This is a genomic window from Gluconobacter sp. P1D12_c, from assembly GCF_018812105.1.
GTDB classification, from domain to species: Bacteria; Pseudomonadota; Alphaproteobacteria; order Acetobacterales; family Acetobacteraceae; genus Gluconobacter; species Gluconobacter oxydans_A.
The window spans coordinates 115344-230686 of sequence record NZ_JACSIQ010000005.1; the positions used below are offsets into that span (position 1 = coordinate 115344).

General features: G+C 57.1%; 89 protein-coding genes, 1 tRNA gene and 1 other RNA gene (1 of these 91 only partly in view). 31 read left to right on the top strand and 60 right to left on the bottom strand.

What is annotated here, in order from left to right; translation table 11 throughout:
• Positions 1-46 precede the first annotated feature (46 nt).
• Positions 47-2359: a 5-methyltetrahydropteroyltriglutamate--homocysteine S-methyltransferase gene (gene metE, locus KP705_RS07425; RefSeq protein WP_215764247.1), complete on the top strand. Its 2313-nt coding sequence runs from the start codon at positions 47-49 to the stop codon at positions 2357-2359.
• A gap of 43 nt (positions 2360-2402) precedes the next feature.
• Here metE and KP705_RS07430 read toward each other — a convergent pair whose 3' ends face one another.
• From KP705_RS07430 to KP705_RS07450, 5 genes are all read right to left on the bottom strand, one after another.
• Positions 2403-4472, bottom strand: coding sequence for a M13 family metallopeptidase (locus KP705_RS07430; protein ID WP_215764248.1), 2070 nt, complete (start codon positions 4470-4472; stop codon positions 2403-2405).
• Positions 4473-4606: 134 nt separating this feature from the next.
• Positions 4607-6757 (bottom strand): beta-N-acetylhexosaminidase, encoded by a 2151-nt coding sequence (locus tag KP705_RS07435; protein WP_215764249.1) that lies wholly within the window; start codon positions 6755-6757, stop codon positions 4607-4609.
• A gap of 69 nt (positions 6758-6826) precedes the next feature.
• Positions 6827-7783, bottom strand: coding sequence for an ABC transporter substrate-binding protein (locus tag KP705_RS07440; RefSeq protein ID WP_099210903.1), 957 nt, complete (start codon positions 7781-7783; stop codon positions 6827-6829).
• A complete protein-coding gene (locus KP705_RS07445) occupies positions 7780-8562 on the bottom strand; it encodes an ABC transporter ATP-binding protein (protein ID WP_215764250.1) in 783 nt (260 codons plus the stop codon). Before KP705_RS07445 ends, KP705_RS07440 begins: the two co-directional genes overlap by 4 nt.
• The gene (locus tag KP705_RS07450) at positions 8559-9581 is read right to left on the bottom strand and encodes an iron ABC transporter permease (RefSeq protein WP_215764251.1); all 1023 of its coding nucleotides are present in this window, start codon (positions 9579-9581) and stop codon (positions 8559-8561) included. The genes KP705_RS07445 and KP705_RS07450 overlap by 4 nt, the downstream gene beginning before the upstream one ends.
• Positions 9582-10011: 430 nt before the next feature.
• Here KP705_RS07450 and KP705_RS07455 point away from each other — a divergent pair, with 430 nt between their 5' ends.
• Genes KP705_RS07455 through KP705_RS07465 form a run of 3 tightly spaced genes read left to right on the top strand, consistent with a single transcriptional unit; the run spans position 10012 to position 14154 of the window.
• A complete protein-coding gene (locus tag KP705_RS07455) occupies positions 10012-11346 on the top strand; it encodes a cytochrome c (protein ID WP_215764252.1) in 1335 nt (444 codons plus the stop codon).
• A gap of 26 nt (positions 11347-11372) precedes the next feature.
• Positions 11373-11849, top strand: a complete 477-nt coding sequence (locus KP705_RS07460) for a (2Fe-2S)-binding protein (RefSeq protein ID WP_046900117.1) — start codon at positions 11373-11375, stop codon at positions 11847-11849.
• Entirely contained in the window at positions 11842-14154 is a 2313-nt protein-coding gene (locus tag KP705_RS07465; protein ID WP_086633754.1) for a molybdopterin cofactor-binding domain-containing protein, read from the top strand. The genes KP705_RS07460 and KP705_RS07465 overlap by 8 nt, the downstream gene beginning before the upstream one ends.
• 71 nt (positions 14155-14225) lie before the next feature.
• Here KP705_RS07465 and KP705_RS07470 read toward each other — a convergent pair whose 3' ends face one another.
• A complete protein-coding gene (locus tag KP705_RS07470) occupies positions 14226-15242 on the bottom strand; it encodes a 1-aminocyclopropane-1-carboxylate deaminase (RefSeq protein ID WP_215764253.1) in 1017 nt (338 codons plus the stop codon).
• A 141-nt stretch (positions 15243-15383) separates the two neighbouring features.
• On the opposite strand from KP705_RS07470, the gene KP705_RS07475 reads away from it, so the two are divergent.
• Positions 15384-15860 carry an Lrp/AsnC family transcriptional regulator gene (locus KP705_RS07475; RefSeq protein ID WP_211507224.1) on the top strand — a complete coding sequence of 159 codons (477 nt, stop codon included), beginning with the start codon at positions 15384-15386 and terminating at the stop codon, positions 15858-15860.
• A 99-nt stretch (positions 15861-15959) separates the two neighbouring features.
• Positions 15960-17138 carry a nucleoside hydrolase gene (locus KP705_RS07480; RefSeq protein ID WP_046900120.1) on the top strand — a complete coding sequence of 393 codons (1179 nt, stop codon included), beginning with the start codon at positions 15960-15962 and terminating at the stop codon, positions 17136-17138.
• Positions 17139-17178: 40 nt separating this feature from the next.
• On the opposite strand, the gene KP705_RS07485 is transcribed toward KP705_RS07480, so the two are convergent.
• From KP705_RS07485 to KP705_RS07495, 3 genes are all read right to left on the bottom strand, one after another.
• Complete coding sequence (locus KP705_RS07485; protein WP_215764254.1) at positions 17179-18105, bottom strand: lysophospholipid acyltransferase family protein; 927 nt, start codon at positions 18103-18105, stop codon at positions 17179-17181.
• Positions 18106-18324: 219 nt separating this feature from the next.
• A complete protein-coding gene (gene add / locus KP705_RS07490) occupies positions 18325-19380 on the bottom strand; it encodes an adenosine deaminase (RefSeq protein ID WP_215764255.1) in 1056 nt (351 codons plus the stop codon).
• A gap of 81 nt (positions 19381-19461) precedes the next feature.
• A complete protein-coding gene (locus KP705_RS07495; protein ID WP_232309128.1) occupies positions 19462-19863 on the bottom strand; it encodes an MliC family protein in 402 nt (133 codons plus the stop codon).
• 116 nt (positions 19864-19979) lie between these two features.
• Between KP705_RS07495 and KP705_RS07500 the strand changes: the two genes are divergently transcribed.
• A complete protein-coding gene (locus KP705_RS07500; RefSeq protein WP_046900124.1) occupies positions 19980-20573 on the top strand; it encodes a DUF4339 domain-containing protein in 594 nt (197 codons plus the stop codon).
• Between the two features lie 9 nt (positions 20574-20582).
• Here KP705_RS07500 and KP705_RS07505 read toward each other — a convergent pair whose 3' ends face one another.
• Entirely contained in the window at positions 20583-21614 is a 1032-nt protein-coding gene (locus tag KP705_RS07505) for a glycosyltransferase (protein ID WP_046900125.1), read from the bottom strand.
• A 12-nt stretch (positions 21615-21626) separates the two neighbouring features.
• Positions 21627-22160: a hypothetical protein gene (locus tag KP705_RS07510; protein ID WP_046900126.1), complete on the bottom strand. Its 534-nt coding sequence runs from the start codon at positions 22158-22160 to the stop codon at positions 21627-21629.
• A 145-nt stretch (positions 22161-22305) separates the two neighbouring features.
• Here KP705_RS07510 and KP705_RS07515 point away from each other — a divergent pair, with 145 nt between their 5' ends.
• Positions 22306-25005, top strand: coding sequence for a pitrilysin family protein (locus tag KP705_RS07515; RefSeq protein WP_046900127.1), 2700 nt, complete (start codon positions 22306-22308; stop codon positions 25003-25005).
• Positions 25006-25050: 45 nt separating this feature from the next.
• Here the strand turns inward: KP705_RS07515 and KP705_RS07520 are convergent, their stop codons facing one another.
• The 7 genes from KP705_RS07520 to aroA all read right to left on the bottom strand — a co-directional run bounded on the left by KP705_RS07520 (position 25051) and on the right by aroA (position 37030).
• Complete coding sequence (locus tag KP705_RS07520) at positions 25051-25380, bottom strand: hypothetical protein (RefSeq protein ID WP_046900128.1); 330 nt, start codon at positions 25378-25380, stop codon at positions 25051-25053.
• A 73-nt stretch (positions 25381-25453) separates the two neighbouring features.
• Positions 25454-26476 (bottom strand): glycosyltransferase, encoded by a 1023-nt coding sequence (locus KP705_RS07525; protein WP_046900129.1) that lies wholly within the window; start codon positions 26474-26476, stop codon positions 25454-25456.
• Between the two features lie 47 nt (positions 26477-26523).
• Positions 26524-29505 (bottom strand): glycosyltransferase, encoded by a 2982-nt coding sequence (locus KP705_RS07530; RefSeq protein WP_046900130.1) that lies wholly within the window; start codon positions 29503-29505, stop codon positions 26524-26526.
• A 19-nt stretch (positions 29506-29524) separates the two neighbouring features.
• Complete coding sequence (locus KP705_RS07535; RefSeq protein ID WP_064273608.1) at positions 29525-32875, bottom strand: glycosyltransferase; 3351 nt, start codon at positions 32873-32875, stop codon at positions 29525-29527.
• A gap of 233 nt (positions 32876-33108) precedes the next feature.
• Positions 33109-34818 carry a 30S ribosomal protein S1 gene (gene rpsA, locus KP705_RS07540; protein WP_046900132.1) on the bottom strand — a complete coding sequence of 570 codons (1710 nt, stop codon included), beginning with the start codon at positions 34816-34818 and terminating at the stop codon, positions 33109-33111.
• Positions 34819-35069: 251 nt separating this feature from the next.
• Positions 35070-35708 carry a (d)CMP kinase gene (gene cmk / locus KP705_RS07545; protein ID WP_064273607.1) on the bottom strand — a complete coding sequence of 213 codons (639 nt, stop codon included), beginning with the start codon at positions 35706-35708 and terminating at the stop codon, positions 35070-35072.
• Entirely contained in the window at positions 35705-37030 is a 1326-nt protein-coding gene (gene aroA / locus KP705_RS07550; protein ID WP_215764256.1) for a 3-phosphoshikimate 1-carboxyvinyltransferase, read from the bottom strand. The genes cmk and aroA overlap by 4 nt, the downstream gene beginning before the upstream one ends.
• A gap of 150 nt (positions 37031-37180) precedes the next feature.
• Between aroA and KP705_RS07555 the strand changes: the two genes are divergently transcribed.
• The gene (locus KP705_RS07555; RefSeq protein WP_046900134.1) at positions 37181-37513 is read left to right on the top strand and encodes a TIGR02300 family protein; all 333 of its coding nucleotides are present in this window, start codon (positions 37181-37183) and stop codon (positions 37511-37513) included.
• Between the two features lie 31 nt (positions 37514-37544).
• Positions 37545-38048, top strand: a complete 504-nt coding sequence (locus KP705_RS07560; RefSeq protein WP_215764257.1) for a hypothetical protein — start codon at positions 37545-37547, stop codon at positions 38046-38048.
• A gap of 7 nt (positions 38049-38055) precedes the next feature.
• On the opposite strand, the gene KP705_RS07565 is transcribed toward KP705_RS07560, so the two are convergent.
• The 8 genes from KP705_RS07565 to KP705_RS07600 all read right to left on the bottom strand — a co-directional run bounded on the left by KP705_RS07565 (position 38056) and on the right by KP705_RS07600 (position 45693).
• The gene (locus KP705_RS07565; RefSeq protein WP_215764258.1) at positions 38056-38802 is read right to left on the bottom strand and encodes an SDR family oxidoreductase; all 747 of its coding nucleotides are present in this window, start codon (positions 38800-38802) and stop codon (positions 38056-38058) included.
• The gene (gene recR / locus KP705_RS07570; RefSeq protein ID WP_167386111.1) at positions 38799-39392 is read right to left on the bottom strand and encodes a recombination mediator RecR; all 594 of its coding nucleotides are present in this window, start codon (positions 39390-39392) and stop codon (positions 38799-38801) included. Before recR ends, KP705_RS07565 begins: the two co-directional genes overlap by 4 nt.
• 33 nt (positions 39393-39425) lie before the next feature.
• Positions 39426-39749 (bottom strand): YbaB/EbfC family nucleoid-associated protein, encoded by a 324-nt coding sequence (locus tag KP705_RS07575; RefSeq protein WP_046900138.1) that lies wholly within the window; start codon positions 39747-39749, stop codon positions 39426-39428.
• A gap of 16 nt (positions 39750-39765) precedes the next feature.
• Entirely contained in the window at positions 39766-41709 is a 1944-nt protein-coding gene (locus KP705_RS07580) for a DNA polymerase III subunit gamma/tau (protein ID WP_215764259.1), read from the bottom strand.
• 101 nt (positions 41710-41810) lie between these two features.
• Positions 41811-41905: signal recognition particle sRNA small type (gene ffs / locus KP705_RS07585), an RNA gene on the bottom strand.
• Positions 41906-41951: 46 nt separating this feature from the next.
• The gene (gene ggt / locus KP705_RS07590) at positions 41952-43751 is read right to left on the bottom strand and encodes a gamma-glutamyltransferase (protein ID WP_046900140.1); all 1800 of its coding nucleotides are present in this window, start codon (positions 43749-43751) and stop codon (positions 41952-41954) included.
• Complete coding sequence (gene map, locus KP705_RS07595) at positions 43748-44551, bottom strand: type I methionyl aminopeptidase (RefSeq protein WP_046900141.1); 804 nt, start codon at positions 44549-44551, stop codon at positions 43748-43750. Before map ends, ggt begins: the two co-directional genes overlap by 4 nt.
• An 86-nt stretch (positions 44552-44637) precedes the next feature.
• On the bottom strand, positions 44638-45693 hold the full coding sequence (locus KP705_RS07600; protein WP_046900142.1) for a D-alanyl-D-alanine carboxypeptidase family protein: 1056 nt from the start codon (positions 45691-45693) through the stop codon (positions 44638-44640).
• 248 nt (positions 45694-45941) lie between these two features.
• Between KP705_RS07600 and clpS the strand changes: the two genes are divergently transcribed.
• Both clpS and clpA read left to right on the top strand, forming a co-directional pair.
• On the top strand, positions 45942-46370 hold the full coding sequence (clpS, locus tag KP705_RS07605; RefSeq protein ID WP_374195558.1) for an ATP-dependent Clp protease adapter ClpS: 429 nt from the start codon (positions 45942-45944) through the stop codon (positions 46368-46370).
• Positions 46371-46494: 124 nt separating this feature from the next.
• A complete protein-coding gene (gene clpA, locus KP705_RS07610) occupies positions 46495-48807 on the top strand; it encodes an ATP-dependent Clp protease ATP-binding subunit ClpA (protein ID WP_046900144.1) in 2313 nt (770 codons plus the stop codon).
• Between the two features lie 46 nt (positions 48808-48853).
• Here the strand turns inward: clpA and KP705_RS07615 are convergent, their stop codons facing one another.
• The 14 genes from KP705_RS07615 to KP705_RS07680 form a co-directional block, all read right to left on the bottom strand.
• Entirely contained in the window at positions 48854-49318 is a 465-nt protein-coding gene (locus KP705_RS07615) for a DUF3465 domain-containing protein (protein ID WP_046900145.1), read from the bottom strand.
• A gap of 72 nt (positions 49319-49390) precedes the next feature.
• The gene (gap, locus tag KP705_RS07620; RefSeq protein WP_046900146.1) at positions 49391-50413 is read right to left on the bottom strand and encodes a type I glyceraldehyde-3-phosphate dehydrogenase; all 1023 of its coding nucleotides are present in this window, start codon (positions 50411-50413) and stop codon (positions 49391-49393) included.
• A gap of 91 nt (positions 50414-50504) precedes the next feature.
• Entirely contained in the window at positions 50505-51905 is a 1401-nt protein-coding gene (locus KP705_RS07625) for a sugar porter family MFS transporter (protein WP_064273594.1), read from the bottom strand.
• Between the two features lie 122 nt (positions 51906-52027).
• Complete coding sequence (locus tag KP705_RS07630) at positions 52028-53680, bottom strand: electron transfer flavoprotein-ubiquinone oxidoreductase (RefSeq protein WP_252348280.1); 1653 nt, start codon at positions 53678-53680, stop codon at positions 52028-52030.
• Between the two features lie 34 nt (positions 53681-53714).
• Positions 53715-54641 carry an electron transfer flavoprotein subunit alpha/FixB family protein gene (locus tag KP705_RS07635; protein ID WP_046900149.1) on the bottom strand — a complete coding sequence of 309 codons (927 nt, stop codon included), beginning with the start codon at positions 54639-54641 and terminating at the stop codon, positions 53715-53717.
• Complete coding sequence (locus KP705_RS07640) at positions 54641-55402, bottom strand: electron transfer flavoprotein subunit beta/FixA family protein (protein ID WP_215764260.1); 762 nt, start codon at positions 55400-55402, stop codon at positions 54641-54643. Before KP705_RS07640 ends, KP705_RS07635 begins: the two co-directional genes overlap by 1 nt.
• 16 nt (positions 55403-55418) lie before the next feature.
• Positions 55419-56276 (bottom strand): sugar phosphate isomerase/epimerase, encoded by an 858-nt coding sequence (locus KP705_RS07645; protein WP_046900151.1) that lies wholly within the window; start codon positions 56274-56276, stop codon positions 55419-55421.
• Positions 56277-56278: 2 nt separating this feature from the next.
• A complete protein-coding gene (locus tag KP705_RS07650) occupies positions 56279-57427 on the bottom strand; it encodes a dihydrodipicolinate synthase family protein (protein ID WP_046900152.1) in 1149 nt (382 codons plus the stop codon).
• Positions 57428-57436: 9 nt separating this feature from the next.
• Entirely contained in the window at positions 57437-58204 is a 768-nt protein-coding gene (locus KP705_RS07655; protein WP_046900153.1) for a 3-ketoacyl-ACP reductase, read from the bottom strand.
• Positions 58201-59343, bottom strand: coding sequence for an acyl-CoA dehydrogenase family protein (locus tag KP705_RS07660; protein WP_046900154.1), 1143 nt, complete (start codon positions 59341-59343; stop codon positions 58201-58203). The genes KP705_RS07655 and KP705_RS07660 overlap by 4 nt, the downstream gene beginning before the upstream one ends.
• Positions 59344-59503: 160 nt before the next feature.
• Complete coding sequence (locus KP705_RS07665; protein ID WP_046900155.1) at positions 59504-60763, bottom strand: glycerate kinase; 1260 nt, start codon at positions 60761-60763, stop codon at positions 59504-59506.
• A 44-nt stretch (positions 60764-60807) separates the two neighbouring features.
• On the bottom strand, positions 60808-62379 hold the full coding sequence (locus tag KP705_RS07670; protein ID WP_046900156.1) for an acyl CoA:acetate/3-ketoacid CoA transferase: 1572 nt from the start codon (positions 62377-62379) through the stop codon (positions 60808-60810).
• Positions 62380-62470: 91 nt separating this feature from the next.
• The gene (locus KP705_RS07675) at positions 62471-64063 is read right to left on the bottom strand and encodes a GMC family oxidoreductase (protein WP_083956318.1); all 1593 of its coding nucleotides are present in this window, start codon (positions 64061-64063) and stop codon (positions 62471-62473) included.
• 2 nt (positions 64064-64065) lie between these two features.
• Complete coding sequence (locus tag KP705_RS07680; protein WP_046900158.1) at positions 64066-65562, bottom strand: aldehyde dehydrogenase family protein; 1497 nt, start codon at positions 65560-65562, stop codon at positions 64066-64068.
• A gap of 36 nt (positions 65563-65598) precedes the next feature.
• On the opposite strand from KP705_RS07680, the gene KP705_RS07685 reads away from it, so the two are divergent.
• Together KP705_RS07685 and KP705_RS07690 are read left to right on the top strand one after the other, a co-directional pair.
• Positions 65599-65739, top strand: a complete 141-nt coding sequence (locus KP705_RS07685; protein WP_160298808.1) for a hypothetical protein — start codon at positions 65599-65601, stop codon at positions 65737-65739.
• A 301-nt stretch (positions 65740-66040) separates the two neighbouring features.
• Positions 66041-66694 (top strand): TetR/AcrR family transcriptional regulator, encoded by a 654-nt coding sequence (locus KP705_RS07690; protein ID WP_046900159.1) that lies wholly within the window; start codon positions 66041-66043, stop codon positions 66692-66694.
• Between the two features lie 97 nt (positions 66695-66791).
• On the opposite strand, the gene KP705_RS07695 is transcribed toward KP705_RS07690, so the two are convergent.
• Both KP705_RS07695 and dksA read right to left on the bottom strand, forming a co-directional pair.
• Positions 66792-66866: transfer RNA gene (locus KP705_RS07695), tRNA-Thr, on the bottom strand.
• A gap of 55 nt (positions 66867-66921) precedes the next feature.
• Positions 66922-67335 carry an RNA polymerase-binding protein DksA gene (dksA, locus tag KP705_RS07700; RefSeq protein ID WP_046900902.1) on the bottom strand — a complete coding sequence of 138 codons (414 nt, stop codon included), beginning with the start codon at positions 67333-67335 and terminating at the stop codon, positions 66922-66924.
• A gap of 231 nt (positions 67336-67566) precedes the next feature.
• On the opposite strand from dksA, the gene KP705_RS07705 reads away from it, so the two are divergent.
• Genes KP705_RS07705 through KP705_RS07715 form a run of 3 tightly spaced genes read left to right on the top strand, consistent with a single transcriptional unit; the run spans position 67567 to position 69400 of the window.
• Positions 67567-68697 (top strand): flagellar basal body P-ring protein FlgI, encoded by a 1131-nt coding sequence (locus KP705_RS07705; protein WP_046900160.1) that lies wholly within the window; start codon positions 67567-67569, stop codon positions 68695-68697.
• A complete protein-coding gene (locus KP705_RS07710) occupies positions 68697-68996 on the top strand; it encodes a rod-binding protein (protein ID WP_046900161.1) in 300 nt (99 codons plus the stop codon). The genes KP705_RS07705 and KP705_RS07710 overlap by 1 nt, the downstream gene beginning before the upstream one ends.
• The gene (locus KP705_RS07715; RefSeq protein ID WP_235271726.1) at positions 68993-69400 is read left to right on the top strand and encodes a flagellar protein FlgN; all 408 of its coding nucleotides are present in this window, start codon (positions 68993-68995) and stop codon (positions 69398-69400) included. The genes KP705_RS07710 and KP705_RS07715 overlap by 4 nt, the downstream gene beginning before the upstream one ends.
• 12 nt (positions 69401-69412) lie before the next feature.
• Here KP705_RS07715 and KP705_RS07720 read toward each other — a convergent pair whose 3' ends face one another.
• Both KP705_RS07720 and hpnH read right to left on the bottom strand, forming a co-directional pair.
• Positions 69413-70705, bottom strand: a complete 1293-nt coding sequence (locus KP705_RS07720; RefSeq protein ID WP_046900162.1) for a hemolysin family protein — start codon at positions 70703-70705, stop codon at positions 69413-69415.
• A 154-nt stretch (positions 70706-70859) separates the two neighbouring features.
• Entirely contained in the window at positions 70860-72056 is a 1197-nt protein-coding gene (gene hpnH / locus KP705_RS07725; protein WP_046900163.1) for an adenosyl-hopene transferase HpnH, read from the bottom strand.
• 302 nt (positions 72057-72358) lie between these two features.
• Here hpnH and KP705_RS07730 point away from each other — a divergent pair, with 302 nt between their 5' ends.
• From KP705_RS07730 to KP705_RS07750, 5 genes are all read left to right on the top strand, one after another.
• Positions 72359-73015: an ABC transporter substrate-binding protein gene (locus KP705_RS07730; RefSeq protein ID WP_215764261.1), complete on the top strand. Its 657-nt coding sequence runs from the start codon at positions 72359-72361 to the stop codon at positions 73013-73015.
• Positions 73016-73073: 58 nt separating this feature from the next.
• Positions 73074-74288 (top strand): bacteriohopanetetrol glucosamine biosynthesis glycosyltransferase HpnI, encoded by a 1215-nt coding sequence (gene hpnI, locus KP705_RS07735; protein ID WP_046900165.1) that lies wholly within the window; start codon positions 73074-73076, stop codon positions 74286-74288.
• Positions 74285-75709, top strand: a complete 1425-nt coding sequence (gene hpnJ, locus KP705_RS07740; protein WP_046900166.1) for a hopanoid biosynthesis associated radical SAM protein HpnJ — start codon at positions 74285-74287, stop codon at positions 75707-75709. The genes hpnI and hpnJ overlap by 4 nt, the downstream gene beginning before the upstream one ends.
• Positions 75710-75806: 97 nt before the next feature.
• Entirely contained in the window at positions 75807-76631 is an 825-nt protein-coding gene (hpnK, locus tag KP705_RS07745; RefSeq protein WP_080951418.1) for a hopanoid biosynthesis-associated protein HpnK, read from the top strand.
• A gap of 101 nt (positions 76632-76732) precedes the next feature.
• Complete coding sequence (locus tag KP705_RS07750) at positions 76733-77545, top strand: cytochrome c (protein WP_046900167.1); 813 nt, start codon at positions 76733-76735, stop codon at positions 77543-77545.
• Between the two features lie 56 nt (positions 77546-77601).
• On the opposite strand, the gene KP705_RS07755 is transcribed toward KP705_RS07750, so the two are convergent.
• Positions 77602-78582 (bottom strand): adenosine kinase, encoded by a 981-nt coding sequence (locus tag KP705_RS07755; protein ID WP_215764262.1) that lies wholly within the window; start codon positions 78580-78582, stop codon positions 77602-77604.
• Between the two features lie 294 nt (positions 78583-78876).
• On the opposite strand from KP705_RS07755, the gene KP705_RS07760 reads away from it, so the two are divergent.
• From KP705_RS07760 to KP705_RS07775, 4 genes are all read left to right on the top strand, one after another.
• Positions 78877-79560 (top strand): polymer-forming cytoskeletal protein, encoded by a 684-nt coding sequence (locus tag KP705_RS07760; RefSeq protein WP_249211332.1) that lies wholly within the window; start codon positions 78877-78879, stop codon positions 79558-79560.
• Positions 79561-79862: 302 nt separating this feature from the next.
• A complete protein-coding gene (locus KP705_RS07765) occupies positions 79863-83036 on the top strand; it encodes an efflux RND transporter permease subunit (protein ID WP_064273557.1) in 3174 nt (1057 codons plus the stop codon).
• Entirely contained in the window at positions 83036-84217 is a 1182-nt protein-coding gene (locus KP705_RS07770; RefSeq protein WP_203548255.1) for an efflux RND transporter periplasmic adaptor subunit, read from the top strand. Before KP705_RS07765 ends, KP705_RS07770 begins: the two co-directional genes overlap by 1 nt.
• Positions 84214-85842 (top strand): efflux transporter outer membrane subunit, encoded by a 1629-nt coding sequence (locus KP705_RS07775; RefSeq protein ID WP_215764263.1) that lies wholly within the window; start codon positions 84214-84216, stop codon positions 85840-85842. The genes KP705_RS07770 and KP705_RS07775 overlap by 4 nt, the downstream gene beginning before the upstream one ends.
• 59 nt (positions 85843-85901) lie before the next feature.
• Here KP705_RS07775 and KP705_RS07780 read toward each other — a convergent pair whose 3' ends face one another.
• The 6 genes from KP705_RS07780 to tsaE all read right to left on the bottom strand — a co-directional run bounded on the left by KP705_RS07780 (position 85902) and on the right by tsaE (position 95417).
• Positions 85902-86549 (bottom strand): GcrA family cell cycle regulator, encoded by a 648-nt coding sequence (locus KP705_RS07780; RefSeq protein ID WP_211510064.1) that lies wholly within the window; start codon positions 86547-86549, stop codon positions 85902-85904.
• A gap of 133 nt (positions 86550-86682) precedes the next feature.
• The gene (gene rnd / locus KP705_RS07785) at positions 86683-87885 is read right to left on the bottom strand and encodes a ribonuclease D (protein WP_046900174.1); all 1203 of its coding nucleotides are present in this window, start codon (positions 87883-87885) and stop codon (positions 86683-86685) included.
• Between the two features lie 86 nt (positions 87886-87971).
• On the bottom strand, positions 87972-88298 hold the full coding sequence (gene trxA, locus KP705_RS07790; RefSeq protein WP_007283421.1) for a thioredoxin TrxA: 327 nt from the start codon (positions 88296-88298) through the stop codon (positions 87972-87974).
• A gap of 83 nt (positions 88299-88381) precedes the next feature.
• Positions 88382-91939, bottom strand: a complete 3558-nt coding sequence (gene addA / locus KP705_RS07795; protein WP_215764264.1) for a double-strand break repair helicase AddA — start codon at positions 91937-91939, stop codon at positions 88382-88384.
• The gene (gene addB / locus KP705_RS07800) at positions 91936-94971 is read right to left on the bottom strand and encodes a double-strand break repair protein AddB (RefSeq protein WP_215764265.1); all 3036 of its coding nucleotides are present in this window, start codon (positions 94969-94971) and stop codon (positions 91936-91938) included. Before addB ends, addA begins: the two co-directional genes overlap by 4 nt.
• Positions 94968-95417 (bottom strand): tRNA (adenosine(37)-N6)-threonylcarbamoyltransferase complex ATPase subunit type 1 TsaE, encoded by a 450-nt coding sequence (gene tsaE, locus KP705_RS07805; protein ID WP_046900905.1) that lies wholly within the window; start codon positions 95415-95417, stop codon positions 94968-94970. Before tsaE ends, addB begins: the two co-directional genes overlap by 4 nt.
• Positions 95418-95657: 240 nt before the next feature.
• Between tsaE and KP705_RS07810 the strand changes: the two genes are divergently transcribed.
• Positions 95658-100937 carry a Hint domain-containing protein gene (locus KP705_RS07810; protein ID WP_215764266.1) on the top strand — a complete coding sequence of 1760 codons (5280 nt, stop codon included), beginning with the start codon at positions 95658-95660 and terminating at the stop codon, positions 100935-100937.
• A 9-nt stretch (positions 100938-100946) separates the two neighbouring features.
• Here KP705_RS07810 and KP705_RS07815 read toward each other — a convergent pair whose 3' ends face one another.
• On the bottom strand, positions 100947-102014 hold the full coding sequence (locus KP705_RS07815; RefSeq protein ID WP_046900178.1) for a glycosyltransferase family 4 protein: 1068 nt from the start codon (positions 102012-102014) through the stop codon (positions 100947-100949).
• Positions 102015-102060: 46 nt separating this feature from the next.
• Here KP705_RS07815 and KP705_RS07820 point away from each other — a divergent pair, with 46 nt between their 5' ends.
• Both KP705_RS07820 and KP705_RS07825 read left to right on the top strand, forming a co-directional pair.
• Entirely contained in the window at positions 102061-103083 is a 1023-nt protein-coding gene (locus tag KP705_RS07820) for an NAD(P)/FAD-dependent oxidoreductase (RefSeq protein ID WP_046900179.1), read from the top strand.
• Positions 103084-103180: 97 nt separating this feature from the next.
• Complete coding sequence (locus KP705_RS07825) at positions 103181-104434, top strand: D-amino acid dehydrogenase (protein WP_046900180.1); 1254 nt, start codon at positions 103181-103183, stop codon at positions 104432-104434.
• Between the two features lie 105 nt (positions 104435-104539).
• Here the strand turns inward: KP705_RS07825 and KP705_RS07830 are convergent, their stop codons facing one another.
• From KP705_RS07830 to typA, 3 genes are all read right to left on the bottom strand, one after another.
• The gene (locus KP705_RS07830) at positions 104540-106645 is read right to left on the bottom strand and encodes a type IV pilus biogenesis/stability protein PilW (RefSeq protein WP_046900906.1); all 2106 of its coding nucleotides are present in this window, start codon (positions 106643-106645) and stop codon (positions 104540-104542) included.
• Between the two features lie 149 nt (positions 106646-106794).
• Positions 106795-107094, bottom strand: a complete 300-nt coding sequence (locus KP705_RS07835; protein WP_046900907.1) for a hypothetical protein — start codon at positions 107092-107094, stop codon at positions 106795-106797.
• A gap of 275 nt (positions 107095-107369) precedes the next feature.
• A complete protein-coding gene (gene typA, locus KP705_RS07840; RefSeq protein ID WP_046900908.1) occupies positions 107370-109190 on the bottom strand; it encodes a translational GTPase TypA in 1821 nt (606 codons plus the stop codon).
• A 171-nt stretch (positions 109191-109361) separates the two neighbouring features.
• On the opposite strand from typA, the gene queF reads away from it, so the two are divergent.
• On the top strand, positions 109362-109850 hold the full coding sequence (queF, locus tag KP705_RS07845) for a preQ(1) synthase (RefSeq protein ID WP_046900909.1): 489 nt from the start codon (positions 109362-109364) through the stop codon (positions 109848-109850).
• A gap of 3 nt (positions 109851-109853) precedes the next feature.
• Positions 109854-110669 (top strand): aminoglycoside N(3)-acetyltransferase, encoded by an 816-nt coding sequence (locus KP705_RS07850; protein WP_046900181.1) that lies wholly within the window; start codon positions 109854-109856, stop codon positions 110667-110669.
• On the opposite strand, the gene KP705_RS07855 is transcribed toward KP705_RS07850, so the two are convergent.
• From KP705_RS07855 to KP705_RS07875, 5 genes are all read right to left on the bottom strand, one after another.
• Positions 110659-112215 carry a PepSY domain-containing protein gene (locus KP705_RS07855; RefSeq protein WP_046900182.1) on the bottom strand — a complete coding sequence of 519 codons (1557 nt, stop codon included), beginning with the start codon at positions 112213-112215 and terminating at the stop codon, positions 110659-110661. The two genes, KP705_RS07850 and KP705_RS07855, sit on opposite strands and share 11 nt — an antisense overlap.
• Positions 112212-112520, bottom strand: coding sequence for a hypothetical protein (locus tag KP705_RS07860; protein WP_046900183.1), 309 nt, complete (start codon positions 112518-112520; stop codon positions 112212-112214). The genes KP705_RS07855 and KP705_RS07860 overlap by 4 nt, the downstream gene beginning before the upstream one ends.
• Positions 112517-112789 (bottom strand): hypothetical protein, encoded by a 273-nt coding sequence (locus KP705_RS07865; protein ID WP_235271727.1) that lies wholly within the window; start codon positions 112787-112789, stop codon positions 112517-112519. Before KP705_RS07865 ends, KP705_RS07860 begins: the two co-directional genes overlap by 4 nt.
• A gap of 7 nt (positions 112790-112796) precedes the next feature.
• Positions 112797-114998, bottom strand: a complete 2202-nt coding sequence (locus KP705_RS07870; RefSeq protein ID WP_215764282.1) for a TonB-dependent siderophore receptor — start codon at positions 114996-114998, stop codon at positions 112797-112799.
• Positions 114999-115153: 155 nt separating this feature from the next.
• Positions 115154-115343, bottom strand: partial view of a flavin reductase family protein gene (locus tag KP705_RS07875; RefSeq protein WP_046900185.1) — the 3' end only. It continues 284 nt past the right edge of the window; 190 of the gene's 474 nt are visible here — the last part of the coding sequence; its start codon lies off the right edge, out of view; its stop codon occupies positions 115154-115156.

Genomic DNA, 115343 nt, shown 5'->3' on the forward strand with positions numbered 1-115343 from the left:
CCTGCATGCCCTGAGAGCGCACTGCCACGAACCTGTCGAGGCTTTCATGACCGTCCGCGTCGCAACTCTGGGCTTTCCGCGTATCGGCACCCGCCGTGAACTGAAAACCGCTCTTGAACAGTACTGGGCGGGAAATTCCTCCGCCGATGATCTGCTTTCCACCGCCGCGTCCCTTCGGGCGTCAGCCTGGCAGCGCCAGAAAGACCTCGGTGCCGAGATCATCCCTTCCAACGATTTTTCGCTTTACGATCATGTGCTGGATACATCCGCAATGGTCGGTGCTGTTTCCGCCATTTACGGCAACGTGCAGGGCAAGGTGGACTTGGGAACCTACTTCGCCATGGCCCGCGGCTCCCAGACGACATCCGAAGAGTGTGGCTGCGGTCATACTCATGCCCCCCCTGAGGATGTCCCTGCCGCCGAAATGACCAAGTGGTTTGACACGAACTACCATTACCTTGTTCCGCAATTCACAGCAGACCAGACGTTCAGCCTCGCCTCCACAAAACCCGTCGACGAATATCGGGAAGCCAAGGCGCTTGGGATTGAGACACGCCCTGTTCTGCTCGGTCCTGTCAGTTTCCTGCTTCTGGGAAAATGTGACGGCCCGGCGTTTGATCGCCTTGATCTGCTCCCTGCCTTGCTGCCCATTTATGAAAGGGTTCTGAAGGCCCTCCGAGCAGAAGGCGCAGACTGGGTTCAGATTGACGAGCCGTGCCTTGTTCTGGATCTGCCGGGAAATGCTGCCGCAGCGTTCAAGACAGCATACAAAACTCTGACAACCACAGTTCCAGACCTGAAACTGATGCTCGCCACGTATTTCGGTGCGCTCGGAAACAATCAGGACATCGCCCTAAGCCTGCCAGTTCACGGGCTGCATGTGGATCTTGTCCGCGCTCCCGAACAACTTGCATCTATTCTGGAGGAAGCGCGACCTGACCTACTGCTGTCTCTCGGCGTAGTGGATGGGCGAAATATCTGGAAGGCCGACCTGAACGCGCTTCTGGACCATCTTGAACCGCTGGTGGGCCAGCGTGACCTGATCCTCGCGCCGTCTTGCTCTCTCCTCCACACACCCATTGACCTGGAACGGGAGACAGATCTGGACGCGGATGTAAAATCCTGGCTCGCATTCGCCGTTCAAAAAATCGAGGAGTTGCACACACTGGCGCGCGCCCTGAATGAAGGCCGGGGCGTTGTGCAAACCATTTTAGCCGAAAACGCTGCGGCTCTTCAGGCACGTCGCTCTTCCACGAAAATCAACGATCCTGCCGTTCAGGCACGCTCTGCAGATCGCAACCCAGCTCTCACCCAGCGCCTTTCCCCTTTCCCCGCGCGCCGTCCGTTGCAACAGGCCAAACTCAGGCTGCCGCTTTACCCAACGACGACCATCGGGTCCTTCCCCCAGACACCTGAAGTCCGCAAAGCTCGTGCGGATCATGCACGAGGAGAGCTCCCTTCCGAGGCTTACGAAGCCTTCCTGCGGGAAGAAACCGCCCGGACCATCCGCTGGCAGGAAGAGATTGATCTTAATGTGCTGGTGCATGGCGAGTTTGAGCGCAATGACATGGTGCAGTATTTCGGGGAGCAGCTTTCCGGCTTTGCGTTCACGAAGCACGCCTGGGTTCAGTCCTACGGGTCCCGCTATGTCCGGCCGCCCATCATTTTCGGGGATGTGTCACGCCCGAAAGCCATGACGGTTGAATGGTGGGAATATGCCCAATCCATCACCAATCGCCCGATGAAAGGCATGCTGACGGGGCCAGTCACGATCCTGAACTGGTCTTTCGTGCGAGACGATCAGCCGCGTTCGGAAACGTGCCGACAGATCGCTTTCGCGATCCGGGATGAAGTGTGCGATCTGGAAAAAGCTGGATGCGGCATCATCCAGATTGATGAAGCCGCCTTGCGTGAAGGCCTGCCGCTCTGTCGCGCAGACTGGCAATCCTATCTGGACTGGGCCGTGGAGAGCTTCCGCATTTCAGCCTCGGGTGTGCAGGACGCCACGCAGATCCACACCCATATGTGCTACTCGGAATTCAACGACATCATTGCTGCCATTGGCGCGATGGATGCGGATGTGATTTCGATTGAAACCGCCCGCTCCCGCATGGAACTACTCGATGCGTTCGCAGCTTATCGCTACCCTGCGGAAATCGGGCCGGGCGTTTACGATATCCATTCCCCACGCGTGCCGTCTGTCGAGGAAATGGTGGACCTGCTTCGGGCAGCCAGCAAAGCCATTAGCCCGGATGCCCTCTGGGTCAATCCGGATTGTGGACTGAAAACCCGCAAATGGCCGGAGACGAAAGCTGCACTCATCAACATGGTTGCGGCAGCCCATTATATGCGCCCGTAAACCAGTAAGTAGATGGGGTGGATCACCACCCCATCATACGCAATTACCAGATTTTGACGCGCTGATCCGGGGTCAGATAGAGCTTGTCACCCGGCTGCACGTTCCAGGCCTTGTACCAGAGATCCACATTGTGCATCGGGATGTTTACGCGAGCTTTCGGCGGCGAGTGCGGATCGATGACGACCATCTGCTTCTCCGTGTCCGGACGAACCTTCTCACGCCAGACCTGTGCCCACCCCATGAACACGCGCTGATCGCCCGTCAGACCATCAATGACCGGAGCTGGCTTCCCATTCAGAGAGGCATGATAAGCATCTAGCGCCAGTGTCAGGCCACCAAGATCGGCAATGTTTTCGCCCATCGTAAGCTTACCGTTCACATGCACGCCCGGCTGAACCTCGAACGCGTCATACTGCGCACCAAACCGATCTGCGAGCTTCTGAAAGCGCGCTTCGTCTTCCTTTGTCCACCAGTTCCGCAGACGCCCCTTGTCGTCGTACTTGCGGCCTTTGTCGTCAAAAGAATGGGTCATTTCATGCCCGATGACACCACCGATCGCCCCGTAATTCACAGCCGGATCAGCCTTCGGGTTGAAGAACGGCGGCTGAAGGATCGCCGCAGGAAACACGACTTCCACAAAACGCGGATTGTTGTAGGCGTTCACTGTTGCGGGCGACATCAGCCACTCGTTGCGGTCAACAACCTTGTCGAGATGGCTTAACTGATAGTGCCATTCGAAAGCGAAAGAGCGCTCGGCATTGCCGTACACATCGCCCTTCTTCACAACCAGATCGGAATAGTCCCGCCACTCATTCGGGTAACCCACCTGGATTTCAAAGCTGGCCAGCTTCTTCAGCGCGGCTTCACGCGTCTGCGCGCTCATCCATGTGTTGTGTTCGAGGCGGTTGTGGAAAGCCGCCTTCAGATTACCCGTCAGCGTCTGCATAGCCGCACGATCCGAAGCCGGGAAATAGCGCTCCACGTAGATTTTGCCGAGCGCCATTTCCATGGCGGAACTCGTGAAATCCACACCACGCTTCCAACGCGCTGCCAGAGCAGGCTGGCCTGACATGGCCTTCACATAGGCGAAACGCGTTTGCACAAAAGCATCCGGCAAGAACGATGCAGCATTGCTCGCCGTATGGAACGCCTGCCAGGCGCGCAGCGTATTCAGATCCGTCTTTGCAATCAGGTCTGCTTCCGCCTTGATGGCGGAAGGCTCACCAACAATAACAATCCGCTGCGCCAGGCCGGCCTCGGGCACACCTGACGCCCGCAACCATGTCATCCAGTCAAAAGAGGGAACACTCTTGACCAGCGCTTCTACCGTCATCGGGTTGTAGGTCTTGTCCGGATCGCGGAGTTCCGTGCGCGCCCAATGAACTTTGGCAATCTCGGTTTCAAAAGCCACAATGTCTGCGGCTGACTTGGCGGGATCAGCCCAGTGAACGAGCGTCAGAAGCTTCGTGACATATGCCTGATAGGCCGCTTTCTTGGATGCAAATTCCGGCTTCAGGTAATTGTCCCGATCCGGCATCCCGAGCCCGGCGTGATCGACACTGAGCGCGTATTTCGTCGGATCTTTTGCATCCACATCTACATCCAGCGCGAACGGCGATGATCCGAACGTATCGGACGACGCCCCGCTAAACTGCGCAAATGCCTTCAGATCCGTAATTGTGTGGATGCTTGCGATTTCAGCATCCAGCGGCTTGGAACCCAAAGCTTCGACAGCCTTCTCATCCATGAAAGACGCATAATAGGTGCCCAGCTTCTCATCGATCGTCTGAGGCTGAGCGACCGGATGAGCGGACAGGTCTTTCAGAATGGACTGAATGCGCTGGCGGGATGCTTCAGCCAGCGCGTTAAACGGGCCGTAGCTGCTCATATCCGATGGAATTTCGAGCGCTTTCAGGAAGCTGCCATTGGCATAATCGAAGAAACTGTCTCCCGGCTTGACGCTCACATCCCGCCCGGCCAGATCCAGACCATACTGGTCATAAGTAATCTGAGGCGCGGGGGGCTTGGCAGACGCAATCGAAGACAGTGCTACCAGGCCAAGACTGGCGGACAGCAGCAAAGCGGCCTTGGGGGAAAGTTTCTTCTGATGCATATGAGAGGCCTAAATGTGAAAAACAGGCAGGCCTTTTGGTCCGTCCGCGGGCCTGTAACTTAAGTTTACAGTCGAAACGACCTGGACGCCAAGGGCCATACCTCGCGCAGAAAATCGAGGTATGGAAAAAGTCATTAATTCTGGCTGGAAATAAGCGCTTTAATGCCAGGGAGAATGGCAATGAGCAGCCCCCCGGGAGGCTGCTCGCGCCTCAGGGACAACAGATGATTGGATGAGTTGTGAAACAGCTCTTCCTGTGCAGCAATCAGGTGCTGCGCATCCAGCCGCCAGGCTGTTCCTGAAGCTCCATTCAGGACATTTAATCCCGCGTTGGAGAGGGCCGCAACCGTATGAGATACGGGCGTAACCTCCTCCAGAGCAGGCACATCTGCTGCAATTGCGACAAAAGCTTCATCATTGGCAGCCCAGCTTGCCAGCATGGCCTTCAAGGGAGCCTTCAAGCTCTTTTCACCCGCGACATACCGTTTAGCCATATCGTTGAAGCGGATAGCCTCAAAAGCATCCGGATCGGCAATCGCGACCGGCGCCGACAGCATGGCATCGCCACTTTTGGACGCCAGACGATTCAAGGCATAATTGCGCACCGGAACCGTGACGCTCAGAAGCGTGGAGAGAGGGCCGGTATGCGCAGGTGCCAGAGTCTCCTTCAAAACATTTTCATGCTGCACGGCTTGCAACCCTGTTGATTGGAGTTCTGCCATGATCACAGGCAGCCGGCGCTCCAGATCATCCACATCCCGCACGTTTTCAGAAGACCAGAACCGCTCGGCCAGAGCTGCGGTACGGGGCCACAGACGGGCATCCAACATGTTTTCGGAGACAACCTCCGTCCAGAGCGCGGCTTCTGCACCCAGAACCATTTTCTTCTGATCATCGGTCAAAGGCGCTGCATTCGGGTCCTGAATGAAAGCCTGAAGCAGCGGGGTAATCTTCGGATGTGTCTCCGCCAGCTCTTCTGGCGTGATGCCATTCGCCTTGGTGTCATACGGATCAATAGCGTAATGCGTCCGGGACGGCGTCAACATATCCAGATAATAGCCCGAAGACACGACAACCGGATGCCCGGCCTGTGTGGCAGAACCCGTCCACTTTGAGCCGCGCCACCCTTCCACAACAACGTTTTTGGGAATTGGCGCTTCGCTGACTTCGTCCCACCCCATCATGACGCGGCCCTGGCTGGACAGGATTTTTTCTACCTGCGCCGTGAAGGCTGCCTGAAGGGCTGGTGCATCCTTGTATCCGTGCACCTTCATATAAGCCGCAATTTTTGGATTGCTGGTCCACTGAGTGCCGAGAACCTCGTCACCACCCGAATGGAAATAATGATCCGGAAAGAGTGTTTCCATTTCCGCATACAGCGCACGAATGAATGTCAGCGTCTTGGGATTGGTTGGGTCCATCGCCGGGTTGTTCAGGTTTTCACCCACGGCGTTGGCCTCCGGCAGCGGCTGGGCGGCCAGTTCCGGATAGGCCTGCAACACCGCAAGCGCGTGACCCGGCACGTCAAATTCAGGCACAACGCGGATACCGCGATCCGCAGCATACGCCACAATGTCTCGAACCTCAGCCTGCGTATAATACTTCCCGTGCGATCCAACGCTCGTCAGCTTCGGGAAAACACGGCTCTCCACACGGAAGCCGGTCCCGTCATTCAAATGCCAGTGCAGCACGTTAAGCTTCAGAAGCTCCATGGCATCAAGCTGGCGTTTGACGGTCTCTACAGAAGCAAAATGCCGGGACACATCCAGCAGAAGGCCACGCCATGCAAAGCGTGGAGCATCATCAATATGCAGCCGTTCTACCACAACCCCATCTGATGTTTTCTGAACAAGCTGCAGGAATGTGGCCAGCCCGTGCACAACGCCTGCCGGTCCATCAGCTTCCAGATGGGCGCCATCCGCTGATGTCGTGAGAGCATAATGCTCTTTGGCACCAACCGTGAGATAGGCCGGATCATAAGATGCACTAATATGCAGAACGTACGGGCCACCATGCGCAGAAGGTGCGCCTGTCAGAGCACCGAGGCGTTGAGAAAAACGGGCTGCGGCTCTTTGCAAAAGGGGTGACGGTGGGGTGGCCCAGACAATCCGGACACCTCCTGCAAGGGATGCCACACCATTGGACGCCGAGACGGATTGCGGCACAGGCATCAGAGCAGGTGCCGCTTGGGCCATGCCTCCAAAAACCGTGCCAGCCAGCAAAGCACTCCCCAGACACACTTTCTTCCAGAAAGAACCATAAGGGAAAGGCGTGGTCCGGGTCATTCAAGGCTTCCTTGCAGTTACGGATCAGTATCTGAAACGATTTTCACCGTATCACTCTGCCGTATCGTGTCACTCCGGCGGCAGAGCTGCAAGCATGCGACGCGCATCCTCAGTCCGGAGCGTAATTCCGTAAAACTGACGATAGAACTGCTGCATCTTTGCAATCATTCCTGCCTCATCCACATGACCCGTCTGAACAATCTGACGGGCCCAGTCGACCTGCAAAAGCAATTCAGGGCTGTACCGATCCCATGGGAAAATTCCCGCCGGATTGCGGTAAACACGGCCAGCTTTGACAGCGGCGAGCTGAGACCAGACGCCATCGCTGGCAAGCTGGGCAGGATCGCCTGCATTGGCGCCCACAATAATAATGTCCGGGTTCCAGGAGAGCACCTGCTCGACAGAGACAGGCTGCTTGTTCCCATGCACGCCCACAGCCGCATTGCGTCCACCAGCAGAACGGATCCACTGATCGATAATACTCTGATCTCCATCCACGCGCAGAGGTTTCAGAGATTCAACGTGAAGGACTTTGGGCCCTTGCGGGTTGGTTGCGGCCTGCGAAATTTCCTTAAGGAAAGCCACACGATAAGCCTGCGCGCGCTGCGTCGCCAGGGGCGTCTGAAGAAGGGTGGCCGTGCTATCCACACATTCCAGCAGCCCTATGAAACGATCAAAGCCCTCAGGGACAACATGTAGACCAACCTTGGAGAGCGCCGCGACGGAATGGCTCGACGCTGTGACAAACACCAGATCCGGCGCGAGACGTAAAAGCTCTTCTCCGTTCAGATTTCCCGGGTCCAGAGGCTGTGCTTTGGAAAGAGATGGCACCAGACGGAACATCCACGGCATGATTGATGGCTTGGCGACCGTTGCGATGATCTTGTCCTGCGCGCCGAGCATAATGAGCGTGGCGTTATGGGCATACCATCCCTCCACCAGACGTGTGGGAGGAGCAGCAAATGCTGTGGTGGCCATGAGCGAAAGACCCAGAAGCCCTCCAGCCAGTCGAGACAGTCTCATCATTCACTCTCCTCACGATGGAAAAAACGTTTCCCGGCATGATCAATCTGCGCCAGAGGAACGCCATAAAGACGGGACATCCGTTCAGCCGTCACAATAAGCTCGGGTGGGCCGTCCGCCACAATTTGCGCTTCTTCTAAAATAAGAGCGCGATGGCCGGCGGAAAAGAATTCTTCTGGCCGGTGGGACGTCAGAAGAATGAGATGTCCTTCAGCGGCCAGTTCTGCAAGCAGACTCATCAAACGAAGCTGATGACCATAGTCCAGGCCGCTCATCGGCTCATCAAGAAGAAGCCCGACAGCTTCCTGCGCAAGGGCTCGCGCCAGCACAACACGCTGCTTTTCGCCGCCAGACAGCTCCGTCACCGGACGCTCTGCCAAGGGCAGGAGTCCCAGACGATCCATGGCCTGATCAACGCGGAGCCGGTCTTCCGCTCCGAGGCGCCCTGCCACGCCATGATGGGGAATACGCCCCAGTTCGACCATCCGCCGAACCGTGTAAGGAAACGTCATCGCGTGTGCCTGGGGCACATACGCCAGACGCCGCGCCACGTCTAAAGGCCGCAGAGATGATAACAACGTACCTTCAAGATACACCTCACCGGACGTCGGTTTGAGCAACCCCATCAGAATGCGCAAAAGGGTGCTTTTGCCCGCACCATTAAGGCCAAGAAGCCCAATCAGTTCACCACGCCGGAACGTCAGGCTGACATCATTCAGCACCACGGATCGAGGCGATCGTTTCAGCGTAATACCTTGGCAGGAGAGAAAATCCCGACTCATGTCGCGTCCCCGCGGAGACGCCGGAGCACGAGAATAAAGGCAAGGGCACCGAAAAGCTCCGTCATGATCCCGAGTGGCACTTCTCCGGAGGTTAGGCTGCGCGACACGGTATCCGCCAGCAGAACACCGGCAGCTCCCAGCAAGGCACAGACCGGCATCATCCGCCGATGCTCTGCGCCCGCCAGCATTCTGGAAATGTGAGGCACCAGAAGCCCGACCCAGCCAATAATACCCGCCATGGAAATCGTCATGGCACAGGCCAGCGTCGCAAGCAGAATGACGAAAGGCCGCATAATCTGAATGGGAACCCCAAGACTCCGCGCTTCATCGTCTCCGAGAGAAAGTACATCCAGTAAAGGCGCAAGTAAAACCAACACCGCAACCAGAACAAGCACTGGAACAGTCAACCAGGAAAGCTCTTTCCATCCCGTCTGGGACAGTGTTCCCAGTAGCCAGTTCACAACAGCAGGCAACTGATCCATCGGATCAGCGGTATATTTCACAAGAGACAGAAGCGCTGTGAAAACCGCATTGGCCACAAGGCCACCCATCAGCAATGTCAGGAGGCCCCCCTGTGGCAACAGACGGGAAATGGAAATTCCAGACCCCACGGCCACGATACCACCAGCAAACGCACCGATCTGAATCCATGCAGGTGACGCACCCAGAACAATCATGAGTGCCGCCCCAAAAGCGGAGCCACTCAGAACACCCAGAAGATCAGGCGAAACAAGGGGATTTCGAAGAACGACCTGATAGGTTGCGCCACCGCAGGATAGCGCACTTCCCACCAGAATTCCGGCCAGAACACGCGGCAACCGAACCTGCTGGACCACAGCATCGGCAACAGGATCCTGCCCACCCCAGAGATGAAGCAACCGACCAAGCACCATCACCACACGATGCGGAGACAGCGGGTAACGGCCGCAGCACAGAGCCAACACAATGGACAGCACCAGAGCCCCTCCAGCGAGGCTCCGGACGTAAGTCGGACGAATGATAATGAGCCGCCCTTTCACACAACGATCTGCCCCACTCTACTCCGGCTCAGATGCGCTCGGAAACAGGGAGGTTCTTCTTTTCATGCGACAGGATTGCGAACAGCCCCAGAAGAACGAATTCATTTTGGCACCGAGTGACAAAATATTCAATCACTCCGAATCGTTTTTTCAAGAGTGAACAGACAATGACACGCCGATATAGGACTAATAAAATCCCTATTCTGAAATATGAATATTGGCGCATCATCTCGTGAATTTGAGTGAACACCGTCCCCATTTGTGTGACATTGAAACCCGCCCCCGATGAAAACTGCACTTTGACCTCGATCAGACCGAATTTTGAGTTATCTCAATCTTCCCTTTCTGGTGCCCGTGCCATATTGAGGGGAACAATCATCCGTCACGTTGTGGACGGCAGTTTTTCAAACAGTGCCGGGACAGTACAAGAATGCTCAAACGGATAGCCGCCAGTATTGTGGGCCTCGGTGCAGTGGGCGGCCTCGGTTTCCTCGCCTATGCGTGGTACCCCGCAATCGCCCCCATCTCCCCTCCCGCTGCGGCCTCTTTTTCCTCAGACGCCATCAAGCGTGGCGAAATCGTTGCCGCCGGTGGATACTGTGCCGAATGTCACACCCGCGTGGATGGCACCCCCGGCCCCGAACTGGCCGGTGACTTCAAGATGGCCACCCCATTCGGTGACATCTTTTCTTCCAACATCACGCCTGACCCTGAATGGGGTATCGGTAACTGGTCTCTGGAAGCCTTCAAGCGCGCCATGAACAAGGGCATTGCCCGTGATGGTTCACAGCTTTATCCGGCGTTCCCGTTCGACCACTTCACGAAGGTCAACGATCAGGACGTCTCGGACCTGTATGCGTATCTGATGACGCGTCCGGCCGTGCACCTGAAGCCGCGTGACAACACGGTCCCCTTCCCGATCGACATCCGTCTGATTGGTCAGGGTTTCTGGAAGCTCCTGTTCTTTACGCCAGGCCGCTACCAGAACGACCCGAAGCATGATGCGCAATGGAACCGCGGGGCCTATCTGGCCGAAGGTAACGCCCATTGTGGTGCCTGCCATACGCCGCGTAACCTTCTGGGTGCAGAGAAGCTGAGCCATGCTTATGACGGTGCTGTCATTGATGGCTGGATTGCGCCACCGCTGAACGACCACAACCCAACTCCGGTTGTCTGGACGGAAGACGAATTTTTCCAGTACCTGCGCTTTGGTGTGGCCCCGCTCCATGGCTCCGCTGCTGGCCCGATGTCGCCAGTGCCGCATCGCTTCCTGTCCAAAATTCCGGAAGACGATGTGCATGCCATTGCTCATTATTATGCAGACGTCGCGAAGGCTGCCCAGCGTTCTCAGGGCGATCAGACTGCCATTGCTCGCGCCATGCAGATGTCCGGCAAGGATCTGACTGGCCCGCAGACACTGGATGCCGATGCGCGCCTGTATCAGGGAGCCTGTGGCGCCTGCCATTACAATTCCGGCCCGATGCCGGTCTCTGGCCGCCCGGAACTGGCTCTGAACAACGCGCTGTGGCTGGATGAGCCGAACAATCTCTTCCAGGTGATGCTGCATGGCATCGGCGCTGCCGAAGGTCAGGACAATATTGCTATGCCAAGCTTCTACACGGCCCTTTCGGACCATGACATGGCCCGCATCGCCGCGTATCTCCGCCGCACCCGCACCACTCTGCCCCCCTGGACGGATCTGGAAAAGAAGGCCGCGGCTGCCCGCGCCACGCTGTCCGCACCGCCCGTTAACGCCTCGCACTGATCCGGGCAGGACAGGGAAAACGAAATATGACCACGAAATTTGAACTCAACGGACAGCCTGTTTCGGTCGATGCACCGGATGATACCCCTCTGCTGTGGGTCTTGCGGGATGAACTGAACCTGACCGGCACCAAGTTTGGCTGCGGCATTGGCGAATGCGGTGCCTGCACCGTTCATGTCGGTGGGCGCGCCACACGGTCCTGCATCACCCCGCTGTCTTCCATCGAAGGCGCCTCGATCACCACGATCGAAGGTCTCGATCCGGAAGGCAATCACGTCGTGCAGGTCGCCTGGCGTGACCAGCAGGTGCCGCAGTGCGGCTACTGCCAGTCCGGCCAGATCATGCAGGCCGCAAGCCTTCTGAAAGATTATCCGAAGCCGACGGATGAAGAGATTGACGGCGTCATGGGCGGCAGTCTCTGCCGCTGCATGACGTATGTCCGCATCCGCAAGGCCATCAAGGAAGCAGCTGCCGCGCAGCAGGGAGGCGCCACCAATGGCTAAGATCGAACAGATCGCCAAGAGATCCGACGCAGGCCGCCTGTCTCGCCGCAGTTTTCTGATGACGGCAGCAGGCGCAGGTCTGATGTTCGGCTTCGCCCGCAAGGCCGAAGCTGCGCAGACCTATCCGTCTGCTATGCCGCCGGAAGCCGCGTTCGAGCCGAACATGTGGTGCGCCATCGCGCCGGACGGCTCCATCAACGTCAATGTTGTCCGTGCCGAGATGGGTCAGCATGTCGGCACCGCCCTCGCCCGCATCATTGCGGACGAAATGGAAGCCGACTGGGATCACATCAAGATCACGGAAGTGGACACCGCTCCGAAATGGGCTGGCAAGTTCGTGACCGGCGGCTCCTGGTCCGTCTGGGATACGTGGGACACGTTCCGTCAGGCTGGTGCCGCTGCCCGTACGATCATGCTGGAGGAAGGCGCAAAGCTGCTCGGCACAACGCCGGACAAATGCGTTGCCCGCAACAGCACGGTCACGGCAGGCAGCAAGAGCGTCTCTTATGGCGAGATCGTTTCCAAAGCCAAGCCGACGCGCAGCTTCACGGCTGACGAAATGGCCAAGCTGCCGCTCAAGCCCGCCAGTGAGCGCCGCCTGATCAGCAAGCCGGTTCCTGCTCTGGATATTCCGGACAAAACGACCGGCAAAGCAATCTACGGCATCGACGTGAAGCTCGAAGGGATGGTCTATGGCCGCCCCAAGATGCCGCCGACGCGCTACGCCGCGAAGGTGCAGTCCGTCGATGACAGCGAAGCCAAGAAGATCCCCGGCTACATTCGCTATGTTGTTCTGGATGATCCATCTGGCATCGTTCCGGGCTGGGTTGTGGCTCTGGCCAAGACCTATCCCGCCGCTATAAAAGCTGCGGACGTTCTAAAGGTTCAGTGGAATCCCGGTCCGACGATCAATGTCTCGGAAGCAGACATCATCGAGCATGGCCGCAAGCTGATTGCAGATCAGAGCACTGGCGCTCGCGTCTTCAACGATAAGGGCGTGGACGAGGCATTTGCCCATCCGGCACACTCCTTCGAACGCAGCTACACCTGTGCCTCCGTCGCGCATTACCAGCTTGAGCCAGTCAATGCAGTGGCCCGTCATATTGATGGCATGTGGGAAATCCATACCGGCAACCAGTGGCAGTCTCTCGTTCTGCCGCAGCTCTCCAAGGCGCTTCAGGTGCCTGAAGAGCAGGTTGTCATGCGCACTTACCTGCTGGGCGGCGGGTTTGGTCGTCGCCTGAACGGTGACTATTCCATTCCGGCGGCTCTGGCGTCCAAGGCCATTGGTGGTGCACCAGTCAAGCTGATCCTGACACGTTCGGACGATATGGCGTTTGACTCCATTCGTTCCCCATCTCTTCAGACGGTTCGCGTCGCCCTTGATGCAGACCAGAAGAAGATTGTGGCGATGGATTACGCTGCAACAGCAGGCTGGCCCACACTCGTCATGGCACCGGCGTTTCTGGCCAAGGGTGAAGACGGCAAGTCCTACGATCCGTTTGCGATTGCGGGCGCTGATCACTGGTACGAAACCGGGCCAACCCGCGTCCGTGCCATCACGAACGATCTGGCCAACAAGACTTTCCGTCCGGGCTGGCTCCGTTCCGTGTCCGCAGGTTGGACTCCTTGGGCGCTTGAGTCCTTCCTTGACGAACTGGCTCACCAGACGAAGCAGGACCCGCTGGCATTCCGCCTGTCCATGTTCACAGCTACAGGACGGAACGAAGGCTCCGCTCCCAATGCTGTAGGCGGCGCCAAGCGGCAGGCCGCAGCCCTTCAGCGCCTTGCCGACAAGATTAACTACGGCAAGACGCAGCTTCCGGCAGACACTGGCATTGGTATTGCCACAAGCTTCGGACAGGAACGCGGTATGCCGACCTGGACGGCTGGAGCGGCACAGGTCCACGTTGATCGCAAGACCGGCGTCATCACCTGTCAGAAGCTCTGGCTGGTTCTGGATGCTGGCACGATCGTTGATCCGGGTGGCGCACTGGCACAGACCGAGGGTGCAGCTCTATGGGGTCTGAGCATGGCACTGTTTGAAGGCACCGAGATCGTCAACGGTACGATCAAGGACAGTAACCTCAACACCTACACGCCGGTCCGCCTTCCGGACGTGCCGGACATGGATATCGAGTTCGTCCAGAACACCGAAAAGCCTACGGGCCTTGGTGAACCGGGTGTGACGGTTGTGGCGCCTGCCATCGGTAATGCCGTGTTCAACGCCATTGGTGTGCGTCTGCGCCATCTGCCAATGCGTCCGGCAGATGTGCTGCGTGAACTGAACGGTCACAACAGCTAAAATCTGGCCTTATCGTCGGAAAACAGAAACGCCGCGCCCCAACCTGGGACGCGGCGTTTTTTATGGCTGCATCAGCCGTTGCGATAATAATAGCTGTAGCCGTTCAGGGCCGGTGCGCCACCCAGATGAACGTACAGAACCTTTGACCCGTCCGGGAAATATCCCTTCTTCGTCAGATCAATCAGGCCCTGCATGGATTTCCCTTCATAAACAGGGTCCGTCATCATGGCTTCCGTACGGGCCGCCAGCCGAATGGCTTCGTTCGTTTCTTCAGAGGGGACGCCGTAAGCGGGATAGGCGTAGTCCTCGAGGATCACGATCTCATCGTTCCGCACTGTCCGCCCGAGTTCCACCAGATCGGCTGTGCGGTCCACGATCTCCCGCACCTGCTCGCGCGTCTGCTCGGGCGTTCCGGAGGCATCAATGCCAATGACCCGATCCGCACGGTCCTGCGCGGCAAATCCGACAATCATTCCCGCTTGCGTCGAGCCCGTTACGACACAGACGATAATGTAATCGAACGTGAAGCCGAGTTCCTTTTCCTGCTCCGCAACTTCTTCCGCAAAAGCAGCGTAACCAACGCCGCCATATTGATGAACGGATGCACCAGCCGGAATGGCATAGGGCTTTCCGCCAACATCCTTCACGGACTGGATGGCATCTTCCCAGCTCTGACGGATACCAATATCAAAACCATCTTCCACAATGCGGGACTCAGCCCCCATGAGGCGCGTCATGAGGATATTGCCGACACGGTCATAAACAGCGTCGTAATGCGGGACCCACTTCTCCTGCACGACAACGCATTTCATGCCCAGCTTGGCAGCAGTCGCTGCGACCATGCGGGTATGATTGGATTGCACACCGCCGATAGAGACCAGCGTATCTGCGCCAGAGGCCAAAATATCCGGAACAATATATTCCAGCTTGCGGAGCTTGTTGCCCCCCATCGCCATGCCCGAATTGCAATCTTCACGCTTGGCATAGATCTGCACTTTGCCACCCAGGGCTTCGCTCAGACGTGGAAGATGCTCAATAGCCGTTTTCCCAAAAGTCAGCGGATAGCGCTCAAATTTCTCAAGGTTCACAGACAGCCTCCCAAGGTGTTTACACCCGAAAGCAGTAGTAAAATATTCTTCGAAGGTGCTTTCTAATTTAGGCAATAATTTCTGTATTTTAATCTTAAAATAGAATTTTAATGGATGTTTCTCTTATAATTTGAGGAAATAATGAAAGATTCCATCATACCGGATCTGGACGCAATCGACCGGAACATTCTTCGCCTTCTGCAAGGCAACGGGCGCATGTCCAATGCCGAACTGGCCGAGCGTGTGAACGTGAGCGCCGCCACATGTCATCGGCGTACCCAGAGACTGTTTCAGGACGGTTATATCCGTGGCGTTCGGGCCGAGATTGATCCCGTCAAAGTCGGGCTGGGAACGATCGCTCTGGTTGGCGTCGTGCTGGACCGGTCCACTCCCGAGAGCTTCGCGGAACTGGAAGAGGCTGTAAAAACCATGCCAATGGTGCTGGACTGTCATCTGGTCGCGGGCGATTTCGATTATCTGCTGAAGATCCGTGTGGAAGACATGGCGGATTTCAATCGGCTTCACGCAGAAAAGCTCATTGCCTTTCCGGGAGTGCGACAGGCACGGACGTTTTTTGTCATCAAGGAAGTCAAGGACAACGGGCCACTCGCGTTCTAGAATTGCGTTCGCATGGAACGTCCTGTTGCCTCTGTGCAATGATTTCCTTTGCGGTATTGTCACGTCCTTGCCTGCCACCAGCTATGGAACCCTCTGCCCATGCCCCTTCACCCCACCGTCCCGAAGCCGGAACGTTTTAGAAAAACGCGGAAGGCCCTACGCCGCACGCTGGCACTTGGACTGGTCGCTGGCGGCCTGCTGGCAGCCTCCGCGCAGGCGAAAGCTGACCCGCGCCTTGTCATTTTTGACGATGACGGCTTCAGCATTGCCCAGTGGATGATCATCAAGGCCCCCAATGTCCGCGTGCTTGGCATCACGACTGTCACGGGTGACGTCTGGCAGAAAGAAGCGACGAATGACGCGCTTCGTGGTGTGGAAGTGGCAGGCCGGGCAGACATTCCCGTTGTTCCGGGCGCCACCTACCCGTTCCTGAACTCGGAAAAGCTGACGGACCGCTGGGAAGCCCTTTACGGAAAGCTGATCTGGAAAGGGGTATGGATGAAAAAATGGGTCGAAAAGACCGAGCAGCCACTTCCCTATTATCATGGCCCGGATGTTGTTCCAGACCTGCCATACGGCAATCCGGTCAAGAAGCCAGAAACCGAGCGCGCAGCTGACTTCCTCATTCGGATGGTTCACCAATATCCAGGACAGGTCAGCATCATTGCAACGGGTCCGATGACCAACATCGCACTGGCACAGACGCTTGATCCGGAATTTGCGGGCCTTGCAAAAGAACTCGTTTACATGGGCGGTGGCCTGAACCCGCGCCAGACACGGCCCGGCGTTGTGGCACACCAGTTCGCGCGTGAATTCCTGAATAGCCCCCGTCGTGAATTCAATTTCCGTCTGGACCCGGAAAGCGCAAGTGCGGCCCTTCGCGCACCATGGAAGCACATCGTGATGGTTCCGGCCGATCCTTCAACGGATACCGAACTCACGCCGGAATTTCTGAAGAAGCTGGAAGCCACAGGCACGCCCGTCGGGCATGTCATGAAGTGGCATCTGAGCGGCTTCCCGCTCTGGGATGAAATTGCAGCATCCGTCTGGCTGGACCCGAGCATCATCACGGAGAAGCAGGATCTGTTCGTGGATGTGAACAGCCAGTTTGGCCCTGGCTACGGTGACGTTGTGTCCTGGACGCCGGGCTACGAGCCAGGTCTGGGCGAGCGCAAGAACGAAGTTGTCCTGCGCATCAATGTTCCGAAACTTGAAAAGCAGATCCTTGATCTGATTGGCAGCCCACAGGCTCCTGTCAGCGGACATCCTCTCCCCTGAAACACAAAAGCCCCGCTGCCATCCGGCCGCGGGGCTTTTTTCAGACGGCGGGAAGAGCGACCTGCTCTTTGGGCCAGCGGCGATGAAGCCAAAGCCACGCTCCTGGCCTTTCGCGGATCCACCGCTCCAGCGTCTCGTTCATGGCGACGCAGATTGACCGGATATCCGCATGACGATCGCCTGTTCGTTCAGCCTGAAGCGGGGCTTCACACACCATACGGAACCGACCGTTCCCCAGTCGCACGATATGGACGGGTATGATGGGCAGATTAAAGCGTAAGGCCAATTGCGCCACCGCTGGCGCCGTCATGGCATCCCGTCCCAGAAACGGGATGGCCAGCCCGTCATTCATTTTCTGATCGACCAGAAAACCCAGTGAGCCACCGCTTTGAAGATGTGTTAAGGCCTGCCGGGCCCCCTTGGGTCCTTTAGGAAACATGGTCCCGGTCGGGCCGAGAGCCTTCTGTCGCATTGTCTGCGTCACAAGATCGATGACCGGATTGGACGAGGCCCGATAAAAACCCGCAACTGGCATACCCAGACTGGTTGCGATGGGCAGAATGAGCTCCCAGTTCCCCAGATGCCCTGAGAAAAACAAAGCCTGTGAGCCGTTCTCTTTCAAGGCATCGATATGCTCTTCACCCTCAATCTCCCATCCCGGTCCCATTTCCGTACGGGTAAAGGATGCAAGATGGGGGAGTTCTGTCACGTTCCGCCCCAGATTCGTCCACACATCCCGGATAATCTGCTGTCGTTCCGGCAAGGATAAGTCAGGCAGAGCGAGTTGAAGGTTCCGATCCGCAATGTGGGTTGCCCGGAGCCTCATTCCGACATTCCGCATCAACCAGCCGCCCGCTGTCGAGGCGTATTGCGGCCCCACACTGCGCAGGAGGCCAATGACGCTCCATAGCGCTGCCGATTGCATATGCTGAGACAGACGGGACAGAACAGGAGCGATTGGTGCCATGCGACGATAGTCGCTTTAAAAGAAAGATAATCAATTCTTGTTTTGTATCTAATTAATACCTGAGTTTCTCAATTTATACTTTATTGGTAATTTATCAGAAATAATAAAAAATATTTGAATTTTTTAATAAATAATAATTCCTGATTTTATTTTTAAACTTCCAGATTTATGCCCTGTGGCAAAGGGCATAAATCTCGGGGACGTCGCTGCGCTCCACGTTCAGGATGACATCTCAACCCTATGGTTTCGCGCGAATGTTTCCAGTGCGTCGAGATAAAGCGCCCGCTCGTCGTCCGAAATCCAGGCCGCCTGAAAGGCATTTCGGCTAATCTGTATGAGTTCGTCTTGTGTCAGGTCCGCTGCACTTTGAGCCTTGGCGAAACTCTCCGTCATATACACGCTCTGCATGTAACCCGGGTCGTCGGAGTTGATGGTGATTTTCAGTCCCGCTGCCAGCATGTCCCGAATATCCTGACGGGACCGCCCCGGCCTGATGACATCGTTCGGAGACGGGCACAGCGTGAATGTCACGCCCTTGTCCCGAGCCATCGCAATCAGTTCGGGCGTTTCCAGCACATTCAGTCCATGATCGAGGCGCTCGCTGCCCAGATCCTGAAGAGCCTGCCGGATATGCTCATGCGTATTCTGCTGATCGAGATCACAATGCATGGTCAAGTGAAGGCCCAGCGCTCTTGCCCGGGCGAATGTTTTCGCAAATTTGGCTGGCGGATTACCCTTTTCGTCTGAATCCAGACCCACACCAATAATGCGGCTCCGACCCGGTCTCTCAAGATAAGGGAGAGCCTGGGTAAAGGTCTCGTCGGCAGAATCCGCACTCATTTCACGTATGAAGCACATGATGAGGTGAGAGCGGATACCGAAGTCCTTCTCTGCTTCCTCCTGCGCGGCATTGAAGCCCCGGATGACTGTTCCAAATGCTATCCCGCGACGGGTGTGAAGCTGCGGGTCAAAAAACATCTCAGTATAAAGAACATTCTGCTGCGCGACTTTTTTCAGATAGTCATAGCAGAGGTCATGAAAATCCTGCTCGGTCTGCAGAAGCTCGACGCCTTCGTAATACAGCGTCAGAAAAGAGGGCAGATCATGGTAGACGTAACCCTGTCGAATTTCTTCAGCAGAGCTGGACCTGAGAGGATGATTATTCCGCTCAGCCAGCTTGATTTTCAAGTCCGCTTCCAGCGTTCCTTCCAGATGAACATGAAGTTCAGCCTTAGGGAGCTTTTCAAGAAATTCCTGCATGCAGACAACGGACATGACCTGCTTTCCTTATCAGTCGTGATAAGCCCGCATCATGCATGTTTGCTGAAAAATTGAAACGATACCGACATGATATCTTTATTTTGAAACGGCATGGCACGTTACAAGTGCTTTGTCGTCCATCTCACTGGAAAAGAACGCGTCATTTCCCTTGTTCCACCAGACATACTGTGCCGCAGCATATTTGGCGCCATCCGCAGCAATGACGTTTGAAAACACCTGCGTGTGCCCTTCAATTGGCAGGACAGCCAGACTGATGGCATCTGCATTGATATATTGAACGGCAACGCGTTTTTGCGGCAGGCGTGAGAGAAGCTCCTTGGCCGCATCACCGTTTCCCTGACAGGTATAAAGCACTGTCTGGCGGTCAACTGTTGTGGGAGACGCGAGTTTGATCTGAAAGTTAGTGGCCTTTGATGCAAAAGCCGGATTTATCCCCAGACAAAGAACAGCCATTAAACCAAACGAATATTTTCTCATCACTTGACCCTTCCCAGCAGATTGAAGCCTTCAGTATTGCCTGAGACATCTCTTTCAGTCAGATTGAGCCGCCATTCTGTCAGCATGATGACAACTGCCCAAACCAAGGACGGACTGTGAGCTGGTTTTACGAAGAACACGGAAGCCGCAAAGGCCCGCTTTCTGAAGATGGTATGCGTGCCCTCATCTCGACCGGCAGTATTGAGCACTCAACTCTATGCTGGACTGAGGCCTTCGGTGCGGAATGGCATCCGGCAGGCAGTTGCGCGTTCTGGCCGCCCCAGCCCGAAGGGGTCCCGCCTGCTCTGCCCCCCAGCAGGGTCTCGAACCGCTGGGCCTGGTTGAGTATTCTTGGCCCCTTCGTCAGCAGCATGATCGTCAATGTTCTGGCCTGGTTCGGCAACATCCCTGACCGCCAGTCCAGCATCATCGCCGTTCTTCTCAGCTTTGCGATCATCTTCACGTCCATGCTAACAGATCGCCGCGCCCTGCTCGCCGCGGGCTTCCGTCCCGGCTCTGCATTCTGGATCCTGATCCCGCCACTCTATTTCTGGCGGCGTATCCAGTTTGTCGGCAAAGGAATGCTGCTGTTTTTCCTGTCGCTGCTGGTCTTCCTGTTCCAGTTCGTGCCGTCTTTTTCAGAAAGCTGGCACATCATGCACAATCCGAATGGCCTCTCCAGCTACGTCTCCAAACACTACGATCTCTGATCGCGATACTCAGCAGAAACGGCGATAGAACTGCTCTGTCTTTAAGGCCTGTTCTTCCAGAACATGGAAGGACAGGTCCCATGTTCTGCCCGGCTGCTGCCTCAGGCGCACAAGCCCGGCGGCAAGAGCGTCGATGCAATCCGGCTTAACCAGACAGTCGGATACATTTTCAAGAATATCCAGAACACCACCTGCTGCTGTCGCGCATACCGGTAATCCTGCCGCCATCGCTTCCAGCAGCACTAGCCCGAATGGCTCCCGTCTGGAGGGCAGAACAAATCCGTCAAACGCACAGAACACGTCCGGCACATCTGACCGGTAGCCCGCGAAAATGATACGATCCCTGTAACCGGTACAGACGTTTTCAAGCCGCGCACGTTCTGGGCCGTCCCCAATCAGAACAAGATACGTGTCAGGTGGCAGAATAGCCTGTCTCCAGGCCTGAAGGAGACAATCAAACCGTTTCTCTTCCACCATTCTTCCAACGGCACAGATCACAAAAGCTTCCGGTGGAAGGCGATGCTCCTGCCGGAAGCCTTCCCGAAGTCTGGTACGCTCCGGATGGCAGAGGACGGACGGAATGGTCCAGTTTGCAATCACTGCGCTCTGGTTTCGACAGCCCGCCGGCAGGCTGGCCTGTTGCCACCGGGCAATGCAGATCAGGCCGTCATGCTTTCCATAAGTTCTGGCACGATAAGCATTGTGGAGTGTACCGATGACGGGGGTCTCCCCCATCAGTCCCAGAGTCTTCAAAACCCCTGCCCGGATCGACGCCTTACCCAGATGAGTATGGATGATATCGAAGGTCTCGTTCCATACCAGCGCTGTCAATGTCGGCAGATATCCTGCGCGATAAGCCCTTACGATACGGACTGAGGGTGAAAAGTGATGCGCAATATCTCCTCCTGTTCGAAGATCAGCGGTATGGCGCTCCAGAAGCACCGTCACGTCATGTGTCAGAGCCTGCTGGTTCGCGAGCTCCGCAACGTGACGCTCAGTGCCCGCGAACTCCCGCGTTAGAAGACAGTGAAGGATTCTCACTGCCCGTCTCCTTCAGCGAATACTACCGTTCCCGGCCCAGACGCCTTCAATGATAGGGCCCGTCCGCGAAGACATCCGCTGTCGGGGTGGCTGAGGCTGGCAGGCCACAAAATACAGACCGATCACAAATGTCAGCTGAGACAGTGTCATGAGCTGAGACAGAATCCAGCCAATGCCGACCCCGTCCAGACTGCGGAAAAGCTGATAAATGAGAAATGCCATGGCGATCATCCGCATGCTCAGCATCATGGGGCGAAGGGGATTCAGCATGTTTGGCCGGATCATCGGGATCGTTTTTTTCATGCCCAGAAAGAATGCAAGGTTCATGAACCAGATCAGCGATGTATCCACCACACCACCCATCGTTGCGCCAAACAGCACAATCGGCAGAAGCAGCGCTGCGCCGTTCAGCATCAGCGAGCCGAGCTGAAAGCTCATACCCAACTGCACAACGGGAAGAACTGACGGCAGTCTGTTCGCGACGGGCTGAAAAAGCCGGTCAATCAGCCAGTCATCAAAGCGGACGATAAAATTGGAAGCGGTCATAGTAGTTTTGTTCTTAGCGGCCTCTGATTGACCGCGTCACATGATTTTTTATTCATCCTTCAGCAATCCTCCCTCGGTAGACAGCATCCCTGACAGTCGATTTACTGCTTGGCAGAACATTTTACCCGTAGGAAGTTAATAACCTATGCCCGGTTTCTCCCGCCTGACACGTGTGACACTGCTCGCAGCCTCCATGCTGGCCCCGCCTCTCCTGACGGGCGCACGTGCTGCCCCTGCGGTGCCTCAGGCTGCCACGGCAGCACCGGCCTCCGTCACCCGCGCCACCTTGCACAATGGCCTGCGTGTCGTGATTGTGCGGGATACTCTGGCACCCGTCGTACAGACGATGCTCAATTATGAAGTGGGCTCCGTCAACGCACCCAAGGGTTTTCCGGGAACGGCACACGCCCTTGAGCACATGATGTTCAACGGCTCCGAAACACTCTCACGGGACCAGCTTTCCACCATCAGCGCTCAGCTCGGCAATAATGATAACGCCGATACGACGTCTGACGTCACCCAATACTATTTCAAGGCTCCTGCTGCGGACCTTGATGTCCTTCTGCGGATCGAAGCCGGTCGTATGCGCGGGCTGAACATCACAGAAAAAGAGTGGGCCCATGAACGAGGCGCCATCGAGCAGGAAGTCTCACGCGACCTGTCGAGCCCCATCTACCGCTATCTCTCTCAGGTGCGCGCTGCACTTTACGCAGGCACACCCTACGAGCACGACGCACTCGGCACGCGTCCCTCTTTCGATGCCACGACTGCCCCGCTGCTGAAGCAGTTCTACAACTCCTGGTATGCTCCCAACAACGCCATCCTCGTTATCACCGGCGATGTGGACCCGCAGGACACCCTGAAGAAAGTTCAGGCAGCCTTTGGCAATATTGCAGCGGCTACACTTCCAGCCCGCGCGGCTGTCACACCCACGCCAGCCAAGGCACAGTCCCTGTCGTTGGATACAGATCTACCCATCGGCCTTGTCACCATGGCCTGGCGGATGCCAGGGCAACGTGACCCGAACTATGCTGCCGTAACCCTACTGGCCGATGCCATTGCCAGCCAGCGCAGTGTGCTTTTCGGTCTGGTGCCGGACGGTAAGGCTCTTGACGCAGGGTTCATGTATGACCCGGATGCACAGGCTGGCCTCGCTGTCGCCTACGCAGGATTCCCCAAGGGAGCAAATCCGGACGAGCTCCGCCGGACGCTTGCGTCTCTTATGGATGGCTTTCGCAAAAACGGAATTCCCGCGGACCTGATTGAAGCAGCCCGTCGCAAAGAGATTGCGTCTCTGGAGTTCAATGCAAATAGCATTTCGGAACTCGCAGAGAACTGGTCCCAGGCTGTCGCCATCCAGCATCTTGAAAGCCCGGATGATATGATCGCGGCCTTCCGGAACGTCACGAAGGCACAGGTGGATGAGCTGGCCAAAATGCTCCTTGATCCACAACACGCCATCAGCGCCACCCTGACGCCGAGTGAAAAGGGCAAAGCCATTGGCGGTAAAGGATTTGGCGGCGCAGAGTCTTTCAACACACCACCATCAGGCAAAGTCAGCCTCCCCGCATGGGCGGAAGAAGCCCTCGCACGATTGAGCATTCCGGCCGCCGCACCTCTTCCCAAGGCCTATACGCTTTCGAATGGTCTGCACCTTCTGGTCCAGCCCGAGCATGTCAGCCATACGGTCGAGCTGATCGGCTCCATCCGGCAGAATGCATCCCTGCAGCAGCCTGCTGGCAAGGAAGGCGTTGCTGGCCTGACGTCTGACATGTTCCTGTATGGCAGCACCTCTCATGACCGTCTGGCCCTTGCCAGCGCGCTTGATGACATCTCGGCAGATGAAAGCGCTGGCCCTAGTTTCAGTCTCAGCACACTGACCCAAAATTTCAGTAAGGGCCTGTCCCTGCTGGCAGAGCACGAACTGCACCCTGCCTTCCCGGAAAAGGCCTTCCATGTCACGCAGATGGAAGCCATTCAGGCCCGTGCGGGTGAGCTTCAATCTCCAACCTACCGCTTTGGCCGTGCCACGCGCCGGGCACTCGTCCCTGCAACTGACCCGACCCTTCGCGAGGCCACTCCAGCTACGTTGAGCAAAATTACGCTCGCTGACGTCAAAGCCTATTACACCGCCACATATCGCCCGGACCTGACGACGATTGTGGTTGTCGGGGACATCAGCCCTGAAGATGCTCATGAACAGGTTGAAAAGGCTTTTGGCGGCTGGAAGGCTGAAGGCCCTGCCCCTGTCGTTGATCTGCCGTCCATTCCTCTCAGCAAGGCCTCTCAGGCTGTTGTCGCAGATCCGGGACGGTCACAGGATGACGTGAAACTCGTGGAGACCATTGGCATGAAGGTCACGGACCCTGATCGTCATGCTCTGGCTGTCGGAAACGAAATTCTTGGGGATGGGTTCTCTTCCCGCCTGATGCAGGATCTGCGCGTTCGCACGGGTTATGTGTACGGGGCCGGAAGTGCCTTCAGTTACTCCCGGACCCGCGGCTCCTTCGGCATCAGCTTCGGTGCGGACCCTGACAAGGTGAACAAGGCACGCGCCCTGGCAATCAAGGATGTGCAGGATATGCGCAGCCAGCCTGTCTCTCAGGAAAGTCTGGATCTGGCCAAGGCGTCTCTGCTGCGTCGCCAGCCCATGGCACGCGCCAGCTTTGGCGCTCTGGCTGGCAGCTATCTGGATCTGATTGATCTGGGGCTGCCCCTGAATGCGCCAGCAGAAGCAGCACAGGCGATTTACGACATGACACCTGCGCAGGTGCAGGCCGCGTTCAGCAAGTGGGTTCGCCCGGATGATCTTGCACAGATCGTCCTTGGCCCACAGCCGAAGTAAACGCTCTACTTCAGGCCGGGATACTCATTTTCCGGCCTGATCCCTTCAACGCCAGACCGTCATCAGAACACCACCTGAGACGATCAGCAGTCCACCGATGCAGACAGGTAAGGTCAGGGTCTGACCAAAAGCAAAATACGCCACGACCTGAGCTGCGATAAAAAACAGTGCGACATAGACGCCCATCAATCGCCCGAAGTCCCAGTCGGGAAGATTGACGGTTATTCCGTAAATCAGCAGCACAAGCGCACCGGCTGATATAAAGCCCACACGTCCCAGACCGGCTGTATGCAAGCCAGTTCGAACGAGGGCATCACCGCCGACCTCCAGAAATGCAGCGATCAGCAACAACGCCATAAGCCAGATGGTTTGCATCTCCGAATATCCTTACAAAAAAGCCGGGCACAACAGCCCGGCTTTTAATGAAATCACAAATTCCAGTCGCTTTTCAGCCAAGGAAGCCCTCAGCCTGAAGAACCGACAGGGCCTGCTGGATACGGTGCTTGTAAAGATGCTGCTCCATGGTTCTGGCCTGTGCCTTACGGCTCATAGCCAGACGGGCTTCATCATCTCCGATATACTTCTCCACAAGCCGCTCAAAATCGATCCGGTTTGAGAAGACTGGAATTTCGTCTGCATTATAATACCGACGAAGCTCATGCGTATCTTCATGAAAGACCTGAAACGCGCCTGCCAGAGCGGCTTCGAACGTCCGCGGGCCAGGCGTGGAAGGAGCAATCACAAACCGCTTGTTCTCGAAGTGGAGTGAACGGCCAAGGTTCAACACCAGCTTGGAACGGCGATACAGCTCAACCAGCTGGGATTTTTCAATACGGGCATCCGAGAAACCAATACCTAGTTCGCCCCAGCCAGGACCAACAATCTTGATGTTCAGATTGCGCAGAACCGGAAGCAGATTGCGGACAATGTCCTTACGGCTCGTGAACGCCACGCCGCAGAACAGAACATCGATCGTCTTTTCGACATTCTCTTCAATTGGCATGTAATGCAGGCTCGGGCTTGCAGCCAGCGGAAGGTGGAACACCAGATCACGCTGATAGAAGTTATGGCCCCAGCGATCACAGGAGAAAACGACATCGAAGTCATCGGCGATACGATAGTTCGCATCCTGCTCATAGGGGTCTTCTGTGGCCCAGAAAACCGTCACAGCGCCAATTTTCTTGGCCTCACGGCAGACCTCGCCAAAATAGGTGCTTTCCGGCAGATATGACCCGATGGCAAAAACAATCGTTGGCTTCAGGATCTTGATGGACGCTGCTGCCGCAGAAATGTGGACAGCCGTAACATTCTCTTCGCCAAAGCACTCAGCCCATCCATCCATGATCGATTCACGGATCTGGGCATTGGCCTGACTTTCATAGCGGCCTCCACTGCACACCAGAACACGTCCGGTCAGGCCAGACACTTTCCGCTCCGTTTCAGAGGAACGATCTTTCACTTCTGTCGACATAGCCTCACCTGTTTCCTTAAACTTCATGCCCCGGGTGCGTGGCGTCTTCAAGCTATACACGCCTCAAGGATCTTTGACAGATCCTGCCGGAACCGCGCTGGTGCACAGTCCCGCTCTACCGCCTTTAGTGCTTCACTTCTCAGTCGGGCCCAGAGTGTGCTGTCCTGATAAAGACGGGCGACATCAGACGCAAATTCTTTGGCATCATCGGCAGGTGCAGACAGCAACTCAACATCGTCTTTCCAGCCCACCTGGTCCGCCAGAAGCGTCGTCACAACCATTGGCACACCGAATGCGGCAGCTTCCTGCACCTTGAAAGGCAAACCACCCGCAAACCGCGTAGGCGCAACGAAGACACGATGCCTGTTGAACAGCGGTGCCAGATCATGCACCGGACCAACAATCTCTACACGCGGATGCCGCGCAAACGCACTCACATCCACGGAGGGATGAATGAAGCCTGCAATCGTGAACCGAACGTCTGATGGCAGAAGATGATCCAGAGCAGGCAGAACCTCCCCTACAAACCACTCCAGACTGTCATGATTCGGCGCGCCTTCATCATGCAGGGCGCCAAGGAAAAGAATATCGCTCCGGGCATCGAATGCGGCCTTCGTCGGACGGGTCCTCATTTCGTGTCCCAGCACGGAAACATTGTCATACCCGGCACGACGCACCAGATCTGCATCCTGCTCAGTCACTGCGACGATCTGCTGGCAGTAATGAGCACATTCCAGTTCGCGCCGAAGCATCTCATCAAAGCTCAATGCCGGCTTCGGCAGATCGAGCACCTTGATGCGTTCCAGCGTGCGTGGCGTGGAAATCACTTCCGTATCCAGTACCGCACCCGCTGTCGGCAGATAGCGGCTGGCCTCGTTCATGATAGGTAGGAGGCGCGCCATGTTGTGCGTGCGGCCAACCCATACCAGATCGTAATATCCGGCACGCGCCTGAATAAAATCCGGGAAGGTGGAAAGATGCTGATCCGCGATCAGCTCTACCGTCTCCGGGAAATCTCCAAACAGGTCCAGTTCACTCTGGTCTCTTGGGAGAAGGGGAAACACGGTGACCTGGTATCCCAGCCCCGCCATAGCCCGCACTACATCATTGGAACGGACATACCCGGAACCGAGACGCCTCAAAGGAAGGCGGTCTTCAATGAACAGGATATGCTTCCGATCTGAACGACGCTCCCGCGCCTGCACCGCATTTCGAATATGAGCGGGCTGCTGCTGTCGCAAAAAATCCTGATGAGCCCGCGAGAAAATGCGCAAATTAGCGTGGATCAGCGTCTGAGACCCTACAGGGCCGGAACTGCCGTACTCAAGGTGCTCCACCACGACATTAGGATCATAAACAATCCGCGCACCCATTTTGAGAATACGCACACACAGATCCGTATCTTCAAAATAAGCAGGACGATATCGCAGGTCGTAACCACCGAGCTGAATTAGAACGGATGATCGCACCATGAGAAAAGCTGCCGAACAGTAATCTACGTCGCGGACAAAATTTGCTTCAGGAAGATTCGGACTATCCTCCCGGCGATATCCATACGTTGCGCCATCACGCCAGATGATGGAGCCAGCTTCCTGCAAGCGCATATTTGAGCGAATGAGCTTTGCACCAACCGCACCAATATCATCGCTTGAACGGAGACGCTGCAAGGCATGTGCAACACTGTTTGGATAGAGCCGTAGATCGTTGTTCAAATAAAGAACAAACGGCGCATCAACTTCTGCAAGAGCTACATTGCAGCCTTCCAGATACCCAATGTTATACCTGAAGTGCAAGATCTTGGCGCCGTGAACCATTTCGTCCAGACGACGTGTTTGATCGTGTGAACCAGAGTCCACAACGATAAGCTGGATGGCCCCGGAGTAATTTGCACGCAATGAAGCCAGAGCCTGCATTGTCAGCGCAATCCGGTCATAGACCACGACAATGACACTGAGTTCCGGCACGCCCACGACCGTAAAATCCAGCGGATGGCGAGCCAATGCCGGAAGAAGCGCTTCCGCTTCCCGCTCGAACACCTGCCGGGACTGGCTTTCCTCAATCTCAGGGGTTTCGACCAGCGAAGCACGCTGCCCCTCACCCATTCTGGCCGCAACCAGATGAGCAAAAGGGCTGTCATAAAGATGGTTCCGCACGTCGTTACGGACCTGGGGACGGCTCACATGAGCGGCAAGATCCACACCGGCTTCAGGCGCACGCCCCTCATGAGCCCCGAACAGCAGAAAGTGCTCATAGCCATTGCGGAAGGAGCCCATGTCCAGACAGGCGACAACATCTGGATGAGTGTCTGCGTAGAAGCGCTCGGAGAACATTTCCTGCGGATCAAAGAGCCGCGGTGTTTCATTGGTGAGATAATGATGAAGCGCACTGCTATAGCGCCCTTCAGCAATATCACGCCGAACGTCCGGATAGCGCTTCAGATACCAGACCGGATCAAAATACCAGGAGACACGCCCCGCATCCGCAATATCAGACGGGAGGCTGAGCCACGATGCAAACAGGCCAATCCGGCTATCAAAATAATCGGGATAACGTAAGGCAAGCCGGCGACAGAGTTCATCATCGAAAAAACGATGCCCGCTGTAATAGCGCGCTTCGCCAACTTCAAGATAATGATCATAGCCGTTGGAGAACCCTTGCTCCTGCAAGGAGCGTCGGGTCAGTTCCGGATAACGGCGAAGATAATCGACTTCGTCAAACAGCCAGTGTGCCGAATGACCATGATAGCCCTCGGCACAATAGTGCTCAAAGCCTGACCGGTATTTTTCCTGGATCAGGTCCCGGCGGACATCTGCATAGGTTTCCCGATACCAGATCTCGTCAAAATACCGGTTAGGAGAATGACCGTAGCGCTGGCCCGTCTCCAGATAAAACGCATGAAGATCCTGATGACCTTCATCGCGCATCCAGTCCCCAACCTCCGGATAGCGCAGAAGATACCACTGCGCATCAAACTGGCGCCAGCGAGGCTCGCGCGCAGCGGGAGAAGACTCAGGAACCGGATCGGACATAAAAAACTGACCCCCAGGTTCAGGCTATGGCTTTCTCATTCAAAAGCCGCTCCGAGCGCTCAGCCTGCTCCGGCGTCAGACCTTCACGGCCTGTCGATACAATCCGTCCACCATCAAACGTAGCAACCAGATCCGTAATATGCGTTCCGAAAACATCTCCGGTCACATTGATCAGCGCGACACGATAAACGCCATCCATCGGGCGGGCATAACCCTGCATCGGGCTCAGTTTACCTGAGAAACCTGCACAGAGCGGAGCATCACGATGCACGCCTGCCACGTCCTGACGCGCAATACGGTCTGTTGCGAACAACGTCACTTCGTCACGCTCGGTCTGAATCAGGCCAACGTAAATTTGCCCTGCGCGAGACAGGCTCTTCAGGAAAGCCCAGCCGCGAACAAAGATACTTCCAAACGGCTCAATCTCCTGAACCGGCTCTCCAATGACTCCTGTAAATTCGTCAATGAAGTTTTCCAGCATACCACTGCCATACGGATGCAGTTCATTCTTCTGGAAACCAGCCAGCTTGATGCCGCGGAGCAGTCCATCGCTGTGGGAAACACGATTGAAGTCAGAAATAATCACGTCATTCGAAGGAGCTGAGCGATGGATCGCGTCAATCTTGCCGCCCTCGACTTCGATCTGAATAGACGTCAGCTGGAAGGCTGCCTGACCGTTGATGACATTGATCAGACCAACACGGAAACGACCTTCACACCATTTTCCACGCAGGGCGGTCTTACCAGAGAACCCTGAACGACGCGGAGATCCATTGAACATTTCAACAATGTCACCACGAATTTCACGTTCGCATTCAAGGAAGATCAACGGACTGTCCGCGCCTTCTTCAATCAGCACAGTCAGCATCCGACCCGCAGTGCTGACACCTGGAAGCAGGAACCAGCCACGGATATGGAATTCGTCAGCGCCCTTGAAATCTTCGTCCTCGCTCGTGGCAAAAACATGATGACAAACGTCGTCAATGTAGCATTCAGCCCCCTGAATGGAGAACCAGTCCGACACGGGAATGGGGAGCTCGACAGAGAGATCACGCATGGTCGGCGGATCAAAAATATGACGCGGCGGAGCCTGATGACGCCATGATGCGTGCGGTAGAAGATGTACCTGCCCTGCATCCAGACGAAGATCCGCAACGCCCATCGGACGACGTGGCACGACATCCTGATAAAGCTTCAACAAACCGTCCGCATAGTCGCGGGCATGCGTCCAAAGATGCGGACCAATGTTTGCCATAATCTTTTTACGCACAGGCTCGGAAGAACGTAGAAGTTCGAGACGTTCCAGAACCATGCTTGGGCGATTGATGGGAACCTTGAAACCGTTGACACCATCTTCAACACGATCCCCCAGAGCGCCAACATCGGTCACAATGGGGATCAGTCCGTTCTGCCAGGCTTCAGACAGGGAAATGCAGTAAGTTTCCGGCCAGATCGACAGGTTAAGTGCGACATCAGCCTTTTTCAGGGCCTCGATGTCACCCATGTCATAACGGCCATAGAGCTTCACATTCGAGCGGCTGCTTGCGTTCAGAACAGCTTCGTACTCGGGGTGCACATAACCGAAGATGTGGAAGACAAAATGATCCGGATGAGCGATCTCGATCAGGCTCAGGATCGTATCTGCACCCTTGGTTCGCAGGAAGTTACCGACAATCGCAACGTTCAGAGGCGCGTCACCCAACGGAGCATAGCTCTTCGGCTTGACGGGCACAGTGTTCTCAGGGCTCGGGATACCCGTGATCAGACTGATTTTTTCGTTGAGGATCGGATAGATCTCATGCGTCAGATCACGAGAGTGCTGTGTCCCGAACATGATGGCATCAACAGAGTGAAGCATCTTGGCGACAAAAGCCCGACGCGTCTGTTCACCACCATGATCAACATTCTCAGAAGCCTTCAGCGTGATATCTGCTGACAGGACTGAACGGACCTCATCTTCCACATAACGCAGTTCATGGTTCAGCAGGTTGTAACGAGCCGAGACCAGCCAGAAGTCATGCGCGGAGAAAACCACGCCCACACCATTGGCCTTGGCAAGGATGGGCAATGAAAGTGCGTGATGTCCAAGATGCTGGAAATGGACGATGTCCATATTGTACTGACTGATTACGCTCGAAAACGCCATTTCTTCAGGCGCATCGCACATCGCGTCCTGCCAGCCCACTTCGGGCACGTCAAAGCGTTCGAGTTCCTGCCCACTTGCAGTCGTCAGACGGCAGAACGTGCCACGACGCAGCCAGTAGAAAAACTCGACGTCGCGTCCAAGCAGGGAACAAAGTGCCTGCTGGTAAACTTCAACACCGCCCCACGCCTGCTCATGAATTGTGGAATGCGTGCACATCAGCACCCGCAGACGACGGCGACGCTCGACCGGCACAATGTCAGCGGCTTTGCGACGGCCAAAATCAGCCCCCGTAATATCACGCATTTTCTCGAGACGATGCTCGTACAGGTGATGCGCCAGCACTGACTTCTGGGAGGCCTGCGCGGCTTTGCGGCGTGTACTCTTGTTGTTCAGGATGCGGGCGACAGCATCCACGACACCATCAGGATCACGCGCAAGGCTGATTCCCTCGACCGTATCGAAATGCTCGCTACCCATGCTTTCCGGCGCTTCGACAACCTGTGCCGTACCGCCCAGAGCAAGTTCGAAAAAGCGTGGTCCCGGAGCTGTCGCCTGGCTGACGTCGCCATGGCTGGCGTAATCACGGAACATCGTCAGAGTGACAGCGCTGACATTCGCAAAGTCAATGAACGCTTCGTGGCTGATCGGGCGCTGGATCGCAAGCGCCGCGAGATCTGCGGGGAGCGGCGGCAGGTATTCGTTACCAGGGCAAACAAGCTTCAGCTTGGCATCCGGGAAGGCAGCAATCACGCGTCGCAGGGTTTGGACGCGGTTCGGCCACATCGTGCCAGCAAAGAAGATATCATATTCCAGCTCAGCAGCCGGAAGAACCTTACGCTCATGAATGGAGCGGCTCGCTGCCAGAGGAAGGTAATGTCCCTTGCCGTGGTAGTATTCGGCGCAGGAGGGATCATTCGTAAAGACGAAATCAAAAAGACCAGCATTCTCAACGTTGAAGTCCCGCATGAACGGGTCTTCAAAGGTCCACAGAATCAAAGTCTTGAATGCAGGCCGAACCCGACGGATCAGTGGAAGGTTAATCCGCTGGGCGTCCAGACAGATCAGAACATCATGTTCACCGGAAGCAGCAATACTAGCCAGTGACATATTGTCAGCGACAACAACCTGGTCATTACCAAATAGAGAACGGGCAGCTCGTTCAACCGCCAGCGTAAGGTAGGAATTGGGATTGTGGGTGTAATTTGTGTTGTAAATAACCGCCATCAATCTCCTGAGCGCAAAACGCCCACTCCCATCTCAAACCGACGCAATCAGTCTTCCGGGCAAGAGACCACAAGACCGCTGCCATTACGATACTCAATTCTTACCTGAAGGTTTACAGCAACAAAAGCCCCTTACAAGAAAGAAGATCATTACATCTCAAATACAAAAAAGGGCCGCTTGCGCGGCCCTTTTCTAAAATCATGACAACAAAAGTTATCTGATTTTCAGTCTCTTCAGACGTCTGTAGTACGACGACGGATTGCCGCACCCAGAATGTCACCCAGGGAAGCGCCCGAGTCAGAAGAACCGTATTCGCTGATCGCAGCCTTGTCTTCCTCGACCTCACGGCCGCGGATCGTCAGGGCGAGCTTGCGGGAAGCACGGTCAACGGAAACAATCTTCGCATCGACCTTTTCGCCAACTGCGAAACGCTCCGGACGCTGCTCAGCCTTGTCACGAGCCAGCTCCGCACGACGGATGAAGCCGGTCAGCAGATCGTCGACCTTCACTTCGATACCGTTTGCCTGAACTGCCGTAACGACGCAGGTCACAACAGCACCCTTCTGGATGCGGGACAGGGTGTCGGCTGCCGGATCTTCCTGAAGCTGCTTGATGCCCAGGGAGATGCGCTCCTTCTCAGGATCCACGTCGAGGACCTTGGCCTTAACGACCTGACCCTTCTCGTAGTTCGCCATGGCTGCTTCGCCAGCTTCGTCCCAAGACAGGTCGGACATGTGAACCATGCCGTCGATGTCTGCGGAGAGGCCGATGAACAGACCGAACTCGGTGATGTTGCGGATTTCGCCTTCGATGACAGAGCCAACCTTGTGCTCTTCTTCGAACTGCTCCCAAGGGTTGCGCTGAACCTGCTTGAGACCAAGCGAAATACGACGCTTGGAGCTGTCTACGTCCAGAACCATGACGTCGACTTCCTGGGAAGTAGCGACGATCTTGCCCGGATGGACGTTCTTCTTCGTCCAGGACATCTCGGAAACGTGCACCAGACCTTCGACGCCCGGCTCCAGCTCGACGAATGCACCGTAGTCGGTGATGTTCGTGACGCGACCCGTGAAACGGGCACCAGCTGGGTACTTAATGGCGACGTTTTCCCACGGATCAGCTTCAAGCTGCTTCATGCCGAGGGAGATACGCTGCGTGTCCGGGTTGAAGCGGATGACCTGCACGCGAACCGGCTGACCGATCTGCAGAGCTTCGGACGGGTGGTTGATGCGCTTCCATGCGATGTCGGTGACATGCAGGAGGCCGTCAACGCCGCCGAGGTCAACGAACGCACCGTAGTCGGTGATGTTCTTGACGACGCCGTCAAGGATCATGCCTTCCTTCAGGCCCTGGATCAGCTCGGAACGCTGCTCTGCACGGGTCTCTTCAAGAACGGCACGACGCGACACAACGATGTTGCCACGTGCGCGATCCATCTTCAGGATCTGGAACGGCTGCGGCTGACCCATCAGCGGGCCGACGTCACGAACCGGACGGATATCAACCTGGCTGCCCGGAAGGAACGCCATTGCACCGCCGAGATCAACCGTGAAGCCACCCTTGACGCGACCATAGATCGTGCCGTTGACGCGCTGGTTGTTGCCGAAGGCACGCTCCAGAGCGGTCCATGCTTCTTCACGACGAGCCTTCTCGCGGGAAAGAACGATGGAACCGTCACGGTCTTCGTAACGCTCGACATACAGCTCGACAACGTCGCCCGGCTTTACGTCCGGAGCGGTGCCTGGCGGGCCGAATTCCTTAAGGGAAACGCGACCTTCGCTCTTGAGACCAACATCAACGATAGCGAATTCGTCGGTCAGACGGATCACGCGGCCAGTGACGACGGAGCCGTCAAAACCGGTGTCGCGGCCCAGGGTCTCTTCGAGGAGGGCAGCAAAATCTTCCATGCCGTGAGCGGCAGGGGCCTGTGTGGCTGAAGCCATGTAAATACAATATTCCCGGATTTTCGGCCTGAAACCGATCATCCACGTCTGCGCCACGCGGATCGAAATCTGGCATGACGACTCCCCGCTGCCTCAAAAGGTCAGACCGGGTCCGTTAAATTATGGCCCGCACGCAAAACGTGTGACGGACGACACTTTCCCCCTTCGGGCAAGGTGCTAACCCGCAACAACACCTTCCGCAGGCGCTCTGTCAATAAAAAAACAGGTGTCAGACGGGCAGATACCGCAACTCAGATCCGAGTTATGCGCCGCCTGATTTCTTCATGCGCCTTTTCAAGCACTTGCTCTGCAGAAAGCTCATCCGTCTCAATCAGAAGCGCATCTGCGGCCTGCACCAGAGGCGCAGTATCCCGCGAAGAATCCCGCGAGTCACGCGCGATGATCTCAGCGATTGCAGCGTCCAGTTCAGCCTCTGCAATCGCTGCGTCCCCGTGCAACTGGCGATGGCGACGAAGGGCCCGCGCCCTTGGGGAGGCCGTGATGAAAAACTTCACGTCCGCATCCGGGAAAACAACTGTGCCGATATCCCGTCCATCAACAACGGCCCCTGTTTGGGCGGCGAACACACGTTGACGCTCCAGAAGAGCCTCACGCACAGCAGGCTGGCTAGCTACCAGCGAGGCACCCCTATCAATTTCCGGAACGCGCAGATCAGCTCTCCGCAGATCCTCCTGCTCAAGCGCTTCCGCCTGTGCAGAAGCATCGCCCGCAGGGTCAAGACCGGCATCAATCATGCGCCTTGCAACCCCACGATACAGGAGGCCCGTATCCAGATAGGGCAAGGACAGTCGGTCGGCGAGCGCCTTGGCCAGCGTCCCCTTTCCGGCAGCTGCTGGCCCATCAACGGCAATGACGAGCGGACGGCTCATGCCCGGATATCCGCACCCAGACCATTCATGAGATCAACGAAACCGGGGAAGCTGGTTTCAATGAAGGCCGTATCATCAATATGAACCGGCTTCTGCGCCGCCAGACCAAAGACAATCCCACTCATGGCCAGACGATGATCCATATGCGTCGTTACAGTTCCACCACCCAGTGGGTCCTGAAAACCACGAACAATCAGGTCATCGCCAACCACTTCAGTTTCAGCACCATTCACATTGAGCAGGGAAACCGTAGCCGCCAGACGGTCACTTTCCTTCACCCGAAGTTCTTCCAGACCGCGAAGACGGGAGGAACCTTCCGCAAAAGCACAGGCAACGGCCAGAACGGGATATTCATCAATCATGGACGGTGCGCGCTGTGGCGGCACATCCACACCCTTGAGCTTGCTGTATCGTGCGCGAAGGTCGCCTACAGGCTCGCCACCCTCAATGCGCTCGTTTTCAATGGTCAGATCAGCACCCATTTCGAGCAGAGTGGTGAACAGACCCGTCCGAAGCGGGTTCAAACCAACATTCTCAATCAGCAGATCGGAACCAGGAACCAGCAGCGCAGCCACAAGCGGGAATGCAGAAGACGACGGATCACCCGGAACTGTCACGTCCCGTGCGGTCAGCTTCACTGGTCCGGTCAGCTCGATTCGGCGTCCACCAGCATCCAGAATGGAAACATCAACATCTACGCCAAAATGACGGAGCATATTTTCTGTATGATCGCGGGTGGCGACAGGCTCTTCCACAACCGTCCGGCCAACCGCATTCAGCCCGGCCAGAAGAACTGCTGATTTCACCTGCGCAGAAGCGACCGGCAGACGATATTCAAGCGGTTTCGCCTGACCATTGCCACGCACGGCCATCGGCAAACGCCCCCCCTCACGGGACAAAAACTCGGAACCATTCTTCGAAAGCGGGTCCATCACCCGACGCATTGGACGGGAGCGCAGGGAAGCATCCCCGGTCATGACGCTGTTCATCTGGTGGGAGGAAAGAATACCGGACAGAAGCCGCGCTGCTGTCCCGGAATTCCCCATATCCAGCACATCTGCCGGCTCCGTCAGCTCACCGACGCCACGGCCGTCAATGGTCCAGACGGCGCCGTCACGCGTGATCGTCGCACCCAGCGCGCGCATGGCGTCTGCAGTGCGCAGAACGTCTTCACCCTCCAGAAGGCCGTAAACCTTCGTGCGGCCATGTGCGAGGGAGGCCAGCATCAGCGAACGATGGCTGATGGATTTGTCACCCGGTACGAGGGTACGGCCGGAAAGTCCCTTCGGGGACGCGGAAACTGTCAGAGGTCGCGCTTGCATGTGCACTTTCATGCGAGGGTCATTCCTGTGTGTCAATCACCCTGAAATACGTCCCCTCATGCAGATTTCGGGACACTTGGAGTTTGACATGGCGGAAACAAGCTGGCATGGCCGCGTTCCTTATCCGAGGCATTGGCAGGCTTGCGCAACATGGCAAAACCCGAACTCGGTCTAAAACGGACGTGCGTTGAGTGCGGCGCCCGCTTCTATGACCTGAACCGCGTCCCTACGGTGTGCCCGAAATGTGGCACCACCCAGCCGAACGATATCGGCCGTCTCAAGCGTAGCGAAGGACCGCTGCCTGAGGAGAAAGATCCGAACGCTCCGAAGGACGAGAACGAGGATGATGTAGACGTCGATCTGGACACGGACGATGATGCAGATGACGATGTCATCGCAGCAGACGACGATCTGGATGATGACGATGATCTCTCGAACGACATCGAAGTTTCGACTGACAAGGACGACCGCGACGACCACTAAGGTCGTCCGTGCTCTTTCCTTTGCAGCAGTATTGAGCGGCTGTGCCGGTCCGGGAGACGCCTTGTCCCCGGATGGCGCAGCCGTTCGTGCATTAAAGGACCGCCTGGAGCGTCATCCCAGCGCAACAGCAGTTCTTCAGGAGCATTGCTCCGTTCCCATTCGCGTTGTGCGCCTCCCCGTTGGAGAGCAGCCTTCACAGGAAACCCTGCGTCTTCTGGAGGTCTCGGACCCTCGGCAGGTTCGCACACGTCACGTTCAGCTTCTATGTGGGGATGTCCCGCTCTCTGATGCCTGGAACTGGTATGTGCCGGAACGCCTGACAGATGACATGAACCATCTGCTGGAAACAACAGATACGCCTTTTGGCAAAGCTGTCTCGAAGACGAATTTTCATCGCCAGCGACTCGAAACACGTTTTCCAAATAACGCCACAGGAATCGTGCTCGAAAACCGTGCGGTCCTCAGACGCGCTTCAGACAACGCACCAATTTCTCTGGTTGTAGAAGATTATCTGCCTGGTGCGCTGAAACCTTAACCCTGATTTATCGTGCGGGCGACCAGTTCAGGTGTTGCCCGCCATCCATGGCCAGCATTTGCCCCGTGACGGATGGGAGAGAAAAAAGCGCGAGCGCGGCTTCAGCGATTTCTTCGGGAGACGACCCGCGCTTCAGAGGCGTTTGCGCGCACATCCTGTCAAAATGCTCCTGAGACTGTCGACCTACTGTTGGCAGAACAGGCCCTGGGCCAATGGCATTAACGCGAATACGCGGTGCCAGTGCCAGCGCAAGCGTTTGTGTCAGTGTCCACAAGCCTGCTCGGGACACGGTGTAGCTGATAAAATGCGGCGTCAGATTCCAGACACGCTGATCCAGCATGTTCAAAATCAGCCCTTCAGCCTCTGCTGGCAGGGCTGCTGCCATCGCCTGAGACAGGACGAACGGAGCCCTCAGATTCGGCTCAAGATGCTGGTCCCAGCTTTCGCGAGTTACAGTCTCGACTTCATCACGAATGAAGGCTGAAGCGTTGTTGATGAGCACACCGATCGGACCAAGCTGCTGAACTGCTTCAGCAGCCAGCCTGTTCACATCCGCTTCACACGACAGATCTGCGCCAATCACACATCCGCGGCCGCCAATGTGATCGAGCAGATCCAGCGCTTCTGTTTTGCTGTCGCGATAATGAATGGCAACAGAAAAACCCTGCCCGGCCAGCATTTCAACCAGCGCCCGGCCAATCCGACGCGCACCACCAGTCACAATCGCCGTACGGGGGACCAGAGCGGAAATCATAATGCGCGTCGTGCAATCAGGGCGGCGGCCAACGTGCCATCATCCAGCACATCCAAAGCGCCCCCCATAGGAACACCATGTCCGACACGACTGACGACCACGCCCGTTGATGCCAGTTTCTCCTGAAGCCAGTGCGCTGTGGTCGCCCCCTCGACTGTTGCACCAAGAGCCAGAATAACCTCTCTCACGCCACCTTCGGCAATACGGTCCAACAGAGAAGAGACATTCAGATCTTCGGGTCCGAGACCGGCAAGCGCCGATAACGTCCCACCCAGAACCTGATAGACCCCGCGATGTACGCCAGCACGTTCAAGGGCCCACAGATCGCCTACAGTTTCGACCACGCACACCAGACCGCCATCACGGGTTGAGTCCGTACAGATGTGGCAGGGATCAATGGTGTCGAGATTGCCACAAAGGGAGCATGTGCGGACGCTTGTAGCAGCCCGTTCCATGAGATGCGCCAAAGGCAACATCCGCGCCTCCGGCTGCCGCAGCAAACTGAGCGCAGCGCGACGGGCTGACCTTGGGCCGAGCCCCGGCAGGCGAGACAGCATGGAAATCAGCTGCTCGATGTCATTGCTGATCATCATGATGTGACGCCCGCAGAAAAACTATTCAGATCAGAACGGAAGCTTCAGACCCGGCGGCAGATCCAGACCGCCCGTAACGTCACGCATGGCTTCAGAGCTGGCTGCTTCAGCCTTGTTCTTGGCATCCGTATAGGCTGCCACGATCAGATCCTGCAGCATTTCCATCTCGTTTGGATCGGCCAGCTTCGGATCAATTTTCAGACCACGCATTTCGCCTTTACCCGTAAGCTGAAGCGTCACGAGACCAGCGCCAGCCGAACCATCTACCGTCAGATTTGCCAGATTTTTCTGGGCCTCTTCCATTTTGGACTGCATCTGGCTGGCCTGCTTCATCAGTCCTGCAAGGTTCTTCATAACGTCTCCTGGTCTTTCAGTTCAGATCATCTTCATCAAGGAAATCAGCGTCCAGAGGCGCGAATTCCAGATCCGGAGGAGAGTCCTCCGTCAATGGTGCGGTTATTTCGGGTGGAAGACCGTATTCATCAAGAGAGTGGTCTTGCACATCGCCGATTTTCGCACCGGGGAAAGCGTCAAGAATGGCTTGGACCAACGGGTGTGCCTCAACCATTGCGCGGTTGATGGCCACCACCTCCGCACCCTGTTCGTCCAGGGTTGGCTCACCTTCGGCTGTGGAAAGACTGATGCGCCACTGGCCGGGAAACATCTCTTCAAGAAAATTCTGAAGGAGACGGTCCGCCTTGGTGTGCTGGTCTTCCAGGCGAACCTGCACATCGGGGGGTGAAAAACGTACCAGATGCACCGACGAGCGCAGAACCCCATGCAACTGCGGCTGCTTGTCCCAAACCAGAGCGACCATCTCGCGCCATGTTCGTGGCGGGGGCGGAGGAAGTTCGGGCTCCGGGGCCAGCTCAGGAGCGGCTTGCGCATAACCCGGCTCAATAATTTCGCCGCCATTGGCCACCAGACGGACATGCGCACGAGGGCCACCCGTGTCAGTGGGCGATACGGACGTCGACAGCACAGGCGCAGGCTGCAACCCAGACGATATCTCTCCGGACGGAGCTGCTCCACCCGAAGGGCCTGATGGCAAGGAGAGATCGACCCCGCCTTCGGTCAACTGACGGATCAGACGGTCAGGCGTTGGTAGAAGGCTGGCGTGGCACAGTCGGATCAGAACCATTTCAGCCGCCTGACGACGATCCGGTGCGGATTCGACTTCGTTCACACCTTTCAGAAGAATCTGCCAGGCTCGTCCCAAACTGCTGGTTGAGAGCCTGTCTGCCAGCACGCCACCACGCAGTCTTTCGGCTTCTGGAAGGTCCCGGCTTTCACGAAGGCCCGGCATCGCCTTGAGACGGGAAACAAGATGCAGAAGATCCAGAAGATCCGTCAGGAGAACGCCGAGATCAGCACCACGCGCATAGGCCTGATCGGTAAGGTCCAGGGCCTCTGCTGCCTTGCCGGCCATAAGGGCATCAAGCAGATCAAAGACCAGTCCACGATCTGCCAGACCAAGCATGTCTGACACGGCATCGGCGTCGCTCGCACCCTGTGCAATCGCCTGATCCAGCAGAGATAGTCCGTCACGGACCGAGCCATCAGCTGCACGTGCAATGAGCGCCAAAGCGTCTTCGGAAAGAGTGGCTCCTTCCTTTTCGGCAATACGCCCGAAATGTTCGGTCAGCAGCGCCTGAGGCACGCGCCGGAGGTCAAACCGCTGACAGCGGGACAGCACCGTCACCGGAACTTTCCGCAACTCTGTCGTGGCAAAAATGAACGTGACCTGTGACGGAGGCTCTTCCAGCGTCTTCAACAGGGCATTGAACGCATTGCGAGAGAGCATGTGCACTTCATCGATGATGAAGACTTTCATGCGCGCCTGCATCGGGCGGAAACGGGTCGCCTCAATGATTTCACGCACATCATCAACGCCCGTGCGAGACGCTGCATCCATTTCCAGAACGTCCGGATGCCGGTCTGCGAGGATGGCGGTGCAGTTTGCACAGACGCCACAGGGCTCCGCGGTCGGCCCGCCCTTCCCGTCTGGCCCAATGCAGTTCAAGGCGCGTGCGATAATTCGGGCAGTCGTGGTTTTCCCCACGCCGCGCACACCCGTCAGCATGAACGCATGCGCCACACGCTTCAGCTCGAACGCACGACGCAGGATTCGTACCAGCGAGTCCTGACCAATCAGGTCATCGAGTGTCTGGGGGCGATATTTTCGGGCAAGGACACGATAAGGCGTGCTTTTTTCTGCCTGAACAGGAACTGGAACCTGCTCGGCCGGGGCTTCACCAAAGAAGCCACCACCGCTCTCAGGCGGCAGGGGAAGATCGTCGATATCGTCAGTCATGAAACTGGAAAGCCGTCAGAGCGGGAAATGAGACCGCACTCTGTCGGTCTTGCACCGGGGCGCCTGGCAGTAAAACTGCTGCGCCCACAGGCTGCACTAGGTAGGAGGCCGGACATTTAACCCGGATAAAACTCACTGCGGCTGCTTCCTTCCGGACCTGACCGGGTTGGCAAGGTATCCGTCCAAAGCCGACCTCCCGGCGCTCTCCTAACACGGAGATAGGGGTGTCTGACAACCCCCTATCATTCACCCGCGGCTTCACCCCCTGCATGACGCGGATCAGCAGCCCCATAAATGAGCCCGGTTTTGTGTGCAGAGAGGCTTGGACGGTCCGCAAGAATACCTTCTGCCACACCCCATGGCCGGTGCAGAGACAGCGCATATCCTTCGGATTTCAGCTTATCCATCACGTTGTCCGTCAAGGCACCCGGTTCCAGTTCCACAGCAGATGGCTCCCACTGCTCGTGGATTCGCGGCAGATCCACGGCCTGACGGATGTCCAACCCGTAATCGAGCACCCCCAGAATGGCCGAGAGTGTGATCGTCGGGATGCGGGAACCGCCAGGGCTGCCGATCACCATAATCACCTTGCCATCCTTGGAAACAATCGACGGTGACATGGACGACAACGGTGTCTTGCCCGGCGCAATGGCGTTGGCTTCTGACCCCACGATCCCAAACATATTGGATGCGCCCGGCTTGGCCGAGAAATCATCCATCTCGTCATTCAGCCAGATGCCGGTGTTGCCACCCATGACACCCGAGCCGAACCACCCGTTCAGAGTATATGTCGCGGAAACGGCCATGCCGCTCTTGTCCAACACCGAGAACTGGGTCGTCTCGTGCTTTTCCTGCGTGTCAGGAGCAGCCTGGGCAGCTTTAACCGGAAGCGCTTCACCTGCGCGGAGGGTGCTGGACGGCAATGCCTGATCAAGCGGGATCCCTGCCCTGACCTGTGCGGCATATGCCGGATCATTCAGGTGCTCGATCGGATTCTTGACGAATGCCGGATCCCCGAGATCGCGTCGATCCGAGTACGCATGTCGCATGGCTTCAATTTCACGCTGAGCAGATGCCGCCGTGTGCAGGCCAAGGGCGTGCATATCGTAGCCGGAAAGAATGTTCAGAATTTCGCATAGCGCGATGCCACCACCACTCGGAGGGGGTGCCGTGTCGATCGTGTACCCACGATAGGTGCAGCGGATCGGCTCAAGAAACCGGATATGATAGTTCGTGAAATCTGACGGCTTCAGAAGGCCACCACCTTCTTCACTGGCCCGCACGATTTCAGCAGAGATCGGACCTTCGTAGAACGCTTTCGGACCAATCTTGGCGACCAGCTCAAGAGAATTGGCCAGGTTTTTCTGAATCAGCCGGTCTCCAGGCTGAAAGGACGATCCGTCCGGGCGCAGAAAAATAGAACGTGCGTATGGGTCCTGACGAAAATACTTCGTGGACGTGTCGAGCAGCTGCACGTCGCCTTCATTGAGCACAAATCCATCACGGGCGAGCGCTATGGCTGGAGCCATGACTTTTGCCCGTGGCAAATGCCCCCACTTCTGAAGGATCGTATCCAAGCCTGCGACAGTCCCCGGAACGGCAACTGCTTTCCAGCCTTCCGTTGAAAGCCCCGGAATGACTTTGCCAGACGCATCCTGATACATGGTGGCTGTCGCAGCACCCGGAGCGTGCTCCCGGAAGTCCACAAACACTGTCTGCCCGGATTTCAGGCGGATCGTCATGAAGCCGCCACCCCCGATGTTCCCTGCAGCGGGATAAACGACAGCCAGCGCATAGCCAACGGCTACCGCAGCGTCGATGGCATTGCCACCTTCCGCCAGGATTTTGGCACCAGCATCAGAAGCGAGATGCTGGGCAGAAACCACCATGCCATGCTTGCCAGAGACTAGAACGCCCGGGGAGGTATGATCCGGGCCAAAGGCCAGTGGATCATGGGCAGAGCTCAAAGGGGCTGCCGTGGGAGCAGCCAGCGCCGTGCCCCCCGTCAGGCCCGCGACAATCAGGGCAAAGAGTTTTTTCATGCGCCAGCTCCGTATGGGGGCTTGTTGTAACCTTTCGGGGACAGCGTGAAGATTTCACATCCGTCGTCCGTCACGCCAATCATATGCTCGAATTGTGCAGACAGCGTCCGGTCACGCGTGACAGCTGTCCAGCCATCATCAAGAATTTTCACTTCAGGTTTGCCGATATTCAGCATCGGCTCAATGGTGAAAACCATTCCCGGTACGAGCTTTACGCCCTGCCCTGGCTTTCCGTAATGCAGAACATTCGGAGCGGCATGGAAGTCCCGGCCGATGCCATGCCCACAAAAATCGCGCACGATGGAGAAGCGGTTCTTTTCCGCATGGGCCTGAATGGCATGGCCGACATCGCCCAGCGTCTTGCCTGGCTTGACCTGCTCAATACCAAGCATGAGGGACTCATACGTCACCTCAACCAGTTTTTCAGCTTTCTTGGGGGCCTTACCGACGATGTACATCCGGGAATTGTCCCCGTACCAGCCATCCAGAATGGACGTGACGTCAATATTGACGATATCGCCGTTGGCCAGCTTCTTCTCACCGGGGATGCCGTGACACACAACATGGTTGATCGAAATGCAGCAGGATTTCGGGAAGCCATGATAATTCAGGGGAGCCGGCGTGGCACCGTGAGCCAGAGTGAACTCATGAATAAGAGTGTTGAGTTCTTCCGTCGTAACGCCCGGCTGCACATGCTCGGTGATCATATCCAGCGTTGCCGCTGCAAGATGACCGACCGTTCTTAGATGTTTGAAATCTTCACTGTCATAAAGAACAATCCCACGCGAACTATCATCCATGTCTACCGCCCGATCCTCAATCTCAAAACTGGTCGGGACAAAATGCGACCGTCACGAGCGGATCGCAAGGCACGGAGGCGAGTTTTTCACCCGCGTGGGTGACGACCTGCCTTGTGATGGGCAGCAACATGGTGCGCACTGACCATGCGAACCGAGACAGCATGATGCGCAACACGCCCATAACGACGTGGTGACGTTGGCGCATCCGCCACTTCAACAGGACGGCTTGATGCAACCATCGTCCCATGATGAGCGAAACGACCACCACGACGCGCAGACGCGATCATGACAGTGCGCGGAGCGACCGGATGAAGGAGAGGCTGTGGCGCGACGCCTTCTGAAGCAAAACCATCATCCAGAATGGACGCCATTTCCATGGACCGACGCGCATTCGAGGAAGACCCGAGCACCACACCAATCAGACGAACGTTTCCACGAATGGCAGACGTGACGAGATTTCGCCCCGCAGCATCGGTGTAACCCGTCTTCATGCCGTCAGCGCCCGAATAGATTTTCAGCATCGGATCATGGTTTGGAACCAGATGACGATGGAAATAGAAGGAAGGCACGCCGAAATAGTGATAATACTGCGGGAAATCGTTGATCAGGTGCTGTGCAAGAAGCCCTAGATCATGCGCTGTCGTAACCTGATCAGGGTCAGGCAAACCGGAGGCGTTGCGGAACGTCGTGTTGGCCATGCCCAGCGCACGCGCCTGCTGCGTCATGAGCTGAGCAAAACGGACTTCGTCGCCGCCACCCAGGAACTCACCCAGAGCGCACGCAGCGTCATTCGCTGACTTGGTGACGAGCGCCAGAATGCCTTGTTCAACAGTCAGCCGGGTGCCCGGAACCAGTCCAAGCTTGGACGGAGCCTGCATGGAAGCGTGAATGGAAACCGGAACTTCCTGATCCAGCGTAATCTGATGTGCTTCCAGCGCACGGAAGGTCAGATACAGCGTCATGAGTTTTGTCAGGGATGCAGGATATCGCTGAAGATCGGCGTCCGACTGGGACAGAACGGCGCCTGAATGTGCATCCATCACGAAACTGGACGTGTGGCCTGCGTATTGTGCCTTGGCAGAGCCCGCACCAACTGCAGTCAGAGCGCATAACAGAAGGGCCTTGCGGACAGGGAAACGCATTATGTGGCAGCCTCTGAACAAAACATTGAACGCTGGAAACAATCGGACTGTTTAACGCAGTCCCTAATCCCGTTACTCTAGGCGCAACAAAAAGCGCCCGTCCACAAGGTTTGGGGCAGTTTGCTTAATTTTTCGTAAGCATGACCCAAACCCGACCAGAACATGTCAGGAAGATGGCGATATTCACGAAATGTACTCATCCTTACCCCCTTCTCAAGTCGGGGGAAGCGTCCCATATCATACCAGTCATGTCTTCTTACGATCTCCCTTCACCAGCCACCTCCCATTCTGAAGCCGAGTCCATTTTCGGACCAGTCAGGATGGCGCCGGGATCATCGGACCCAAAAGGTCCGACAAATCCACGCCTGCCCGATGACGAAGATCTTGAGATCAGCGTTGTCGTTCGCCCTCGTACACGAACGCGCAAGCCGTCGATGTACAAGGTTCTCATGCTCAACGATGACTACACACCGATGGAGTTTGTCGTGCACGTGCTGGAACGGTTTTTTTCCAAGAACAGGGAAGAGGCCACAACCATCATGCTGCATGTGCATCAGCGGGGCGTAGGGGTCTGCGGCGTTTTCACTTACGAAGTTGCGGAGAGCAAGGTTGCTCAGGTTATGGATCTGGCCCGCCAGAACCAGCATCCGCTTCAGTGTACGATCGAAAAAGACTGATTTCCCGCCACAGTCATACAGGCATCGGACAATTTCTTGTTCAGCCTTACGTTTCTGACTGGCGTTACGTGTTGCACCACGACAAGATACCTCTTCCACGAGAGGTCGAGAGGAGCGCCACCCTATGCTGTCCCGTACGCTCGAACAGACGCTCCACCGCGCCCTGACATTCGCAGGTGATCGGCGTCATGAGTATGCCACCCTCGAACATCTGCTGCTGGCTCTGACAGAAGACGCCGACGCACTGACGGTTTTCCGCGCCTGCGGAATTGACCTCGACAAGCTGCGCTCGGACCTGACGGACTTTCTGGACAAGGACCTTGCCGGTCTTGCGTCCGACCGTCCGACAGAACCAAAACCAACGGCGGCTTTCCAGCGCGTGATTCAGCGCGCGGCTATCCATGTGCAAAGCACAGGCCGCGATGAAGTTACGGGTGCCAACGTTCTCGTTGCGCTCTTTGCGGAACGTGAAAGCCACGCCGTGTACTTCCTACAATTGCAGGACATGACGCGACTCGACGCCGTGAACTTCATTTCGCATGGCATCGCCAAAGCGCCCGACCGTGGCGCTGGCCGTAAGGCTGCCGCTGCATCCAAGGATAATTCCGAGCGTGAAGAGCGCAAGGAAACAGCCAAGGACGGCGCACTCGCGACCTATTGCGTCAATCTGAACGACCGCGCCCGGGAAGGGCGGATCGATCCACTGATTGGTCGCGATCAGGAAATCGAACGCACGATCCAGATCCTATGCCGCCGCACCAAAAACAATCCGCTGTATGTGGGCGACCCAGGTGTCGGCAAAACTGCGATCGCTGAAGGCCTGGCAAAGCGTATTGTTGAGAAAGACGTGCCTGAAGTCCTGCAGGACTGCACGATCTACTCTCTCGACATGGGCTCCCTGTTGGCTGGCACACGTTACCGCGGTGATTTCGAAGAACGCCTCAAGGCTGTCGTGACGGAAATGGACCAGACGCCCGGTGCGATCCTGTTCATTGACGAAATCCACACGGTCATTGGTGCGGGTGCGACGTCTGGTGGTGCGATGGACGCATCGAACCTGCTCAAGCCAGCTCTGGCTGCAGGCACGCTGCGCTGCATTGGCTCCACGACATACAAGGAGTTCCGTCAGCACTTCGAGAAAGACCGTGCACTGGTCCGGCGCTTCCAGAAGATTGACGTCCCTGAGCCGTCAGTCGAGGACACGATCAAGATCCTGCGCGGCCTTAAAGGCAGCTACGAGAAGCATCACAAGGTTCGCTACACTGACGAAGCCCTGCGTGGCGCCGTCGAACTGGCCGCCCGGTATGTGCATGACCGCAAACTGCCCGATAAAGCCATCGACGTTATTGACGAGGTCGGTGCGGCGCGGATGCTGGTGCCTGAGAACAAGCGCCGCAAGACCGTGACGCTGCGGGATGTGGAAGATGCAATCGCCAAGATTGCCCGCATCCCACCCAAGAGCGTCACGGCGGATGACCGTGAGACCCTGCGCCATCTGGAGCGGGATCTGCGGAACATGGTGTTCGGACAGGACAAGGCGATTGACGCGCTGGCTGCGGCAATCAAGCTGTCCCGTGCGGGCCTGCGCGATGCTGAGAAGCCGATTGGCAACTACCTGTTCTCCGGCCCTACGGGCGTCGGCAAGACGGAAGTTGCGCGTCAGCTGGCGTCGTCTCTTGGCATCGAACTGATCCGCTTTGACATGTCCGAATACATGGAGCGTCATTCGATCTCCCGTCTGATCGGCGCGCCTCCAGGGTATGTCGGGTTTGATCAGGGTGGACTGCTGACGGATGCAATCGACCAGCATCCCCATGCCGTCCTGCTGCTGGACGAAATCGAAAAGGCCCATCCGGACCTTTACAACGTCCTGCTTCAGGTCATGGATCATGGCCGCCTGACAGACCACAACGGCAAGACAGTCGATTTCCGCAACGTGATCCTGATCATGACCACGAATGCGGGCGCGGCTGACCTGTCCAAGGAAGCGATCGGTTTTGGCCGGACCAGCCGTGCGGGCGAGGATGAAGAGGCAATCAAACGCACCTTCACGCCTGAGTTCCGCAATCGTCTGGATGCAATCATCCCGTTCGCTAACCTGACACCGGAAACCGTGGGCCGCGTGGTGGAGAAGTTCGTTCTCCAGCTCGAAGCCCAGCTGGCTGACCGTCACGTTACGATCGAAATCTCCTCTGCTGCCAAGGAATGGCTGGCCGAGAAGGGTTATGACCGCCTGTATGGCGCACGTCCTCTCGGCCGCGTCATTCAGGAGCACATCAAGAAGCCATTGGCCGAAGAACTGCTCTTCGGTCGACTGGCCAAAGGCGGGGCCGTCAAGATTGGCCTCAAAAACGACGTGCTGGACTTTGAGATTATCGAAGGGACCGACGTCAAAGGCGACAGTAGCGCCGAGAAGAAAGACGAAGCGACCAACTAGGCCGCCCGTCACGAAAAAGCCCGTAGGACATTCCTACGGGCTTTTTTTATTCGTAGCGGTGTCCGTTGACGGTCACATAGCCGGGCCACGGCCATTTGCGGCTGGTGCCGTGATGCGTCCAGTCGATCCCCTGCTTGCGCAGGCTGTCGTAGTAGTACCGTCCCTGAACCTCGACGGTGTCGCCCTTCTGCACCCAGGGCCATTGTGGAGCAGTCATTTCATCCAGCCCCGAGACAATCCGGATGGACACGCCCTGCCCTACGTCCAAGTAGAAATAGCCATGCCATCCGCTGCGGGTCCGCTTCGCATGGGGTGCAATGGCGATGACGCGCCCGCAAATATGCTCGGGAAGATCCGTCCGGGTGGCGCCACGTTGCTCGAAGGTCTGCTGGTCACTCAGGAATTTTGCATTGTCACAGCTTGCCGGCATCGGCGCTATCGCCTGTGCAAGAGCGGGAAGTGGCGCACCCAAACATGCCATCGCAGCCAGAAGTCTCAGACGGGACATCATCAAAAGCACTCTCCAGTCAGGAAAGTGCTTTTATGCGCCGAAACACATCCTGAAACAAATGCCGTCGCCCGTTTACAGGGAGCCGAACAAAACAGCCGTATCGATCATGCGGTTCGAGAAGCCCCATTCATTATCATACCATGAGCAGACGCGAACCATTCGACCACATTCCATGATGGCCGTCTGCGTGGCGTCAAAATTCGAAGATGCAGGCGAATGGTTGAAGTCGCTACTGACCAAAGGGGCGCTACTGTAGGCCAGAACACCTTTCAAAGGCCCCGCAGCAGCAGCCTCCTGCATGACGCGATTGACGTCTTTGGCTGTTTCCGGTGGACGGCGGGACAGGAAGTCGAACGATACCAGCGAAACATTGGGCGTTGGCACGCGAATGGACGTGCCATCCAGCCGACCCTTCAAGTGCGGCAGAACCAGACCAATTGCCTTGGCCGCTCCCGTGGACGTAGGCACCATGTTGAGCGAGGCGGCTCTGGCCCGGCGAAGATCCTTGTGGCGCCGGTCAACGATCTGCTGGTCTCCGGTGAAAGAGTGGATCGTCACCATGTATCCGCACTCGATACCGTAATTGTCGTCGAGCACTTTCACCAGCGGCGCCAGACAATTCGTTGTGCAGGAGGCATTGGAAATGACCGTCATGTCCGGCTTCAGCATGTCATTGTTCACGCCGTAGACGATGGTCGCGTCCACATCCGTGCCAGGCGCTGAAATCAGGACTTTCCGGGCACCAGCCTGAAGAAGCGTGGAGGCTTTTTCCTTGGTGGTGAAGAGGCCGGAACATTCAAGAGCCACATCAACGCCGTCGAATGGCACCTTCGACGGGTCACGCTCGGATGAGATGCGAATGGGACCGTAAGACCGCCCGTTATGGGTCAAGGTCAGCATATCACCTTCGACGTGGACTTCCCCTGGCAGGCGGCCATGCACGCTGTCATATGTCAGCATGTGAATCTTGTCTTCAACTGACCCAGGGCCATTGATGGCGACGGGCACAACGTCGTCCCGGCCGCTTTCAAGAATGCTGCGAAGGGCCAGTCTGCCAATACGGCCAAAACCGTTAATGGCGATCTTTACTGTCATTGTCTTTGGTCTCCGTCAGGGAAAACCGCCGCAAAGGCGGTTTGTCCCGGCAGGTATGAAAGCGCCGGGACAGTCGTGCCGAGGGGCAGGATCACAGACCGATCCGGTTGAGTGGCTTGCCCGCCATCAGGTTCCGCTCGATTTGCTCAAGGGAAACACCGCGCGTTTCAGGCACAAATTTCAGGGTGAGGTAGATGAAGAACGCATTGAACGCCGCGTACATCCAGAACGTCTGGGCATTACCGATGGTGTTCAGGAGCGTCAGGAACGTCAGGCCGACGATCATGTTCGTGACCCAGTTCGTGAAGGTGGAGCAACCAATGCCGAAATCGCGCCCTTTAATGGGCTGAACTTCCGAGCACAAAATCCACACTAGCGGGCCGGCAGAGAACGCAAATCCAACGATAAACGCCAGCAGCATGATCACAGCGGCATATCGCGCAAGTTCGCTATTGCCGGTTCCGAAGTAGAGCAGCGTCCCGACTGAAGCCATGCCGATCGTCATGATGATGAAGCCGGCAATCAGCATCGGGCGACGGCCCCATTTGTCTACGAAGCCAATGGCAATGAACGTCGACAGCACATTCACCAGACCAACAATGGCCGTGCCCCACATGGCTGCGTTATCGCCAAAACCTGCGACTTCGAAGATGCGGGGCGCGTAGTACATCACCACGATGATGCCCGTGAACTGCTGCATGGTCTGAAGCAGGATGCCCAGAAAAACAGAGCGGCGGAAATTGGCGTTGGCCTTGAACAGGCCGTAGCCACCTTCAATCTGCGCAAGCTGCTCTTCAATGTCCGAGATCTCGGCGCGTGCGTCGCCTTCATGGCCACGCAGCTGATGCAGAACCGTAAAAGCTTCGTCCTTACGGCCCCGCAATACGAGCCAACGGGGACTGTCAGGCAGCAGCAGCACGCCAAGCAGAAACACGACGCCTGGAATAGCGACAATGCCGAGCATCCAGCGCCATGAACCGGAATAGGCCAGCAGCGCATCAGAGATGAACGCTACAAAAATCCCGACCGTGATCATGAGCTGGTAGACCGAGATCAGAGACCCACGGTAGTGCTGATGCGCAATCTCGGAGATGTAAAGTGGAGCGGTAAAGCTTGCGATGCCAACAGACACGCCAAGCACCATACGCCCCACAATCAGCAGCGTGACGGATGTTGCCAGCGCGCACAGCAGCGACCCGAGAACAAACAGGACAGCCGAAGACAGCAGCAGGCGCTTCCGGCCGAAGAGATAGGACAGGCGCCCACCGCAGACGGCCCCTACCGCCGCACCGACCATCATCGATGAGACGATGCACTCCTTGCCGAAGTCCGTGACGTTGAATTCCAGACCGATGAATTTCAGAGCTCCTGAAATCACACCCAGATCGAGACCAAACATCAGACCCGCAACAGCAGCCAGAATTGCCGTTAGGACACTTTTACCATTCAGAGACACTGGCGGCGGCGGTGCCGAAAGGTCGATGCCACTCATTGCCTTATTCCTTAATTCAGATTCCCATTATGGGAATAGTCTTTCAACGCAGAATGTTCTCAGGTTATTCATTCAAGTAAAATCAAATAAAAGAGAATGATTATATTTCTTTTTATTTGAGTTTACATGTTTGGATAGTTCGGACCATCACCTCCCTGCGGCGTTGTCCAAACGATATTCTGGCTTGGATCTTTGATGTCGCAGGTTTTGCAATGCACACAGTTCTGGAAATTAATCTGAAACCGTGGCTGTTCATTCTCTGGACGCAGAACCTCATACACGCCCGCCGGGCAGTAACGCTGGGCAGGCTCAGCGTAGAGCGGCAGATTCACCTGGATCGGGATGGATGGATCACGGAGTGTCAGATGGCAGGGTTGGCGCTCTTCGTGGTTGGTGAAGGCAAACGCCACATTGGTTGTGCGGTCAAAACTGAGTTGCCCGTCCGGCTTGCGATATTCAATCGGCTTGAAACTGGCAGCCAACCCCGTTGCCGCGGCATCGGACTTTCCATGCCCAAGCGTTCTGAAGGGAGAGTGCCCCGTCAGAGTTGTCATCCACATATCCAGCCCACCGAGCGCAACACCGCCCAGGAGGCCAAACCGCTCCCACAGAGGTTTGACGTTACGGACGGCCTTTAAGTCTGTCCCGACAGGGCCGTTTCGCAGTTCTTCCTCATAATCCGTCAGTTCATCCTGAGCGCGCCCAGCCGCCAGCGCTGCGCGGGCCGCATCGGCAGCGACAATGCCGGAGAAAATGGCGTTATGACTACCCTTGATGCGCGGAACATTCACAAGCCCGGCGGAACACCCGAGCAGAACGCCGCCAGGGAAGGTCACTTTCGGAATGGACTGCCAACCACCTTCGGATAGCGCACGCGCACCATAAGCCACGCGTTTTCCGCCTTTCAGAAGTTCGGCCACCATCGGATGGTGCTTGAACTCCTGAAACTCACGGTAGGGGTCCAGATACGGGTTTTCATAGCCCAGATGGACAACAAACCCGACGCAGACCTGATTGTTGTCGAGATGGTAGATGAAGGACCCGCCACCCGCCTTGCTGTTCAGCGGCCAGCCCATGGTGTGTGTGACTGTGCCTTCATGATGTTTGGCGGGATCGATCTCCCAGATTTCCTTGAGGCCCAGCCCGAATTTCTGCGGGTCCTTGCCCTCGGAAAGCGCGAAACGATCCATCAGCTGCCGGGCCAGTGATCCCCGCGCACCTTCGGCGAAGAATACGTATTTCCCGCGCAGTTCCATACCAGGCTCGTAGGCATCACCCGGCGTTCCATCCGGGTTTTTACCGAACTCGCCAGCCACCACACCCGCAACGCGACCCTGATCGTCATAAACGACTTCGCTTGCCGCCATACCGGGGAAGATTTCCACTTCCAGCCCCTCTGCGACCTGTGCAAGCCAGCGGCAGACATTCCCCAGCGAGACAATGTAATTCCCGTGGTTGTCCATGAGCTTTGGCATCAGAACATTCGGCAGGCGGATCTGGCTCTTTTCCGTCAGCAGGAAGAAATTGTCTTCCCTTACCGGCACGGTGATGGGCGCATCCATGGTCCGCCATTCGGGAAGCAGCACATCCAACGCGCACGGATCAATGACCGCGCCTGACAGGATATGCGCCCCGACTTCAGACCCTTTATCCAGTACGACCACGGAGAGGTCCGGCTCATTCTGTTTGAGCCTGATCGCCGCGGAGAGACCGGCAGGGCCAGCGCCGACGATGACAATGTCATAGTCCATGCTTTCCCGTTCGATCGTAGTCATGGTCTTTCTCCTCCCTGCAGGCTGCCGGGGGCTGTCAGAGTTTTGCCGTCAGTTCGGGAAGGATGGTGAAGAGGTCTCCCACCAGCCCATAATCCGCGACCTGGAAAATCGGGGCGTCTTCGTCCTTGTTGATGGCGACGATCACCCGGGAATCCTTCATGCCGGCCAGATGCTGGATCGCCCCGGAAATACCGACTGCGATGTACAGATCAGGCGCCACGATCTTGCCCGTCTGCCCGACCTGCCAGTCATTTGGCGCGTATCCGGCATCCACGGCTGCACGGCTGGCGCCGATGGCGGCATTCAGCTTGTCTGCAAGCTTGGCGATGGTGTCGAAGTTCTCTTTCGATCCGACGCCACGACCGCCTGAGACGATGTTCTTCGCAGCCGTCAGTTCCGGACGTTCGGACTCAACTGCCTTGTCTTCCACCCAGGACGAGAGACCCGGATCAGCAGGCACGGAGACATTGTCCACACTGGCTGAGCCACCTTCACCAACAGCCGAGAAGGCCGCCGTACGAATAGTGAAGACCTTCACCGGATCGGAGGACTGCACTGTCTGGATCGCATTGCCAGCATAGACCGGACGATCGAACGTCTCGGCATCCTTCACAGCCGTTACGTCTGACAGGATCATGACATCCAGAAGAGCGGCAACGCGTGGCAGAACATTCTTGGAGAACGCCGTCGAGCCCGCAGCGATATGGCTGTAGCCGGAAGCCAAAGACACGATGAGGGCAGAGACAGGTTCAGCCAGTTCATGAGCCAGAGACGCATCGTCCGCCAGCAAGACCTTGGACACACCCTCAAGCTTTGCAGCTTCGGCGGCAGCTTCCGCGCCGTTCTGGGTGGCAACGAGAACCGTTACATCGCCCAGCGCTTTGACGGCGGACAGGGCCTTGGCAACGGTATCGGTTACGAGGTGGCCGTTGGCCACTTCAGCGAGCAGCAGAACAGACATCAGATCACTCCTGCTTCATTTTTGAGTTTCGAAACCAGCTCATCAACGGAACTGATCTTCACACCCGCCTGACGCTGAGGCGGTTCAGCCGTACGGATGACCTTCAGACGCGGCGCAATATCCACGCCAAGGTCAGACGCCTTGCGTTCTTCGAGCGGCTTCTTCTTGGCCTTCATGATGTTGGGCAGCGCGACATAGCGCGGCTCGTTCAGGCGCAGATCGGACGTGATGATAGCGGGTAGCTTCACGCGGATGGTCTGAAGGCCACCATCAACCTCACGGCTGACGGTTGCACTGTCGCCCTCAATCTCGACGGACGACGCGAAAGTGGCCTGGCCCCAGCCCAGCAGGGCGGCGAGCATCTGGCCAGTCGCGTTCATGTCGTTATCGATGGCCTGCTTGCCCGCGATGACGAGGTTCGGTTTCTCATCCTCAATCACCTTCGCCAGCAGTTTGGCGACGGCTAGAGGCTCGATATCCACATTCACATCCGTCGTGGCTTCGACGAAAATGGCGCGGTCCGCGCCCATCGCGAGCACGGTGCGCAGTGTTTCCTTCGCCTGCGGCACACCGATAGAGACAGCGACCACTTCCGTGGCGATGCCTTTTTCCTTGAGACGGACGGCTTCTTCGATGGCGATTTCGTCAAACGGATTGACCGACATCTTGATGTTCGCAAGCTCGACCCCAGATCCGTCACCCTTTACGCGGATGCGGACGTTGTAATCGACGACACGTTTGACAGGGACGAGGATCTTCATGATGCCCTCCGATGGGTCAGCAGACAGTGCGGAAGCGTTCGACCACCGTGTCCAGCACGTCAGCCGGGTGGCGCTTCCACCAGTTGTTCGCGGAAAAGATTTCCACCTCGCAGAAGCCGGAATACCCGGCGGCTTCCACCTCCCTGCGGATCCCCCGCAGGTCCGCAACGCCGTCCCCCATCATCCCGCGGTCAAGCAGGATGTCCGTTGTGGGAACGAGCCAGTCACAGAGGTGAAAGCCCAGAATGCGGTTTCCCGCACGAGCGAGCTGGCGTGGCAGGTCCGTGTCCCACCACACATGATAGATATCGATCGCAACGCCCACGCTATCCGAGGCCAAAAGGTCGCATAGATCCAGGGCGTCACGGGTGGTCGTGAGGCAGGAGCGGTCTCCGGCATAGGCCGGATGCAACGGCTCCAATGCGAGTTTCACGCCACAGGCTTCAGCGTAGGGAATGGCCTTCGCCATCCGGTCCGCCACGATGTCCAGGCTGTGAGCCACGCCCTTCGTGCCGGTTTCCACACCACCGACAACGATGGTCAGAACATCGGTTCCGAGCGCGGCTGTCTGATCGATGGACTGACGGAAATCCGACAGGATCGCCTCCTCGCTCTGAAGGCCCAGCGGACCGACCAGAAAGGGCGTCCGGCACAGGCCGACAACCTTCACCCCGGCCTGACGCGCCCGGTCTCCAATTTCCGCAGCCCGGCCTTCGATCTCCCGCCGCCAGAACACGATCCCGCCAATGCCGCGTTCAGCACAGGCATCAATCGTCTGTTCCGGTGACCAACCTGCCCCAACACCCGGCACATTATGGCCAAGCGTTGCGGTATTGAGGGCGAGAGCCGAATGATCGTGGCGAAAATCCCGCATGATCAGGCCCCGTACACCGACAGAAGCGACTTCATGCGGTGCACAGCCAGATCCGGGTTCCGCAAGAGGCCACAACCATCAGCGAGACGGAAGATCTCCGTGAAATGCTGGAGAGACCGCATGGACTGCGCACCATTCAGCATGACGAAGTGATCCTGAAAGCCATTCAGCCAGGCCAGAAACACCACACCCGTCTTGTAGTATTGCGTCGGGGCCTGAAAGATCACACGAGCGAGTGGAACAGTCGGGTCAAGTGCGTCGTGAAAGCCTTTCACATCGCCTTCACCCAGCAGTTTCACACCACGAGCCGCCAGCGGTGCAATCGGATCGAAAATGCCGAGAAGCGCGTGGCTGTAGCCCTGCTCGTCACCGGCGATCAGTTCCGGGTAATTGAAGTCATCACCCGTATACATCCGCACGCCCTTTGGCAGGCGACGACGCATGATGATTTCCTTCTCCTTGTCGAGAAGGGAAATCTTGATGCCGTCCACCTTCGCAACGTTTTCTTCAATGATGCTCAGGACTGTTTCCAGCGCCTCATTGAAATCATCCGTGCCCCAATAGCCTGCCAGAGCCGGGTCGAAATCCTTGCCCAGCCAGTGCAGAACGACAGGCGCATCACAGGCAGAGAGCACCTCGCGGTAGACCCGCTTATAGTCCTCGGCACTGGACGCCACGCGGACGAGGGCACGACTGGCCATCAGAATGACGCGTGCGCCAACTTTCTGGATCGCTTCGACCTGTTCCAGATATGCTGCAAGCACATGATCGACGGACCGTGCGTCCTTGGGGTCCAGATGGTCTGTTCCCGCGCCGTTCACCACCATCGCATCTGGCAGTTCGGCCTTGGTGCGACGGATCAGATCCAGCGCACCGGGCCAGTCCAGCCCCATGCCGCGCTGGGCCGTATCCATGGCTTCAGCAATTCCGAGGCCCATGCCAACGAGATAGCGACGGAACTCAAGCGTCTTCTTCCAGTCGATCGTTGCGCGGCCGGACGGTGCATTATCCGTGAACGGATCAGCGACGACATGGGCCGCCGAATAGACGATCCGGGCCGGATTGGCAGGAAGGACACTGCGAGGAACAGGAGTACCGATCAGATGGTAATCCATCTTCCGGCCGGTTTCGTCGGGCAGGATGATCTTCATAACCGTTTCTCAGAAGCGCGGCACAAGCATTCCGGCATCCGCCGAAATGACCTGGCCTGTGGTGTAAGGCAGTTTCCCGGTGGCAAGGGCCGCAATGATGCGCCCCATGTCCGAGGGCTCTCCAACACGGGGAAGCAGGGTCAGCCCCTCTTCCGCGCGCTGGCGGTAGTGCTGAATGACGGCAGCCGTCATTTCTGTAGCGATCAGGCCAGGCTGAACGTCATAAACCGCGATATTCTCGATCCCGAGACGCACGGCCAGAGCCTTGGACACCATGGCCGCCGCAGCCTTTGACGCGCAGTATTCAGACCGTTGCACCGCGACCGCCGTCGCGTTTGACGATGTGACGTTGACGATCGAATGGAACGCATCCGCTGACCGCTCCCGGCTCAGAAGGCGCTTTGCGAAAGCCTGCGACAGGAAGAACACCGCCTTCGCATTGATCGTCAGGCAGCGATCCCAGCTTGCTTCCGACACGTCCAGCAGGTCACCCCGCTGGAGGACGCCGACGCCCGCATTGTTCACCAGCGTTGTCAGCGGGCCAAGTTCGTCTTCGATCCGTGCCAGAACACCCTCATGGGCGCTGATGTCGGACACATCGAACGGGGCGGCTACAACCTTGGCGCCCAGCCCTTCCAGACGGGCCACGGCTGCACGCAGTTCTGCATCATCAACCGGTCCATTTACCGCTAAAGAAAAGCCTTCTTTAGCGAGCGCTTCTGCGGCGGCCAGGCCGATCCCGCGTGAAGAGCCGGTGACGAGAGCAACCTGTCTCATGTACGGGCGCCCTTCTTGAGCAGTTCACGCGCGATGATCATGCGCTGGATCTGGTTCGTGCCTTCATAGATCTGCGTGATCTTGGCATCGCGATACAGACGCTCAACTTCAAAGCCACGGATGTAACCGGAGCCACCGAAGACTTGGACTGCATCCGCCGTACGGGCCACAGCCACGTCACCAGCAAAGCATTTTGCCATGGAGCAGGAGCGCGTGGCGTCCTGACCGTTATCGATCTTCACCGCAGCGGAATGAACCAGCAGACGGGCCGCTTCGATGTCCTTGGCCATATCGGCCAGAAGCCACTGAACACCCTGGAATTCGGAGATGTGCTTGCCGAACTGCTTGCGCGTTCCGGCATAATCGACAGCGGCTTCAAGACCAGCCTGTGCGATGCCAACAGCGAGCGCCGCGATGCCAACACGTCCCTTGTCCAGCACACTCATCATCATGTGAAAGCCACGGTTCATCTCGCCCAGAAGGGCATCCGGGCCGAGGCGCACATCGGAGAAATCAAGCGCACCAACCTGGCTGGCCCGCTGACCCATTTTGTGCTCTTTCGGGCCGCGCTCAACGCCCTTGGCATGCAGGTCCACAATAAAAATGGACATGCCACGGTTTCCGGCTTCCTTGTCCGTCCGTGCCAGAACGAACCCGAGATCCGCCACCGGGGCGTTATGGATCCAGATCTTGCCGCCGTTCAGAATCCAACCATCGCCATCACGTTCAACTGTGGTGCGAATGCCGGACACGTCCGTGCCGGCTTCCGGCTCGGTGATGCAGTAAGCAACCTTGCGCTTCATGGAGAGAATGTCTGGCAGCAGCTTCTTCTGCTCATCCGTGCCGTGGCGCACCAGAAGCGTGGAAATCAGTTCCACGAGGCCACACTGATCAGCGATACTGGCATAGCCGCGGGACAGTTCTTCCATCACGACGGCATAGGTCAGGGTATCGAAGCCAGGCCCTCCGAGCTCTTCCGGAACTGCAATGCCGAACAGGCCAAGACGGCCCATTTCTTCGTAAATTTCGGCCGGAAAGCGTTCTTCACGGTCGAGGGCCTCAGCAGCAGGGCGGATGACTTCATCCACGAAGGACCGTGTGGTCTCGCGAACCTGCTCCTGCATTTCATTGAGAAACATAACCCGATTCCCTTAATTGGTAACTAACTGGTTAGTTAATATGATGACTGATCTGTTTTCAAGGCCATTCTGCGTTTTGAAATCAAAAGAACTTGATGTTCATAATACCCAGAATGAATTCGTTCTCGCTAAGGAACAGTTTTTACTTCGCCATCTTTTTCTACCTCAGCAGAATAGCGCGAAAATCATTGACGTTTGTCCCGGTAGGACCTGGCACAAACAGGTCATCCAATGCCTCAAAGGCAGTATAGGCGTCGTTTTCCGCCAGCAGGACGGACGGATTGATCCCGCGCGCGCGCAGTCGTCCCATACTTTCGCCATCTGCAAAGGCACCGGCATTGTCCTCAGACCCGTCAATTCCATCTGTATCCGCAGCGAGTGCGGAAACCGGAAGACCTTCAGCCGCGAGCGCAAACGACAGGAGAAACTCCGTGTTACGACCACCCCGTCCACGTCCACGCAATGTCACCGTTGTTTCTCCCCCCGAGAGGATGACAACCGGCTTCTGAAATGGCTGATTACGAATAATCACTTCACGTGCGATCGCTGCATGGACCTTCCCGACATCCCGGGCTTCCCCTTCAATCGCATCGGACAGGATAACAGCTGGAATTCCAAGATTCCGGGACGCTGCGGCTGCTGCCTCAAGAGACAGATGAGCCGACGCCACGATACGAACTTCGTTCCCGGCGAATGCCGGATCTTCCGGACGCGGCGCCTGCCCCAGCTCTCCGTCAAGCCATGCCTGCACTTTAGGCGGCAGGGCGAGCTTCCAGGCCTTGGCCATATGTCGAGCATCTTCGCGTGTTTTTGTATCAGGCACGGTTGGTCCAGAGGCCACCTGTGCCGGATCATCAAACGGTACATCCGAAACAATGAGTGAAACGACTCTCGCCGGGGAAGCCGCAGCGGCCAGACGACCGCCCTTAATCCCCGAAAACTGCTTGCGGATGCTGTTCATGACAGAAATCGGCGCGCCAGAAGACAGCAGAACCCGGCTGAGCTCCGCTTCATCTTCCAACGTGAATCCTTCTGGCGGACATGGCAGCAAGGCCGATCCACCTCCGCAGATCAGTGCAACGACCAGATCATCCGGACCTAATCCACGCACTGCCTCAAACAAAGCCGCCGTTGCAGCCAGACCGGCTTGATCCGGAACCGGATGGGAGGCCTCCAGAACGCGGATCTGTTCTGTAGGGTAGCCATAGCCATAACGGGTGACGACAACGCCTTCCAGCGGACCATCCCACACGCGCTCAAAAGCTGCGGCAAGCTGGGCTGCCCCCTTCCCGGCCCCAACCACGACCGTCTTGCCTTTCGGGCGCTCCGGCAGGTTAGCAGCCAGCACGAGGTCTGCGTCGGCCGCGGTAATGGCGGCATTGAACAGACCTGTCAGGAAACTGTGATCGTCGACTGTCATGACTTCTTTCAGACTCCACTCACGGAAAAGACGGCCTGGGGCGTTCAGAGCTTGAGCCCCATCACGGCATCTCTGAACAGAACGGCATCCATTTCCTTCAGTTCAGGCGAAACCTTCAGAGGCGTGGATGCCTGATCGAGCACATCTTTCTGCAAGTCGATGCCCGGCGCGATTTCCGTGACCGTCAGTTCACCGTTCAGAAGCTTGAGAACACAGCGTTCCGTCACGTAGGTGACGTCCTGCCCTGTTTCGGTGGCTCTGCGCCCTGAGAAGCTGACCTGATCCACCTCTGGCACGATCTTGGAAATCTTGCCTTCCCGATCAATCACGAGACGGCCGTCCTCAATGTGCATCTTGGCTCCAGCATTGAAATTGCCTGAGAAGATGATGCGCTTCGCCCGTGCCGTAATATCCACAAACCCGCCTGCCCCTGCCGTACGATGCGGTGTAGCAGCAAGGCGGCTGACATTGACCGACCCATCAGCCCCGATCTCAAGGAAGGACAGCAGGGAGCAGTCAAAACCGCCCGCCTGGAAGTAGCTGAACTGATGGGGAGAAGCGACGAACGCCTCGGCATTACTCGCGCAACCGAACTTGAAATCCAGCAGTGGAACGCCGCCAACCGGTCCCTGTTCGATGACCCACGTCACGCTGCCATGCAGGCCTTCTTCCAGCAGGATGCGCGGCACATTGGCGGAAATCCCGAAGCCGATATTGACCGCCCAGCCATCCTTCAGCTCCTGCGCCACACGTCGCGCAATCACCTTGCCCGGATTGAAATCCGGAATAGCGAAAGACGACAGAGGCCGAAAAATCTCGCCGGAAATTGCAGGATCATAAGGCGTGGCAGTGGTCTGAAGCTGATCCGGGGCTTCCACAACAACGTCCACCAGAATACCCGGCACTTTGACGTCATGCGGCTTCAACGTGCCCTGTTCTGCCACGCGGCGGACCTGCGCGATGACCAGCCCACCATTGTTATGAGCTGCCAGAGCCATTTCCATGGCCCCAAGCGTGGCGCCTTCCTGCTCGAACGTCAGATTGCCATTTTCGTCCGCTGTCGAGGCGCGAATGATCGCAACGTCCGGCTTGAGCGCCGGGAAATACAGCCAGTCTTCGCCCTCGAAGTCCATGTGACGCACGATGGGATTGGAGCGTGCGGTCTCATTCATCGCACCGCCTTCCCGCTTCGGGTCCACGAATGTATCGAGACCAACTTTCGTCAACACGCCGGGACGCAGGGCAGCACCTTCGCGCAGCATGTCGAAGATAACACCAGATGGAAGGTTATAAGCGGCGACGTCCTCGGCCAGAATGCGCTGCCAGATAAGTGGTGGCTCAGCATTGCTGGGACCGGACGGGTAAGACCCGCCGATGATCTTTTTGATCATGCCAGGCTGGGCGATATGATCCACGCCCTTGGTCCCGAACATGTCACCCGTCGCGATCGGATGGATCGTCGTCAGGTTCTTCGGGGCCGCTTCTTTTTCAAAACGTTCCCCGAGCGCCTTCAGAACGTCGTCGGGGCACAGAAGCCCGGACGATGCGTTGATCGCAATGGTGGAACCATCCTTGATAAGACTGACGGCTTCCGCTGCGGTTCTGGTCTTGGTCATTGCCTTTGATCCACTATAACTATCTTGTTAGTTACTTATGATCTTGTAAAAATCGCGATACATGAGGCGCCGCTTGAGAAGGTTATCGTTCTCAAGCATTCCCCAGAATAAAGTCCGCCGCTCGCTCACCAATCATGACCGTTGCCGCATTGGTGTTAGACCCAAGCAGCGATGGCATGACCGAGCTATCGCAAATCCGGATGCCCTCCAAGCCATGCACATGTAAGCGTGGATCAACAACGGCCATCTCGTCCCTGCCCATCTTGCACGTGCAGGTCGGATGGTAGGATGTGCGACCCTGCTGACGGGCATAATCCTCATATGCCTTGAGCGTACGGCCGCCGCCTTCTGGTAGGCAAACCTTGCTGATGTATTTTTGCAGCGAGTGGCTACCGAACATTTCATAGCTCAGGCGAACGCCCTCGGCCGTTGTCCGCAGATCGTCCGGGTGACCCAGAAAATTCGGATCCACAATCGGTGCTTCCCGAGGGTCAGACGAACGCAACGTGACAGACCCACGCGCTTTTGGACGGAGCGTATAGCTGTTGAGCGTGATGCCGGACGTCCCTTTCGGAACAGACGCCACACCCGCTTCCGCGCCAGCGCCGGCGAGGAAGTGGAACTGAAGATCCGGGCAGCTTGCAGCTGGATCGCCATACCAGAAGGCTCCGCCTTCCACGACGTTCGACGCCACTGGACCACTTCTGAACAGCGAATATTGCAGGCCAGCCCACATCATCCACTTGTACTGGTTGTACTTGTCGAAACTGTCATGGCCTTTCAGCTCGGCAACAATATCGACACCAAAGTGATCCTGCAGATTCTGACCAACGCCAGGCAGATCATGAACAACGGGGATGCCGTGTTCTTTGAGATGGGCAGCCGGACCAACACCAGACAGCATCATCAGCTTTGGCGTTCCGATTGCACCGGACGTGACCAGTACTTCCTGCTCAGCACGGGCAGTGTGCATTTGCTTGTCCGCAATGTACTGCACGCCGACTGCACGCTTCCCCTCGAAGACGACTTTCAGAACCATCGCGCCGGTAATAACCGTCAGGTTCTTCCGCTTCAGAGCGGGACGCAGATATCCAACGGCCGTAGAGCAACGCCGGTTATTGCGCACCGTAAGCTGGTAAATGCCAGCACCCTGCTGAACTGGACCGTTAAAGTCAGGGTTATACGGAATTCCGATTTCCTGGCAGCTCTGTACGAAGGCGCGGCTGACGGGATTCGGACAATCCAGATTCGACACGCCGAGTGGACCATCCGTTCCGTGCCATGATCCGGCAAGAATGGAATTTCCCTCAGAGCGGATGAAGTACTTCTGGATGTTCTTGAAACCCCAGCCGTCAGCTCCCTCCTGCTCCCACCGATCGAAATCAGATGGATGGCCACGTGTGAAAACTTCAGCATTGATGGATGAACCACCACCGAGAACACGCGCCTGCACATACGGAATCTGGCGGTTATTGGCGTGCTTCTGCGGTGTGGTGACAAGCCCCCATGTCAGGGGGCCTGTCGTCATTTTCGCAAAGCCAACCGGCATGTGAATGAGCGGATTGGTGTCACGCTTGCCTGCTTCGATCAGGCAGACGCGCACCGCCGGGTTTCGGGAGAGACGGGCGGCAAGAACACATCCTGCCGAGCCGCCACCAACGATAACGTAATCGAAACCAGTCATCATTATGCGATCCAGTGCGTCCGTTTGCCGAGATCTACGTGAACGGATTTGATCTGGGTGTATTCTTCCACCCCATACATGCCCGCTTCACGGCCCCAGCCAGACTGCTTGAAACCACCCAGCGGCATTTCAGGGCCGCCAGCCATGATCGTGTTGACCCAGAAGCGCCCGGCCTGAACCTTACGCGTCACCTTCAGGGCCTTGCTGATGTCCTTCGTCCAGACAGACGCGGCCAGACCATAAACCGTGTCATTGGCCAAGGAGATCGCTTCCTCAAGCGTGCTGAACCGGAAGACGGACAGCACAGGGCCAAAGATCTCGTCAGTCGCAATGGACATATCTGGCTTCACATTCGTGAAGAGTGTTGGCGCAATGTACTGCCCACGACCCAGATCGACCTTGTTACCGCCACACAGAACGCGCGCGCCTTCGGCCTTCCCCTTCTCGATATAGTCGAGAATGGTTTTGTTCTGAGCATCCGTTGTAATGGCGCCAATCTGCGTTTCGGGGTCAAACGGGTCGCCCACGCGAATCTTTTCCATCTTGGCGACCACAAGCTTCTCAAACTTGTCGGCCACAGACTCTTCAACAATCAGACGGCTGGACGAGACGCAGCATTGCCCGGTGTTGAAGCTGATCCCAAAAGCCACCGCATCGGCCGCATCTTCCAGATCGCTGTCCGCAAAGACGACAATCGGGTTCTTGCCACCAAGCTCCAGGCCAAGCTTCTTGAGATTGCTGTCTGCGGACGCATGGATACAGGACCGGCCAACACCCGTGGAACCAGTGAAGGACAGCATATCCACATCCGGATGCTGCGTCAGAGCCTGACCGACACTTTTTCCGGTGCCCGTCACGACGTTATAGACGCCCTTTGGCAGGCCGGCTTCCGTCAGAATATCGGCAAGCATCAACGTGGTTGCGCTGGTGACTTCCGCTGGCTTCACGACGACCGTGCAGCCAGATGCCAGAATGAACGGCACGCGCTCACACAGAATCATGAACGGGAAGTTCCAAGGCGTGATGAGGCCAACGACACCCACCGGCTCACGCAGAACCATTCCGAACAGGCTTTCGCCCAGATTGTTGAAGCTGTCGCCGTGCAGAAGGCGCGCGGCACCGGCAGCCATCTCGAAACAGGAAATACAGTTGTCGATCTCGGCCTTGGCCTGAGAAATCGGCTTGCCGTTCTCCAGCACTTCCCAGAAGGCGATGTCATCGCGACGCTGCCTCAGAAGCTCAGCCGTTTTCAGCAGGATAGCACTGCGTTCTGCGCTTGCCAGACCAGCCCATGTGCCGTTCTCAAACGCACGACGCGCGGCGGCTACCGCATCATTCAGGTCGTCTTCCGTGCAACGTGCAATTCGCGTGACAATAACATCATGACTGGGAGACTTGCGCTCGAACATCTCACGTCCGTGGCGCCACTCACCATCGATGAAAAACCCAAAGTCACGAGCCACTCCGGATGGAGCCAGTTTCTGTGCCACCTTGTTCATTGACGGCTTCTCCCTGTCTTTTTTGACGAGCACTCAATGACGCATCGTCGTTTCAGATTGTCCCGTGAGCAGACGGTCAGCGCACCAGGATTGTTTAACGGTCAAGATACTGTTGAACCGCCTGTTGTGAGCGGTGCGCTGGAAAAGGATTTATCTCTTACCCAGGCATCGGTTTGAAAATATTACCCTCCACAAGAAAGCCGCCCCTTCGAAAATGTTTCCGAAAAAACCACCACCGCGGAATATTTTTCTCAATCCTGCCCCCTGGTTTCGCCCCTCCACAATGGAGAGATCAAAGCGCCTTTCGCACCATCTGGTTACTTTTGTAGTGCATAATGAAAAATCTCATAAATCACGTTATAGTGATAAGTAAATCTCTTTTATCTGTTATTTTTTATGTGATGTTTTGACGTCTGCGCGTTTCCGGCCATAAAGCGGGAACTTCAGGCCCGGCTCCAGCAAAAAGCGAGATTTCCCGTTGAGTGCACAGTCCCCAGACATACAGTCGCCCCGCCCTCGCGTCCGCGACGCAGAAGCTACGAAAAGCCGGATTCTCGAGGCCGCAAAAAAAGAGTTTGCGAAAAACGGCCTTGAAGGGGCTCGCGTCGACGCAATCGCGCTGGAAGCCAATGCCAATAAGCGCATGATTTATCACTACTTTGAAAGTAAAGAGAAACTCTTCCAGACAGTTCTGGAAAATGCCTATTTCGATATTCGCGAATCTGAGAAAAAGCTGGATCTGGATAGCTTCGATCCCAGAGAAGCTCTTGAACGACTCGTCCGGTTTACCTGGAACTATTACATCAGGAACCCTGAATTCATTTCACTAGTGAATAGCGAGAATCTGGCACAGGCCCGGCATTTAAAGTCTTCAGAAACCGTCAAGATTGTCAGCAGACGCTTCGTCGGACTCGTTGATACGATCTTGAAGCGCGGTGTGGCGCAAGGACTTTTCCGAGAGGGCGTTGACCCGGTCCAGCTCAATATCACTATAGCAGCCGTCAGCTACTACTACTTCACCAACCAATATACGGGATCAATCATTTTTGAGCGGGAACTGATGTCCGAGGCTGCTCAGGCAGAGCGCATTCGCTTTAACATCGAGACGATTTTGAGAATTGTTTCTCTGTGAGCCTTAGCCCCAAAATTCACTGAGCAAAAAAACGCGTTTTCTGCACCAGTTGAGCCTAAGAATTTTAATTAGGCATTATATTTTAAGAAGAGAAGACTGGTGCTGCTGGACAGGATTGAACTGTCGACCTCTCCCTTACCAAGGGAGTGCTCTACCACTGAGCTACAGCAGCAGTACCGGTGCCTTGGCGCGCTTCGTATCTCTTCAGCGCGCCAAGTGCAACCCCCTTAATCGTCGCGATGTACCTTTTCCATGCGCTCGTGACGTTCCTGAGCGTCAATGGAAAGCGTAGCAATCGGGCGTGCTTCCAGGCGCTTCAGACCGATAGGCTCGCCGGTTTCCTCACAGAAACCGTAGCTTCCGTCTTCGATCCGGAGCAGAGCCATATTGATCTTGGCAATAAGCTTACGCGCACGGTCACGGGTTCTCAGCTCGAAAGCACGATCCGTTTCGACGCTTGCACGGTCTGTAATGTCAGATTCATGAATCCCGCCTTCTGAGAGGCTGGCGAGTGTGCCGTCAGCCTCTTTCAGCAGGTCCGCACGCCAGCGCAGAAGCTTCTGCCTGAAGTACTCCACCTGGAGGGGGTTCATGAATTCTTCTTCGTCGGAAGGGGTATAATCCGGCGGTAGCGTAATCATGCGCATCCAATCCCAGCTAATCCGCCAACGTCCGATCGATAGCCGCGGGCGATAACGCGCGGCTTATAGCCATCACAGATCATTTCGCCAACCCCGTAGATCTTTATTCCATATCTCCTTCAACCGCAGAATTCCGCGCCCGTGTTAGGTGTTTCTTTACGATACCGCGTCATCCTGAGTGTCAAAGGGTCTTTGTTACAGTTTAACCCGTCAGGATTTCACTGAACTTTCATGTCTGTCCTCTTCAGCTCTCATCCAATTTTTCGGCGCCTAACCGCTATTTTCTGCGCTTTTATCCTGTGCATCCCGTCTCTGACGCTGGCTGCCACTGTCCGCATCAAGGACATCACGGACATGGAAGGCGTCAGAACCAACCAGTTGATTGGCTATGGCCTCGTGGTCGGTCTCAACGGCACGGGGGACCGACTGACAAATTCCATTTTTACCCGAGAGACTCTGATTTCCATGCTCAACCGGCTCGGTGTCAACATTCGGGATCAGGAGACACAGTTACAGACTCATGACGTCGCAGCAGTCATGGTCACGGCGGACCTACCGGCGTTTGCCCATGGCGGAAATCGGATTGACGTCACAGTCTCTGCAGCCGGAGATTCCTCATCGCTCACAGGGGGAACACTCCTCGTTACCCCACTCATGGCAGCTGATGGCGAAGTTTACGCCGTCGCGCAGGGTAGCCTGGCGACAAATGCCTTCAGTGCCCGCGGTGCTGCTGCTTCCGTGACCCGCAACGTTCCAACCAGTGGCCATATCGCAAATGGTGCGGTTGTGGAGCGTGAGGTTCCGTTCGATCTCAGTCACCGCAAAAACTTGCATCTCAGCCTACGGAACCCTGATCTGACGACAGCAAGCCGGATGGCAGCCGTTATCAACCGCACAATAGGTCCCATCGCTGTTGTCGAAGACCCTCGAACTGTCCTGCTGGACCTCAGTACCCGTGACCCGGTCCCTACGTTATCCCGGATCGGAGACCTGCTGGTGACGCCCGATAACCCGGCCAAGGTCATCGTGGATGAAGCCAGCGGAACAATCATCATGGGCGCTGACGTCCGTATCAGCACAGTGGCGGTTGCGCAGGGCAACCTGACCGTTCAGATCACAGAAACCCCACAGGTTTCTCAGCCTGGGCCGTTTTCAAACGGCCAGACTGCTGTTGTCCCTCGTACCAACGTCAAAGTTGATACGGGCAGGAATAGTCATTTAGCCGTTCTTCCCGGCGGAACCACTTTAAGAGAACTAGTGTCGGGCCTGAACGCACTCGGCGTTGGCCCTCGTGACATGATCAGTATTTTGCAGGCTATCAAAGCAGATGGAGCCCTGCAGGCAGAGCTGGAGATGCGCTGATGACTGTCTCAGATCTACCGGCGTTATCACAGGGCTATGCCCTCCATGACAATGCCCCGGATGCTGCCAAGACCCTCAAGGCAGCGAGGGATTTTGAATCCATGACCATCAACCAGATGCTTCAACCTATGTTCCAATCGAGCGATGACAGTCAGAATATGTTCAGTGGAGGAGCAGGAGAGCAGCAATTCCGTCCCATGCTGGTCGAACAGATTGCGAAGCAGATGGAAAACAACGGTGGCCTGGGCATGACGGACGCCATCAATCGGCAAATGCTGGCTATGCAGGAGCAGAAATGATGACCACGTCCATCATTGCGGCAATGGAAGAGCTCATTGCGATTCTGGTGCTTGAAAACAGTGCTCTGTCAGAAGCACGACTTCCTGACGCTTTGAAGCTTATCCCTCAGAAGCAGGCTGCCGCAACAAAACTGGAGACGGCAATCGCAACCGCCTCTGAAAAGGATGCCTGCGCCTTTACTGGCACACCTTTCCTCCCCGAGCACAGTAGTCTCCTGAAAAAGATGATTACACTGGGCAAGCGTAATGGCGATTTGCTCCAGCACGCAATTTCCTCGCAGAAACGCGTCATAGAACTCCTGACGACTTTTCCATCATCAGAAATGGTGCAGAGCTACGGACATAAAGGGGCTTACGCCCATGAAGAGGGGAAACGTCAGGCACTGTTTGTCAGCCGTGCCTGATCAGGACGGGAATCAGTCTTCCGCCAGGACCTGCCGACTAACCTTGACCTTGGCAACACGACGACGATCCATTTCGAGCACTTCGAAAAGCCACCCCTCGAAAGCTACCTTATCGCCTCTGGCCGGAACGCGACGCAACAAGGCCAGTATCACCCCACCCAAGGTATGATAGCTGCCGCCTCCTGGGAGCTCGGGTAGATCAAGGCGCGAGCGCAGTTCGTCAGCAGGCATGAAACCCTCAAACAGGTATTCATCTCCCCCCTCAGCGGCCTGAAGCTCGAAGGAGTTGGCTTCGGTTTTCTCTTCGCCGACGATGGCCTCGAAAACGTCAGACGGCGTCACGATACCTTCGAACGAGCCGTATTCGTCCAGAACGAAAGTTATGCCGATATTCACGCCGCGCAGGCGTTCAATCATGTCCTGCGCGCTCAGACTGTCAGGAATGACAGGGGGCTCGCGCAATGCTGCCTCAATGGACACCGGCATTCCCAGCAACAGACGGTCCATGATGTCTTTGGCAAGAATGACACCTACCGGATGATCGACGTCCCCCTCACACACCACGATACGCGCATAGGATGACTGCCTGAGCTTGCGCACGAGCGTTTCCTGATCAGCGTGCCGATCCACCCAGAACAGCTCATTACGAGGTGTCATGATGGCTCGGACAGGACGGTCAGCCAGCCGGAGCAGGCGTTCGATCATGGCCTGTTCGTCCGTTTCCAGAACGCCCGCGCGCGCACCTTCAGCCAGAACAGCTCGGAGTTCTTCCTCCGTCACAGCGGCACGGGTCAGAGGCCCGACACGAAGCAGGCGCAGTACAAGCGATGACGTGCCGCTCAGAAGCCACACGACAGGCTGAGCTACGCGGGCAACGACCACCAGAAGCCAGGACAGGCGAGACGCGATGATCTCAGGCTGCTGCAACGCAATCTGCTTGGGAACCAGTTCACCAAACACCAGCATCGCAAAAGTTATGATCGCCACGACCAGTACAATCGAGAGTTCACCCGCGAAGGGATGCAGAGCGGGAACGGTCGCTATCCACTCCCGAATGTTGGCTTCAATCTGGCTACCACCAAACGTACCTTCCAGAATCGAAACTAGCGTCATGCCGATCTGAACGGTAGGAAGAAACGCATGCGGGTCTTCCGCAAGGCGCAGAGCTGCGGGCGCACCACGGAAACCCTGTTTTGCAAGGACTTCCAGCCGCGGGCGCTTGGCTGAAATAAGTGCCAGCTCTCCCATGGCAAAAACAGCGTTCAGAAGAATAAGCAGGCAAATAACAAAGATCGGGGTCAACATGGTCCGGCCGGAGTAATGAGACCCTGATGATAGTCAGGACTGCCGTTCGACACCATGACATTCATGCCACACTCGTAGTTCTGTATGACGGAATACAAAAAAACCGGCCTTGAAGGCCGGTCTTTCTGCATAATCCAGTCCAAAAAAGACTGTGTCAGTCAGCAGCGTCAGCTGCCGCAGTCACAGTATTGGCTGCCGGACGGCCATTCACACGGACACGCGGACCACGCGCCGGCTTGCCACCTGTCGTGATCTTTTCCATCTGCTGCTCAACCTGCGCTTCATAGCCGTATTCGGCAGGGCGCTGGTTAGCGAGCGAGATTTCCGGAACCATCGGCTTTTCAGTTTCCGGTCCAAACAGTGCGACCTTGGCGATGTGCCAGGGACGACGAACAGCATCCATCACAGCCGTGGATTCGTAGCCTGAGTGAACCATGCAGTCAGCGCATTTCTCGTATGCACCTGTGCCATACTTCTCCCACTCGGTGTCGTCCATCAGCTCCTTGAAGGTTTTGGCATAGCCTTCACCCAGCAGATAGCAGGGACGCTGCCAACCAAACACGGTACGGAGCGGCTTGCCCCATGGCGTGCAGTGGTAGTTCTCGTTACCAGCCAGGAAGTTCAGGAACAGCGGCGACTGTGTGAAGCGCCACTTCTTGCCCTTACCCAGACGGAAGACATCGCGGAAAAGCTGCTTGGTCTTCTGGCGGTTCAGGAAGTGAGCCTGATCCGGAGCGCGCTCGTAAGCATAGCCCGGAGCGGTCATGATGCCATCAACGCCCAAAGCCATGACTTCATCGAAGAACGCAGCCAGACGCTCAGGAACCGCACCATCAAAGACCGTGCAGTTAATGGAAACGCGGAAGCCACGAGCCTTGGCGGCCCGGATTGCTGCCGTCGCCTTCTCGAACACGCCGTCCTGACAGACTGACGAATCATGCATCAGCTTGTCGCCGTCCAGATGCACGTCCCAAGAGAAGAAGTGGGATGGCTCGTAATCGTCGAGCTTCTTCTCAAGCAGAAGGCCGTTTGTGCAAAGGTAAACGTACTTCTTGCGCGCAATCAGACCCTTGATGATCTGAGGCATTTCCTTGTGCAGAAGGGGTTCACCACCTGCAACAGCAATGACGGGGGCGCCTGCTTCCGTGTCGGCATCCAGACATTCCTGCAAGCTCATGCGCTGGTTCAGGATCTGTGCCGGGTAGTCGATCTTACCACAACCGGCACACGCCAGATTGCAGCGGAACAGCGGTTCGAGCATCAGGACCAGCGGATATCGCTTGCGGCCCGTGAGGTGCTGCTTGACAACGTACCGTCCGACTCGGACAGCCTGCATCAAAGGAACGGCCATTATAATCCTCTGGTTCTAGCCACCGACAGTATGCGCCGTGACAGCGCGTCGGGGCCCTAAACATCTGAATGAGGCCCGTATGGCCTAGGCAATGTCGGTTTGTGTTAACCGGCACCGAGAAGGCGCATCGGACTCTTGATTGACTGGCTATAGCCTCATTGCCATGTGGGCCTCAATGTCGTTGGTTGCAATTCTATGTAGTGATGTGGCCATTCGACCACAGAACGATTTCCGCATCCGGCGGTTGATACCGTGCAGCAAGAGCATGACCTCTTGCATAAAACGTCTCAGAGGACGAAAGCATGACCATGAATTCCCGATTTGCCCAGAACGCGACTCTGTTCCTTCTTGTGACCTGCCTCTTTGCAGGCGTCCCGGTGGCAGCAGCGCAAGCCCAGACCGCCCCAGCAGCCAGCGAAAGCTCTGCATCCGCGCCAGCCGCGCCAATTCAGGGTTTGTATGATGCTCTGAAAACTGCGCAGACAACGGGCAAGACCGCACAGCAACGCGCCACAATGATTGCGCCGGCCGTTGACCATGCGTTTGATCTTGAGGCCATTCTGCGTCGCTCTGTGGGGGTGCGCTATAATAATCTGAGCGCAGCTGATCGCACCCATCTGCTTGGATCGTTCCGTCAGTTCACAATCGCGCGATATGCATCTTCTTTCAAACCGGGAAGCAACGCCGTCTTCACTATCCTCCCGCAGACCCGCCCAAACCCAACGGGTGGACAGATTGTGGACACGACCATTGGCGGCGGTTCTGATGGTGGCACGCCAATCGATTACATCATGACAAGTGGCCCATCAGGCTGGCGCATCACAGACATTCTTCTGGATGCCCATATCAGCCAGGTTGCCGCACAACGTGCCGATTTCGGCGGCGCTCTGTCTCAGGGCGGTGCAAGCGGTCTTGCAGATCTGCTGGACCGGAAAACGACCAAATTCCTGCATGATTGAGTCCCGCGCGGCTACGAAGCTCTTCCTTCCTGATGTGAAGGGGAGATAAAAGACCGCCGTGCCTTCACCTCTCTCCATTGCAGCTGGCTTCTGTACACTCGTATCTGTAGCTGGAAATATTCAGGCCCTTACGGGGGCGACCCTTCTTGCACGTTTCCGCACGCGGGAACGTCGAGAGGATGAGGCCGTCCGTATGTCGGGCAGGCGTTGGCCAGCTGTTACAGTACTCAAGCCTCTTCACGGCAATGAGCCTCTGCTCCGCGAAGCGCTTGAGAGTGTTTTCGCGCAGGACTATCCGGACTTCCAGATTGTCTTTGGCGTTCACGACGAAGCCGATACGGCTCTGTCTGTCGTACAGGATCTTCGTCAGAAATATCCTCAGATCCCAGTCAGCATTGTGATCAATGCGGACGAACACGGTCCGAACCGGAAAGTCAGCAACCTCATCAACATGTTTGATGAGGGACGCCACGATGTTCTGGTCATTTCAGACTCTGACATTCACTGCGCTCCAACTTACCTGAAGCACGTCGTTTCCAGCCTCGAAGCTCCAGGTGTCGGACTTGTGACGACTCTTTATGCCGGGCGCACAGCTGGTGGAACACTGGTCCAGCAACTTGGCGCCTGTCAGATCAACCACAATTTCCTGCCAGGCGTGATGATGTCACGCCTGCTGGGTCGTCAGGACTGTCTGGGCGCCACCATGGCTCTCACACGACAGACACTGACTGACATTGGCGGACTGGAAGCTCTGGTCGATCACGTGGCGGACGATGCTGAACTTGGTCAGCTTGTCCGTCAGCGTGGTCAGGGCATCGCCATTGCGCCGTCCCTCACCCATACCACTGTTGGCGAACACACCCTCAGCGAGTTGCTCTCTCACGAGTTGCGCTGGGGCAGAACCGTCAAGAATGTTGAACCCGTCGGCTACGGCCTGTCTTCCATTCAGCTTCCGCTGTTCTGGGCCGTCACAGCCGTTCTTTTTCGTCCCAATACATGGTGGACCTGGCTTCTGCTGGGGCTGACCTGGGCCATTCGTGGCCTTGGAAGCCGCATTATAGACCGTGCAACGGAGTGTCCTTTGCCCGCTGCAATCCCTCTTCTGGTCATCCGTGACTGGCTCTCCGCAGCCATCATGGTGGGCAGTGCAAGAGGGTCACGCGTTGCATGGCGCGGCAGAACGGTCCATATCGCCCGAAGAAAACGTAAATCTTCGGCGCGCGCCACAGCGTTCCAGTCTGGCGCCACCACCCACAGGAGTGTCCGATCATGATGAGAACCCTTTTTCTCCAGCCTCCTTCCTTCGACGGCTTCGATGGTGGTGCTGGTTCCCGTTATCAGGCCAAGCGTGAAATCAAGTCTTTCTGGTTTCCAACATGGCTGGCTCAACCGGCAGCTCTGGTGCCCGGCTCCCGCCTGATCGATGCCCCCCCGGCGAAGATGGGCATGGATCCGATCCTTGAGGACGTGAAGAATCGCGACCTCGTCGTCATGCACACCTCCACGCCGTCCTTCGCGTCGGACGTCCGCGTGGCGCAGATGATCAAAGACGCCAACCCAAAGATCATGATCGGCATGGTCGGCGCCAAGGTCGCCGTGCAGCCGGAAGAGAGCATGAAGCAGGGTGGCCCGATCGACTTCGTGGCCCGCAATGAATTCGACTTCACGATCAAGGAAATCGCTGAAGGCAAGCCGCTTGCAGAAGTAGACGGCATCACCTGGCGCAACGCCGAGGGGGAGATCATCGCGAACAAGGACCGCGCGATGATTGAGGACATGGACAGCCTTCCGTTCGTAACGGAAGTCTATAAGCGTGACCTGAACATCAACGACTACTTCATCGGCTACCTGAAGCACCCTTACATTTCCATCTACACGGGCCGTGGCTGCAAATCCCGCTGCACGTTCTGCCTGTGGCCGCAGACGGTTGGTGGCCATCGCTACCGCACGCGTAGCCCGGAGCATGTTGCTGCCGAGATCCGTCTCGCCAAGCAGTACTTCCCGGAAGTGCAGGAATTCATGTTCGATGATGATACCTTCACGGACGACCTGCCGCGCGCCGAAGCCATTGCTCGCGAAATGGGCAAGCTGGGTGTTACGTGGTCCTGCAATGCCAAGGCGAACGTCCCTTACGACACGCTGAAGATCATGAAGGAGAACGGCCTGCGCCTGCTCCTCGTGGGTTATGAGAGTGGAAACCAGCAAATCCTTCACAATATCAAGAAGGGCATGCGTGTCGAAGTCGCTAAGGAATTCACGAAGAACTGCCACAAGCTGGGCATCAAGATCCACGGCACGTTCATCGTTGGTCTGCCGGGCGAGACGAAGGAAACCATTCAGGAGACCATCGCTTTCGCCAAGGAAATCAACCCGCACACGCTGCAGGTTTCCTTGGCCGCTCCTTATCCGGGCACAGCACTCCACAAGCAGGCAACCGAGAATGGCTGGCTGAACGTTGATGCGGCCGAACTGATTGACGAGAACGGTGTGCAGATTGCTCCCCTGCACTACCCGCACCTGTCGCACACGGAAATCTTCGAAAGCGTCGAGGAATTCTACCGGAAGTTCTATTTCCGCGGTTCCAAGATCGCTTCCATCCTGAACGAGATGATCCGCAGCCCGCAGATGATGAAGCGTCGTCTGCGCGAAGGTGTGGAATTCTTCCAGTTCCTCAAGGACCGTCACGCGGCCTGAGACCGTCACTGACGGCCTCGTTTTCTCAAAAAGGGGCATGGCTTGACGGCCATGCCCCTTTTTTCATGACCCTCGCCCCCTGTTCCGGAGCTTCATCGTGACCCGTCGCGCCATTGTTTCCGCCGATGATTTCGGCATGAGCCTGGAAGTCAACGAAGCTATTGAAGCTGCTCATCGCAAGGGCGTCCTTTCAACAGCGAGCCTGATGGTCGCTGGAGATGCAGCAGCGGACGCTGTCCGTCGGGCGAAAGCCATGCCTGACCTGAAAGTAGGATTGCACGTCGTCGCTATCGAGGGAAAATCCGCCCTGGATCTTCCCGCCATCACGGATGAACAGGGCTGGTTTGGCCGCAACCAGCTTCGGCTGGGCATCGAATATTTCTTCAGTCCCCATGCCCGAAGCGCCATCCGTCGTGAAATTGAAGCGCAGTACCGCGTCTTTGCCCGTACAGGCCTTCCGCTGGATCACGCGAATGCCCACAAGCATATGCATCTCCACCCCACTGTCGGGCGCTTCCTGATTGAATCGGGGCTGGAGCATGGCCTGAAAGCTGTGCGCTCTCCGTTTGAGCCACCTGAGCCTGTGGACGCAAAAGATAGCATCGGTGATCGCGCCTTGCGTCGCTGGATTGGAGTCCTTCGCCATCAGATCCACAAAGCGGGCCTAAAAACCAATGACTGGTGTTTCGGGCTGCGCTGGTCTGGCCATATGACCCCTGACCGCATTCAAGCCCTCATCCCGAAGCTTCCCCAAGGCGTCAGTGAGATTTATTTCCACCCTGCCACAGCTCAAAACGCCATGATGCATCGCTTCATGCCCACCTACGATCAGGAGGGCGAACTCGCTGCGCTTCTCGATCCCGGTGTTCGCAATGCTTTCACACGTGAAAACGTGAGGCAGATTGGCTGGTCGGATCTTTAAGGCGTCGGAGCGCTCGTTTTTTTGCTGTTTACTCACTCCGTTCCGAGATCATTATGATATCAGGGAACTGTAGACTTTTGAATTAACAAGGATTTAGAGGGGTGAAGGCAGGAATGAACGGACGGCATGTTTTCAAACGACTGTTTTTTCTCGTCGGGCTTGTAGCCTCACCAGCCTGGGCTAATCCATCCACAGTTCTGAGCGTTAAAGACGGCGATACCGTTCATAAATTCAGCGTTGAAGAGCTTCTGCACCGCCCGGAAACCCAGAGGCTCGATCTGTCCCATATCAAGCAGCCTCTAGGACCGGACGTTCCCGCGATCCCACTTTCAGCGCTGATCCATCAGGATGATGCGCTGGCTTTTCAGGCCACAGATCTTTTTACGGCGGAAATTCCCAGGAGTGTCTTTGAACAGGCTCGCAAACATCACGTCACTGCGTGGATCGCCATTGAAGACAAGGAATGGCCTAAACGCCGTCCTCACAGCCATGACCTTGGACCGTTTGCCCTTGTGTGGACCGGTGAGGAAGTTGGCATCATCAAGCAGGAACAATGGGTCGACCAGCTCGCTGCCATTACCCCATCCTCAAGTAATGAGCTTCCGTCTGGCACGAGCGAACCCGCCGCAAAAGGCCAGGTCATTTTTGCAGAAAACTGCCTGCCCTGCCATCAGCTCATGGGCGTTGGCGAAGGAAGCATGGGACCGGATCTCGGGCGGCCCATCCCGGTAACAGAGTACATAACCCCAAAAGGCTTCCGGGCCATCATCCGCAACCCGAAGCAGGTCAGGAAGTGGCCAAGCGAACACATGGAGTCTTTTCCGGAAAGCGCCATCTCGGAAAGCGATCTGGATGCACTCTGGACCTATCTTCAGGAAGTCGGCCAGTCAGGATTGGCCCAGAAACATCTTTGACGCACAGAGCTGCGGGATGATCCGGGAAATAACTTCCCGGATCATCCCGTGATGTATCAGGCGCGCAGAGTAAAATCTTCCTGCGGCCGCGCACCAAAGCGCGTGATGATGGCACCAGCAGCCTGATTGCCGAGCTTCGCGCACGTCACAAGGTCATGCTGCTTGCTCAGACCAGCAAGGAATCCGGCCGCAAATGCATCACCAGCGCCGGTCGTATCCACAACCTTGACTGGCGTAGTCGGAACGTCGTGACGCTCGCCCTTGCTGATGACGACAGCGCCCTTTTCGCTCCGTGTGACGATAGCCAGCTGGGTTTCTGCAGCGACCTGACGCAGAGCGCTTTCGAAATCAGTCGTTTCGTACAGCGCCAGAAGCTCGGCTTCGTTGGCAAAAAGAATATCAACATGGCCAGCAACGAGCCCACGGAATGCCGCGTGATGACGGCCCACGCAGAACGTATCTGACAGCGTCAGAGCAACCTGACGGCCAGCCTTACGGGCCAGCGTGGCAGCATGTTCGAAAGCCGCCTGAGCATGGGGTTTATCGTACAGATAGCCTTCCATGTACGTGATGGCAGCATCCGTGACTGTCTCTTCATGAACGTCTGCCGGTGTAAATTCCGTACAGGCTCCGAGATAGGTGAACATGGTGCGTTGTCCATCGGGCGTCACGAGCACGATGCAGCGCGCGGTCGGGATTTTTTCAGACGCAGCGAGTGGCTGGGACGGGAAAGTCAGGCCCTGATCGCGGATATCCTGCGTAAAATGCGTCCCGGCCTGATCTTCAGCAACCTTGCCAAGATAAGAGACTTTTGCGCCCATACGAGCCGCAACCACCGCCGTATTGGCACCAGAGCCGCCACCGGCAACACGTTCAACAGCAATACGGTTTTCAATGTCCTGCGCGGTTGCAGCGTCAATGAGCGTCATGCTGCCTGGAGTTGCACCAAGATCGGCAATAACAGCCGGGTCAACAGAGGCAAGAACATCGACAATAGCATTGCCGATGCAGAGGAGATCGTGTTTGGGGGCTGACATTAAGGCTCCAGAGTTCACAAAAAGGCAAAAAATCGTTCAAGACGCCATCTGCGCCATTAAATCAACACGATCATAGGTGCCCTCTGGGAACACGCCAACACCCGGGACGAATGCACTCTCCTGTTCTGCGCATGTCAGATTATGACATTTGCACGCAAGCGCGGGTTGTCCGTTCGGGGCGTGACCGTGTAAGCCTTGTCAGAGGCCGTTCCTGACGAACCCTGCACCAGCAGGTCCGGTGTCGAGCGGCCGAGACATAGTCCTTGTTCTTTTCAGATCCGTAGCGGGGTTTCCTTGTTCAGAAGACGCAAACCGGAAGAAGACGCAAAGCCTGCCGAGACAAGCAAGCTCGCCGGGCAGCCCATCTTTCCCAACCGGCCGGATGCTTCCAGCCAGACCACTCCTGCGTCCGGATCCGGAACAGCCAGCCCTCAGCCCAACCAGCAGAAGGACCCCGCATCTATGGGTCGTACCCCTTTCCCGGCGCCGCCATCCCCGAACAACCTGCCGGGCGCAACGCCGGCAACTGCGCCCCGTCCGGGTGCAGCAGGCGTACCGGGAGCACCGCGTCAGACGGGTCCGGAGCGTCGTACGCTGGTCGTCGGCCGTGGTATCAGCGTTCAGGGTTCGGTTCAGGATGCCGAGCGTCTGGTCGTTGAAGGGACTGTCGAGTCCAGCATGATTCAGGCGGCGGAAGTCGTTGTTGCACAGGGCGGTGTCTTCCGCGGTGCGATCGAAGTTGAAGATGCAGAAGTTGCCGGCACGATTGACGGCACCCTGACTGTCAACGGCAGCCTCACCATCCGCGGCAGCGGTCGTCTGATCGGCAAGGCAAAGTGCCGTCGTCTGCAGGTTGAAGATGGTGGCCAGATCACCGGTCAGCTCGAAATGATCACGGATGGCGTCGCCCCACGTTCCCCGATCGTGGAACCTGCGAAGGCTGCTCCGGAAGCTGCTGAGGAAAAAGCTGAAGGCTGATCCAGCCTCCATCTTTCTCTGAAGGTATCGAGAAGCCCGCTTCCCATGACTGGGGAGCGGGCTTTTTCGTATACACAATGACCAGAAAAGAAAACTTCCGATACAAATCCATTTTTTCTATAATAAATTTGCTTTTAATAAATATATATTCATTACACGCCGTATAGAATCTACGGCATCAAACAACAGATTAAATCTGCATTTAATTAAATCTCTGTATTAAATGGGAGTTTAAATCTAACTTTACAACATAATGTGTATATCGGCGCATCTACCTAAACCGCATCAGGACGCGCCAACCAATGAATGCCATTGTTGTCACAGCGCTAAGACGACCCTTAACGTTCGTCGTCCTGTCGATTCTGATTGTGATGCTTGGCATCCTCTCGATCCTCAGGACGCCAACGGACGTATTCCCCAATATCAAGATTCCGGTCGTCGCAGCGGTCTGGACCTATCCAGGTCTTCTGCCACAGGAATTTGCTGGCCGTATTACCTACAACTTCGAACTGGCTGTTACGACAACAGTTCAGAACATCGAACATATGGAGTCCAACTCCTATTATGGTCGGTCGATTGTAGATATTTACTTCCAGCCCGGCACGCCCATCGGGGAAGCCGAAGCAGAAGTGACGGCAATTTCGCAGACAGTGCTCTTGGGCCTTCCGCCCATGGTGCCTGCACCAATGATCATGGCCCTGAACCCGTCTCAGGTTCCGGTCATTGCCCTACAGATCACATCTGACAAACAAACACCGTCCGATCTGTTCAAACTGGGCGTGATTACGGTTCGCCCGCTGCTCGCAACCGTTCCGGGTGCCGTCGTGGCTCACCCGAATGGCGGCATGGACAGCTTTGTCATGGTCTCCATGAACCAAGCAGAGCTTCGGGCCCATCATCTTGCTGCGGCGGACGTACAGGCTGCCCTCCGCAAGCAGAACATTGTTCTGCCGGCCGGTGACCAGAAGATCGATGCGACCGACTGGATGGTGCAGACCAACGCAGCTCCGCAGAGCATGGAAGACATCGCCAATATCCCCGTCAAACGGGTTGGTAATGCGGTCATCTATGTGAGAGACGTCGCGGACGTCTATCGCGGTGGGCATCCTCAGACAAACCTGGTGCTGGTGAAGGGCCGTCAGGCTGTAGAAGTCATTACCCAGAAGGGTGGTACCGCCTCCACTCTGGATGTTGTGGCTGCGACCAAGGCGCTTCTTCCGCGTCTGCGTCGAATTCTGCCGCCTGATGTACATGTCTCGATCCTTGAAGACGCCTCCGTGATGGTGAAGGACCAGATCAAGGACGTCGTTCAGGAAATGATCACGGCCGCGTTCCTGACAGGTATTGTGGTCCTGCTGTTCCTTGGCTCCTGGCGATCCACCGTCATCATCGCAACCTCCATCCCGCTAGCCATTCTCTGCGCACTCATCGGGCTGGGCTGGGCGGGTCAGTCCATCAACGTGATGACACTGGGTGGTCTGGCTCTTGCCGTTGGTATTCTTGTGGATGACGCCACCGTCATGATCGAAAATATCGATACCCATCTTGAAATGGGCAAGGATCTGGAACTCGCCATCATTGATGCGGCGAACCAGATCGTCATCCCGACTTTCGTTTCCACAACCTGCATTTGCATTGTCTGGCTGCCACTCTTCGAACTGGATGGCGTGTCAGGCTACCTCTTCATGCCTATGGCAGAAGCCATCATCTTCGCGATGATCGCGTCCTTCATCCTGTCCCGTACGCTCGTGCCCACCATGGCCAAGTATCTTCTCGCAGGACAGGTTCATCATGGGGCGCATGGTGAAACCGATCATGGCCACCCTGAACCCAAAGGCTTCTTTGGCCGGTTTCAGGCTGGATTCGAAACCCGCTTCAACCGTTTCCGCGATGGCTATGGCAGCCTGCTGGAGCGCTGCATCAGCCGCCGTGGCGCTTTCGTCGGCATCTTCATGCTGATCTCCATTGCCTCAACCGGACTCTATGCCTTTGCAGGGCGAGACTTCTTCCCTGAAGTGAAATCCGGCACTCTCCAGATGCATATGCGTGCACCTTTGGGAACGCGTATCGAGGTTGCTGGCCGTATCGCTGCCCTCGTGGATGATCGCATTCATCAGGATCTGGCAGGCAAGGTTGAAAGCATCATTTCTGATTGTGGCCTGCCAGAAGGTCCCCATAATCAGGCATTCATGCCCACACCAAGCGTCGGAACGCAGGACTGCGACCTGACGATTGCCCTGAAAAATGACGCCTCCCCTGTCTGGGACTACCGCAAGCTGCTCCGCAAGGATCTGTCACAGCGTTTCCCCGGTACGGTCTTCACATTCCAGCCTGCTGATCTGACCCAGAAAATCCTGAACTTTGGATCTTCTGCTCCGATTGACGTTCAGATCTCCGGTCCAGATGCCCTGCTGAACTACGATTATGCCCGTCACATCATCGGCAAGATCCGTCAGGTTCCAGGTGCTGCAGACGTCACCATCCAGCAGACCATGTCTACGCCGACCCTGATGGTTAACGGGGACCGGACCTTTGGTCAGGCAACAGGCGTGACGGAAGCCGATATTGCCCAGAACGAACTGTACACGCTCTCGGGCTCAGCCGTTGTGGACCCGCAGTTCTGGCTTGACCCGGAAGACAACGTCACCTTCCCGCTGAACCTTTACACCTCACAGGATCAGATGACGCATCTGAGCGATCTGCTGACCATTCCGGTGGACAAGGGTGAAGGCAACACGGAGAACATCGACCCGCAGCTTCTGGGTGCCGTTGCCAACGTGATTGCAGCCGGAACACCGGGCGAAGTGTCTCACTACAACTCGATGTCCGAGATGGACATTTACGTAAACGTCGAGGGCACGGACATGGGTTCCGTTCTGGACGGCGTGAAAAAGGTACTGGCGGCCGACGCACATAACGTCCCGCGCTCGGCTGAAATCGACGTCCACGGACAAGCCACCACCATGCATGGGGCCTATTCACAGCTTGTCTTCGGGCTCTGCGTTTCCGTGGTGCTGATCTATCTGCTGATCGTTGTGAACTTCCAGTCCTGGCTTGATCCGTTCATCATCATCACGGCTCTGCCGGGTGCTCTGGGCGGTATTGCCTGGGCTCTGTTCCTGACAAATACGCGGCTGTCCGTTCCGGCTCTCACGGGCGCCATCATGTGCATGGGAACGGCCACGGCCAACTCCATCCTCGTGGTCTCGTTCGCCCGTGAACGCCTCGAAATCCATGGTGACGCCCTCAAGGCAGCACTGGAAGCTGGCTTTGGCCGTATCCGCCCCGTGCTTATGACCGCACTCGCCATGATCGTTGGCATGATCCCGATGGCTATTTCGAACTCCACGAACGCGCCACTGGGCAAGGCTGTCATCGGCGGCCTGCTGGTCGCAACGATCTCTACGCTGCTCTTTGTCCCCTGCGTTTACGCCATCCTCCACAACCGTTCTTCGCGTCAGAAGGAAACTGTCTAATGGCCAGCTCTCCGAAAATCTTCGCCATTGCGGGAAGCTGCGTTCTCGCGCTTTACGTGGGCTTCATCGTTGTCGAAAAAACCCATGCGGCAACGGAACTGAAGGCTGACACTGAAGCTGGCGCAATCCAGAACGTCGCGGTCGTCACGCCCAAACAGTCACCTGAAAAGGTTGCCCTGACGCTCCCCGGCACGATTGATGCCTGGTATCAGGCGCCAATCTACCCGCAGGTCTCTGGCTACGTGAAGATGTGGTACAAGGACTATGGTGCACACGTGAAGGCTGGCGACGCTCTGGCCGAGATCAATGCCCCTGCTCTTGATGCACAGTATGCGCAGGCCAAGGCAGATCTGGACTCTGTGATGGCGAAATACCACCTCGCCACCGTGACGGCCGAGCGCTGGCGCGCCATGGGGCGGTCTCAGTCCGTTTCAGGGCAGTCCGTCTCGGTGTCCAACGCAAACGAACAGTCTGCCCATGCAGAAGTGGACGCAGCACAACGTAACGTCGATCACTTCGAAGCTCTTGAGAAGTTCAAGACCATCGTTGCACCGTTTGATGGCGTCGTGACGGCGCGTAACATCAACGTCGGTGATTACGTCAACAATGGCGGCGGCGGCCTGAACTCAACCGGTGGCGCATCCGAACTCTTCACGGTTGCCGATGTACAGAAGCTGCGTCTATTCGTGTCCGTGCCAGAAACATTCTCCTATGTTCTGCAGCCGGATCTGACCGCAACCATCAGTGTGCCCCAGTATCGTGGCCGCACGTTTGAAGCCCATTACCTGACGACATCACGCGGCTTCGATCCGACCACCCGTACGGCCGTTGCCGAGTTTACGCTTGAGAACAAGGATGAAGTCCTGTGGCCGGGCACCTTCGCCTCTGCAGCGCTGAAATCCCACAACGAAGATGCACATCTCTACGAAATTCCGACCAGTGCTCTCGTCTTCGAGGAAAAGGGTATGCAGGTCGCCGTCGTCGATGAAAACAGCCGCGTCCATTATCGGAACATCACCGTCGGTCGCATGGCCGACACGTCAACCGAAATCCAGAATGGCGTTTCCCCGACAGACCGCATCATCTCCAACCCGCCAGCCGATGTGCTGGAAGGCGACAAGGTCAATGTCGTGGAAGGTCAGCGCGGCTATAACCAGTCAGGCTATGGGAAAGACCAATGATCAGCCCCATCCTTCGCCGCTTTTCACTCGCCTGCGGTTCAGCCCTCTCTCTTCTGGGGCTGTCAGCCTGCGATCTTGCCCCGACCTACAAGGCCCCCAGCTTCGTTGTCCCCGCGAGCTGGCAGGGTCAGGCGCCGTTCGCTGTCGCCACGCCTGCTGATACGCTCCTTCCGGAAAACTGGTGGATCATGCTGCATGATCCACTCCTGAACGAGCTTGAAGAACGCGCGACCGCAGACAACGGGGACATTCAGGCAGCCGCAGAACGCTTCATTCAGGCACGTTCCCTCGTAGCAGCGGCCCGATCCGAACTGCTCCCCCATGCCAGCCTGGAAGCCGGTGCGTCAGACAACAAACAGTCTGTTGACCGTCTGTTCCGCAATGGTGCCACCCTCACGCAAACGGAAGAGGATTACGGCGGGCTCGTGTCCTGGGAGCCGGATTTCTGGTCGTCGATCCGGAACCGCGTACGGTCCCAGAAGCAGTTTGCCCAGCAACGCGCGGCAGACTTCGCCATGGCACGCCTGAGCACCCAGGCGGAACTGGCGCGCGATTATATTGAACTGCGCGGTTATGACGCACAGGATGCGATCTACTCACAGTCCATCGCTTTCTATAAGCGGGCTGTCACCATCACTGAAAATCAGGTTCAGAATCAGGCAGCCCCACGTCTGGATCTGGCCCGTGCTCAGGCACAGCTCTACACCACGCAGGCTGCTCAGCTGGATATTCAGGCTGCCCGTCAGGTTACGGAGCATGCCATTGCCGTTCTGACCAACTCGTCTCCATCGGCGTTCCATATTCCGCAGGTTCAGACGTTCAGCTTCATCCAGCCGAGCATCCCGACCACCGTGCCTTCCGAACTGTTGCAACGCCGGCCCGACATTGCGTCAGCTGAACGCGAAATGGCTCAGGCCAACCGGGAAATCGGCATTGCCCGTGCGGCATTCTACCCACATATCGCTTTGAAGCTCGGCGGCGGCTTCGCATCCAATGGCTTCGACCTTGCCAACCTGGCCAATTCACTCTGGACGTATGGTGCCAGCCTCGACATGCCACTCTTTGATGGTGGGCTGCGTCGGGCGGAACTCCAGAGAACGTGGTCAGCATATCGAGAAACGCGCGACGAATACCGCATGAAGGTTCTTGATGCCTTCCGCGAAGTCGAAGATGGCTTGTCCCGGACGGAACGCCTCTCCAAAGAAAACACAGCTCTGGAGCAGGCCGTCAAAGCCAATCTCGACACCCAGAACATGACCATGACCCTTTATCAAGGCGGGGTGGGCACTTACCTGGAAGCGATTTTCAGTCAAGAAAACACACTGGAAAGCCGCATCCATCAGGTGGAAGTCGCCACGCGCCTTTATACGGCAGATGTGGACCTGATCCGCAGTCTGGGTGGCGGGTGGTCCGTCAAGGCCCTGCCAACCATGGACCAGACACTGTCTATCGCGCCGCTCCAGTATGACAATCTGCACCACCCGAAGGCTGTTGGGGATGTCACGGCATCACAGCATCCGGAGCAGTTCGAGAACCTCACGGGCACCGCACCTTCGACGCCCGGCCTCGGCCATGACAGGCAACTTCCCTCCCTGCCAATGGGAGATCTGGCGAACCATCCCTGAACAGATGGATGGCGAGAACATAGCCAATAAAAAAAGCCGTCCAGTTGGACGGCTTTTTTTTAATCGCGACGATCGCGGATTTTGACGTAGGCGATGGCCGCATGTTCCGCACAGTAGGGCTTACCCGGCAGAGGGGTTGCACCACAGAAATGGAACCCCGGGGTGCCTGGATCACCGATCGGCCAACAGCAGGACGGGCCACGACGCGTCGGACGATCAATGCTGGCTGTAAAACGCGGCGGCGGAGCCGGACGGACCGGCGGAGCCACACGGGGTTCCGGAGCAGGCGGCTTGGCGGGCGCTTCAGCCTTCAGGGGTGGAACCGCAGTTGCGCGTGCAACTGGAGCAACCACAGGGCGGGCCGCCACGGTTTCTGCTGCTTTTGCAGGAGCGGCCTTGGGCGCATCCACCTTGGCTGGGGTGGCCTTGGCGTCTACCTTGTCACCCAAAAGGTCAGCAGTTGCTTCGGCAGGTGCCGCAGCCTTCCGGGTGGGGGGCTTGCGCCGTGGCACTTCCGTTGACGGCGTTTCGCCATCCTTGACCTTGCGATTCCGGATGGGTGACGGACGAGGCGGCAGGCCAAGGCGATGCGCCTTGCCAACAACAGCATTCTTCGTGATGGAAAGCTGGCGGCCGATTTCGGCGGTCGAAAGTCCCTGACTCCACAACTCGCGAAGTCTGGCGATCGTCTCGTCCGTCCAGTCCATATATCGTTCCTCTGTCGCGCATCCGGGCCTGTCTTGGCCCACTATCCTGTTACCCGCCGACCCTTTTTACAGGACCGGAATCTTTTGGGTGACGTTCCTTACCAGAAAGTCATGCCCGCGTCGAAGGTGCTTGTCACGCGTCCGCAGGTTCACCGTCTGGTGCAACCCGCTGAAGCTCAACACATCCCTTTACGACAGCCAGTGCGATCTCGCCACGTACGAGCGCCAGCGCATCCAGCCCAAAAACTTCACGACGCCAGCCCTTAAGAGCACCAACATCTGTTTCACCAAGCGCAATCCGGTCCAGATCTTCGGAAGACGCCACCAGACGCGGCGCGACTTTGTGCATTTCACACTTGGCTGTCTGAAGCACCCGAAGAAGCGCAACCAGTGCTGCTGATGGCCGTCCACGATCAGACTTGGACGGTGGCTTGGGTAGCTCGGATTCTGGAAGATTTTCACCAACACGAACGACTTCCAGAAGCCCCTGCCCCATACGTCCTTCAGCAAAGCCACGCGTTACACCACGGACACGCGCTAGCGTCTCAACGTTCTCCGGCTTGATCGCAGCAATTTCGAGCAGACTTTCATCGCGAATAATCCGCTGCCGGGGAATATCGGCGTTCTGCGCCTCTTTTTCACGCCATGCTGCTATCTCACGCAGGATACCAAGCATTCTGCGATTATTCGTACGGGCTTTCAGCTTTTCCCAAAGACGGCGCGGATCAGGGCGGAATGTCTCTTCGGACGTCAGAACAGCCTGTTCGGCATCAGCCCAGCGCAGTCGACCTTCCTCTTCAAGCTGCTTGCGCAGTGCAAGATAGACCGTGCGAAGATGCGTCACATCTGCTGCAGCGTAAGCGATCTGCGCCTTCGTCAGGGGACGGGCCGACCAGTCACTGAACCGATGAGCCTTGTCGATCGCATTGCCAGTGATAGCCCCAACCAGACTGTCATAGCCGACCTGATCGCCAAATCCGGCCACCATGGCTGCGACCTGTGTATCAAACAGGGACTGCGGAAGCCGGTCGAAAATATGAAGGAAAATTTCAAGGTCCTGCCGCGCGGCATGGAACACCTTGATGCATCCGGGCTCATCCAGGAGTTCGCCCAGCGGAGCCAGATCAATGCCCGGTGCCAACGTATCGATAACAGCGACGTCCTCGGCACCAGCAAGCTGCACGAGGCAGAGTTCGGGCCAGTAGGTTTTTTCCCGGACGAATTCCGTATCGATGGTAACGAACGGCTCCTGCTTTAGCTTGTTGCAGAGCCGTGCAACCTCTTCACTGGAGGTTACGATGACGGGGGACGGGAAATCAGAGGCTTTCGGACGCATGGCCCGATCCTACACAAAGGAATCGCCTCTGACCACGCCCCCACTGTCACTGAATGAGGGACAGTAAACAGCGCATCGCTGTCAGGTCAGATGGACTTCTCGATCCAGGCCTTGAGCTGGCTCTTCGGCATCGCACCCATCTGCTGTGCAACCGGCTTGCCATCCTTGAAGACGATCAGCGTCGGGATGCTGCGAACACCATACTGCGTCGGGGCTTCCGGGTTGGAGTCGATGTTGACCTTCGCGACCTTCAGGCGGCCCTGATACTCAGCGCCAATTTCCTCGAGCGCCGGGGCAATCATCTTGCACGGACCGCACCATTCTGCCCAGAAATCGACCAGAACCGGGCCGTCAGACTTCAGGACGTCTGTTTCAAAGCTGCTATCCGTAACGGCAACCGTATTTGCGCTCATGGACGTGTTCCTTGTGATGAAACGTGTTTCTGTAAACCGATATCGGCTTCTCTGGTCAGGACTGCAAGAGCCTGCCCATTAAATCAAGACCCCTCCAGTACACGATCCAGAAGCTCATCTGGAAGAACCATCACAGAGGGCCCCTCCGTCCAGACCAGCGAACAGTGAATGGCAAAATCGGGGTGCAGTTGCTGGAGAACCGCCCGGTAGGCCGCCATCTGCCTCACATAGACCACGGGTGTGCGCTCAACGCGAATCGGTGGAGTACGGTTCGTTTTGTAATCGCAGATCCAGATTTCTCCGTCCCCGATCCACAGACGATCCACCTGCCCCAGAACCACGCGCCCCTCACTGATGCCCGAAATCGGCTGTTCTGCCCTGCTGCCTGCCTGAAACAGAGGTGCGAGATCCGGATGATGCAGGACGCCCATGACCTGATCCGTCAGACGCTCGACCTCGTTCTCTGTCAGCCCGAGCGCAGGTCTGGAAAGCCAACGGGTTGCGAGTGCAAGCCGGTCTTCGGAAGGCGTTTCCGGCAGAAGCTGAAGCAGGCGATGGATCATCGTGCCGCGCCGCATGGCTTGTTCCCGAACAGGCTTTGGCCTCCCCGCCAGAAGTTCCAGCGGAGAGCGGGCTGCGGGCACTTCGCCAAACTCCGCGCCATCCGGCCGGCTTGGCGCCAGAGGCCGGGTCATGGCGTCTTCCGTCGGCGCAACATCCGCGCGCCACTCGGGCGCACGGCCTAGCCAGACCGGCAAATCCAGCATGGGCGCGACGATCTGCGGCGCGGCATCGGGCGCGGGAGCCACACTTCGCTCTTCTTCCAGAACTAGACGGTCTCCGTCCCACCCAAGTCCCAGTTGTTCGGATCGCGCATTGGCGAGCGTTTCGAACCCGGCCTGACACTGACGATACCAGCTCGTGTCGTCCGGCTGACGTTTCGTGGAGACTCCGCAGATCACCAGCCAGTCACTGGCGCGCGTCAGGGCCACATAGAGCAAACGGTTGTTTTCCGCCCGCGCCTTCTCCGCATCCCGGGCAGACAAGGCCGTCGTGACATCCGTTCCGGCATCTTTCTTCGGCACCCAGATCGGAAGGTCCAGCCCGGCGGCTTCTTCCCACAGGAAATCCCCACTGGCTGGCGCACGGGACAACGTATCCGGCATCACGACCAAACGAGCCTGCAAGCCCTTCGATCCATGCACGGTCATGACGCGGACAGCCCCGGTCTCGCTTTCCGCTTCGCGCTTGCTGGTGATCTCGCTAGCTTCCAGCCAATGCAGAAACCCCTGAAGCGAAGGGGGGTGCAATCCTTCGTAGCGCAGGGCGGCGGTCAGCAGTTCATCCACCGGTTCAGCCGCTTCCGGCCCTAGACGACGCAGCAGTCTTGTGCGCCCGCCATGCGGGCCCAGCGCTTCGGCCAGCAGGCGGTACGGCGTGGCATAGTCCACCCGAGCATAAAGCGCAGACAGCATGGCCCATGCCGCCTGCCACTCCGCACGCTCCCGATGACGTTCCCGCAGAACAGTCCAGAGCGGCTGGCCTTTCGGGCCAAGGGCGTGGGCGCGACCATCTTTTGTCGCCAGCGCCATCAGGGAGTCATCGCTCAGCCCACCAAGTGGGGAGGTCAGAACCGCCGCTAATGTCAGATCGTCCTGTGGCAGAAGCAGTGCGGCACAGAGCGTCATAAGGTCGCGCACGGCCACCTGCTGCGTCAGACCGACGCGCACCAGTGTCGCCACTGGCACATTTCGCGATTTTAGTGCCCGGATCAAAGACCGCAGGAAGGACGACCGGCGCGGCACGAGAATCAGAACATCGCCCGCTTTCAAAGGCGCCTGTCCCCGTTGCGGCGAACGACCAATCTGTTGATCAATCCACCCGGCGAGCGCCTCCGCCAGACGCTGCGGTGCACTGCGCTGGCCTGTATTGGCTTTCGGAGCCTGCCAGGGGGTCAGACCTTCATCATCGTCCTCGCCTTCCAACACCGGAACGAGCGGCCAGAGTTCAACACGCCCACCCTGCCCCGGACGCGCAGATACATGGGGAAGAAGTGTCTCCTGCCCCTGCTCCAGCAGGCCATGTGCGGCATTCGGCTGAGAAAAGACCGCATCGACGAAAGACAGAACGGGCGTGACGGAGCGGAACGAGACGTTCAGATCCGGGTCACGCCACGACAGACCCGCATTCTGAACGCGACGGGCAAACTCGGCTCTCCAGCTATGGAACTGTTCAGGATCAGCGCCCTGAAATCCGTAAATGGACTGTTTGTAGTCGCCCACCGCGAACACGGTGCGGGGTCTCGGCCCCTGCTCCCATGCGCCCTCACCGGAAAAGAACTCGGATGTCAGAGCTCCAGCGATCTCCCACTGAAGGCCCGAATTGTCCTGCACCTCATCCAGCAGAAGATGGTCGATACCGCCATCCAGCTTGTACAGCACCCAGGCCGCACCCGGATCTTCCAGCAGGTTTCGCGTTTCCTGAATGAGATCGTTGTAATCCACCAGTCCACGCGCGGCCTTGCCCTCGCGGAAGCTGGACAGCATTGGCGCAGCAAGGGACAGAAGTGCGCGATTCAGTGAGAGAAGCACGGCGCGCTTGATGCTCTCTGTTAGATCGAGGAGGCGCTGGCCTTCCTCTTCCAGCAGCGGCACGATTTCAGGAACGGCATCCTGTGCTTTCTTGCTGATGATGCGGTTCATCTGCCGCACGGTGCCCTTGTCCGTGAGCAGACATTTGCTCCAGACGGGTGCGGAACGGTCTTCAATCTGTGTCCCGAGCCACAGGAGCATCTGCTCCACAGTCGGCTTCGCAGCGGCCGTGACAACGCCAAGCGCCGCCTGAAGTCCGGCCCGCAATTCCGCCTCCTTGCGAGGCTTACAGATCAACCCTTCCAGATCCGACGCCGCCTCCTGCCCGGCTTTCAGGGCCGCCCGATAGGCGCTCAGCACAGCGTCCGGCAGCATCTGCCAACGGTCCAGCAGGGGACGAATGCGGCTTTCTTCCATGTTCAAAGCGCGTATCCGCTGGAAGAACCGGTCGATCCCGATGGTCCCCGCCACTTCGGCCACGATTTTCGGAGCCTTGGCGAGCTCGTCTTCCATCGCCTCACGCAAAGCCAGCGTCGTATCCGTATCTTCCATCAGGGTGAAATGCGGATCAACGGAGGCTTCAAGGGGGAAGCGCCGCAGAAGAGACTGACAGAACGCATGGATCGTCTCGATCCGCAGACCGCCCGGCAGGTCCAGAACCTTCAGGAACAGCGCACGGGCCGCACGACGTGTCTCATCCGTATTGGGGACACGCAGTTTCTCAAGTTCCCGGCCCAGACGCTCATCCGGGAGCGACACCCATTCACCAAGCCGGGACTGGAGACGATTGGCCATCTCCGCAGCGGCGGCCTTGGTGTAGGTCAGGCACAAGATACGGGACGGGTTTGCCCCTTCGACCAACACAATCGACCCATCATCTGCTTCTACTTCAAGGGGCAGCATCAGACGAAGAAGACGATCAATCAGCAGCTTGGTCTTGCCCGATCCAGCAGACGCGGACACGAAGACGGACGCCATCGGATCAGACGCAGCAAGCTGTGTGCGATCGGCTTCAGCAATAACGTCAGCGCGGTTGCCGGTCTCGCTCATGAATCGTCTCCTTCCGCATAGGCCGCGCGCCATTCATCCACCCGCGCCAACTGCGCGTAATCCGTGTAGCGCGGCACATGACCGGCCCAGGGCTGGGAGCGATAGGGCTGATCGGGCTGGTCATACTCATCAATGAGGCCACGCAGTTTTTCCATAGCCTCACTAATCAGGGCAGCCGCATCAAGGCTGGATTTCCGGCTTGGAACTTCGCTCTCTTTCCCCGGATCATCGCCGCCTGTCAGATGCCAGTACAGAAGCTGTTGCGTTTCGGCAGCCGGAACGCCCTCAAAAGCACCTTTGGCCAGCAATGCCCCTTCCAGAACAAGCTGAACGGACCATCCACCCTCTACCGCTTTGCCTGTTGGCGGAGAGCCGGTCTTGTAATCGAAAATCGTCGCCTTGCCGTCTTCATCAACGTCAATGCGGTCTGCCCTCCCGCGTAGCTCAAAGGGTGCGCGTGCAGCTTCGATCTTGAACGACGCAGACACTTCCATATGCCGTGCGACGGCGTGTTCCTGTTCTCGACGGGTGCGCTCCTGTATGGCGACCCAGTCTGCGATGCGCGCCAGCCTTGGGCTCCACCAACTGACCAGCGCAGGTCGCATATTGGCCTTGGCCAGTTCTTCCGCGAAGGCACGCTTCAGGGATGCGGCCACATTCTGCGGCCAGCGATCCGGATAGTCTTTGAGAACGCGATCCATAGCCTCATGCACGATCATGCCGAAATCAGCATGTTCAGCGCCCTCTTCAAGCGGCTTGAGCGCCTTCAGCTTCAAAACATGCTTGGCGTAAATGGCATACGGGTCCTGCATCCACGTCTCGATCTCCGTGATGCTCAAACGACGCGGACGGAGTGCCACAGGAGGCCTTGGCTCTGGAGGCGCCACCGTTTCCGCACCATCCAGCGGCTGATCCATCGCCTTTTGCCATTCGAGGGCGGGATGCACAGGCAATCTCTGCCCACGCCCCCCCAGAAACGCCTCCATCCGCACCATCCAGCGTGCTGGCACACCCGGTGCGCCATCCCGTCGGGCGGAACTGGAAAACACAACCTCTCCAGCGGCCAGAGCTGTTGAGACGAAATCATGAGCGCTGATGCCGATCTGCCGCTCAGGAGACGGCAGACCAACACGCGCCCGCATCGGGCGGCTCAACCATGGTCCCGGATCAGTCGCAGGCGGCCAGACCGTCTCGTTCAATCCACCCAGAACAACCACATCGAACGCCAACAGACGCGCTTCGAGCACACCGAGAATGGTGACACGTGGATGGGCCAGTTCCACACCGCCCCGATGCGCGCGCAGGCCCGTCAGCATCTGCCCGGCCATGGACGTGTTCAGGAATGAATCCAGATGCGCCAACCTTTGCGATGGCAGGATGCCGGTATGCTGGATTAAAGCGGCCAAGTGGCGGGATAGCGCCTCACCATCATCCCCCATCCAGAGACGGCCACCCGGATGCAGTCCTTCTTCGGGCTCTGCGGTCAGTTCTGTTTCGGTCGTCGCTAAGGCTTCGGCGGTATGAATCAAGGCTTCCAGCAATTCAGGGAGCGGAACCGCACCAGACAGGCCAAGCAAAGGCTCGAAAGCGGCTTCAATCCGGGCGATGAATGCCGCTGGCCCTTCCGGCTCATCAGGAGCATCTGCGCTGGCACCATTGTCCGGGTCACGCTGGTTCTGGATATACGTCTCAAGCGCCGCTTTAAGACCTGCGATACCGGGTGCAGGAGCGGGTCCACGCAGCAACAAACGCTCCAGCCGACGGGCCGAGGCGTGACAGTTACCTGGTGTTCGCCCAAGCGACGCTAAAGGGTGCTTCAGAACAGAAAGCAGAGCCACCGGGGAAAGCTGGGCCTCGGCTGCCGTGGCGATCAGACGCAGGAAGACTGCGGCTGGCGTCTGCGCCAGAGGCTCACCAGCACTGTCATCAGCATAAATCCCGAACCGCAGAAGCTCGGTCCCGACACGCTGAGCAAGGCTACGATCTGGCGTCACAAGTGCACAGGTCTGGCCGGGGACGGACACCACATTACGAAGGATCAGCGCGATGGACTGCGCTTCCTGCTGCTGATCCTGTGCAGGCAACAGGGACAGGCCAGAAATATTCCGCGGGTTCAGATCCCGCCCCCAGGCCGTAATCCCCTGTTCCGGCAGCATAACGCCACGCATCAGGCGCTCTCTGGCCCGGTCCCTGCCGCCGTCCCAATCCGTAAGATCGTCGCGTGTCAGCCCCAAATCCGTAAGAATTTCCCTGAGCCCCGCCTGTGGGTGTGACGCAGGCAGCGCGTCCCACATTGCCTGAGGCAGGTCCAGATCAACCCCCGGAAGGATCACCAGCCCAGCCGGTAACGTCGCAACCGCCGCCAGCACATCTGACACCGCTGCGGACCCATCTGCGAACCCGACCGCCCAAACTGGCGTGTGGGGAGGAACCTGCCGCCACGCCGCTGCCTGCGCTTTCAGACGCGCGACCTGACGGGCGACGGGGTTCGACAAACCTTCTTCTTCCAGCCATTTCGGCCAGATGGTCGTAACGATTTCCAGAAATTTCAGCGTCTGCTGCCAGTGTTCTGAAAAGCGTTCCTCCACAGCGTCCGGCAGGCTTTTCGCCAGATCGACCCCACTCCGCTCTGCCTCATCCATAAGGTCCGCCAGAGCCTTGGCGAGAGGCCATGCCCGGTCAATACCCTTGGTCTTGTCCACCCCGACACTGACAATAGGCGTTTGCAGGATCAGCATGGACAGAACAGCCAGCCGTCTCTGTGGCTCAACAGCCGGAGGCAACGAGACATCAATTCCAATGGAGGCCAGCGCCTCCTCGTCCACATCATTAATTGCAACGATGCGCGGCAGGAGGGATGCCTTGCCATCCAGCACGCGCAGGAACGCTTCCATCAACGCACGCCCGGCACGACGGCTCGGCACGAGCAGCAGGCCCGGACCATCCGTTCCAGCAGCGGGGTCCTGTTTCAGCCATTCATGAGCAACCCGATCCAGAAACGGCTCGGTACCGGCAATCGTCACAACGGTCATAGCGCAATCCCGCTCATGCGCTCGTCCGGCCAGCCGGTTAGCTCTGCAAACCGTTCGTCTTCTGTCGCCCCCGAGGTGAGCGTCAGATGCAGTGCATTGGCAGGGAGGAGATCTTCAGCGCGCTCTGGCCATTCCACCAGCATGATGCCTTCACAGGCTTCATCCCAGGCCAGTTCATACAGCGCATCAGGCCCATCCAGCCGCCATAGATCATAGTGAAAAACCGGCCCGGCGTCGGTGTCGTAAGGCTGAACCAGCGCGAAACTCGGGCTTGGAACTTCCATCTGCGGATCACGGGCCAGAACCCGCAGAAATGCCCGCGCGAAGGTGGTTTTCCCGGCCCCCAGACCGCCTGACAGGGCAATGCAATCGCCCGGAGCGCACAGCCCGGCGATTCGGGCAGCGAGATGTTCGGTCGAGGACTGATCGGGAAGACGTATCTGCATCCCCGCAATGTGACGCCGCACGCGTCATCCATCAAGCGGTGGATGTTCTGGTTTCTGACAACAGGACATTGTTCTTCACAAGCATAAAATTTGACACAAAACGAAATAAAGTGAACGTTTTGTGATTATTTGAAAATTTTAAACAATCCTTGTTGACTCTTTATTACATACACAGAGAAATGGTTTTTAACTTTTCAGTAACCATTCTGAACAAGACCATTCCAATCAAGGTATTTACCGATGGCATCCAATCTCCTGATCAATGAGTTCATGTTCAACCCAAGTGCATCGGGAGATCCGAACGAATTCATTGAAGTCAAAGGGGACGCCGACACAGATTACAGTGAATGGTCACTGATCGTTGTTGATGGTGACGGCAGCGTCGCGGGCAAAATTGACAACGTTTTTCAACTCGGGACGACCAACAGCGCTGGCTACTGGGTCACGCCATACCAGACGAATGCTTTGCAGAACGGCACGCAAACTGTCCTTTTGGTCAAGAATTTCACCGGCAAGGCTGGCGATGATCTCGATACCGCCAATGGTGGGACGTTCACCTCCACGCCCTGGTCTGAAATTGGAGATACCATTGCCGTTTCAGACGGTGGCAGCTGTGATCCGACCTATGCTGGCGCTCCGGTTCTGACGGGAAAGCTGATTGCCGGCGCCTCTCGTATTCCTGATGGAACGGACACAAACAGCGCCTCCGACTGGGCAATTGATGACCCATCACTGGCTGGTATCGAAGGCTACGGAACCACTGCCGCTGCGGGAACGGTTCTGGTCACACCGGGAGCCGCCAATGACGGGAGCGCTACAGGCGGTTCAGGAACAGGCACCAACACAGGTGGTTCTGATACCGGCACGGGAGGTTCTTCGGGCTCCGATACCGGGAGTGGCACGGGTACTGGCACCGGATCGGAAACAGGCGGAAGCTCATCTGGCGGAACCAACACCACGCCCCAGACCCTGACAATCCAGCAGATCAATGGCGTCGGCTATTACAGCCCGTATGCAGGCACCAGCGTCACGACCACTGGCGTCGTCACGGCAATCGATACGAATGGCAGCATCGGCTTCTGGGTTCAGCAGGCCAGCAAAGACAAGGACAGCATCGGCAGCACGGGCATCTTTGTCTATGCGGGCAAGACAGCCACCCTTCCGACCGTGGGTGAAACCGTTACCATCACCGGGACCGTCACGAACTATTCCGGTACCTCCTGGAGCAAATCTCTCACACTGCCAGAGATCAATCTGGTCTCTTACACCGATACGGGCGCGACCTACGCAGAGATTGCTCCGACGGTCATTGGTCAGGGTGGCCTGACGGTTCCAGCCGCATCTTACCTCGGGGACCTTGAGCAGGCGATCGATCTTAACAAGAGCACGGCGTCTCTCAGCCCGGATACGAACGCTCTTGATTTCTACCGTAACCTCATCGGTCAGGTCATTACCCTGCATGATGTCGTGGCCACCGGCGCCACCGCGTCCAACGCCACATGGGTCGTGCCTGATAATGGTAATGGCCTCCTGACGCCCACCGGTGCACTTCAGAGCACCGAGAGCAGCATCAACACCCAGCGCGTCGAAATCTATTACGACAGCGGTGTCACCCCTGGTTCTGCCATCAGTGCCGAAGTGGGAGACAAGCTTGGCGATATCACGGGTGTTCTGACCTATTACAACGGCGTTTATGAGCTGATCCCGACCACACAGGTCACGGTCATTCACACGGAAACGCCTGCGCCGGTCACGACCTTCCATAAGGACGAGCAGAATCTTCTCGTCAGTGACTATAATATCGAGAATTTCAACGCTCTTGATCCGGCCAATGCGGACCGTCTGGCGCAGGTTGCCAAGATCATCGTGCAGAACCTCGACAACCCGGACGTTCTGGCTATCCAGGAAATCCAGGACGACAGCGGCACAACCAGCGACGGTACGGTCAGCGCCGAGCAAAACCTCGCAGCGCTGGTCAAGGCAATCGCAGATGCAGGCGGCCCAACGTATTCCTGGGCTCAGGTTGATCCTGCCAATAACACGCAGGGCGGCGTCACGGGCGGCAACATCCGTAGCGTGTTCCTGTACAACGCAGACCGCGTCACGCTGAAAGAACCCGTTACCACCATTGGCAGTGAGGAACTGAGCGGCACGTTCAAGAATACCCGCCTGCCACTGGTTGGAACCTTCGAGTTCAACGGGAAGGACGTCACGCTCATCAACGTGCATCTGTCCTCCCAGGCTGGAAGTTCGGAACTGTATGGCGCAACCCAGCCCCCGGTAAACCATGGCGGCACGACGGCGACGGTTAACAACCGTATCGCGCAGGCCCAGTACATCACGAACTACGTCCAGAACCAGCTTTCGAGCGATCCAACCGCCAAGATCGGCATCCTCGGAGACTTCAATGACGTGGCGTGGAGCGACGCCAATCAGGTCTATGCCAACGCTGGCCTGACGGACATGGAAACCAAGGAAGACGCGAGCAACCGCTACACCTATATTTATGAAGGTAACGCTCAATCGCTCGATCACACCATCGGCACGGACGGGTTTGCCAATGCGGGCCAGTTCCAGACCCTGCATATCAACACAGGGCAATTGGATGGTGAATCGGATCACGATCCGTCCCTGACCCTGCTGGAAATGACGGACTACAGCGCCACAAGTGGCGCAGCTCTGTCCGATGTTGCTTTGACGAACAGTCAGACCGCTGCCGTTCACAGCGGAAGCACAGCCTCGAACATCAGCGTTGGTGATGGTAGCCGTCTGGCGCTCTATGCAGGCAGCACGACCCGGAATCTCCATCTTGCCAGTGGTGCAAAAGTGGATCTGCCGGAACTCGCCTGGTCCAGCAGCACAACAGCAACCCTCACCGATCCTTCCACGCTGGAAATTTCCAACGGTACAGACACCTATACGATTGCTCTCGACAGCGATTACGCCGCCGATTTCTTCACGGTTCAGTCTGATAGCACAGGTGGCACACTGCTCCTCGCCGAAGGGACGCCGTGCTATTGCCGTGGCACGCTCATCCTGACGAACCGCGGGGAAATTCCCGTCGAGCAGCTTGAAATCGGTGATCTGGTTCAGACCCGCTCGAACGGTCTGCGGGCTATTCACTGGATCGGTCGCCGCAGCTATTCGGGTACGTTCGCCAATGGCAACCGCGACATCCTGCCAGTCATTTTCCGGAGCGGCTCTCTGGGCAACAATCTGCCCCAGCAGGACCTGTCCGTTTCGCCGCTCCACGCCATGTATCTGGACGGCGTCCTGATCCCTGCAGTCGCTCTGGTCAATGGCACGAGCATCCTTCAGGCAGAACGCATGGATGAGGTGGCTTATTTCCACATTGAGCTGGAAAGCCACGACGTCATCTTCGCGAACGGTGCAGAATCTGAAACCTTTGTAGACGACAGCTCTCGCGGCATGTTCCACAATGCCTCTGAGTATGATGCGCTCTATCCTGCAGCAGCGCAGGCTCAAGCCCGCTATTGTGCGCCGCGTGTTGAAGAAGGCGCTCAGCTGGCCACCATCCGGACACGCCTGAACGCTCTTTCGACGAAAACACGTGTGGCAACGGGCGCTCTGGAAGGCTTCCTGGACGTCGTAACCCACACCCATATCGAAGGATGGGCGCGCGTTCCGGGCAGCACTGACGCCGTTCGTCTTCAGATTCTTGATAATGGGGTTGTTCTCGGCGAAGTCACCACTGCAACGGCAAGGCCAGATGTTGGCGGAGCCTGTGGCTTCCGATTTGAAATTCCAGGCGGTCTGTCTCCGCTGGATCGTCACGTTCTGGAAATACGCCGCGCTACCGATCACGCTCCTCTGGGCAACACGCCCTGGATGATGGACCAGATGGAGCAGAAAATTCCACAGGCCGTTCTGGCACCGTCGCCAGTGGCCCCTCTGGATGGCTTCATCGACATCGCTACACGCAATCGCATCTCCGGCTGGGCGACGAACCCTGCTAACCCCGAAGATGGCGTGACGCTGCAGATCGTCGATAACGGTGTGGTTCTCGCTTCCATCGTGGCAAACGGTCGTCGCCCCGATGTTGCCCAGAGCGGACGGCCCCTGCTCTGCGGCTTCGATGTGATCCTGCCCGGCGGCCTCTCCCCCCTCACACGCCATGTTCTGGAAGTGCGTCGGGAAGAGGACGGTGCACTTCTGGGCACGCCACAGGTTCTGGAACCCGTAACGGCCTTCGACGCGGATATGGAGCAGACTGTAGCCCGCGCTGTGTCTGCTGCCGCTGACGAACAGTCCGGCGATCAGGTTCTGTCCTTCCTCCTCGGACAGGTGGAAAAACTCCGACAGTCCCGTGCGCTGGCCGTAAGTGGTCTGGCAGAACAGTCTCTTCATGCCACGCGCCGTCGCCGGGGAATGCCCACGAAGGCCACCACGCAACGCAAGCGCGCACTCGTCATTGACAGTCTTCGCCCCGATGCCAAGCGGGATGCAGGGTCGCAGGCGATCCTGTCTCACATGATGGCCCTCGAAACTCTGGGATATGACGTCTGTTTCGTAGCCGCTGACCAAATGGACATGACCGCACCTCTGGACTCACTGCCGAGTGTAAAGGTGCAGGGACTTCCGTTCTTTGCGTCCGTCGAAGACGTTCTGCGCCGCCAGTTGAACAGCTTCGACGTCGTGTATCTGCATCGTGAAGACATCGCGACGCGCTACATGGCACTCGTCCGCCGCAACCAGCAGAAAGCCTACGTCCTCTACAGCGTCGCAGACCTTCACTTCCTGCGTCTGGCACGTCAGGCTGCAGTGCAGGGCCGACCGGAACTGATGGCGAAAGCCAATCAGGTTCGGGTGGCGGAATACCGGGCAGCTCTTCAGGCGGATGCTGTCCTGACGCATTCTGAAGCAGAAGCGGCCCAGCTTCGGAAAGATCTGCCGCAAGCCATCGTACATGTAGTTCCATGGGCAACACCTGCGGCGAGCACATCGTGCAGAAGCCACGACAGAAACGGCCTACTGTTCATTGGTAACTACGCACATGCCCCAAACAGCGATGCCGTGCAGTGGCTGGTGCATGACATCATGCCCGCAGTGTGGGCCATGGATCCGACCATTACCTGCACTCTGGTTGGGGCAGAGATGCCAGACAGCATCCATGCTCTGGCCAGCGATCGCATCCGGGTTCTTGGTCATGTCCAGAACCTGGACAGCGTGCTGAATCAGGCGCGCCTCAGTGTCGCTCCTCTCCGGTTCGGGGCAGGCATCAAGGGTAAGGTGCTGGAAAGCCTGTCTGCGGGCGTGCCCTGCATCATGACGCCCGTGGCCGCAGAAGGACTGGCGCTTCCGGGAAGTCTGCGTGGCCTCGTCCAGTCCACCACCCAAGACATGGCCCAACAGATTGTGGCGCTGCACTCCGCCAAAACTCTGTCTGGCATCATTGAATCCGGACAGACATACACCAGCACCACATTCTCTGAAGACGCCGTGACAACGGCATTGGGAATGGCGCTTGAGCGGAAAGTAATGCTTCAGGCAGCAAGCTGAAGAAAAAAGTCAGGACTGATCCAGGAGAGCCATCCATCGATCCATGATAGGGCCTTCCTGAAATTCCAGTGCTTTAAGGCGGGCCATGTCTGACATGGCCCGCCTTTTTTTATTCTGCTCCATCAGAGTCAGAAGAGCTTCAGCAAGTCCGATATAATCCTCTGGTGGCACGAGGATTCCTGTTTCCCCTGGCACAACCACGTCCGCTGGGCCTGTTTCACAATCGAAAGCCACCACCGGCAATCCCGCTGAGGCAGCCTCAAGCAGAACCATCGGCAGCCCTTCGTAGCGCGATGAGCACACGTAGAGCGCGGCCTGCCGGTAATCGTCATCAAGATGAGGGGTCGCGGGTGCAATCGTCACGCGCTTCAGGCACGCCGCCTGTTGCAGAAGCATGAGCCGTTCCGGTCCGTCTCCACGAATAAGCAGACACCAGCCTGCTCCGCGTTGATCGGCTTCTATAATCGCCCAGGCTTTCAGAAGGAGATCATAGCCTTTCTGAGCGGTCAGCCGACCTGCCATCAGAACAAGACGAGAAGTCTGCGCATAAGCTGTCTGCCAGACCGGGGGGGCCATATTCGGAATAACTGACAGAGCTGCTTTGAGGTGGATTCCTGCCTGCCAGAGCGCTTTGTCACGCGCTGTCAGAACCACCACATCATCAGCCCATCGTGCCGCAATCTGCCGCCCCCAGACCCGTTTGCGACGCCCCAGCGCAATGTTGAAATTGAAGTGCTCCCACACGATGCACCGACACCCGCCCAGACGAGCCGCAGCCACGCCATACAAGGCATGTGTGGCTTCCACGACAATCAGTGTGTCGATGCGGTGACGCTTCAGATAGCGCACCAGTTTCCCAACAATCCGTGGCCAGGAGTTGAAAATTTTTACCGGCTTTTCAAACAGGGATTTTACGGGAATTCTGTCATCCAGCGGAAAGACGGGCGGGCCGTTTCCCACCAGTTCTAGCAGATGAACCGTCACATCCCGCTGAACAAGCCCGTTCATCACCGCGCAGGCAGAGCGCTCGGTTCCGCCTGTTGCATTAATATGTTGGATGACAAAGGCGCACCGCATGCGGGATGGTCTACCCCATTCAACTCAAAACGCCTAAGAAACAGATATGACGATTTCACCTCAAACCCTCTCCACCGACGTCGCAATTGTTGGCGCCGGTCCGACCGCCCTCTTCGCAGCCTTTGAATGCGGAATGCTCAAACTGAGCTGCGTCCTGATTGACGCGCTCGATAGCATTGGTGGCCAGTGTGCGGCGCTGTATCCGGAAAAGCCGATTTATGACATTCCGGCGCACCCTTCCATTGAGGGCGGCGCACTCATCGAAGCGCTGGATCAGCAGATTGCGCCGTTCGACGTTCCCCGTCTGCTTGGCTCCCGCGTGGAAACCCTGACGGGCCACCGTGGAGACTTCACGCTCACCACAGCACGTGGTGATACCGTGAAAGCCAAGGCTGTCATCATCGCCGCTGGTGCCGGCGCATTCGGTCCGAACCGTCCACCGCTAGACGGACTGGAAGCGTACGAGCGCACAGGGGCAGTTCAGTACTACGTCAAGAAGCGTGCTGATTTCGTCGGCAAGAAAATTGTCGTTGCCGGTGGTGGCGATTCTGCTCTGGATTGGGCGCTGTCGCTTTCAGATGTTGCGGAGCACATTTATCTGTTGCATCGCCGAGACCGCTTCCGCGGTGCCCCGGAGACACTGTCCCGCATCGACGATCAGATCAAAGCGGGCCGTATTGAGAAGGTTGTCCCTTACCAGCTTCATGCGCTGCACGGTACGGACGGCCAGCTTTCTGCTGTGGAAGTCACCACTCTGGCTGGCGAATCCCGCCATCTGGACGCTGATACGCTCCTGCCGTTCTATGGTCTTTCCACGGATCTCGGCCCGATCGCGCTTTGGGGCCTAGACACGCATCGCAACACGGTTCCGGTCACCCCGGCGACGTTGGAGAGCAGCACACCGGGCATTTTCGCCATCGGTGACGTGGCAACCTATCCTGGTAAGCTTAAATTAATTCTTCAGGGATTTTCTGAAGGTGCGATGGCAGTTCATGCCATTCACGCCATAGTTCATCCGGATACAGCCCTGCACTTCGAATATTCCACCAGCAAGGGCGTTCCGGGCTGAAAACCCGGGGGTAGACAACCGTTTCGGCTGGTGCTGATCTGATCGGTACCAAATCGAAAATACGGTTTTCTACCAATCGGAAAGCAGCAGAACTGTCATGAAAATCATCGTCATGGGTGCCGGCGTCATCGGCGTGACAACCGCCTGGTATCTTGCTCAGGAAGGTCATGAAGTTGAGGTTATTGACCGGCAGCCGGGCGTGGGACTTGAAACGTCCTTCGCCAACGCCGGTCAGGTCTCCCCTGGTTACTCGACACCATGGGCCATGCCGGGTCTGCCGTTCAAAGTCGCCAAATGGATGACCAGCAAACACAGCCCGCTGATCATCCGCCCGCGCTTCGATACGGCCATGTTCCGATTCATGGGCGAGCTGCTCGCGAACTGTTCGGAAAAAGCATACGATATTAACAAAAGCCGTATGCTTCGGATTGCGGAGTATGCCCGCGATAAAATCGACGCCCTCCGCGACGAAACCGGCATCACGTATGACGGTGACCAAAAGGGTCTGATCCAGCTTTTCCGGACGGATGCCCAGGTCGAACACGCAGCCGAAGACATGCGCCTTCTGGCAGAAAGCGGCGTGGATCATCAGCTTCTGAACGTCGATGAAATCATTGCTCATGAGCCGGGTCTGGCCCATGCCCGCCATCGCCTGCGCGGTGGCCTCCGCCTTCCGGGCGACCAGACGGGTGATGCGCATCTCTTCACACGTCGTCTCGCTGCCATGGCCGAGCAGAAGGGTGTGAAGTTCCGTCTTGGCACCACGATTGAAGCCATCGAAGCGGCTGACAAATCCATTGTGAGCATTCGTACCAGCGCTGGCCGCCTGACAGCAGATGCGTATGTACTGGCTCTTGGCAGCTACTCCCCGCGCCTGATGAAGCCGCTGGAGCTGCGTCTGCCAATTTATCCGGTCAAGGGTTACTCCCTGACCATGCCAATCACAGATGAGAGCCGTGCGCCGGTATCCACGGTGAATGATGAAACCTACAAGGTTGCCATCACCCGCCTCGGGGATCGCATCCGCATTGGCGGCACAGCCGAACTGACTGGCTTCAGCCTGCGCCTGAGCCCGGACCGTCGTGAAACGCTCGAACTATCCTTCAACGAGATGTACGGCGGCGGCGACCTCTCTGCTGCACGTTACTGGACCGGCCTGCGTCCCTGCACGCCAGATGGCACACCCATCGTCGGGCCAGCTCCGCGCTACGGCAATCTATGGCTTAACACCGGTCACGGCACGCTTGGCTGGACGATGGCAGCGGGCTCCGGTCAGATCGTTGCAGACCAGATCTCCGGCCGACAGACGGCCATCCCGTCACTGGATCTCTCTCTCGATCGCTATCTGTAAAACGATGCTGCTATCAGCTTTATAAAGGCTGATAGCAGCGTTCATTCTCTGGCGGACCGATCTGACGTGATCTGCCAGAACCAACTTTCAGCTATACTCTTCCGCTCAGGCGGACAGAAAAGCCTGAACGTCTTCTGCGGACACTGTGCCTTCGTGCTCAAGCAGCTCCTGCTTGCCACCAACATGATGGGGCATCACCATCAACGGCGTTCCGTCATCCATGAAGCGAATACGCAACGTCTCCCAATCTGGTGCTACAAACTGCTTGTAAGCCTGCACTAAAGCGCATTGGTCGATACACCAGTTGGTCGGATTATCCGGATTGTAGGCAATTTGAAGATAATTATGCAGGAAACGGGCGATGTCGGGCACTTTCTCCGCCTTCCCAAAGTAGGAGATGCCAGCCCCAAAACCCCACGGCTCTCCAAAAAACTGATGCCCTGCCTTATCGTAAGCATAAAGGCGGAAGCCATAATCTGCCGTGGCTTTCATCTCTTCCCAGAGTGTCAAAAAGTCTGAAGGGAAGTAGCCATCGCAGTCTGCGGTAATAACCGGGCAACTCCAGCGCTCGGCAATTTCAGGAAAAATCAGGTATCGAATGGCCGTATAGGTTGCACCGTCACGGTAGGTCAGCGGGCCATGCGCGAAGGTGAAATCAAGCCCATAATCATGCACTGACAAGGCACTGACCATTTCTTCCAACCAGTCCAACTGTTCATTCGTCGGGCTATCGATACCCAGACAGAGCCGGATGCGGCCACCCTTCGATCGGGCCATGCACACTTTCAGCAAAGACAGGACTAGCTTGGGAATGAACTGGAAGTATCCAGTATCACAGCCGAAAACCAGACAAAGCTCTGGCTGAACGTCCTCCTGACCCGAAAGAACACTGGACTTCCAAGTCCATCCCGAGGTTCCAAGACGGTCTTCCACGACTTTGTTTTCAAGGCCAAAAACCTCAGCTTCAGGCAACCAGGAAAACACACCGCAATTATAGTGGATTGGCATGATCCCGGTTTTGATGGCTTGGGTCTTGGCCTTGCCATAATGCCTGTCTGCGGCAGATCGATCCCCGGACAGCCACGCGTCATGCCCCAAACAAATCTCGCTCCAGTAACGGATGCCATTACATGTCTGCTCATGCCGCAAAAGCGCCAAGCCACGGTCTCGGCCTTTACTGAAACAGGACTGCTCAAACATCAGACTGTAGGCCTGCACCACATCCTGATTATTTGTTGTGGCCATTTTCTGGGGGAGCATCAGGGAATCAAAAAGGGGATCGAAACAACTTCCTGAAACCTGTTGCATCAGTTCTGGGAGCAGAAGAAGCATGTTCTCTCCCTCTGCCATTCTGGTCTCAAGATACCCAAATTGCTTGAGTATGCTCGGATCAGGAAACTGCTGCGCAAGCGCCTGAGACAGGTGCGTTGTCGCGGCGGCATGATCTCCCATCCGCTCCGACAGAATGGCCTGAAAGTAGATGAGATCAGGACGCTCATCATACAGGCGGGCACATTTCAAAAATTCCTGAGCAAAATCCAATCGCCCCTGCTCTGCGCACATCAAAGCCAGATACAGAATATGAATGATTTCATGCGGAGCGACGGAAACTTTAAGAATTTGCCTGTTCAGCCATTCAGTTTCGGACGTTGAATCAGTACCCATGAGACTCTCAGAAAGGGCATTCAACAGTTGAGATAAGACTTTGGACGGGCAAGCTTCCAAGATCCAGACGGTCTCTTCGCCTTCAGTCTCCAAGAGAACGATATCATCTTCTCTCGTGGCCACCAGAGTTTCGAGAGGCCATGCCTGCTCTCCAATTACGAGAGAAAAGTCATGAATGCGCGGAAGGTGCAAAGACCCGTTCCCCATAGACCATCTGCGTGACAGCAGAGCATGAAGGACAGGAATGAGAGATGCCCGGATTGGCAGGAAACTCTCCCAGTCCATGTGATGCCCCGTCCAGTCCAGATCCATGGAGTTCCGGCTGGAGAGAAACTCTGTCCCCATCCTCAGAACGCACAAAGGCCGTGTTGTGTCAGGCTGCGCGCAAAGCACGAGCCCAGACCGGGCAGGTGTCACTTCATAGCCGTCCTCTACCAGAACTGGTGTGACCACTTTTAGCAAGACGTCTGCAAAGGATGCCGTGCAAAGACAGGCATCCCTGCTGGCAAGCAGCGTTCCATGCCAGGACAGAAGATAAGAAGTCATGAAATCCAGATCTGTAAAATTGACGGGATAATAAATCCTGAAAGCAAAAATCCGAAGCAAGCGTACAGTAAAAATAAAAAAAACGGGACCAGCCTGAGCCGATCCCGCCTTCTTCTACTTACCACCCAGCAAAACCGGGTAAGCCGCCATTAGTTGGACGGTGCTGCTTCATCCGTCGTGGAGGCAGCAGCGGCAGCCTTCTTATGCTTCTTGTGGTGGTGCTTCTTGTGATGATGCTTCTTCGTCGTGCTCGTCTTGTCAGACGTTGCAGCATCCGTGGATGCAGCTTCCGGAGCGGCGGCAGGTGCAGCTGGTTCTGCTGGCGCGGCAGGTGCCGTCGGAGCAGGCGTTGCTTCGACCGGAGCAGACACTGGGTCAGCGAAAGCCGGAGCAGCTGTCAGGGCCAGAGCAGAAACGGCGGCGATAAGGGAACGATTGAAAAGGCGCATCTGAGAACGAAGCTCCAGAGAACTGAAAAACGGACCACATTTCAGAAAGATCGAAGTGGCCATGCCTTGAAATTAGCACCAGCGCGCGTCTTCGTCGTGCATTAACTTTATGAAATTTCAGGGGAAGAGAGGCTCCTCTTCGCAAATACGCCTCAATTCCGCCAAAGTCCCGTCGAGGACTTCCTGATTTCTTGCCCCTCGACTCTCAACCAAAAAAAAACGCGCACCGGAAACCCGGTGCGCGTTCTTTAAAATCTATTCCCTGATGGAAAAGATCAGCTTTCGCGGCTCTTGGAAGCGCGCTTCCGCTCGTTCGGATCCAGGTAACGCTTACGGATACGAATGGCGGACGGCGTCACTTCAACCAGCTCATCGTCTTCAATGTAGGCGATGGCCTGCTCAAGGCTCATACGGCGCGGCGGCGTCAGAAGCAGGGCTTCGTCCTTGCCGGATGCACGCATGTTGGTCAGCTTCTTTTCACGGACCGCATTGATGTCCAGATCGTTCTCACGGGAATGCTCACCCAGGATCATGCCCGTGTAAATCTTCTCACCAGCGTCCACGAACATCGTGCCACGATCCTGAAGGGCAAACAGCGCGTATTGCGTTGTCTGGCCGTCTTCAGCAGAGATCAGCGAGCCGTTACGACGGCCTTCAATCGTGCCGACATACGGCAGATAGCCATGGAACAGACGGTTCATGAGGCCTGTGCCGCGCGTGTCGGTCAGGAACTCACCGTGATAGCCGATCAGGCCACGGGACGGGATCAGGAACGTCAGACGGACCTTGCCACCACCGGACGGACGCATGTCCTGCATCACGCCCTTACGCAGGGACATCTTCTCGACGACGACGCCGGAATACGGCTCGTCCACGTCCACCAGAACTTCTTCGAACGGCTCTTCACGTTCACCGGTCTCTTCGTTTTCACGGTAGAGCACGCGCGGACGACCGATCGTCAGTTCGAAGCCTTCACGACGCATCTGCTCGATCAGAACACCAAGCTGAAGTTCACCACGACCGGCAACTTCAAAAGCTTCGCTTTCCGGGCTTTCCGTAACCTTAATGGCCACGTTGCCTTCAGTTTCCTTGAAGAGACGGTCACGGATCTGACGGGAGGTAACTTTCTTGCCTTCACGGCCACCCAGCGGACCATCGTTGATGCGGAAGGTCATGGACAGGGTCGGCGGATCGACTGGGCGGGACGGCAGCGGCTCGCTGATGGACGGATCAGCAATCGTGTCCGGAATCGTTGCTTCGGACAGACCGGCAACGGCCACGATGTCACCGGCTTCGGCTTCATCAACCGGCACGCGGTCCAGGCCACGGAAAGACAGCAGCTTGGTCAAACGGCCGGTTTCAACAACCGTGCCGTCCGGACGCAGCACGCGAACCGGCATGTTTACCTTCGCACGGCCCTGATCGATACGACCCGTCAGGATACGGCCAAGGAAGTTGTCGCTCTCAAGGATGGTTGCAACCATGCCAAAAGGCGCATCCTTGTCGACGTTTGGCGTCGGGACGTGGCGCAGAACCAGATCGAACAGCGGGGACAGGTCCTTCTTCGGTCCGTCCAGCTCAAGATCAGCCCAGCCCTGACGGCCAGAAGCGTACAGCATCGGGAAGTCAAGCTGGTGCTCGTCAGCGCCCAGGGATGCGAACAGATCGAAGATTTCTTCGTGCACTTCGTCCGGACGCGCGTCGCTACGGTCGATCTTGTTCACGACCACGATCGGACGGATGCCACGGGCCAGAGCCTTGCCCAGAACGAACTTCGTCTGCGGCAGAGCACCTTCAGCGGCGTCAACGAGAATGATCGCCCCATCCACCATGCTCAGGATACGCTCGACTTCGCCACCGAAGTCAGCATGGCCCGGCGTATCAATGATGTTGATACGCGAGTCTTTCCAGACAACGGACGTGCACTTGGCAAGAATGGTGATGCCACGCTCGCGTTCGAGGTCATTGCTGTCCATCGCGCGATCAGCAACGTGCTGGTTCTCGCGGAAAGAGCCGGACTGCTTGAGGAGCGCGTCAACCAGCGTGGTTTTGCCATGATCGACGTGCGCGATGATGGCGATGTTACGGATTTCCATTTGGTCTTCCAGACGGTGCATCGAAGATGAGAATTTGCGCCGTCTTCTGCACCGAATCCCGCGAATATGCAAACTCTGTCGCAGTCTTTTCGTAAAGGGGCCGGGTTGAGTGAGGCGCAAAGCTGGTCCACATCTTCGGAAAACACAGTCTTTCCGCGAGAAGAATCCACCATGTCCGACCATCATCCAACGGGGCCTTCCGCCCCGGGAACTGACGCCCTGAGCCAGCTTGGCCGTAACACGCCCGCTGCAAACAGCCCGGAAGAAGCCGTTCTGGAGCGTGTGCCCTCCCCTCATCAGGGTCGCAAATACGTCGTGCGCTTCACGGCACCGGAGTTCACATCTCTTTGCCCCGTGACGGGCCAGCCGGACTTCGCGCACATCGTCATCGATTACATCCCGAGCAAATGGATCGTGGAGAGCAAGTCTCTCAAGCTGTACCTGACCAGCTTCCGCAACCACGGCGCTTTCCACGAGGATTGTTCCGTTGCGATTGCCGAACGCCTTGTTGAACTGCTCGATCCGGAATGGCTGCGCATCGGAGCCTACTGGTACCCCCGCGGCGGCATTCCAATCGATGTCTTCTGGCAGACAGGCGAGCCACCAGCAGGCGTCTGGATTCCCTCACAGGACGTTCCCGGCTATCGGGGCCGTGGCTGAGACATGACTGAAGCGGCTGCCATTGCCCGTGCCCGCGGTCCTGTCACCCAGGCACGGCTGGCGGTTGATTTCAGACGGATTGGCGTTGAACCCGGCATGACAGTTCTGGTTCATACGGCCATGAGCCGTATTGGCTGGATCTGTGGCGGGGCAAGAAGTGTTATTGAGGCTCTTCTTCAGGTTGTGGGGCCGGAAGGCACGATCGTCATGCCTGCGCAGTCTTCGGACCTGAGCGATCCCGCCGGATGGTGTGATCCACCCGTTCCACAGACCTGGTGGGACACGATCCGAGCCAGCATGCCTGCGTTCGATCCCCGCACAACCTCCACGCGGGGCGTTGGCACAGTTGCCGAGACCTTCCGCACGTGGCCTGGGACGCTCCGAAGCCTGCATCCGCAGGTGTCCTTTACAGCCCGGGGGCCACGGGCTGCAGATATTCTATCCAGCCAGCCACTCGAAGACCCGTTTGGCGTTGTTTCGCCTCTCGCGGTTCTGAACCAGTGCGGCGCTCACGTGCTGATGATCGGCGCCGGCTGGGAAACCTGTACGGCACTTCATCTGGCGGAACGGCTCTCAGATCCGCATGGCCCCACGTTTGAAGACGGAACTGCTCTGCTGGTGGATGGGGAACGTCGTTGGGTCCGGTTCCGCATGCCGCAAACGAATGTGGAGCGCTTTCCGGCTGTAGGGGCAAAACTTGATGGGCAGGCCATGCTGCAACATGGCCATGTCGGGGCGGCCCCCTCGCGGCTGTTTCCAGTCGCTCAGGCCGTTGATACGGCCGTGGAAATGTGGAGCTTACCGCCCCTTATGACGTAACCGGGATGCGTATTTCAGTCCGCCTGTGCGGGCTCTTTCTGAGGGCCAGCACAATGAGAACCACTCCATAAACAAGCGCCACACCATCCACACTCGCAGCCAAGGACGTGACCTCTCCCGACGCCAGAGATCGTGTCATGTCTGTCAGGGGGATCAGCAGGGTCATCACGCCCGCTACGCCCAGAAGAGGCCGCAGGCTTTTGGCGCCTCCCAGACAGATCGCAACAATGATGCAGCTGAAGAAGACCACGTAAAACAGGGCCTCTGCTGCCTGGTAGTGGCCACCTTCCGGTAGGAAGGGCGCGGCAGCAAGAACCGCGGATACACCGCTGATGCAGCCAATCATACAGCCTGTTGTCAGAGCCGAAAGGCAGCGCGTTCCAAAGCTGTCTTCCGCCAGACCCGCCGAGCGGTCACGGCGCCTGCGCGAGGAGAGCCAGAGCTGATTGCCTGAGTAGAACAGGAATGCTCCACCAAACCCTAGAACGGCATAACCCCACCGGATCAGCCACCCTCCGTAAGTCCCGAAATGCAGAGCGTAGATCAATGTGAGGGCCTGGAATGCCGGCTTCTGATGGTTGGGCAGAAAATCAGTTGAGATCAGGCGTCCTGTGTACGGATTGACCTCGCCATACCCCCCATCCGGCCGACGGCTGATCTGCGCCGCATCCTGTACCATCACGTGCAAAGACAGCTTCCCGCCTCTGCTGGAATAGGCCAGCACGTCCGGCTCAAGCCCCGGAACCTGCTTTCGAAAGGCATCGACAATCGCCAGGGGCTCAAGAAGTGCCTGAGACCGGTCACCTTGGTGCGAATGATTTTTCTGAGGCGGATGTGCGGACACTGCTGGCAGAAACAGGGTTTTTTCCAACGCCATGATGGGCTGATGAAATGCAAACCCAGCAGCCGTTGCAGCCATCACGATGTGAAACGGCAGGGAGCAAACACCCAGCAACGTATGGAAATCGAGCCACATGCGGCGCAGATTTTCCGTCAGTCTTACGGCAAAGAGATTACGGACAAGAGAGGGCAGCAGAACAATCGTGCCCGACACAAGCGCCACAGCATACAAGAGCGCCACAATCCCCATGATGAGGCGCCCATATTCCCGGTTCAGGGGAAGGCCTATTCTTTGATGCAGGATGTTGAGGAAATACCCGACCTGCGAGGGTGTTCTCGTCTGGGTAACGAGTGTGCCATCTGCGGCCAGACCTGCATAAACTGTCCGTGCAGGCCCATGGTCCCTGTCTGACGAGACAACCCACATGAGGCTCGATGGACTAGTCTCATCCGGATGCAAAACCACAGTATGGTTGGCAATCATGGACGGATCTGCCGTCTCGGCCTTCTGCACCAGTTCGGACAGGCGATCTTCCGGAACTGGTGCTGGCAACGTAGCTGTGCGAGAGGCCCAGTTCCCCAGCGGCAATTCAAACATCGTCATGCCGCCTGCGTAAAAGGCGATGAACAGGAACAGCCCTGCCATAATGCCCACCCAGCTATGAACATTTCGGTAAAGCCGGACGACATCCCCGCGAATCTTCATGCCATGACACCATGCAGAAGGAAAAACAGGACCCACACCCCGGCATTGACGAGAACCAGCGTCAGCCATGCCTGACGGGGGGAGCGGAACAGGAAAGAAAATGCGACCACGAGCCCCCAGACAGGCCCGGGAAACCACCGCAAAATCTGGGATGCTGCGGTTTTAAGCTGGGCATCGGCGTGAAACAGCAGCCCCAGGATGCCCATCAGACCGATCGCCAGCGTGGCGCCGAGTATCAGTCCGGCCAACACCTTCCCGATCCATCCTGTGCCATCCAATGGCTTGGGCTGCGTCGTACCACTCACAATGTGCGCCCCTGAGGCCTGAAAATCGCCAGTGTCAGAGGCAGCAGAATACACGCCAGCATCAGCACGGTTCCGACGATCAGCAGTGCGGTCAGAAAATGCATTCTCAGGCTCATCACCCCGACAGCAGCCAACAGACTAAGCAGCCCCAGCAATAAGCCCTCACGCAGCGAAAGAGAGCGGCGCAGCAGACACTGAGACGGTACAGACAGGTAAAACAGTCCAGCCGCGAAACTTGTCAGGACTGCAGAGAGGAGTTCGAACACCACCGGTCGCTCACCAACGATAGGACAGAGTGACGAAGACTGCCCGCCCTGGCGCCCATGCACAAGCAACCGAGCGCGTACATGCGGCGACGTAATGGCGGTTTGCAATATTGGTGCCGTTGAACTGAATTCCGAAGCGCTGATAATCGATGTGCGCCTGCAAATCCCAGACAAGCTGGCTTGGAACCGTAAAGGTCGCAGGCAGTGCGCCTGCCGTGTTGCCCGTATAGCGCACGCCGGCGCCCAAACCCGTCACCCAGTTTCGGGCCAGATGGAAATCACGCTTCAGGAACAGGGATGCCATGTGAGATGGGATGGCCACTGGGCGCTGGTTTTTCTGGGCCGCCACGGTCGTCTTCGTGATGCGAGGGTCCTGATAGGTGAACGACGCCAGCATATCGATCTTGTAAGGGAGTCGACCCACGCCTTCCGCCTCGAAGCCCCGTGTTCTCTGTTCGCCCGTCTGAATGTCGTAGGTCGAATCAGCCGGATCGGTTGTCAGAACATTGCTTTCGACCAGATTGAAGAAGTCAGCCGTTAACATGAAATCTTCGCCCCAGGGCGTGCCATGTGGGGGCTTGTATTTCAGGCCAGCTTCGATCTGCCGTCCGCGTGTCGGCAAAAAAGGCGTGTTCTCACGTGTCGTTCCAACCTGCGGCTGAAAAGACGTTGCATAAGACACATACGGCGTCAGGCCGATGGCGGATTTGTAAAGCAACCCAACACGCCCGGTGAAGGCATTGTTCTGCTGAGGGGTCTGCTCCCCCGTCCGATTATTGACCGTCAGGCTTTGCGTGAAATCCTCACGGCCAGAAAGCGTCAGGTAGAAACGATTCCAGTTTGCCTGCTCCTGCGCGTAAAGGCCGGTTTGTGTTTCTGTCTCGTTTGTATTGGTAGTCGTACCGTAGGTCGGCCAGGAAATCGGATTGTAAACGGGATTGTACAGATCAAGAGAGGGCGCTGTCTTCTGCCCGCGACGGAACGCCATGAAGTCACTGCGAAAATCCACACCGACCAGTAACTCATGATGAACAGGCCCCGTCCTGAGCTTCAGGTTTGAGCGCGTATCCAACGTGACATTGTTATAGTTTGAGGATTGCAGCAGAGCCTGTCGTGTCAGAGTTCTCTGGTCCGCAGACAGGGCAACAGCCGTCACATATCGGTATGATGCATCAATATGCGCGTAACGCATGTTCTGACTGATGGTCCAGTTTGGCGTCAGATGACGTGTGAAGCTGTAGCCAATGGAAACCTGGCGCTTTGAGTAAACATCATAGTCTGCATCGCTGTTCAGGAAATTGCGCGCAATATAGCCGTATGGGCTCGCATAAAGCGTTCCGTTTGCGGGAAGAAACTGGGACGTAGACCCGCCATCGACCTGCTCATAACTGGCAAGGATCGTAAAATCAGTCTTGCTGTCCGGACGCCAGCTGACGGAAGGCGCCACATAAATCTCATTGTTCTTGATGTTCTTGGCATACGTGTCGGATTTTCGGATCAATCCGTTGAAGCGCCACAGGAGTGTCTTGGAGGCGTTCAACGCTCCACCCACATCTGCCGCACCCTGAACACGACTGTAAGACCCGGTCTGGAATGTCACCTGATTCTGCTGGTTCAACCGCGGGCGCTTGCTGACAGCATTGATAATGCCGCCAAGCTGTCCCGACCCATACAGCGCGGACGAGGCACCACGTAGCACGTCCATTTCCTCAAGGCCCCACGGCTCAATGCTGTAGGAAAAAGACGTCGTCGCGTCCGGCGTCCGTGTGCCATCAAGGTAAATATCCGGCGAAAATCCACGGATCGTTCCAAAATAGCCGCGTGGATCATCCTTTGAGCCATAATCGGAAACACCGGCCGCGTAGCGAACTGCTTCGGAAATACTCCGGGCGTTCAACATCGTCATGCGGGCCTGCGTAATGACGGTCAGGTTCTGGGGCACGTCTTCAAGTGGCGTGGATGTCTTGGTCGCAGCATTTCCGCCAGCCGCTAACAACCCGACATGACTGCCCTTCACTTCCAGACGCTCTTCCCGTGACAACTCAGGGGAATGACCATCATGTCTCGAATGTTCAGCCGCTTTCTCGCGGCCAGAAAGGGAATGCTGGTGATGCCTCGGACGTTCTTTCTCCGGCTCCTGTGCAAACACCCAACCGGAAGGCAGCCCCAGCAACACCGTTGCGCAGGGAATAAGACACGACCGTACCCGCATCACAAAAATCTCCGAAAAGCGAGCGCGGAGATAACACTAATGATAATTATTCTCAACAACGGAAAATGGGAAATTCCGAGAAATTCTCGTAATTTCCATCACTTTTTCAAATCGTTACCTACGATCGTACTACTGTAACCCGAAAAGACCTCTGATTACGCCTCGATTCCCAACTGACCCTGGAAGTAAAGTAGCGGGGCTTCATCACGAACGGTGATGGACGTAGGCTTCGCCATGAACAGCGCGTGCGTGCCACCCTGAAACGTCTCGACGAGTTCGCAATGCATCTGCACCAGTGCGCCATCGATGAAGGCCGTGCCGTCTTCAGCTCGCACCACAACGTCT

What these genes read in the sequence shown, in the direction of transcription:
- KP705_RS07870 (WP_215764282.1), bottom strand. Translation starts at nt 114,998, where the DNA reads ATGCGGGTACGGTCGTGTCTTATTCCCTGCGCAACGGTGTTGCTGGGG.
- KP705_RS07475 (WP_211507224.1), top strand. Translation starts at nt 15,384, where the DNA reads ATGAAAGATTCCATCATACCGGATCTGGACGCAATCGACCGGAACATT.
- KP705_RS07720 (WP_046900162.1), bottom strand. Translation starts at nt 70,705, where the DNA reads ATGTTGACCCCGATCTTTGTTATTTGCCTGCTTATTCTTCTGAACGCT.
- KP705_RS07555 (WP_046900134.1), top strand. Translation starts at nt 37,181, where the DNA reads ATGGCAAAACCCGAACTCGGTCTAAAACGGACGTGCGTTGAGTGCGGC.
- tsaE (WP_046900905.1), bottom strand. Translation starts at nt 95,417, where the DNA reads ATGCAGATACGTCTTCCCGATCAGTCCTCGACCGAACATCTCGCTGCC.
- KP705_RS07665 (WP_046900155.1), bottom strand. Translation starts at nt 60,763, where the DNA reads ATGACAGTCGACGATCACAGTTTCCTGACAGGTCTGTTCAATGCCGCC.
- KP705_RS07670 (WP_046900156.1), bottom strand. Translation starts at nt 62,379, where the DNA reads ATGACCAAGACCAGAACCGCAGCGGAAGCCGTCAGTCTTATCAAGGAT.
- KP705_RS07810 (WP_215764266.1), top strand. Translation starts at nt 95,658, where the DNA reads ATGGCATCCAATCTCCTGATCAATGAGTTCATGTTCAACCCAAGTGCA.
- queF (WP_046900909.1), top strand. Translation starts at nt 109,362, where the DNA reads ATGTCCGACCATCATCCAACGGGGCCTTCCGCCCCGGGAACTGACGCC.
- addA (WP_215764264.1), bottom strand. Translation starts at nt 91,939, where the DNA reads ATGAGCGAGACCGGCAACCGCGCTGACGTTATTGCTGAAGCCGATCGC.
- KP705_RS07430 (WP_215764248.1), bottom strand. Translation starts at nt 4,472, where the DNA reads ATGCATCAGAAGAAACTTTCCCCCAAGGCCGCTTTGCTGCTGTCCGCC.
- KP705_RS07755 (WP_215764262.1), bottom strand. Translation starts at nt 78,582, where the DNA reads ATGTCAGCCCCCAAACACGATCTCCTCTGCATCGGCAATGCTATTGTC.
- KP705_RS07660 (WP_046900154.1), bottom strand. Translation starts at nt 59,343, where the DNA reads ATGTTTCTCAATGAAATGCAGGAGCAGGTTCGCGAGACCACACGGTCC.
- add (WP_215764255.1), bottom strand. Translation starts at nt 19,380, where the DNA reads ATGTCCGTTGTCTGCATGCAGGAATTTCTTGAAAAGCTCCCTAAGGCT.
- KP705_RS07775 (WP_215764263.1), top strand. Translation starts at nt 84,214, where the DNA reads ATGATCAGCCCCATCCTTCGCCGCTTTTCACTCGCCTGCGGTTCAGCC.
- KP705_RS07710 (WP_046900161.1), top strand. Translation starts at nt 68,697, where the DNA reads ATGACTGTCTCAGATCTACCGGCGTTATCACAGGGCTATGCCCTCCAT.
- trxA (WP_007283421.1), bottom strand. Translation starts at nt 88,298, where the DNA reads ATGAGCGCAAATACGGTTGCCGTTACGGATAGCAGCTTTGAAACAGAC.
- addB (WP_215764265.1), bottom strand. Translation starts at nt 94,971, where the DNA reads ATGACCGTTGTGACGATTGCCGGTACCGAGCCGTTTCTGGATCGGGTT.
- KP705_RS07780 (WP_211510064.1), bottom strand. Translation starts at nt 86,549, where the DNA reads ATGGACTGGACGGACGAGACGATCGCCAGACTTCGCGAGTTGTGGAGT.
- hpnJ (WP_046900166.1), top strand. Translation starts at nt 74,285, where the DNA reads ATGATGAGAACCCTTTTTCTCCAGCCTCCTTCCTTCGACGGCTTCGAT.
- KP705_RS07730 (WP_215764261.1), top strand. Translation starts at nt 72,359, where the DNA reads ATGACCATGAATTCCCGATTTGCCCAGAACGCGACTCTGTTCCTTCTT.
- rpsA (WP_046900132.1), bottom strand. Translation starts at nt 34,818, where the DNA reads ATGGCTTCAGCCACACAGGCCCCTGCCGCTCACGGCATGGAAGATTTT.
- ggt (WP_046900140.1), bottom strand. Translation starts at nt 43,751, where the DNA reads ATGAAAAAACTCTTTGCCCTGATTGTCGCGGGCCTGACGGGGGGCACG.
- KP705_RS07575 (WP_046900138.1), bottom strand. Translation starts at nt 39,749, where the DNA reads ATGAAGAACCTTGCAGGACTGATGAAGCAGGCCAGCCAGATGCAGTCC.
- KP705_RS07830 (WP_046900906.1), bottom strand. Translation starts at nt 106,645, where the DNA reads ATGACTTCTTATCTTCTGTCCTGGCATGGAACGCTGCTTGCCAGCAGG.
- KP705_RS07685 (WP_160298808.1), top strand. Translation starts at nt 65,599, where the DNA reads ATGACGCATCGTCGTTTCAGATTGTCCCGTGAGCAGACGGTCAGCGCA.
- KP705_RS07600 (WP_046900142.1), bottom strand. Translation starts at nt 45,693, where the DNA reads ATGCGTTTCCCTGTCCGCAAGGCCCTTCTGTTATGCGCTCTGACTGCA.
- KP705_RS07765 (WP_064273557.1), top strand. Translation starts at nt 79,863, where the DNA reads ATGAATGCCATTGTTGTCACAGCGCTAAGACGACCCTTAACGTTCGTC.
- KP705_RS07440 (WP_099210903.1), bottom strand. Translation starts at nt 7,783, where the DNA reads ATGATGAGACTGTCTCGACTGGCTGGAGGGCTTCTGGGTCTTTCGCTC.
- KP705_RS07645 (WP_046900151.1), bottom strand. Translation starts at nt 56,276, where the DNA reads ATGCGGGATTTTCGCCACGATCATTCGGCTCTCGCCCTCAATACCGCA.
- KP705_RS07850 (WP_046900181.1), top strand. Translation starts at nt 109,854, where the DNA reads ATGACTGAAGCGGCTGCCATTGCCCGTGCCCGCGGTCCTGTCACCCAG.
- map (WP_046900141.1), bottom strand. Translation starts at nt 44,551, where the DNA reads ATGGATGATAGTTCGCGTGGGATTGTTCTTTATGACAGTGAAGATTTC.
- KP705_RS07650 (WP_046900152.1), bottom strand. Translation starts at nt 57,427, where the DNA reads ATGAAGATCATCCTGCCCGACGAAACCGGCCGGAAGATGGATTACCAT.
- KP705_RS07715 (WP_235271726.1), top strand. Translation starts at nt 68,993, where the DNA reads ATGATGACCACGTCCATCATTGCGGCAATGGAAGAGCTCATTGCGATT.
- KP705_RS07480 (WP_046900120.1), top strand. Translation starts at nt 15,960, where the DNA reads ATGCCCCTTCACCCCACCGTCCCGAAGCCGGAACGTTTTAGAAAAACG.
- KP705_RS07520 (WP_046900128.1), bottom strand. Translation starts at nt 25,380, where the DNA reads ATGCAAACCATCTGGCTTATGGCGTTGTTGCTGATCGCTGCATTTCTG.
- KP705_RS07515 (WP_046900127.1), top strand. Translation starts at nt 22,306, where the DNA reads ATGCCCGGTTTCTCCCGCCTGACACGTGTGACACTGCTCGCAGCCTCC.
- KP705_RS07820 (WP_046900179.1), top strand. Translation starts at nt 102,061, where the DNA reads ATGACGATTTCACCTCAAACCCTCTCCACCGACGTCGCAATTGTTGGC.
- KP705_RS07625 (WP_064273594.1), bottom strand. Translation starts at nt 51,905, where the DNA reads ATGAGTGGCATCGACCTTTCGGCACCGCCGCCGCCAGTGTCTCTGAAT.
- gap (WP_046900146.1), bottom strand. Translation starts at nt 50,413, where the DNA reads ATGACAGTAAAGATCGCCATTAACGGTTTTGGCCGTATTGGCAGACTG.
- KP705_RS07435 (WP_215764249.1), bottom strand. Translation starts at nt 6,757, where the DNA reads ATGACCCGGACCACGCCTTTCCCTTATGGTTCTTTCTGGAAGAAAGTG.
- KP705_RS07655 (WP_046900153.1), bottom strand. Translation starts at nt 58,204, where the DNA reads ATGAGACAGGTTGCTCTCGTCACCGGCTCTTCACGCGGGATCGGCCTG.
- KP705_RS07510 (WP_046900126.1), bottom strand. Translation starts at nt 22,160, where the DNA reads ATGACCGCTTCCAATTTTATCGTCCGCTTTGATGACTGGCTGATTGAC.
- KP705_RS07460 (WP_046900117.1), top strand. Translation starts at nt 11,373, where the DNA reads ATGACCACGAAATTTGAACTCAACGGACAGCCTGTTTCGGTCGATGCA.
- KP705_RS07525 (WP_046900129.1), bottom strand. Translation starts at nt 26,476, where the DNA reads ATGTCGACAGAAGTGAAAGATCGTTCCTCTGAAACGGAGCGGAAAGTG.
- KP705_RS07825 (WP_046900180.1), top strand. Translation starts at nt 103,181, where the DNA reads ATGAAAATCATCGTCATGGGTGCCGGCGTCATCGGCGTGACAACCGCC.
- KP705_RS07535 (WP_064273608.1), bottom strand. Translation starts at nt 32,875, where the DNA reads ATGGCGGTTATTTACAACACAAATTACACCCACAATCCCAATTCCTAC.
- metE (WP_215764247.1), top strand. Translation starts at nt 47, where the DNA reads ATGACCGTCCGCGTCGCAACTCTGGGCTTTCCGCGTATCGGCACCCGC.
- typA (WP_046900908.1), bottom strand. Translation starts at nt 109,190, where the DNA reads ATGGAAATCCGTAACATCGCCATCATCGCGCACGTCGATCATGGCAAA.
- hpnH (WP_046900163.1), bottom strand. Translation starts at nt 72,056, where the DNA reads ATGGCCGTTCCTTTGATGCAGGCTGTCCGAGTCGGACGGTACGTTGTC.
- KP705_RS07615 (WP_046900145.1), bottom strand. Translation starts at nt 49,318, where the DNA reads ATGATGTCCCGTCTGAGACTTCTGGCTGCGATGGCATGTTTGGGTGCG.
- KP705_RS07455 (WP_215764252.1), top strand. Translation starts at nt 10,012, where the DNA reads ATGCTCAAACGGATAGCCGCCAGTATTGTGGGCCTCGGTGCAGTGGGC.
- KP705_RS07835 (WP_046900907.1), bottom strand. Translation starts at nt 107,094, where the DNA reads ATGCGCCTTTTCAATCGTTCCCTTATCGCCGCCGTTTCTGCTCTGGCC.
- cmk (WP_064273607.1), bottom strand. Translation starts at nt 35,708, where the DNA reads ATGAGCCGTCCGCTCGTCATTGCCGTTGATGGGCCAGCAGCTGCCGGA.
- clpS (WP_374195558.1), top strand. Translation starts at nt 45,942, where the DNA reads ATGTCTTCTTACGATCTCCCTTCACCAGCCACCTCCCATTCTGAAGCC.
- KP705_RS07640 (WP_215764260.1), bottom strand. Translation starts at nt 55,402, where the DNA reads ATGAAGATCCTCGTCCCTGTCAAACGTGTCGTCGATTACAACGTCCGC.
- clpA (WP_046900144.1), top strand. Translation starts at nt 46,495, where the DNA reads ATGCTGTCCCGTACGCTCGAACAGACGCTCCACCGCGCCCTGACATTC.
- KP705_RS07485 (WP_215764254.1), bottom strand. Translation starts at nt 18,105, where the DNA reads ATGGCACCAATCGCTCCTGTTCTGTCCCGTCTGTCTCAGCATATGCAA.
- KP705_RS07675 (WP_083956318.1), bottom strand. Translation starts at nt 64,063, where the DNA reads ATGACTGGTTTCGATTACGTTATCGTTGGTGGCGGCTCGGCAGGATGT.
- KP705_RS07445 (WP_215764250.1), bottom strand. Translation starts at nt 8,562, where the DNA reads ATGAGTCGGGATTTTCTCTCCTGCCAAGGTATTACGCTGAAACGATCG.
- recR (WP_167386111.1), bottom strand. Translation starts at nt 39,392, where the DNA reads ATGATCAGCAATGACATCGAGCAGCTGATTTCCATGCTGTCTCGCCTG.
- KP705_RS07770 (WP_203548255.1), top strand. Translation starts at nt 83,036, where the DNA reads ATGGCCAGCTCTCCGAAAATCTTCGCCATTGCGGGAAGCTGCGTTCTC.
- KP705_RS07815 (WP_046900178.1), bottom strand. Translation starts at nt 102,014, where the DNA reads ATGCGGTGCGCCTTTGTCATCCAACATATTAATGCAACAGGCGGAACC.
- KP705_RS07565 (WP_215764258.1), bottom strand. Translation starts at nt 38,802, where the DNA reads ATGATTTCCGCTCTGGTCCCCCGTACGGCGATTGTGACTGGTGGTGCG.
- KP705_RS07635 (WP_046900149.1), bottom strand. Translation starts at nt 54,641, where the DNA reads ATGTCTGTTCTGCTGCTCGCTGAAGTGGCCAACGGCCACCTCGTAACC.
- KP705_RS07465 (WP_086633754.1), top strand. Translation starts at nt 11,842, where the DNA reads ATGGCTAAGATCGAACAGATCGCCAAGAGATCCGACGCAGGCCGCCTG.
- dksA (WP_046900902.1), bottom strand. Translation starts at nt 67,335, where the DNA reads ATGATTACGCTACCGCCGGATTATACCCCTTCCGACGAAGAAGAATTC.
- KP705_RS07530 (WP_046900130.1), bottom strand. Translation starts at nt 29,505, where the DNA reads ATGTCCGATCCGGTTCCTGAGTCTTCTCCCGCTGCGCGCGAGCCTCGC.
- KP705_RS07705 (WP_046900160.1), top strand. Translation starts at nt 67,567, where the DNA reads ATGTCTGTCCTCTTCAGCTCTCATCCAATTTTTCGGCGCCTAACCGCT.
- rnd (WP_046900174.1), bottom strand. Translation starts at nt 87,885, where the DNA reads ATGCGTCCGAAAGCCTCTGATTTCCCGTCCCCCGTCATCGTAACCTCC.
- KP705_RS07680 (WP_046900158.1), bottom strand. Translation starts at nt 65,562, where the DNA reads ATGAACAAGGTGGCACAGAAACTGGCTCCATCCGGAGTGGCTCGTGAC.
- aroA (WP_215764256.1), bottom strand. Translation starts at nt 37,030, where the DNA reads ATGCAAGCGCGACCTCTGACAGTTTCCGCGTCCCCGAAGGGACTTTCC.
- KP705_RS07495 (WP_232309128.1), bottom strand. Translation starts at nt 19,863, where the DNA reads ATGAGAAAATATTCGTTTGGTTTAATGGCTGTTCTTTGTCTGGGGATA.
- KP705_RS07630 (WP_252348280.1), bottom strand. Translation starts at nt 53,680, where the DNA reads ATGACTACGATCGAACGGGAAAGCATGGACTATGACATTGTCATCGTC.
- KP705_RS07855 (WP_046900182.1), bottom strand. Translation starts at nt 112,215, where the DNA reads ATGAAGATTCGCGGGGATGTCGTCCGGCTTTACCGAAATGTTCATAGC.
- KP705_RS07580 (WP_215764259.1), bottom strand. Translation starts at nt 41,709, where the DNA reads ATGACTGACGATATCGACGATCTTCCCCTGCCGCCTGAGAGCGGTGGT.